Annotated in this window: 75 protein-coding genes and 1 pseudogene; 17 read left to right on the forward strand and 59 right to left on the reverse strand. The window is 59.8% G+C overall.

Going from position 1 to position 84144, the window contains the following annotated elements; genetic code table 11:
• Window positions 1-253: 253 nt before the first annotated feature.
• On the reverse strand, window positions 254-1117 hold the full coding sequence (locus H7C18_RS26865; RefSeq protein WP_185132218.1) for a hypothetical protein: 864 nt from the start codon (window positions 1115-1117) through the stop codon (window positions 254-256).
• 244 nt (window positions 1118-1361) lie between these two features.
• On the opposite strand from H7C18_RS26865, the gene H7C18_RS26870 reads away from it, so the two are divergent.
• Entirely contained in the window at window positions 1362-2438 is a 1077-nt protein-coding gene (locus H7C18_RS26870) for an LLM class flavin-dependent oxidoreductase (protein ID WP_238357980.1), read from the forward strand.
• Between the two features lie 60 nt (window positions 2439-2498).
• On the opposite strand, the gene H7C18_RS26875 is transcribed toward H7C18_RS26870, so the two are convergent.
• From H7C18_RS26875 to H7C18_RS26885, 3 genes are all read right to left on the reverse strand, one after another.
• Window positions 2499-3635 (reverse strand): hypothetical protein, encoded by a 1137-nt coding sequence (locus tag H7C18_RS26875; RefSeq protein WP_185132219.1) that lies wholly within the window; start codon window positions 3633-3635, stop codon window positions 2499-2501.
• A gap of 2 nt (window positions 3636-3637) precedes the next feature.
• Entirely contained in the window at window positions 3638-4216 is a 579-nt protein-coding gene (locus H7C18_RS26880; RefSeq protein WP_238357981.1) for a hypothetical protein, read from the reverse strand.
• 458 nt (window positions 4217-4674) lie between these two features.
• The gene (locus H7C18_RS26885) at window positions 4675-5907 is read right to left on the reverse strand and encodes an MFS transporter (RefSeq protein WP_185132220.1); all 1233 of its coding nucleotides are present in this window, start codon (window positions 5905-5907) and stop codon (window positions 4675-4677) included.
• Window positions 5908-6045: 138 nt separating this feature from the next.
• On the opposite strand from H7C18_RS26885, the gene H7C18_RS26890 reads away from it, so the two are divergent.
• A complete protein-coding gene (locus H7C18_RS26890) occupies window positions 6046-6927 on the forward strand; it encodes a LysR substrate-binding domain-containing protein (protein ID WP_185132221.1) in 882 nt (293 codons plus the stop codon).
• Between the two features lie 39 nt (window positions 6928-6966).
• Here the strand turns inward: H7C18_RS26890 and H7C18_RS26895 are convergent, their stop codons facing one another.
• Complete coding sequence (locus H7C18_RS26895; RefSeq protein WP_185132222.1) at window positions 6967-7884, reverse strand: ArsR/SmtB family transcription factor; 918 nt, start codon at window positions 7882-7884, stop codon at window positions 6967-6969.
• Window positions 7885-8043: 159 nt separating this feature from the next.
• Between H7C18_RS26895 and H7C18_RS26900 the strand changes: the two genes are divergently transcribed.
• Window positions 8044-9792 (forward strand): glycoside hydrolase family 2 protein, encoded by a 1749-nt coding sequence (locus H7C18_RS26900; RefSeq protein ID WP_185132223.1) that lies wholly within the window; start codon window positions 8044-8046, stop codon window positions 9790-9792.
• Here the strand turns inward: H7C18_RS26900 and H7C18_RS26905 are convergent.
• A complete protein-coding gene (locus H7C18_RS26905) occupies window positions 9789-10895 on the reverse strand; it encodes a sensor histidine kinase (RefSeq protein WP_185132224.1) in 1107 nt (368 codons plus the stop codon). The two genes, H7C18_RS26900 and H7C18_RS26905, sit on opposite strands and share 4 nt — an antisense overlap.
• Entirely contained in the window at window positions 10892-11581 is a 690-nt protein-coding gene (locus tag H7C18_RS26910; protein ID WP_185132285.1) for a response regulator, read from the reverse strand. The genes H7C18_RS26905 and H7C18_RS26910 overlap by 4 nt, the downstream gene beginning before the upstream one ends.
• A gap of 210 nt (window positions 11582-11791) precedes the next feature.
• On the opposite strand from H7C18_RS26910, the gene H7C18_RS26915 reads away from it, so the two are divergent.
• Window positions 11792-12004 (forward strand): SHOCT domain-containing protein, encoded by a 213-nt coding sequence (locus H7C18_RS26915; protein ID WP_185132225.1) that lies wholly within the window; start codon window positions 11792-11794, stop codon window positions 12002-12004.
• A gap of 36 nt (window positions 12005-12040) precedes the next feature.
• Entirely contained in the window at window positions 12041-12694 is a 654-nt protein-coding gene (locus H7C18_RS26920) for a DUF2306 domain-containing protein (protein WP_185132226.1), read from the forward strand.
• Between the two features lie 266 nt (window positions 12695-12960).
• Here the strand turns inward: H7C18_RS26920 and H7C18_RS26925 are convergent, their stop codons facing one another.
• Window positions 12961-14427 (reverse strand): glycoside hydrolase family 32 protein, encoded by a 1467-nt coding sequence (locus tag H7C18_RS26925; RefSeq protein WP_185132227.1) that lies wholly within the window; start codon window positions 14425-14427, stop codon window positions 12961-12963.
• Window positions 14428-14698: 271 nt separating this feature from the next.
• Here H7C18_RS26925 and H7C18_RS26930 point away from each other — a divergent pair, with 271 nt between their 5' ends.
• The 3 genes from H7C18_RS26930 (at window position 14699) to H7C18_RS26940 (ending at window position 17369) form a co-directional block, all read left to right on the forward strand.
• Window positions 14699-15616, forward strand: coding sequence for an aldo/keto reductase (locus H7C18_RS26930; protein ID WP_185132228.1), 918 nt, complete (start codon window positions 14699-14701; stop codon window positions 15614-15616).
• A gap of 139 nt (window positions 15617-15755) precedes the next feature.
• Window positions 15756-16340, forward strand: a complete 585-nt coding sequence (locus tag H7C18_RS26935; RefSeq protein ID WP_185132229.1) for a Uma2 family endonuclease — start codon at window positions 15756-15758, stop codon at window positions 16338-16340.
• A 30-nt stretch (window positions 16341-16370) separates the two neighbouring features.
• A complete protein-coding gene (locus H7C18_RS26940) occupies window positions 16371-17369 on the forward strand; it encodes an aldo/keto reductase (RefSeq protein ID WP_185132230.1) in 999 nt (332 codons plus the stop codon).
• Window positions 17370-17387: 18 nt separating this feature from the next.
• On the opposite strand, the gene H7C18_RS26945 is transcribed toward H7C18_RS26940, so the two are convergent.
• The 7 genes and pseudogenes from H7C18_RS26945 to H7C18_RS26970 form a co-directional block, all read right to left on the reverse strand.
• Window positions 17388-17729: a uracil-DNA glycosylase family protein gene (locus H7C18_RS26945; RefSeq protein WP_337913911.1), complete on the reverse strand. Its 342-nt coding sequence runs from the start codon at window positions 17727-17729 to the stop codon at window positions 17388-17390.
• A 43-nt stretch (window positions 17730-17772) separates the two neighbouring features.
• A pseudogene (locus H7C18_RS35855) lies at window positions 17773-17886 on the reverse strand (uracil-DNA glycosylase); the annotation flags it as partial.
• A 217-nt stretch (window positions 17887-18103) separates the two neighbouring features.
• Window positions 18104-20005 carry a cache domain-containing sensor histidine kinase gene (locus H7C18_RS26950; RefSeq protein WP_238357982.1) on the reverse strand — a complete coding sequence of 634 codons (1902 nt, stop codon included), beginning with the start codon at window positions 20003-20005 and terminating at the stop codon, window positions 18104-18106.
• A gap of 13 nt (window positions 20006-20018) precedes the next feature.
• Window positions 20019-21653: a response regulator gene (locus H7C18_RS26955; protein WP_185132232.1), complete on the reverse strand. Its 1635-nt coding sequence runs from the start codon at window positions 21651-21653 to the stop codon at window positions 20019-20021.
• Between the two features lie 176 nt (window positions 21654-21829).
• Window positions 21830-23392 carry an extracellular solute-binding protein gene (locus H7C18_RS26960; protein ID WP_185132233.1) on the reverse strand — a complete coding sequence of 521 codons (1563 nt, stop codon included), beginning with the start codon at window positions 23390-23392 and terminating at the stop codon, window positions 21830-21832.
• Between the two features lie 76 nt (window positions 23393-23468).
• Window positions 23469-24341: a carbohydrate ABC transporter permease gene (locus H7C18_RS26965; RefSeq protein ID WP_185132234.1), complete on the reverse strand. Its 873-nt coding sequence runs from the start codon at window positions 24339-24341 to the stop codon at window positions 23469-23471.
• Between the two features lie 15 nt (window positions 24342-24356).
• On the reverse strand, window positions 24357-25322 hold the full coding sequence (locus tag H7C18_RS26970) for an ABC transporter permease (RefSeq protein WP_185132235.1): 966 nt from the start codon (window positions 25320-25322) through the stop codon (window positions 24357-24359).
• 411 nt (window positions 25323-25733) lie between these two features.
• On the opposite strand from H7C18_RS26970, the gene H7C18_RS26975 reads away from it, so the two are divergent.
• Window positions 25734-26771 (forward strand): hypothetical protein, encoded by a 1038-nt coding sequence (locus H7C18_RS26975; RefSeq protein ID WP_185132286.1) that lies wholly within the window; start codon window positions 25734-25736, stop codon window positions 26769-26771.
• Here the strand turns inward: H7C18_RS26975 and H7C18_RS26980 are convergent.
• The 15 genes from H7C18_RS26980 to H7C18_RS27050 form a co-directional block, all read right to left on the reverse strand.
• Window positions 26761-27840, reverse strand: coding sequence for a VanZ family protein (locus H7C18_RS26980; RefSeq protein ID WP_238357983.1), 1080 nt, complete (start codon window positions 27838-27840; stop codon window positions 26761-26763). The genes H7C18_RS26975 and H7C18_RS26980 overlap by 11 nt on opposite strands.
• A gap of 182 nt (window positions 27841-28022) precedes the next feature.
• Window positions 28023-29021 (reverse strand): ROK family protein, encoded by a 999-nt coding sequence (locus H7C18_RS26985; protein WP_185132236.1) that lies wholly within the window; start codon window positions 29019-29021, stop codon window positions 28023-28025.
• Between the two features lie 14 nt (window positions 29022-29035).
• Window positions 29036-29749, reverse strand: coding sequence for a copper homeostasis protein CutC (locus H7C18_RS26990; protein ID WP_185132237.1), 714 nt, complete (start codon window positions 29747-29749; stop codon window positions 29036-29038).
• 3 nt (window positions 29750-29752) lie between these two features.
• The gene (locus H7C18_RS26995; RefSeq protein WP_238357984.1) at window positions 29753-31393 is read right to left on the reverse strand and encodes a leucyl aminopeptidase family protein; all 1641 of its coding nucleotides are present in this window, start codon (window positions 31391-31393) and stop codon (window positions 29753-29755) included.
• A gap of 2 nt (window positions 31394-31395) precedes the next feature.
• Window positions 31396-32397, reverse strand: a complete 1002-nt coding sequence (locus H7C18_RS27000; protein ID WP_185132238.1) for a dipeptide ABC transporter ATP-binding protein — start codon at window positions 32395-32397, stop codon at window positions 31396-31398.
• Window positions 32394-33398 carry an oligopeptide/dipeptide ABC transporter ATP-binding protein gene (locus H7C18_RS27005; protein WP_185132239.1) on the reverse strand — a complete coding sequence of 335 codons (1005 nt, stop codon included), beginning with the start codon at window positions 33396-33398 and terminating at the stop codon, window positions 32394-32396. Before H7C18_RS27005 ends, H7C18_RS27000 begins: the two co-directional genes overlap by 4 nt.
• 13 nt (window positions 33399-33411) lie before the next feature.
• Complete coding sequence (locus H7C18_RS27010; RefSeq protein WP_185132240.1) at window positions 33412-34323, reverse strand: ABC transporter permease subunit; 912 nt, start codon at window positions 34321-34323, stop codon at window positions 33412-33414.
• A gap of 33 nt (window positions 34324-34356) precedes the next feature.
• Window positions 34357-35277, reverse strand: coding sequence for an ABC transporter permease subunit (locus H7C18_RS27015; RefSeq protein ID WP_185132241.1), 921 nt, complete (start codon window positions 35275-35277; stop codon window positions 34357-34359).
• Window positions 35278-35376: 99 nt separating this feature from the next.
• Window positions 35377-36960 carry a glutathione ABC transporter substrate-binding protein gene (locus H7C18_RS27020; protein ID WP_185132289.1) on the reverse strand — a complete coding sequence of 528 codons (1584 nt, stop codon included), beginning with the start codon at window positions 36958-36960 and terminating at the stop codon, window positions 35377-35379.
• A gap of 125 nt (window positions 36961-37085) precedes the next feature.
• Window positions 37086-38090: an asparaginase gene (locus H7C18_RS27025; protein ID WP_185132242.1), complete on the reverse strand. Its 1005-nt coding sequence runs from the start codon at window positions 38088-38090 to the stop codon at window positions 37086-37088.
• Window positions 38091-38117: 27 nt separating this feature from the next.
• Complete coding sequence (locus H7C18_RS27030) at window positions 38118-39275, reverse strand: ROK family transcriptional regulator (RefSeq protein ID WP_185132243.1); 1158 nt, start codon at window positions 39273-39275, stop codon at window positions 38118-38120.
• A gap of 353 nt (window positions 39276-39628) precedes the next feature.
• Complete coding sequence (locus H7C18_RS27035; RefSeq protein ID WP_185132244.1) at window positions 39629-40222, reverse strand: AAA family ATPase; 594 nt, start codon at window positions 40220-40222, stop codon at window positions 39629-39631.
• A gap of 133 nt (window positions 40223-40355) precedes the next feature.
• Window positions 40356-40757 carry an ester cyclase gene (locus H7C18_RS27040; protein WP_185132245.1) on the reverse strand — a complete coding sequence of 134 codons (402 nt, stop codon included), beginning with the start codon at window positions 40755-40757 and terminating at the stop codon, window positions 40356-40358.
• Between the two features lie 38 nt (window positions 40758-40795).
• Window positions 40796-41140: an ester cyclase gene (locus tag H7C18_RS27045; protein WP_185132246.1), complete on the reverse strand. Its 345-nt coding sequence runs from the start codon at window positions 41138-41140 to the stop codon at window positions 40796-40798.
• A gap of 74 nt (window positions 41141-41214) precedes the next feature.
• Window positions 41215-41763 (reverse strand): NADPH-dependent FMN reductase, encoded by a 549-nt coding sequence (locus H7C18_RS27050; protein WP_185132247.1) that lies wholly within the window; start codon window positions 41761-41763, stop codon window positions 41215-41217.
• Window positions 41764-41973: 210 nt separating this feature from the next.
• Between H7C18_RS27050 and H7C18_RS27055 the strand changes: the two genes are divergently transcribed.
• A complete protein-coding gene (locus H7C18_RS27055) occupies window positions 41974-42741 on the forward strand; it encodes an ArsR/SmtB family transcription factor (RefSeq protein WP_185132248.1) in 768 nt (255 codons plus the stop codon).
• 47 nt (window positions 42742-42788) lie between these two features.
• On the opposite strand, the gene H7C18_RS27060 is transcribed toward H7C18_RS27055, so the two are convergent.
• From H7C18_RS27060 to H7C18_RS27090, 7 genes are all read right to left on the reverse strand, one after another.
• Complete coding sequence (locus H7C18_RS27060) at window positions 42789-43319, reverse strand: GNAT family N-acetyltransferase (RefSeq protein WP_185132249.1); 531 nt, start codon at window positions 43317-43319, stop codon at window positions 42789-42791.
• A gap of 68 nt (window positions 43320-43387) precedes the next feature.
• On the reverse strand, window positions 43388-44362 hold the full coding sequence (locus tag H7C18_RS27065) for an aldo/keto reductase (protein ID WP_185132250.1): 975 nt from the start codon (window positions 44360-44362) through the stop codon (window positions 43388-43390).
• Between the two features lie 57 nt (window positions 44363-44419).
• Entirely contained in the window at window positions 44420-44866 is a 447-nt protein-coding gene (locus H7C18_RS27070; RefSeq protein WP_185132251.1) for a DUF2269 family protein, read from the reverse strand.
• Between the two features lie 85 nt (window positions 44867-44951).
• On the reverse strand, window positions 44952-45539 hold the full coding sequence (locus tag H7C18_RS27075; RefSeq protein WP_185132252.1) for a TetR/AcrR family transcriptional regulator: 588 nt from the start codon (window positions 45537-45539) through the stop codon (window positions 44952-44954).
• A 138-nt stretch (window positions 45540-45677) separates the two neighbouring features.
• Window positions 45678-46118: an SRPBCC family protein gene (locus H7C18_RS27080; protein WP_185132253.1), complete on the reverse strand. Its 441-nt coding sequence runs from the start codon at window positions 46116-46118 to the stop codon at window positions 45678-45680.
• Window positions 46115-46564, reverse strand: a complete 450-nt coding sequence (locus H7C18_RS27085) for an SRPBCC family protein (protein WP_185132254.1) — start codon at window positions 46562-46564, stop codon at window positions 46115-46117. Before H7C18_RS27085 ends, H7C18_RS27080 begins: the two co-directional genes overlap by 4 nt.
• Window positions 46561-47067, reverse strand: coding sequence for a MerR family transcriptional regulator (locus tag H7C18_RS27090; RefSeq protein WP_202887523.1), 507 nt, complete (start codon window positions 47065-47067; stop codon window positions 46561-46563). The genes H7C18_RS27085 and H7C18_RS27090 overlap by 4 nt, the downstream gene beginning before the upstream one ends.
• Window positions 47068-47229: 162 nt before the next feature.
• Here H7C18_RS27090 and H7C18_RS27095 point away from each other — a divergent pair, with 162 nt between their 5' ends.
• From H7C18_RS27095 to H7C18_RS27105, 3 genes are all read left to right on the forward strand, one after another.
• Window positions 47230-47601, forward strand: coding sequence for a DUF6069 family protein (locus tag H7C18_RS27095; protein WP_185132255.1), 372 nt, complete (start codon window positions 47230-47232; stop codon window positions 47599-47601).
• Window positions 47602-47730: 129 nt separating this feature from the next.
• Complete coding sequence (locus H7C18_RS27100) at window positions 47731-48828, forward strand: sensor histidine kinase (protein WP_185132256.1); 1098 nt, start codon at window positions 47731-47733, stop codon at window positions 48826-48828.
• Window positions 48825-49424 (forward strand): response regulator transcription factor, encoded by a 600-nt coding sequence (locus H7C18_RS27105; protein ID WP_185132257.1) that lies wholly within the window; start codon window positions 48825-48827, stop codon window positions 49422-49424. The genes H7C18_RS27100 and H7C18_RS27105 overlap by 4 nt, the downstream gene beginning before the upstream one ends.
• Before the next feature lie 16 nt (window positions 49425-49440).
• Here H7C18_RS27105 and H7C18_RS27110 read toward each other — a convergent pair whose 3' ends face one another.
• The 12 genes from H7C18_RS27110 to H7C18_RS27165 form a co-directional block, all read right to left on the reverse strand.
• The gene (locus tag H7C18_RS27110) at window positions 49441-50019 is read right to left on the reverse strand and encodes a TMEM175 family protein (protein WP_185132258.1); all 579 of its coding nucleotides are present in this window, start codon (window positions 50017-50019) and stop codon (window positions 49441-49443) included.
• The gene (locus tag H7C18_RS27115; protein ID WP_185132259.1) at window positions 50020-50316 is read right to left on the reverse strand and encodes an antibiotic biosynthesis monooxygenase family protein; all 297 of its coding nucleotides are present in this window, start codon (window positions 50314-50316) and stop codon (window positions 50020-50022) included.
• A gap of 85 nt (window positions 50317-50401) precedes the next feature.
• Complete coding sequence (locus H7C18_RS27120; RefSeq protein WP_185132260.1) at window positions 50402-50788, reverse strand: winged helix-turn-helix transcriptional regulator; 387 nt, start codon at window positions 50786-50788, stop codon at window positions 50402-50404.
• Window positions 50789-50813: 25 nt separating this feature from the next.
• The gene (locus H7C18_RS27125) at window positions 50814-54635 is read right to left on the reverse strand and encodes a glycosyltransferase family 39 protein (RefSeq protein ID WP_185132261.1); all 3822 of its coding nucleotides are present in this window, start codon (window positions 54633-54635) and stop codon (window positions 50814-50816) included.
• Window positions 54636-54802: 167 nt separating this feature from the next.
• The gene (locus H7C18_RS27130) at window positions 54803-57595 is read right to left on the reverse strand and encodes a right-handed parallel beta-helix repeat-containing protein (protein WP_185132262.1); all 2793 of its coding nucleotides are present in this window, start codon (window positions 57593-57595) and stop codon (window positions 54803-54805) included.
• A 219-nt stretch (window positions 57596-57814) separates the two neighbouring features.
• Window positions 57815-59569: an alpha-L-fucosidase gene (locus H7C18_RS27135; protein ID WP_238357987.1), complete on the reverse strand. Its 1755-nt coding sequence runs from the start codon at window positions 59567-59569 to the stop codon at window positions 57815-57817.
• A 39-nt stretch (window positions 59570-59608) separates the two neighbouring features.
• The gene (locus H7C18_RS27140; protein WP_185132264.1) at window positions 59609-61189 is read right to left on the reverse strand and encodes an ABC transporter substrate-binding protein; all 1581 of its coding nucleotides are present in this window, start codon (window positions 61187-61189) and stop codon (window positions 59609-59611) included.
• 32 nt (window positions 61190-61221) lie between these two features.
• Window positions 61222-62103, reverse strand: a complete 882-nt coding sequence (locus H7C18_RS27145; protein WP_185132265.1) for a carbohydrate ABC transporter permease — start codon at window positions 62101-62103, stop codon at window positions 61222-61224.
• Window positions 62104-62124: 21 nt separating this feature from the next.
• Window positions 62125-63045 carry an ABC transporter permease gene (locus tag H7C18_RS27150; RefSeq protein ID WP_185132266.1) on the reverse strand — a complete coding sequence of 307 codons (921 nt, stop codon included), beginning with the start codon at window positions 63043-63045 and terminating at the stop codon, window positions 62125-62127.
• Between the two features lie 186 nt (window positions 63046-63231).
• Window positions 63232-63648, reverse strand: coding sequence for a YhfM domain-containing protein (locus H7C18_RS27155; protein ID WP_185132267.1), 417 nt, complete (start codon window positions 63646-63648; stop codon window positions 63232-63234).
• Complete coding sequence (locus tag H7C18_RS27160; RefSeq protein ID WP_185132268.1) at window positions 63641-65968, reverse strand: helix-turn-helix domain-containing protein; 2328 nt, start codon at window positions 65966-65968, stop codon at window positions 63641-63643. The genes H7C18_RS27155 and H7C18_RS27160 overlap by 8 nt, the downstream gene beginning before the upstream one ends.
• 129 nt (window positions 65969-66097) lie before the next feature.
• Window positions 66098-66694 carry a TetR/AcrR family transcriptional regulator gene (locus tag H7C18_RS27165; RefSeq protein ID WP_185132269.1) on the reverse strand — a complete coding sequence of 199 codons (597 nt, stop codon included), beginning with the start codon at window positions 66692-66694 and terminating at the stop codon, window positions 66098-66100.
• A gap of 153 nt (window positions 66695-66847) precedes the next feature.
• Here H7C18_RS27165 and H7C18_RS27170 point away from each other — a divergent pair, with 153 nt between their 5' ends.
• Window positions 66848-68080 carry an MFS transporter gene (locus H7C18_RS27170; RefSeq protein ID WP_185132270.1) on the forward strand — a complete coding sequence of 411 codons (1233 nt, stop codon included), beginning with the start codon at window positions 66848-66850 and terminating at the stop codon, window positions 68078-68080.
• 376 nt (window positions 68081-68456) lie between these two features.
• A complete protein-coding gene (locus tag H7C18_RS27175) occupies window positions 68457-69104 on the forward strand; it encodes a nitroreductase family protein (protein ID WP_185132271.1) in 648 nt (215 codons plus the stop codon).
• 508 nt (window positions 69105-69612) lie between these two features.
• Here the strand turns inward: H7C18_RS27175 and H7C18_RS27180 are convergent.
• Window positions 69613-70626, reverse strand: coding sequence for a DJ-1/PfpI family protein (locus tag H7C18_RS27180; protein ID WP_185132272.1), 1014 nt, complete (start codon window positions 70624-70626; stop codon window positions 69613-69615).
• Between the two features lie 177 nt (window positions 70627-70803).
• On the opposite strand from H7C18_RS27180, the gene H7C18_RS27185 reads away from it, so the two are divergent.
• Window positions 70804-71751 (forward strand): phosphodiester glycosidase family protein, encoded by a 948-nt coding sequence (locus H7C18_RS27185; RefSeq protein ID WP_337913910.1) that lies wholly within the window; start codon window positions 70804-70806, stop codon window positions 71749-71751.
• Between the two features lie 16 nt (window positions 71752-71767).
• Window positions 71768-72778: a bifunctional glycosyltransferase family 2/GtrA family protein gene (locus H7C18_RS27190; RefSeq protein ID WP_185132273.1), complete on the forward strand. Its 1011-nt coding sequence runs from the start codon at window positions 71768-71770 to the stop codon at window positions 72776-72778.
• A 49-nt stretch (window positions 72779-72827) separates the two neighbouring features.
• Here the strand turns inward: H7C18_RS27190 and H7C18_RS27195 are convergent, their stop codons facing one another.
• From H7C18_RS27195 to H7C18_RS27235, 9 genes are all read right to left on the reverse strand, one after another.
• Entirely contained in the window at window positions 72828-74951 is a 2124-nt protein-coding gene (locus tag H7C18_RS27195; RefSeq protein WP_185132274.1) for a glycoside hydrolase family 3 N-terminal domain-containing protein, read from the reverse strand.
• Window positions 74952-74985: 34 nt separating this feature from the next.
• A complete protein-coding gene (locus H7C18_RS27200; protein ID WP_185132275.1) occupies window positions 74986-76371 on the reverse strand; it encodes a family 4 glycosyl hydrolase in 1386 nt (461 codons plus the stop codon).
• A gap of 28 nt (window positions 76372-76399) precedes the next feature.
• Window positions 76400-77239: a carbohydrate ABC transporter permease gene (locus tag H7C18_RS27205; protein WP_185132276.1), complete on the reverse strand. Its 840-nt coding sequence runs from the start codon at window positions 77237-77239 to the stop codon at window positions 76400-76402.
• A 4-nt stretch (window positions 77240-77243) separates the two neighbouring features.
• Window positions 77244-78164, reverse strand: coding sequence for an ABC transporter permease subunit (locus H7C18_RS27210; protein WP_185132277.1), 921 nt, complete (start codon window positions 78162-78164; stop codon window positions 77244-77246).
• An 87-nt stretch (window positions 78165-78251) separates the two neighbouring features.
• The gene (locus H7C18_RS27215) at window positions 78252-79589 is read right to left on the reverse strand and encodes an ABC transporter substrate-binding protein (protein ID WP_185132278.1); all 1338 of its coding nucleotides are present in this window, start codon (window positions 79587-79589) and stop codon (window positions 78252-78254) included.
• A gap of 42 nt (window positions 79590-79631) precedes the next feature.
• Window positions 79632-80357: a 6-phosphogluconolactonase gene (locus H7C18_RS27220; protein WP_185132279.1), complete on the reverse strand. Its 726-nt coding sequence runs from the start codon at window positions 80355-80357 to the stop codon at window positions 79632-79634.
• Between the two features lie 16 nt (window positions 80358-80373).
• Window positions 80374-81288 carry an ROK family protein gene (locus H7C18_RS27225; RefSeq protein WP_185132280.1) on the reverse strand — a complete coding sequence of 305 codons (915 nt, stop codon included), beginning with the start codon at window positions 81286-81288 and terminating at the stop codon, window positions 80374-80376.
• Window positions 81289-81459: 171 nt separating this feature from the next.
• Window positions 81460-82587, reverse strand: a complete 1128-nt coding sequence (locus H7C18_RS27230; RefSeq protein WP_185132281.1) for an ROK family protein — start codon at window positions 82585-82587, stop codon at window positions 81460-81462.
• A 298-nt stretch (window positions 82588-82885) separates the two neighbouring features.
• A partial coding sequence (locus tag H7C18_RS27235) for a carbohydrate-binding domain-containing protein (RefSeq protein WP_185132282.1) occupies window positions 82886-84144 on the reverse strand: 1259 nt, incomplete at its 5' end.

Here is an 84144-nt window from a genome sequence, read left to right on the forward strand (position 1 = left end):
CGCGGCAGGATTCACTTCATGTTGCGGCCTGGTCTGTTGCTCGCCCTGTCTCTGACAGGTACTTCCGTCGATGCGCTTCTACGCACAGATTTCGCCATACGCAGGCATCCTAGCTACACGGGGACTTGGCCCCTCCCGTGACCGGACTTTCACCGGCTAGAGAATGCGTGCTTCGCTGGGCACGCGGGACAAAAAAATCCGCAGCCCTTGAACGGGCTGCGGATTCGGACGGGGCTTGTCCGCCCCGCTTCCTTTAATAGCGTTCCAGGATCAGCGAAGTCTTGAGACCGTCTTGGGGCAGGAACCAGCCCTTGGAGATCAGCTCGTTCTTCAGCGCGTCCCGCTTCGTCGAAGCGACGGCGGCGTCATCCTCCTTGAAGGAAGCTTCGACGATGTAGTCGTAGCCGCTTCCCGACGCCTTCTTGATCTCCCAGACTTCGATATACAGCTTCTCGCCGTTCCACTGGCCGATCGACCGCTTGGCGCTTACCGGTCCGTAAATATGCGCATCCTTGAGAATGTCCTTGGCCCAGTCGTCGGAGTTCAAGTCCTCCATCTTGCCCGGCAGACGGTCAACCGCCATGTCGCGGGAATCGTCCGCATCGGGCAGCTCCATGCCGTCATAGCCGGACTTCTCTTCGTCCTTGTCGTTGCTGAAGCTGAGCGTCTGGGTGGAGTAGCCCCAATCGACCTGGGCCTCGTAATCCTCCTCGTCCGCGTCGAACCCGTCCGCCGCCGCTTCGTCCAGCGCGGCTTGCAGATTGCCGTTTACGATCGGATAACGCTTCTTGTACGTCAGCTCGAAGTCCTCGTCGCCGTCCGATTCCATCTTGCGGATGCGGACCTCCCAGCCTTCATTGTTCAAGTCCAGGTCGTTGCTGTCCAGGTATTCCACGTTCATTTTCTCGACCGTGGACGGCATGCCGAACTCGCTGAGCACATCGCTCTTCAGCTTGTGATCCGAGTTCAGGACGATCGCCGGATCCAGATACCACTTCACTTCGTAGTTCGGGGTCGCTACACCCGATGCATGAGCCGTTCCCGTGTTCGACATGCCGGACAGCAGAACTCCGGTTCCCAGAACGGCGGCGGCGAACATCATGACTTTGCGTTTCATCAACAAATCCCTCCCTCGATTCTTGCCGGATACCGAATGCGGCGCGGCAAGTTGTTTCCACTGTATCAAGGAAATGTTTGGGAGGAATGATAGCCGCGTCAACGGAAAATGAAGCAAAACGCTTCTTTTTCTTGTTCCCCATCGATATCGTCTATACTCGGAAGCCAAGTTTATTTGCTAACTATATTTGAGAAACATTAATTTTTATAGTATAGTAATCGTAAAAAAGAGGAGGCGGCTCAACATGGAACCGCAACAAAAGCCGTTCATGGAGATCGGAATCAGCACGTTCCTGGAGACGGCGGTCCATCCCGCCACCGGAGAACGGGTCAGTCAGACGCAGCGGCTGCGCGACGCCGTCGAAGAGATCGTACTGGCCGACCAGGTCGGGCTGGACGTTTACGGAATCGGGGAACATCACCGGCCCGACTACGCGAGCAGCGCCCCGGCCGTCGTGCTGGCGGCGGCCGCGACCCGCACGAAGCACATTCGCCTGACAAGCGCCGTCACCGTCCTGTCCTCGGACGACCCGGTACGCGTATACCAAAGCTTCTCGACGCTGGACGCCCTCTCGAACGGCCGCGCCGAGATTATGGCGGGTCGGGGATCGTTTATCGAATCTTTTCCGCTGTTCGGTTACAGCCTGAACGATTATGACGAGCTTTACGAGGAGAAGCTGGAGCTGCTGCTGGCCATCCGCGAGTCGGAGAAAGTAAGCTGGCGCGGCAGCCGCCACCGCGCCGCTATCGACAACCTGGGCGTTTACCCGCGCTCGGTGCAGGAGCCGCTGCCCGTCTGGATCGCCAGCGGCGGCAATCCGGAGTCCGCCGTGCGGGCGGGCTCGCTCGGCCTGCCGATCGTGTTCGCCATCATCGGCGGCATGCCGGAGCGATTTGCTCCGCTCGTCGCTCTCTATAAGAAGGCCGCCGAGCAGGCCGGACACAATCCCGCCAAGCTGCAGATCGCGACGCACTCGCACGGCCTGGTCGGCGACAGCCGCGAGCAGGCGGGCGATCTCATTTTCCCGTCCGTGCAGGCCCAGATGAACGCCATCGGCCGGGAACGCGGCTGGCCGCCGTACTCCCGCGATACGTTCGATTCGGCATGCAGCCTGCGGGGCGTCCTCTATGTGGGCGATCCCGAATACGTCGCCGAGAAGATCGTGCTGCTGCGCAAGAATCTGGGCGTCACCCGCTTCTTCCTGCATGCCGACATCAGCACGATCCCGCACCGCGACATCATGCATTCCATCGAACTGCTCGGAACCCGCGTCGTTCCGATCGTGCGCAAGGAACTGGCTCGCATCGAGGGCGGCGGCTGAGAGAGAAGAGCGGCAAGAGGGCAGAGCCGAATCGGCTCTGCCCTTCGCGCGTCTCGCCCGTCAGCCCCCAAGAAAAAAGCCTCCGGCGGCGGCCCTCACTCTCGCTTTTCTCCTGAACGCCAACCAGGCATGAATCAAGATCAAGCCCATCTCCAGCACCCAGATCACGGCGACCGCCCATCCGCTCGGGTCGATCTGCAGGTAGTTGAAGTCCGCGAATTGCTTGCGTACGAACAGATCCGCCACTTTGCCCGCAACGGGATAGATCACGTCGTTGAAGTCGGTCACCGGACCCATTCCCATCATCAGGTCCTGAACTTCCAGCTTCAGAATATCCGTCTCGCTCCACGAGAAAGCGTACACCCATTGAAACCGGCCGCCGGAATCCATGCTGAAGCTGACGATAAAATCGTTCTTGTTCCCGTTCTCCCACTTGTCCTGCAGCGCCAGCCCGTACTCCCGGGGCTTGTCCGCCCCCAGGTTGACGAAGATCAGGTTCACTTCTTTCCATGATCTCGTTTTGCCGGGATTGTCGGGATCGTCCACCTGCTTGTTCAAAAGCGAATTCGCCTGATTTAAGTAAGCCTCGGCCGCCTGCTTGTTCGGAACGTCTCCGACGATCCGCGGGATATCCGTATATCCATAGACCACGTCCGGGTAGGCAGGCAGATCGGGGTACAAGTCGAGATCGATATCCTTGTTCTTGAAAATACTGTAGGAAGCTTTGACCCGATTCACGTAATGATGCACGGAAGCGGAAGGGGAGCCGATCGGAAAAAATTGCGCCAGCTCCGCGTCGGAATTCGGATAGTCATCGTCGAAGGAACGGCCGTTCTCGTACGGATTGTCCACCTTGATCTCTCCGCCGTCCGTCGTATAGATATAGTTTTTGGCATCATGATGCTCCCAGTACGCCTCGTGCGTCGTGCAGCTTTCCTCGCCCGAAGAATCCTTCGTGCACGTAGTGGTCTCGGGATGGTATTCGTCCCATTCTTCCTTATGATCGACAGAGCTGACGGTTCCCGACCAGACCTCGGTATCGTACGTCTGCCAATAATAATCTGCGAGAACGGTCCCGGCCAGGAATACCGCCGCGACGAAGCTGACGAACAGCCAACGGCGAAATCGCCGGCCGCGAAGGATCTCGATAAAGAAACCGGCCAGCAGCACGGCAAAAAACGCGATCCAGTGGGCCATGTCTACTCCCTAAGCTTGATTTCGTCGTCTTTGCCGGTTTCAAACGCGTTGCTCGTGCGGTCCGAAGTAATCATGTATTTGGATCCGTCCAGTTCCTTGAAACGGAAAATCGCATTCATGATCACGTGCTTGCGGATAAAGGTGTTGTATTCCCGAATCTGGTCGAGAACCTCCTTCTGGTTGCGGTCAAACTCCGTTCTTCCCGCCGACACCTCGTTCTGAAGCTTCGTGTAAAGCGAGCTGTCCATTCGAGGATTCTGTTCCTGTACCATCTGGAACAACAGCGAAGAGTCCTGATATCGGCCGGAGATAATATCGCCGTATACCTTCTTCATGTCGTCCGCCTGCATGTCGGTGACCTGCGCCATCTCCTTGAACCGTTTCCACATGTTGTCGTAATTCGATTGGTTGGACAGGTACTGGGCTTTGATCTGTTCGTCAAGCGCGACCGCGGTATTGCGGTGGCCCCATATGACGGCGGCGCCGATCAACACGATAATCAGCACGACCCCGATAAAACCCAAACAACCCAATGCCAATAATTTGGTGCTTCCCCTGTTGGAGCCTTCTGCTTGAGCCAAAAAAAACGACACATCCTCTGTATATGATATGACCAACAGAAGTGAATTCCATAAATATCCTGAAAATCCTGCCAATTGTTCGAGCTATTTCTACATTTTTTGCAAGGAGCAGGGCGTCAGTCGGACGGCCGCCGGGGAGCGCGAACGGCTAACGAATCTCAGCGGCGCTATCCCGGGAAAATTAAGGATGGGACGAACGTAACGAAACGGACAGACCTTATGAGAGCAGATGCTGGACGTCTGCCGAGTCAAACGGGCCCATAAGCCTCCTACGATTCGTTACAACGCAAACCGCTCTATTTTTCGCCAAATAAGATCGTTTGGTTTCGTTGGGAGCGAGACAGCCCCGCGTGCTTGGACGCGGGCGCGACACGCCGTGCCGTTAGCGCGCGGCAACAAAAAAAGGGACCTTCGACATTTCCGAAAGTCCCTTCCCTTATAAAGACGCCTCAGCCCGCTCAGCCGCGTTCCGCCGCCCGAGACAATGCCCGTTTGCCCGAAGATACGGGCTTCCGGTGGAGGAAAACCGCCGCCAGCCCGGCGACCGCCACGAGAAGGCCGCAGATGAGGCCGATGACGCCGGGCCACCGGTAAGCCGTCAAAAACACGCCGCCGGAAGCGCCGATCAGACTGGAGCCGAAGTAATAGAACAGCAGGTACAGCGATGACGCGTACACTTTGTGCGCCGGAGGCGCGATTTTCCCCACCCATCCGCTCGCAATCGTATGCCCGCCGAAAAATCCGAAGGCAAACAAAACGATGCCCGCGATCATCGGGATCAAGTGGCCGAACAGCGTCAGGGCCGCCCCGAGCAGCGATAGCGCCACGCCGACGCCGATCAGTCCGGCGCGGGAATGGCGGTCGGCCAGCCTGCCGAACACGACGGAGCTCCAAGACCCGACCAACTGGAAGACGAAGAGCGAACCGATCACGGTCTGGCTCAGGTTCAAGGGGGGCCGGGACAGCGGATAGCCGATATAGTTGAACAGAGTCACGTAGCTTCCGAGCAGAAGAAATCCGACGAGGTACAGAACCGGCAGCCTCCGGTCGGAGAAGCCGCTCTTGAACCCGCCGATCCAATGCCGGAACGAGACACTTTCCGGCTTGAAATTCCGCGAATCCGGCAGGCGGAGCAGGAACAGCACGCTGCACGCCATGCTGACGACCCCCACCGCGAGCATGCCGACGTGCCAATCGAACAGGTCCGTCAGCAGACTGACGACGATCCGGCCCGCGAATCCGCCGACGGCGTTGCCCGCCACGTAGACGCCCATCACTTTGCCGAGGCTGCCGGGGGAGATTTCTTCGTTCAAGTAGGTCATGGCAATCGCCGGAAAACCGGAAAGACTGATGCCTTCGAGCAGGCGAAGGACGAGAAGCGCATGAAAATCGTGGCAAAAGGCGGAGGCGATCGCCAGCGCCGAGGTGATGAGAAGCGAGGCGCTCATCAAGTTTTTTCTGCCCCAGGCGTTCGAGAAGACGGAGACGAGCAGCATGCTGACCGCCAGCGTCAAGGTTGAGCAGGAGATGACCAGGCTGGCCGCGGAAGGCGCGATCCCGAATTGCTCGGCGAATGGCCCGATCAGCGTCTGCGGACTATACAGAATGGCGAACGTCACCAGGCTCCCGAGCAGCATGCCCAGCATCGCCCTCCGATATTCCCCGCTGCCGTCCGCGATATGCGTTTGCATCTTATTCCTAACCCCCAACGAGTATCTTCTAAGCTGTCTTTTCGTTCGCCTCTTAGTTTACCTTTGACAAGTCATAACGTCTAATTTATTATTGTTATCCAAATCATGCAATTTCGTTATCAATACAAGAGAGCGGGGATGGCGATGGAGTGGCAGCAGTTGGAGTATTTTCGGGCGGTGGCCAAGACGGAGCACTTCACGAAAGCGGCGGAGCGGCTGGCGATCTCGCAGCCGGCGCTCAGCCGCTCCATCACGCTTCTGGAAGATACGCTCGGGGTCTCCCTGTTCGATCGCGTCGGCCGCTCCGTGCGGCTCAACGATTTCGGCAAGCTGTTCCTCCGGAGAGTGGACACGGCGCTGCAGGAGATTCAGGAAGGCGTGCGGGAGCTTCAGCAGTTGAAGGATCCGTCTACGGGAACGGTGTCGCTCGCCTTCGTCATGACGGTCGGCCTGAGCCTGCTGCCCGACTTTATCGGCAAGTTCAACCAGAGCTATCCCCGCGTGGAGCTGCTGCTTCATCAGAATACGACAACCGCGATCGTGCAGAAGCTCCTGGACCGCGAAGTCGACCTGAGCATCGTCGGCCAGCTGGAGCCGCCGCATTCGCTCGTCTGGCACAAGCTGGTCGAAGAAGAGCTGTTCGCGTACGTTCCGGCCGGTCACCGGCTGGCGGGGCGGGATTCCATCAAGCTGGAGGAGCTCGGACAGGACCCGTTCATCAGCTTCAAAAAAGGCTACGGCATGCGCACGTTGACGGAACGGTTCTGCAAGCAGGCGGGTTTCGTTCCGAACGTCGTGTTCGAGGGAGAAGACGTCGCCACCGTGACCGTGCTCGTCTCTTCCGGCATCGGCGTCACGCTCATCCCCTCCTTCTCGGGCATCGCCTCCGGCCGGATCAAGCGGCTTCGCGTCACGGAACCGGCCTGCCGCAGGGAGATCGGCCTCGCCTGGCTGAAGGACCGGACGATCTCCCCGTCGGCCGAGCTGTTCCGTTCCTTTCTGATCCGTCAATTCGCTTAAATCAAAACCCGCCGGAAGACCGGCGGGTTTTGATTTGCTTTAGTCCGCTCTAGCGGACTCGTATCGCATGGCCACTTCGATATCCTGCCGGTAGTTCCCGAACGACCGGCCGAGCAGCGTCACGCCGCCGCAGTGCTCCGACGTCTCGTCGCACCGGATGCGCAGCGAAATGTCCTTGCCGTAGCCGATGGCCAGATCGCCCACGGTGACGCTCGACAGCCGCGTGCCGTCGATATGCGAGCCGCCGTCTCCGACGGTCAGCCGTTTCAGGAGGCCGTAATTGGTGCCCAAGTTCCACCATGACGGCGTATAAGCGCCGCGCTGCGCTCCGAAGTCCCCGGGGCAGGTCCACGTCCCGATCCGCGCGCCGTTGATCTCGAACGTAATGTCGGAAGGCCATTGCTCGTTATAGCCGGGCGCTTCGGAGCAAATCTCAAGCGAAATCTCCAGCGCCTTCAGCCGCTGGCCGGCAAGCAGGAAATTCGGGATGCGATACTCCACCCAACCGCTGCCGAACCAGACGATGCTTGCTTTCACATGCTCCGGATCCGCAAAATAGCGCGGATCGTCAATCATGCCGATCACGCTCGAATCCGAGGCCAGCCCGCATGTAGGCTTGACCTCGAACGACGAATATTGGCCGACCGGAATCGAGCTGAAGTAGACGTTCGGCTCCTTTTTCGACGAGCGGAACTGCAGCAGTACCTGGTCCAGCGCAAGCGAGCATACTTTCTGGGTGCCGCGTTTACCCGGGACGCTCTCCGACTTCACGATGCCGGCTTCCTCCAGCTTCTGAACGTGCTTGGTCGTGATGGCCGAAGATACGCCCAGCGTCAACGCCAGATCGCGAATGTTCATCGGATTCTCGCTCAGCAGCTCCAGAATCCGGATCCGCGTCTCCGAAGCGAGACATTCGAGAAAACGGAAATGGTCGCGTCCGACCTCCAAAATGAGCATGGGATCCTCCTTATCGGTGCTTGAACGGATTCATTATATAACCTGTAGGTTAATCGATCAACTTCTATTGACATCAAAAGAACAAAGAAAGTAAGATGGCTTTGGAATCGTATTCGGTTAATTAATTAACTCAAAAGTTATCCAAAAGGAGTGACGGCAATGTCGGCGAATGGAACGATCCCCCGTCCGGAGCATCCGCGTCCCCAAATGGTGCGCGACTCCTGGCTGAATCTGAACGGGGAGTGGCAGTTCGAGATCGATACCGGACGCAGCGGCAAGCAGCGGGAGTGGTTCGCGTCGGACAAGGAGTTCTCCCGCAGCATTCGGGTTCCTTTCTGCCCGGAGAGCAAGCTGTCCGGCGTCGAGTACAAAGATTTCATGTCCGCCGTGTGGTACAAGCGCACGTTCGACCTGCCCGCGGAATGGACCGGCGGCCGGGTGCTGCTTCATTTCGGAGCCGTCGATTACGACGCCGAGGTGTGGATCAACGGCCAATCCGTCGGCACGCACCGGGGCGGATACAGCTCCTTCCGATTCGATATTACCGATCGGCTGGAAGCCGGCGCGAATACGATCACCGTGTACGCGGAAGACGACAATCGCACGGGGCTGCAGCCGCGCGGCAAGCAGAGCGCGCTGTTCCATTCGCACGGATGCGACTATACGCGCACGACGGGAATCTGGCAGACGGTGTGGCTCGAGCATGTGCCGGAAGCCTCGATCGCTTCCTTCAAGCTCTACCCGGATCCGGACAACGCCTGCGTCCAGATCGAAGCGAAGCTTCGCGGACCTGCGGCCGGCTGCGCGCTGGAAGCGATGGCGTCCTATGGAGGAAAAGAGGTCGGCCGCGCAACCGCCCGGATCGCCGGAGCGTCCGTCCGGTTCACGCTGCCGGTGTCGGAAGTTCATCTGTGGCAGCCGGGGGATCCGAAGCTGTACGACCTGAAGCTGAAGGTGAGCGGCGGCACGGCGGCGCCCGACGAAGTCGGCTCCTACTTCGGCCTGCGTTCGATCCGCCTGGACGGCATGGCGTTCCGGATCAACGACAAGTCGGTGTTCCAGCGGCTCGTGCTCGACCAAGGATTTTACCCGGACGGCGTGTACACGGCGCCGACGGACGAAGACCTGCGCAAGGACATTGAAATTTCGATGGGTCTGGGCTTCAACGGGGCTCGGCTGCATGAAAAGGTATTCGAGGAGCGCTTCTTGTATTGGGCGGACCGCCTCGGCTATCTGGTCTGGGGAGAACAGGGCAACTGGGGGCTGGACATTACGACGCCCCACGGCCTGGAGCGTTTCCTGCCGGAGTGGATTGAAGCCGTAGAACGGGATTTCAACCATCCTGCCCTGATCGGCTGGTGCCCGTTCAACGAAACGTGGGACCGGGACGGCACGAAACAGGATAACGAGGTGTTGCGGATCGTCTACGAGACGACGAAGGCGATCGATTCGACCCGGCCGGTCATCGACACGAGCGGCAACTTCCATGTGGTCACCGACATTTTCGACGTGCACGATTACGACCAGAACCCGGAGACGTTCCGGGCGCGCTACGAGCCGATGAAGACGGGCGGCGAGGTGTACGTCACGTTCCCCAAACGGCAGACGTACCGCGGCGAGCCGTACTTCGTCAGCGAATACGGCGGCATCTGGTGGAACCCGGGCCAGCAGGACGCCAAGTCGTGGGGCTACGGCAATCGGCCGACCACCGAGGAGGAGTTCCTCTCCCGTTATGCCGGCCTGACCGACGCGCTGCTCGACCATCCGATGATGTTCGGCTTCTGCTATACGCAGCTTTACGACGTCGAGCAGGAAGTGAACGGGCTGTACACGTACGACCGCAAGCCGAAGTTCGACCCTGAGGCGATTCGGCGCATCAACAGCCGCCGGGCCGCGATCGAGGATTAATCGGCGCCGAGGGCGCTCTCTCGGGAAGCCGGGGCTTGGCGATCCGAGTTGACCGGTATCCGCCCCGTCAGCTCGGCGCCTCCCTCCGGAGCGTTCGCCGCCGACAGGTCGCCGCCGTGGGCCTTGAAGATGCGCCGGGCGATGGTGAGGCCCAATCCGGCGCCCCCGGTCGTCCGGTTCCGCGACGCTTCGCCGCGATACAGCGGGTCGAAGATGCGCGGCAGCTCCGACGGGGCGAACCCCGTGCCCGTATCGCGCACCGAGAGCAGCGCGCTCCCGTTCTCCTCGCGGCATCGCACGTACACGCTGCCGTTCGCGGGCGTATGCCGCACCGCGTTGTCGAGCAGGTTGTTGACGGCCCGCTCCAGCAGATGGGCGTCCCCCTTGATCAGGAGCGGCGAGCCGGCGGGCTCCGTCCGAATGGAGACCCCTTTGGCCTCCGCCAGCGGCCGCATGCCGTCCGCCGACTTGCTCAGCACCGCGCGAAAATCCACGGTATCGTTATAATGACTCTGCTCCAAATACTCCGTCTTGGCGAACGCGAACAGGTCCGACACGAGCCGGTCCAAGTCGTTCGCCTTTTCTTTGCATACCGCCACGTATCTCTTCATCTGCTCCGGCGTCGATGCGATCCCCTGCTCCAGCCCGTCCAGGTATCCTTTCATGGCGAACAGGGGCGTCCGCAAATCATGGGCCATCGCGCCGATCCAGAATCGCCGTTCTTCCTCCCACTCGGCCTGCTCGGCGAACGAACGCCGGAGGCTGCCGATCATGACCTCGAAGCCGCTGCGCACCTGCGCAATCTCCGCGATGCCCGAAGACGGCAGCTCGATGTCCCAATCCCCGTCAGCCACCTGCCGGGCCGCCCGGCCCAGCGATTCGAGCGGCCGGATGATGGACCGGCGAAGTCCGTATCCGATGGCCAGAACGACCAGCAGCAAACCGGCCGGCGCGGCGACCCACAGACCCGCCGGTCCTCCCGATTCCAGATCCCAAGTGCCGGTCAGCGCGTAATGCGCCGCGACATAAATCATCCAGACCAGATTGAGGAACGCCAGCATGGCCGCCGCCGCCAGCACCCGAACGCGCAGGGTCCTTCTCATAGCTCCGCCTCCAGCCGGTAACCGACTCCCCATACGTTCGTCAAGATTTGCGGGCTGTCGGGATCGGCCTCGATTTTCTCGCGCAGGCGGGCGATATGGACGCGAACGGTATGCTTGTCTCCTACCCCTTCCCAGAACCGGTCCAGCAGCTGCTCATAGGTGAACACCTGCCGGGGGTGCTCGCACAGGAGGCGCAGCAGCTCGTATTCCTTGGGCGTAAGCGAGACCGGGCGATCGCCGACGAACACGTCCCGCGAGGCGAGGTCCAGTCGGAGCCGCCCGTAGTTCAGCATGGGCGGAGCCGGAGAACGGGAAGGCTGATACCGTCGCAGGACGGCCTTCACCCGGGCGACGATCTCGCCGGGGGAAGCGGTCTTGACGATGTAGTCGTCGCCTCCGAGCCCCAGCCCCCGGATCTTGTCCACGTCGTCGCCGCGCGCGCTGAGGAATAGAACGGGCACGTCGCTCTCCGCGCGGATCTTCCGGCAGACGTCGAAGCCGTTCTGCCCGGGCATCATGATGTCGAGCAGGACGCATTGCGGCCTCAGCTGCCGGAACCGAGCCAGCGCCTCCTCCGCTTCGCCCGCGGTCGCGACCTCGAACCCGTCGTTCTCCAGGAAATCTCTCATCAACTCGACGATGCTCGGATCGTCGTCGACGACCAGTACCGTCTGCCGTTCGCTCACGCGCATGCACCGCCTTCTTTGCTTCTGCGGCGGCCTTCTCCCGGGCCGCCGGATCATGGTAAGTATAGCATCCCTCCCGGCCACGTGCTGCCGCCTTGCGTTTTGGGACGGTATGTTGATGGTTTCGTGACGATTGGTTCGCTCGTTCCGATACAGCTGGCGGCTATATTGGGGAGCATGGGCTGCAGACTTGAGGAAAGGAGGGTTCTTATGGAATCCGGAACGAACGGATTGAACTGGGCGTCGGTCGAATGGCTGATCGCGTTCGCCTTGGTCCTTTTCGCCGCTTTCCGCTTCATTCGCCTGCAGGAAGGCCGCGGTTTCGGCCGGCGGCCGCTGGACGAGCTGATGCGCCGCTACGCCAAGGGGGAGATCGACGAAGCGGAATATCGGAGAACCAAGCAAGTGTTGTCGGAAAAGTAAAGGGCGGCGCCCTGCCGCTGCCCGGAGAGGGGTCCTATGAACGGCAAAATTTTTTATCCCGTCCTCGTCGTCTTCGCGGCGGGGTACGTGCTCTGGACGCTGGCCGCCCACTTCGCGGTCGACCCGCAGACGTCCGATTTTCTCAGCCATAAGACGAATCTTCTGCATCCGATCCGCCTCCCGGCCTGGCTCCGCGTGCTGGACTTCCACGTGGCCTCCGCCTGTCTCGCGATGGCCGCGGGCGCCTTGAACTTCTCCGAGCGGCTGCGGCGGCGCAACCGCCAGCTTCACCGGGGAACCGGCTACGTCTATATCGCGGCCGTACTGGCGGTGTGCGCGACATCCGGGTACATGGCCCCCCATGCGACCGGCGGAAGAGCGGTCAGCTCCGCGTTCAACCTGCTCAATCTGGTCTGGATGGCGTTCACGGTCATCGCGCTGGTCCAGATCAAGCGCAAGCGGATCGCCAAGCATCGCGAATGGATGATTCGAAGCTACCTGTTCTGCTTCACGAACCTGTCCATTCACGCTCTCTTGTCCGTCTTCCACGGCATGATCGGCATGACGTACGAGACCGGCTACGCCATCAGCGTGTTCGGATCGATCGCGCTGCTTCCGCTGCTGGCCGAAGCCGTCATCCGCCTGCGCCCCGCGCTGCCGCCGAGCGTCTCGGACCGAAGCCTGTCGTGACGACAAGCAAAACCGACTGAGCCGTCCTCGGATCTTCCGCTCCAGACTTCCGTTTTGAACGGTGCGGCCCGGTTCCGGCTTAACGAACTGGAAAATCTCCCTTCCTTGACGCAAAATACGCTTGCCGGCAGGAACGAACGGGAAGTGCTCCTCTTATTCGGGCCATGGACCGCGATTTTGGGATTCTGGGGCCGATTAAACGGAGCTTTTCCCGTTCAGGCCGTGAAGGGACGCCATCGTGGGCCAATAAAGGGAGAAAATCCTGTTTAAGCGAGACGATACAGCGTCAAGGAACTCAGTTTGGCGTCTCCACCGAGGGAATATAACGCTACGCTCCGGTTCGGGCCCGACGGGAAAATCAGATCCGTCATAACGAGCCTCCCGTCGCCGGCGAACACTTCGACCGAGGAGCGGTCGACGAAGATCCACAGCCGGAGCCGCCGTTCGGCCGGGTCGAGCGGCGCGGCGTGCCTGCAGGGGAACAGCTCGTGAAAATCGGTCCGGCCGGAGCAGGTTCGGTCGATAAACAGCTCGCCCCGCCGCGCGTCATAGCCGACGATCGTCTCTTCCCCCGGCGCCGTCCCGAACCGGATGCCGACTTCCGCGGCGGTATCCGGCTCGAATTCGGCAACCGCTTCCAAAGCGTTGCCGGAGGCGTCGCCGGTCCATTCGGCGCCCGAACGAAGCACGGTATCGCTCCACCGGCCGATCTCTTCCCGAAGCCGCTCGACTTCGGCGACAGGCTGCTGGACGATGCGCGGGCCCTCCGCCGTATCCGCCAGAGTCAACTCCCGAGGAAGCGTCATCGCGCCTCTCCAGACCGTCGCCGGCGTAACGCCAGCATATTTCAAGTTGACCATCCATCCGATGAAAAGACGGCGGCCGTCTTCGCGGGGAATATTCGACCAGGTCGCGCCTGCGTAATTGTCCCGTCCGCGATCCATCCACAGCACCGTATCGGACGGATGGTCGTTCACGAAGGCCGTGCCGTCGAAGCTTCCGACGAAATACTGCGTGCCCGAGCCCGCCGGGTCGTCCGGATCGCCCCCGACGCTGACCATCAGCACCCACTTGCGGCCCGCGGCCCCGCCGTCTACGGGGAGCTCGAACAGGTCCGGGCACTCCCAGACGCCGGCATGGCTTCCTTCCCCCGCTCCGAAGTCACTCGCAAACGTCCATTCCTTCAAATCCGGGGACGTATAAAACCGGACGCGATCTCCTGCGGATACCACCATGACCCACTTTGCCGCCGCTTCATGCCAGATCGCCTTCGGGTCGCGAAAGTCGAGAACGGACTCGTCGCCCAGGACCGGATTGCCGGCGTATTTCGTCCAGGTTCGGCCGTTGTCCTTGCTGTACGCAATGCTCTGCCGCTGCAGCGGCTCGCGGGTTTGCGGACGCTCGGCATGCTGGGTGAAGACGGCGACCAGTCCTTTTCCGCCGCCGAAGAACCCCGACGTATCGTTCTCGTCGACCACCGCGCAGCCCGAGAAGATCGTTCCGTGCTCGTCGGGAGCGAGCGCGATCGGAAGATGCTCCCAATGGATCAGATCGCGGCTGACGGCATGCCCCCAGTGCATCGGCCCCCATTGCAAGTCGAACGGATGGTGCTGGTAGAACAGATGATACTCTCCCTCGCAAAATACGAGCCCGTTCGGGTCGTTCATCCAGTTGCCGGGAGGCGTGAAATGAAGCCGAGGACGCTGATCGTCTTGCCCGCTGCTAGGATTCATAGGGCTGCCACCGCCTTTATTGTCCGGAGTCACCGCTATCGTAGCCCTTCTTTTTTTCCAATGCAAGATCTTTCGGCGCAAGCCTTAGTAACCTTCAGTATAGGTAGTGACGCGCGGTTTACCTAGGGAAAAGCATTTCACGTCTTACAATCGGCTCCGACCTTACCTATAATGGGGAGCGAAGTTGTAACCTTCCGGCCGTTGTGCCACAATCAATAAAGGTAAAGGGACGAGCCAGTTGGAGCCCTATCTCTAAGGAGGAAATCCATTCATGAAAACGATGAAGCTGGGAACCAGCTCGCTGGAAGTGCCTGTCGTCGCCGTCGGCTGCATGCGCATCAACTCGCTCGGCAAAGCCGAGGCGGAGCGGTTCGTGCAAGCGTCGCTGGAAGCGGGCGCGAATTTCTTCGATCATGCGGATATATACGGCGGCGGGACGTGCGAGGAGATCTTCGCGGAAGCGATTCATATGAACGACGACGTTCGCGAGAAGATCATTCTGCAATCCAAGTGCGGCATCCGCAAAGGAATGTTCGACTTCTCCAAGGAGCACATCCTGTCGTCCGTGGACGGCATTCTGAAGCGGCTGAAAACCGACTATCTGGACGTGCTGCTCCTGCACCGCCCGGATACGCTCGTCGAGCCGGAGGAAGTGGCGGAAGCGTTCGATCAGCTCGCGACCTCGGGGAAAGTCCGGCACTTCGGCGTCTCCAACCAGCATCCGCGGCAGATCGACCTGCTGAAGAAGTACGTGAAGCAGCCGATCGTCGCCAACCAGCTTCAGCTGAGCATCACCAACACGACGATGATCGCCAGCGGCTTCAACGTCAACATGGAGAACGACGCCGCGGTGAACCGCGACGGAGGCGTGCTCGACTACTGCCGCCTGAACGACATCACGATTCAGCCTTGGTCTCCGTTCCAATACGGATTTTTTGAAGGGGTGTTCCTCGGCAACGAGAAATTCCCGGAGCTCAACAAGAAGATCGACGAAGTGGCGGCGAAGTACGACGTCAGCAACACGACGATCGCCATCGCCTGGCTGCTGCGCCACCCGGCGAAGATGCAGCCGGTCACCGGCACGATGAACATCGGCCGCCTGCAGGATTGCATCAAGGCCAGCGACATCTACCTGACCCGCGAGGAATGGTACGAGATCTTCCGCGCGGCAGGCAATATTCTGCCTTAAGGAACGCAAGCAGGCTTCAAGTGGAAGGGACTTTCCATTTGAAGCCTGTTTTTTCGTTGTCGAAACCCGAGGCGTTTGATACAATGAAAATGCGAACAGACATTCCGTTATGATTCCGTTCGCGGATCGGAGAGTCCTTATGAAATACGAGAAATCCTCCGGCGTACCCGAACATCTTATCCGCGAAGAACCTTACAGCTACGAAGACTATGCCAACTTGCCCGATGACGGCAACCGCTACGAAGTCGCCGACGGCGTCCTTCAAGCGATGTCGCCTTCTCCGGGGACAAAGCATCAGAAAATATTGAGGAATCTGACAGCCTCCTTTCAATCGCATTGCAAACCGTCCGGCCAATTTTTCTTCGCGCCGCTTGACGTCATTTTGTCGCGTTACCATGTTCGCCAACCCGACTTTATATTTGTCTCCAACGAACGCCTTACCATTGTTACGGAACGTGGAATTGAAGGCGCTCCCGATCTGGCGGCGGAGATCCTCTCTCCTTCCACGGCGCAGAAGGACAAGACTGAGAAGAGACTGGAGTATGCCCGATTCGGTGTCAAGGAGTACTGGATAATCGATCCGGTTTATGAATTGCTGGAGCAGCACGTTCTTGATGTCGAAGAGCGGCGATTCTCCTTGCGGCATATTTACAAACGCGGCGATGTCGTTGAATCCGGGATCGTTCCTTGCGTTCAATTGTCTCTTCAAGATTTGTTCGATTAGATCTGAATCGATTAGGGGAGGGAACTCGCCATGGAATATACCTATCTGGGCAGAACGGGTTTGCAGGTTTCTCGTTTCTGCCTCGGAACGATGACGTACGGGGACTGGGACTTGGACGAGCGTACCTCGTTGTCGATCATTCATCGGGTGCTGGACGCCGGCATCAACTTTCTCGACACGGCGGATACGTACGGCAAGGGGACGAGCGAGGAAATCATCGGCAAAGCGATCAGGGACCGCCGGGATCGCGTCATCGTCGCTACCAAGTTCAAGGTCCGCACCCAGGAGGGGCCGAACGGGGAAGGAGCCAGCCGCTACCGCATCATGCGGCAGGTCGAAGCCAGCCTGAAACGGCTGAACACCGATTATATCGACCTCTACCAGGTGCACCGCCCGGACCCGCATACCCCGCTGGACGAGACACTGCGGGCGCTGGACGATCTGGTGAAGCAGGGCAAGGTCCGCTATATCGGCTGCTCCAACTTCGAAGCCTGGCGAATCGTCGAGTCGCTCTGGACGAGCGATCGCATGAACCTGGAGCGCTTCGTCACGAACCAGCCCTCGTACAATCTGTTCAATCGTACGATCGAACAAGAGATTCTGCCGGCTTCCGAGCGCCACGGACTGGCGACGCTGGCCTACTCGCCGCTGGACGGCGGCTGGCTGTCGGGCAAGTACCGCGCGGGACGCCCGCTGCCGGACAACTCCCGCGGCGAGCGGATGGATGTAGCTTCCGAAGCGAACCGGGCGAAGCTGGAGAAGGTCGAGCGGTTGGCTCAATGGGCCGAGTCGCGCGGAATAAGCCTCGGCCAGTTCGCCTTGGCCTGGCTGCTGGACCGGAAGAGCGTCATTCCGGTCGTCGGCATCCGCAGCGAGAAGCAGCTCGAATCCAACCTTCAAGCGCTTCAGGTTCAGCTGACCGACGATGACCGGAAGCAGGTCGATCTCTTGTCCCCGAGCCCGTATCGGGACTACTCGCAGGATGGCAGCTTCTGGTTTAACGAGCCGCGGGCTTACCGGTTCAAGTAGCATGGAGAAGAGGCTTGCTTAGAGGGATTCCTCTTGGCAAGCCTCTTCCCGCCAGCGGGCCGCGAACGCGCGGAGATCTTCCGTAAAATTTGGCGTTAAATTGGGACGCCTGCGAACGGCCAGCGGGTGGTACGTGAAGCGAATCGGAATTCCTTCGAATTCTTGCCAGGCTCCCCGCAGCTCCTTCACGCCGGCCTCCGCTTCGGGAAGCAGCGCCTCCGCCACGACGTTTCCGAAGCCCATGAGCAACATTGGCTTTTTTTGCCGCAGCTGATCTTGCAGGTGCGTCAGGCAGGCCGCTCTCGCCGCAGGCTTGTCGTAAGCGCGGACCGGTCTTCTTTTCAGCAAAATAGGTGACATAGACGGAATCCGCCGGCAACCCCGCTTCCCGCATGCCCCGTTGAAGCGTCTCGCGCGTTCCGCATACGTACTCGCGTCCTTCCCGATCCTCCCGGGCGCCGGGATTGTCCAGAATCATCATGATCCGCGCACGCGGATTGCCTTCTCCCCAGACCATCCGCGTTCCTTGCCCGCATAGTCCGCAGCGGTCGCACGGCCGCGCGCTCGGCGGCGGCGCTTCTTCCGGCAAGACGATCGATTGCCCATTCGCCGACTGCTCCAAGCGACGCACCTCCTGTCCCCAGTATTCCCGAATAGGGAACGCCGTTTCCCTCTCGTGCAGAGGGATGATCCGGTGCGAAAACCGATCGCGGCCCGACCCGCCTTCCGTTACGTTAAGTTCCGCCCCCGCCGCGCTCCGGCTCCTCCGTCTCCTCCGGCGTCTCCTGACGTTCGGCACGCAGCCTCACCGTTACCGTCGTTCCGGCGCCGGGTTCGGAGTCGATGGAGATCCCGTAATCGTCGCCGGCGTACAGCTTGATCCGCTCGTTGACGTTGAACAATCCATAGGAGCTTCCGCCCGACGAGCCGCCCGTCCGGTCTTCGGCCGGCGCTTCCGTCAGCAGCCGGCGCGCCAGCCGTTCTTCCATGCCGATTCCGTTGTCGGACACGGACAGGAGAAGATCGCCGCGGTCCTCCCGAACGGAGATGAGGATGGCGCCTTTCTTGTCCTTCTTCTTGCGGATCCCGTGCAGAAGCGCATTCTCGACGATGGGCTGCAGGATCAGCTTCGGCATGCGGCAGGCTTCGAGTCCGCGTTGAACGTCCAGCTTGAATTCGAACGTATTCGGGAACCGGCTCTGCTGGATTTCCAGGTACACTTCGGCGAGCTGCAGCTCGTCCTCCACGCTGACGATGTTCTTGCCTTTGTTCAGGCTGAGGCGGAAGTACTTCGCCAGGCTGTCGATCATCTGGCTGATATCCGACGCGCCCCGGCCGATCGCGATCCAATTGATCGTATCTAGCGTGTTGTAGAGAAAATGCGGGTTGATCTGCGCCTGCAGCGCCTGAAGCTGCGCTTCGCGTTCGTGAATCTGGGCGCTGTACTTCTCTTCCACCAGCGTGCGGACCCGCAGGATCAAATTGTCGACGCTCCGTTCGAGCATATGAAAATCTCCGTTGACGGGCGGGAGATCGTTCAAGCCTTCCGTCCCTTCCTTGCGGATAACCGTGATGACCTGATTCACCCGTCGGTTCATTCCCCGAACGATAATGGCCAGCAGCACGAAAGGCAGCACGAGGAACAAAGCGACGTATTCAAGAAGCGAGGTCCATTCCGAGCGCTGCGTCTGCTTGACCGCCCGGTGCGAGAGCTGGGATTCGGTTCCTTGCGCCACCAGCTTCCAGCCGTTGGCCGGCAGCGTCGTGAACATCACGTCGTGAACTTCTCCTCCGAGCTTGATCGCTCGGCTTCCCTCGCTTCCCAGCCGAAGCATATCAAGGATGGCCGAATCGGCCTCCGTGCCGATCTTCGTCCGGTCGGGATGGTATACGATCTTTCCTTCGGAATCCACGAGATAGACCTGCGTTCCCGGCGCGAACTGCAGCGTCGAGAAAATGTCCGACAGGAGCTTCTCCTGCACGTCGATCATCAGCACGCCGGACACCTTCTCGTAGTCGTCCGGGTCCCGGAGCATTCGGGCGGCGGAGAAGATGTTCATGTCCCCCGCGTCCAGATACGTCTCCCGATAATCGCCGGTCCACACGATGCCGCCGCCCGCATCGATGATCGCGTTGTACCAGGGCCTGCTTTTGAGGCTGTCCAGCGAGAAAAAGTTGATCTTCTCCTCCGCGTAAATCTTCGAGCGGTCGACGAACAGCCGCACGCGGAACACATCGGAGTTGGTCTGTACGGTCGTGACGAGATAGCGCAAGTCCTTAATGACCTGCAGTTGAACGGCGATCGACTTGTCATCGGCCCCGACGGAAAGATAATCGTGCAGATTCGCGTTCATGAAAGCGGCGTCGCTGATGTCCTCGATGTGCTCCAGCCGGTAAGAGAGGTTGCTGCCCGCCTGCTTCAGCGCCTGCTGCATCGTCCGGATCACTTCGCTCTTCAGAATCGAAGCGGAACGCTCGTAGTAACCGTATAGGAACAGCGCGGCCGGAACGACGATCAGCAGCAGGTACGCGAGCAGCCATTGCCTCGGAATCGAGAAGCGCCGGACGATGCGGAGAACGGCACCAAGGCCGCCCCCTGCGCTTCCGCCCGATGCGGCCGCCGGCGAACGGTTCAAGGATGCGGCTGCCTTACGCATGGTCCTGCCGATAGGCGCTCGGCGTCACTCCCGTCGCCTTCTTGAACAGCTTGGTGAAGTAGCTCGGGTCCGTGTATCCGATTGCGTAGCAGATATCGTAAAATTTGTACTTCGGATCGCGCAGCAGCTCCTTCGCTTTCTCCACTCGGACTTGCGTCAAGTATTCGCCTACGGTCTGCCCGGTCTCCTGCTTGAAAAGCAAGCTGACGTAGGTGGGCGTCAGGTAAACCTCCTTCGCGATCTCGGCCACGGTCAGCCCTCCGTCCGCGTACTTCGCCTCAATGACGGCGCGCACCCGCTCGACCAGATTGGCCACCTTGCCCGTCCGCTTGTCGCGAATCCGCTCGCACACCTCCGTCAGGTGCGCCTCGATCAAGAATCTCATCTCGCCCAGCGTCTCCTGCTCGAACAGCTTCTCCCACAGCCGGGACTCCGCCGCCTCCAGCTCCGGAGACTGCGCGTTCAATTCCAGCAGGAGCTGACCGACCGCCAGAACGATCTGCAAGATGACGTTCCGTCCGTACTTCAAGCCGTCCCGCCGGTTGCGGGCCAGATCCGCGAAGATCGCGTCCAGAACTTCGCGAAGCCGGAATTCGTCGGCGGCCTTCAGGGCAGCGATCAGCTGCTCGTTCTGCGAGAGATCGTACTTGCTCCATCCCCCGTCCTCCGCTGCGGATGTCTCCAGGCTGTCCATCGTGATGATGCGGTTTTTGCCCAAGTACCACTTGTGGTCGGCCGCTTCGCCGGCCTGCTTGTAAGAGCGGGGCAGCTCGGACAGAGAGGAACGGTCGCCGATCCCGATGGTGACGCCGATCTTCAGCCAGCGTTCCAGATTGTCGCGGATGTCGCCGGCAAGCGCGATCAGCGCCTCGGAAGCTTCCGGCACGCTTCCCCCCGACGGACTTATCCGCAATAGACCGACGAATTCGCCGGTGCGGCGCTCGAAGACATAACCGCCCAGATGACGGTCGATCAGCTCCTGGCAGACGTTGAGTACCGAATACCAGAGCAGCTGGCGGTCTCCCTCCGAGCGGCTGCCCGTCACTTCCGCCAGATCGTCAACCGCGATGACGATCGCCCAATAAGCGGCATCTTCCGGCAGATCCAGCCCGAGAAATTCGATCCGCTCGCGCAAATCCGCCTTCGGGACGCCGCTGTCGACCAGCGACAGCAGGAACTTCTCCCGGAGCAGCGGCATGCCTTCCTTCAGCTTCACCTGCATCTCCTGCCGAAGCCGGCGTTCCGCCCGCTCCGCGTCCAGATCCGCCACGACGCGCTTGATGACCGCGCCGAGCTCCTGCAGGTTGACCGGCTTGAAGATGTAGTCGACGGCGCTTACCTTCAAGGCGGACTTCAAATAATCGGCATCGTCGTGACCGCTTACGAAAATGATTTTGGCTCCCGGATATCGGGCGGATACCCGGCGCGACAGCTCGATTCCGTCCAGGTTCGGCATGCGCACGTCGGTCAGGATCAGGTCGGGCGGCTGCTTCTCGATCATCTCGAGCGCCACGTCTCCGTCGTCCGCCTCCCCCATCACTTCGATGTCGAAGGAAGCCCAGTCGAAATAAGACTGCAGCCCGAATCTTACTGTCGGCTCATCGTCCACGATCATCAGTTTGTACATCGTCCGATCCTCCCTCCTCGTCCCGTGCGGCATGTTCCTCCCGCTTCAAAGCCCGTTCGCCGGCCCTTCGACCACCTTGATATTCCGATATTTTTCGCCCTTTGTCCATTGGAATGTTCTGCGTCGAATGCAAGGAAGCGGCAGGCCCGTAAAACGGGCCGCCGCCGCTTTCTTCATTATTTTTTCGTCGTAGCGTACCAATCGTTGATTTCCTTCGCGCTTGCTTCTTCTCCGGCCGCTTTGTACTTGGCTTGGAAAGCTTCCAGGCCGGACATCTGCTCGGCTCCCGCGATAAGCTTCACGGTATAATCGCCTACCATCGTCTCCAGCTGTTGATTGTACTTGGAGTAATTCGGCATGTACGGCGCCAGACCCAACGGATTCGAGATCTTCACGTCGTCCGGCTGCTTGTTGTTCAGGATGTCGAACTGCTCGAACATGACCGGGTCCTTATGAACGCGCGCTTGCCAGTACTGCGGGTAGTTCGCTTCGTCCGTTCCCGACATGTAGTTGTTCGCCAGGTTGCGCTCGTCGTTGAAGATCGGCAGGATCGGCAGATAGGCCCCGTTCTCGACCGTATAATGCTTGCCTTCTTCCCCGATGGCCAGCTCCTTGAACGTCTCCGGTTCCAGGGTGGCGTTGATCCACTTGATCGCGTCCTCCGGATGCTTGGAGGCCTTCGGGATGAAGGTCAGCCGGTCGAAGCCGGCGTTCCCCGAGAAGCCCGCCTCGCCGTTCGGCCCCTTCAGCGCGCCGATATATTCGAACTTGGCGTTCGGATCGGTTTTCTTCAATGCGTCGTTGACGGACGGAATATCGGCCCAGTGGATAATCATCGCGCCGGCTTTCCCGCTCGTGAACTTCTCCTTGGTCGTGGCGCCCTTGTTGACGACGAATTGATTGTCCAGCAGGCCTTCCTTGTACAGGTCGGACATATAGGCGACATAGTCCTTATAGGACGGGTCAAGCACCCGAGGAACCAGTTGTCCGTCCACGTCGTTCCAAGCGTTCGGCATTCCGAACGCGCCTACGATGTCGTCGAGGAAAGCCGTGTCTCCGTTCACCGTCAGCGGAACGTCCTGGTCCCCGTGGCCGCCCGGATCCTTGTCCTTGAACGCCTTCAGCACGGCTTTCAACTCATCCGTCGTCGTCGGCATCTGCATGCCGACCTTCTCCAGCCAGTCCGTGCGGATCAGAATGCTGGTGCCGACCTTGTACGTCAGCGTAGACGGAAGCGCATACAGTTTGCCGCCGATCTTCAGCGCGTCCAGCGATTGCTGCGAGATCGCCTGCTTGATATTCGGTCCGTACTGGTCGATCAGCGGGGTCAGATCCGTCAGCGCGCCTTTTTGCGCATAGTCCGAGTACAGCGCCATGTCGGCACCGTATTGAACGGTGTCGTACGCTTCCCCCGAAGCCATCAGAAGATTGAGCTTATCGGCCGCCTTGTCCTGCGGAAGCATGTCGTACTGCACTTTGTAACCCGTCTTGTCCTCCAGAAATTTCGCCACCGGATACGTATTCGGATCCTGATCCTGCCAAAGCTGGAGTCGCTTCAAGGTCGGCTTGTTCGCGTCGGAAGACGCCGGGGCGGACGCCGATGCCGAACCCGAAGCTCCGGCGGAGGCGCTGCCGGAAGCGTTCCCGTTATCGTTGCCGTTCGAGCCGCAGGCCGCCAGAGCGATGGCGAACAGCGAGGCGGCCGCCGTCACCTGGAGCGCTTTCACACTTTTTCTCATTGCTTGACCCTCCTAAGAAGTATTATATATCATTAACCTCCCGGGCTAACCCGGAAGAATTAATGCTGCGCCGGGCTTACCCTTTGACCGAGCCGATGAGCACGCCTTTGATAAAGTACTTTTGCAGAAAAGGGTAGACGAGCAGGATCGGAATGGTGGACGCGATCACCGTCGCCGCCCGGACGCCTTCCGCCGGAACGTTCATCAGGTCGTCGGCGCTTTGGTTCAGCGAGGACGTGTCGGCGTTCATGACGATGTCCTGCAGGTACAATTGCAGCGGCTTGAGCGAGGTGCTGTTGATGTAGATCATCGGGTTGAAGTAGTCGTTCCAGTAATAAACCGCATAGAACAGTCCGATCGTCGCCAGCACCGGTCCGCTGAGCGGCAGAACGATGCGGAACAGGATCGTGTAATTCCGCGCGCCTTCCAGCTTCGCGGATTCCTCCAGGCTGACCGGAAGAGATTCAAAGTAGCTTTTGATGACCAACATGTTGAAGACGCTGACCAGCACCGGAAGGATGAGCGCTCCGAGGTTGTCGATCAGGTGGAGCTGCCGGATGAGCAGGTAGTTCGGAATGATGCCTCCGTTGAACATCATCGTGAAAATAAACAGCACGATCAGAACGCCCATGCCGGGAAGCTCCCGCTTCGACAGGGGGTAAGCCGTCATGGCCGTCACGAGCAAAGACCCCAGCGTACCGATAACGGTGACGAGCCCCGAAATATACAACGAGTGCAGGAATTGATGATTGGTCACGACGTAGCGCATCGTATCGAGCTGGAAGCCGATCGGGTAGATCCCGACCTTCCCGGATACGATCGCCCATTCCTGGCTGACCGACTTGGACAGCACGTTGGCGAAAGGAAGCAGCGTCATAAGCCCCATGCATACCAGAACGACGTAGATGAACGTATCGAGCGCGCGGTCTCCGATTGTTTTACTGCGCATCGCTTTTTCAGCCCCTTACCAAATGCTGCGTTGAAGGAATTTGCGGCTCAGCATGTTGCCCATGACGATCAGCAGGAAGCCGACCGCGGAATTGAACAGCCCGACCGCCGTGCTGAAGCTGTAGTCCTGCTGGCCCAGCCCCATACGGTAAACGTACGTTCCGATGACGTCGCCGCTTTTGTAGACGAGCGGGTTGTACATCGTCAGGATTTGCTCCGTCCCGGCCTCCAGCAGGCTGCCGATCCGCAGGATGAACATAAGCACGATCGTGGCCATGATGCCGGGAAGCGTAATCGAGATCATCTGCCGGATGCGGCCCGCGCCGTCAATGGCCGCCGCCTCGTACTGCTCCTGGTCGATGCCCGCCACGGCAGCGATGAAGACGATGGCGTTCCAGCCGATCTCCTTCCAGCCGGCCGTGAAGACAACCACGCTGCGGAAAAAGTGATTGTCGGTCAGGAACGAAACCGGATGCCCGCCGAACGCCTGGATCATTTCGTTGACCAAGCCGCCCGTCGGCGAGAGGATGGTTACGAACAGGCCCGAGATAATGACCCACGACAGAAAGTGCGGCAAGTAAATGATCGTCTGGATCGTTCGCTTGAAGAACATTTTGCGGACTTCGTTCAGCAGCAGAGCGATCACGATCGGAATCGGGAACAGAAGGACGATCTTGTACAGACTGATCAGCAGGGTGTTGACCAGCACCTGGATGAAGTCGCCCGAGTGGATCAGCTTCTGGAACTGGTCCATGCCGACCCATTCGCTGCCCGAGATGCCGGAGAAAATATTGAAGTCCTGGAAAGCGATCACAACGCCGTACATCGGCGTGTATTTAAACAGCAGCAGGAAGACGATCCCCGGAAGCAGTAGCAAATACATATCGAGATTGCCGCGGAATAGCCGCCATCGGCGCCCTCCGCGCTTCGTCAAAGCTGCCGGTCCCCTGGCGATCGCGGTGCCGGTCTTGCTCAACTTCATCACCTTCTTCGCTTCGTCGTGATCTTATTGTAAAGAACCGTTCGAAGCCTCAGTAGAAGGCAATTCCTTAATTTCTGGTTCAATCCTATAGAAATGGCGCAGTCAAAACGGTAAAAATACAGTTTTTAAAGTCTTCACGGAAAACCATCCCTTTCAAAACTGCAAAAATGCAGGTTTTTTCCGAGAAATGCGTTGTTTTGGCTGTTGCGGGGCACAAAGCCTGCACTTTTGCAGGAAAAGGGGCAATCAGCGGCTATTCCCTCTTAAAAGCCTGCGCTTTTTCAGTTTTGGCGCATGAAGGCTCCCCGTTCGCGGTACAAGGCCAAACGAAAAAGGCCCTTCTAAGGACCTCGACAAGTCGTGGTATAATGGGCAGACCTTCAGTCGATGTGAAAGGAGACGGTGCGGATGATCCGTGTCGGGGATGCGAGAAAAGCGGCGGCCGCGTGGGTGGCGGAGCATGAAGGCAGGGTGGAAGGATTCGAGGGGGCCTATATCAGCGGATCGACGGTCGGGATGCCGGACGACGCGATGCTTGCGCCCGCGTCCGATGTCGACATCGTCGTCGTTCTCTCAGGGCCCGAACCTCCGGTCAGGCTTGGGAAATTCCGCTATCGCGACGCGCTGCTTGAAGTGACGTATCTCTCCTGGAGCCAACTTTCCTCGCCCGAGAAGGTTCTGTCCTCTTATTATCTGGCGGGCGGCTTCCGAACGGATACGATCCTCGCGGATCCTTCCGGCCGGCTCCGGGAGCTTCAAGCCGAGGTGTCTCCGCACTTCGCGGAGCCTGCTTGGGTGCGCCGCCGCCTGGAGAACGTCCGGCAGCGAATCGAAGACGGCCTGCGTTCTCTCGATCCGTCCGCCCCTTGGCACGGTCAGGTCATGGGTTGGCTGTTCCCGACCGGAGTCACCGCTCATCTTCCGCTCGTCGCCGCGCTGCGCAACCCGACCGTTCGGCTGCGCTACGTCGCCGCGAAGGACGTTCTCCGCGAGTATGGCCGCGAGGACTTGTACCCGGAGCTGCTCGGCCGGCTCGGCTGCGCCGATCTGTCCCCGCAGCGCGTCGAGGCCCATGTCGACGGGCTCGCCCGAACGTTCGACGCCGCGGCGGCCGCCGCCAAGACGCCGTTCTTCTTCAGCAGCGACATTACGGCGGCAGCGCGTCCGATCGCCATTGACGGAAGCCGAGAGCTGATCCGGGCCGGCCTCCATCGCGAGGCGATGTTCTGGATCGTCGCCACCTTCGCCCGCTGCCATTACCTTCTCGCGGCAGACGCTCCCGAGCTTGAAGCGTCATTGGCCCCGGCTTTTCGCGCGGCGGTCGCCGATCTCGGCATCGCTTCCTCCGGCGACATGGCCCGGCGAGCTCAGGATACGCTGAGCTTTCTGCCCAAGCTATGGTCCGCCGCGGAAGAGATCGCCGCCGCCAATCCGTTCCCTACGCAATAACGTGCCCGGTTCCGCTTCGCTCCTCGTAAAAAAGCTGGCGCTTCCTGGTGATCATGCGACTGATCAGATGCAGCCCGAACGCCGCGTCCATGACGAGCAGGGCCAGGGCGCCAAGCGCCGCAACGATTTTCGACCCGTGGTTGGCCAGGTAGGCGGCATCCAGCAGATTCAATCCGAAGACGACCAGGTAGAGCAGTCCGTACCGGATCAACAGCTCGTCGAGCCGAATGCGCTCTCCCCGTCCTTTCAAGCGAATCCGCACCGCCCACTTGCCGATCGTCCGGCCGTTCGTAAAAAACGGCAAGCCGACAAAATAAATCAGCACCGCCGCGACGTACGGATACGGGACGTCGAACACCCGCAGAATTCCCATCGCCGGCGCCATTACGATCCAATCGATAAGAAAGGCCAGCCCTCTGCGGGTGTAAGAGACCCGTTGCTGGGTCAGGTCTACGTTCTCGTCCAGCTTGTCGATCCGAGGCAGATGAGAGGCGACCCATTCGGCGACCAGAAATCCGACCATTCCTCCCGCCGTGTTCGTCAAAAGATCGTCCACGTCGAACAGCCGGTACGGATAATCGTAAATGCCGAAGATTCCCGTCACCTGCGTCGTCTCGAACAGGAGCGACAGTCCGAGGGACAAGAGCAGGCACCGAAGCCAATTCGCCCGGAAGTAATACCGCAAAAACATGCCGAAGGGCACGGTCAACACGACGTTGAACGCCACCTGCCAGACGGCCCGTTCCTTCAGGAGATGCCAGTAGGTCGAAGGGGCGTCGGCCTTCACGGCCGTCTCTCTCAGGATGTCCGACACGAAGCGGAACGGCACCAGTTGAAAATAAGAACCCGCTTGAGGAGGCTCGTTGTGGATGGACTTGGGCAGCGGAAGAAGAATCAGGAAGAAGGCGTTCATCAAATATAGCAGCAGCAAATAAAGCACGATGGCCCGGACTTTATGGATATATCCGTGCCGGCGGTATTGAACGATCATGAACGGCACTGCAAAAAGCGCCGCGGTGACCGGAAACAGCATAAATGCGTGAGCGATCGAAAACCAGTAGAACGACAACGGTTCGCACCTTCTCCTTTCCCCAAGCCGGACTCGCGTCCGGTTCGTTATTTTACCCCGTTCCCTCGCTCCATCATAGGAGTTTCGCTTTCTTTTTTTCAAGTTAAATCGAGGTTAAAAAGCCGCGGACAACAGAAAAAGCGCGCCCCGTCAAACGGAAAGCGCGCTTTCTGATATCCGATTCAGCGGGCGTACGATCGGCTCTTCGCTTGCTCCGTGCCCTTATCGAATAAGGCCGCCGCGCCGATCAGGCCGACATCGTCCCGGAGCACCGCGGGAGCGACCGTATACTTGCCGAGATACGGCTTCATGACCAGCCGGGCCGTTTTCTCCCGCAGCGAAGGGAACAACAGCTCGCCCGCCTTGCTCACGCCTCCGCCGATGACGATGCGCTCGGGATCGAAGATGTGGACCACGTTGGCCAGACCGAGCGCCATATGGTCGATCGTCCGGCCGATGACCTCGTTCGCGACCGGATCGCCCGCTTCCATTGCCTCGAAGACGTGCCGGGCGGAGACGTCCTCGCCGCTCGCCGCGGCCAGCTCCGCGATCGCCGACCGGCGGTCCCGCATGGCCCGCAAGGCCGCATCCTTGATGGCCGTGCCCGATGCGAACACCTCCCAGCAGCCGCGCCGGCCGCAGCTGCATACCGGTCCGTCCGGGTCGATAATGACGTGGCCGAGCTCGCCCGCGAAGGAGTGAGGCCCCAGCAGCAGCTTGCCGTCCATGACGATACCCGCGCCGATACCGGTGCTGAACGTGACGTACACCATGCTGTTCGTCCCGCGGCCGGCACCTCTGACATATTCGCCCCAGGCAGCGGCGTTCGCGTCGTTCACGACTTGAACTTCGACGCCGAGCGCCCCTTCCATCCACTTCTTCAGCGGCACGTTGTCCCATTCCGGCAGGTTGGTTCCGCCCATGACGATGCCGTCGCGGCTGTTTACCGCGCCGGGCGAAGCCAAGCCAATGCCGGCCAGCCGCCGCCCCCCGGAGACGGAACGGACCATCGCGATCATCCGGCCGACCACCTCTTCGGCCGTTCGGGCGCCCGCGGTCTCCATCCGTTCCCGCCGGAGCAGCTTGCCATCCGGATCGAAGAGCGCCGCCGCGATCTTCGTCCCGCCCAGATCGATCCCGACGACGTATTGATCTACCTCTAGCCTATCTTCCTCATGCATGACAATCCCTTCTTTCACTGCCCTTGCTCGTTTGCTCCTATGCGATGAAGCCGGTCGGAGAGCGCCCGCAGCGCGGACGGATCGATCGGCGCCAGCGCTTCGCCGCCGAATCGGATATCCGTTCCGAAATGCACTTCTTTCACGCCGGCTCCCGCAATAAACCGTTCAATGCCTTCCGCCTTCATCCCCCCGCCGGCCAGAATGCGCGGCCTTCCCAGCCGGGAAGACTCTTCGGCCAGCTCCCGCATACCTTCGACGTGTTCCATAACCGCCCCCGGCCCGGCGGACGTCAGCACCCGCGTAATCTGCGGATACCGGCTCAACGTGCGCAGGCCGGCAAGCTGGTCGCTCAGCTCGTCGAATGCCCGGTGGAACGTGACTTGCAGCCCTTCCGTCAGCGGAAGCAGCGTGTCGAGCGCCCGCTCGTCGATGGCGCCCTCCGGCGTCAACGCGCCGAGCACGACGCCCGCGGCGCCGCTTGCCGCGATGGCCCGAATTTCCGACGCCATCGTCAGAAGGTCGTGCCGCGAATAGACGAAGGAGCGGCTGTGCGGCCGAACCATCGCGAAGACGGGGATGTTGACCGTCTTCGCGGCCTGCTCGACCAGCCCGATGCCCGGCGTCAGACCGCCTTCGGTAAAGGCGGTGATCAGCTCGAGCCGATCGGCGCCGGAAGCCTCCGCGACGATCGCGTCCTCCATGCAGGTGGTGATCACTTCCAGAATCATCTCTTAAACTCCCCGCCCTTCCGAATGAGCGCGCTCGGCCATCCGCACCGCGTAATCCGCGAGAAGCCTGGCCCCGTAGCCGGTCGCTCCCGCTTCCGAATAGCTCTCGTCCTGCTTGTACTGAACTGTTCCGGCCATGTCGATATGAACCCAGCGCATCGGCTCGGCGACGAAGCGGCGGATGAAGAGCGCCGCCTTGATCGCGCCTCCGTACGGCGACCGGCCAACGTTGCGCAAATCGGCATAGGCGCTGCGCAGATCGGCCTCATATTCGTCCATGAGCGGCATCGGCCACAGCCGCTCCCCGTTGCGCTCGCCGATCTCGACAAGGCTCTGCCGCATGCCTTCGTCGCCCCAGATGCCGGCGATGCCCAGCCCGAGCGCCGCGCCGACGTTGCCCGTCAGCGTGGCGATATCGACCGCCTCGGCGGCGCCGAGCTTCGCGGCGTGCAGCAGCGCGTCCGCCAGAATCAACCGGCCTTCGCCATCGGTATTGGCCACCTCCACGGTAATTCCGTTCGGATAGCGAATGATCGTGGACGGCAGAATCGCGTTCGCGTCCGGCACGTTGTCGACGACCGGCAAGAGCGCCGTCACATTGACTTTGGCCCCGCCGCGAATCAAGATGTCCATCGCGCCGACGACGGCAGCCGCCCCGCCCATATCCATGCGGGCGTCGGTAATATCCGCGGCCGTCTTCGCGTTCATGCCGCCCATATCGAACGTCACGCCTTTGCCGATCAGGGCGAGCATCGGCAGCGAGGGATCGCCTTCGTAGCGGATCTCGACGAGCGCCGGCTCGTGACGGCTGCCCGCGCCGACGGCGATAAGCCCGTTCATCTCGCGGTCCGCCAACTCCCGCCCCCGGTACGCATGCACCTTCACGGGCGCTCCGCCGCGGCGGAAGTAAGCTTCCAGCCACTCCGTGAACCGGCCCGGATTCAGATCGTCGGGCGACTCGTTCACCAAGTCGCGCGCCAGCATGGCGCCATCGGCGCGCAGCCGTCCGGTCCCGATCGCGGCTTCCAGCTCGCTTGCCTTCAGCTCGGGCCAATCCGCCGAGCGCACCGTCAGCTCGACGGTCCGTTCATCCTTCGTCGATTCCCGGTATTTCTGGAACCGGTACAGCCCGAGCAGCCAGCCTTCCGTCCACGCCTGCAGCCATTCGGCTGCAGCAGGATGAGAAGCGCCGGAGCCCGAAGCCGAAGCGGGCTGCTCACGTCTCGCAACCGTAACGTCCGGCTTGCGGCCCGCTTCGACAGCGTCCTGCTCGCGGCCCGCAACGGAGGCGGAGGCGAAGCTTCCGGATGTGCCGCCGCTCCGCATCAGCACCGCGCAGCTTTTCCCCTCGCGAAGCAGCGAGCGGGCGGCCGATCCGGCCGCCCGGCGAATGCGCTCCAGCGTCGACTCCTCCCGCTTGCCCATGCCGACCGCCAGCACGTCCGGCTCCTCTTCCGCACGGCCATAGAGCCACGTAACGCCGCCGGGCGACCGGCGCGCTTCCCCGAGCCTGTACGGGAACGACTCCCTGAAATAAGCCGGATAGACAAGACAATCCGCCGGTTCGGCGGAATCGATGACGATCTTCATCGCGGTCCCTTCTTTCCCTTGAACGTGATCGTTCGTCTGATCGTTCGTCCCCATCCTCACTTGCGCTCCAGCTTCATCATTTCCTCGTCATACAGATGGCAGGCGACTTCGCGGCCCGGCTCTACTTCGCGGAAAATCGGCGCGCGCCGCTTGCAAATCTCCATGCACGACGGACACCTCGTATGGAACCGGCAGCCGGTCGGCGGATTGACGGGGCTCGGAAGATCGCCCTTCAGAATGATGCGCTCCCTCTTGACGGTCGGATCCGGAACGGGAACCGACGACAGCAGCGCTTGCGTATACGGATGCAGCGGACGCTCGTACAGCGTCTCCTTGCCGGCCGTCTCCACGAGCGTTCCCAAGTACATGACGCCGATCCGGTCGCTGATATGCTCGACCACACTCAAGTCATGGGAGATGAACAGGTAGGTGAGGCCGTAATTTTCCTGCAGGTCCTGCAGCAGGTTCAGCACCTGGGACTGGATCGACACGTCGAGCGCGGATACCGGCTCGTCCGCCACGATCAGGCTCGGCCGAACGGACAGCGCCCGCGCGATCCCGATCCGCTGGCGTTGCCCGCCGCTGAACTCATGGGGAAAGCGCTCGGCGTGGCGGCTGTTCAAGCCGACGGTCTCCAGCAGCTCGCAAGCCAGCTTGTCCCGTTCCTTCGCGGACAGCCTCGTATGAATAAGCACGGGCTCGGCGACGAGATCCTTCACCTTCATACGCGGGTTCAGGGAAGCGTACGGATCCTGGAACACCATCTGCATGTTTTTGCGGACCGGCCGCATCTGGTTGTCGGACAGACGGCTGATGTTCCGGCCGTCGAACCACACTTCGCCTTCGTTCGGCGCCAGCAGGCGCGTCACCAGCCGGCCGGTCGTCGACTTGCCGCAGCCGCTCTCGCCGACGAGACTGAACGTCTCCCCTTTGCGAATCGCGAACGAGATGCCGTCTACCGCGTTGAGCGGCTGGCTTCGGCCCAGAAAGCCTTTCTTTACCTCGAACGACTTCTTCAGGTTTTTCACTTCGACCAGCGGAGTCTCCTTCTCCTTCACGCCCGATCCCCTCCTTCCACGGCTTCGTCCTGCGTCAACCAGCAGCGGCTCTTGCGCTCGCTCGCCCCCGCAAGCGGAATCAGCTCCGGCTCCGACGCCACGCACTTCTCCATGGCGAACGGACACCGCGCCGCGAACTTGCAGCCGGGCGGCATCTGGGACAAGTCGGGAACGTTCCCTTTGATCGACTCCAGGCGCCGAACCTTCTGCCGCAGCTTGGGAACGGATTGGATCAGCCCCTTCGTATACGGGTGCTTCGGATTCGAGAACAGTTCTTGCACGGGAGCTTCTTCCACGACCCGGCCGGCATACATGACGACGACCCGGTCGCACATCTCGGCGACGACGCCAAGGTCGTGCGTGATGAGCAGCATGCCCATCTCCTGCTCTTCTTTGAGCCGCTTCATCAGGTCGAGAATTTGCGCCTGGATGGTCACGTCCAGCGCCGTCGTCGGCTCGTCGGCGATCAGCAGCTTCGGGTTGCACGACATCGCCATCGCGATCATGACCCGCTGCCTCATGCCGCCCGACAGCTGGTGCGGATATTCGTCGATCACCTCTTCGGCGCGCGGAATGCCGACCAGCTTCAGCATGTGGATCGCGTGCTCGCGCGCTTTCTTGCGTCCGTAGCCCAAATGCAGCATGATCGGTTCCGTCAGTTGAAGGCCGATCCGCAGCACCGGGTTGAGCGAAGTCATCGGCTCCTGAAAAATCATCGCCAGGTCGTTGCCGCGCGCACGTCGCATGTCCTTCTCCGACAGCTTCGTCAGATCGGTTCCTTCGAAGCGGACCGAGCCGCCGGTAATTTTCCCGGGGGTATCCTTCAGCAGCCTCATGATGGACAGCGACGTTACGCTTTTGCCGCAACCGGATTCGCCGACCAGCCCCAGCACTTCGCCTTTGCGGATATGGAAATCCACGCCCGCCACCGCCGTCACGCTGCCGCCGCCGCGCTTGAACTCCGTCTTCAAGCCCTCCACTTCCAGCAGATGTTGAGTCACGTCCCGTCCCTCCTTAGTTTTTGGTCTTCGGATCCAGGGCGTCGCGCAGGCCGTCTCCGACCAGGTTGAACGCGAGCACGGCCAGGAAGATGGTCAAGCCCGGGAAGTAGACGATGTGCGGAGCGATGCTCAAATAGTCGCGCCCCATGCTCAGCATGGCTCCCCAGTCGGGTTCCGTCGTCTTCGCGCCCATGCCGAGAAAGCTGAGCGAGGCGGCCGCCAGAATGGCTCCGCCGATCCGCATCGATACGTTCACGATGATGCTGGACAGCGTCTCGGGGAAAATGTGGCGCCAGATAATCCGGCTGTTCTTGGCGCCCATGGACCGCGTCGCCTCGACGAACAGCGTCTGCTTGGCCGACAGCGTGACGCTTCGGATAATACGGGCGAACGAGGGGATTCCGAATACGGCGACCGCGATCACGACGTTGGACAAGCCCGGGCCGAGTATGGCCACGATGCCGATCGCCAGCAGCAGGTCGGGGAACGAGAACAGCACGTCGCTGCCCCGCATGATCAGCCGATCCCACCACCCGCCGTAAAAACCGCTGAGCAAGCCGAGAATCGTGCCGAATACCGCCGCGATGAGCACGGAGCTGAGGCTGACGGCCATCGTCAGCCGGGTGCCGTCGATCAGGCGGCTCAGGATGTCGCGGCCGTATTCGTCGGTTCCCGCCCAGTGCGCGGCCGACGGTCCTTTCATCAACGCATCGTAATCGGGCGTATCGGGATTATAAGGCGTCAAGAACGGACCGAATGCCGCGACGATAAACAGCAATATAATGAAGCAGGCCGCAATCAAGGCCAAACGTTGTTTGCAAAACTTGCGGAAAAACGCACGGGCTCGGCCCTTGGACTTCTCCGGGGCCAGAGCCTCGGCGGGCAACGGAGCGCCGGCTCCCATTCCGATGGAATTGCCACTCATACTGTCCCTCCTCTACAAAGCTTGCCGGCCGGTTCAGGAATACCTGATCTTCGGATTAAGCACGCCATACAGCAAATCCACGAGCAGATTGATCAGAATGAACTGCGCGGCGAATATCAACAGCAAAGCTTGAATGACGGTGTAGTCCCGGTACAGAATCGAATCGACGAGCAGCCGGCCGATGCCGGGGATGCTGAATACGGTCTCCACCATGACGGAGCCGCCGAGCAGAAAGCCGAACTGCAAGCCGGCCACGGTCACGACCTGAATAAGAGAATTGCGCAGCGCGTGCCGTCCGACGACCAGGTATTCCCGCAAGCCCTTGGCGCGGGCGGTTCGGACGTAATCCTCCCGCATCGTCTCCAGCATGGACGATCGCGAGTAGCGCGCGATCATCGACATGATGCCCGCTCCCAGCGTCAGCGACGGCATGATATAGGACCTCCACGTATCGACGCCGCCGGTCGGCACCCAGCCGAGCTCCACCGAGAACACTTGAATCAGCACGAGCCCGAGCCAGAAGCCGGGGATGGACATGCCCGAGATGGACACCAGCGTGCCGACGTAATCCGGCCACCGATTGTGATAGACTGCGGAGACCATGCCGATCAGGAGTCCGATGATCAGCGCCCACGCCATGCTCAGGAGCGTCAGCCAGACGGTCGGCATGATGCTGCTGCCCAGCAGATCGGTCACCGGGAGACCCGATCGGATCGAGTTGCCGAGATCGCCTCTGAGGGTGTTGCCCATGTAGTCGATGTACTGCCGCCACAGCGGCTGGTCGAGTCCGAGCTGTCTCTGGATGCCCTGGATTTCATCCAGCGTCGCGTCTTTCCCGGCAATCAGGCGGGCCGGATCGCCCGGGATCAGATGAATGAACAGGAAGACGAGCACGGAGACGACGAACAGCAGCGGAATGACTCCGAGAAGCCTTTGCAAAGCGTATCTTCCCAATTCATAAGCCTCCTTCCGTTTCGCCAACAAGAAGGAAGCCGCTTCTCGGCGAATTATAGAAGCGGCCCCTTTGCTTTGAGACTTAGCCTTGACGATCGATTATTTGACTTCGGCGTTCAGAACGTTGATGGAGCCGTCCGGGAATACCTTGACGCCGCTCAGGTTCGATCGGCTGCCCGAGATGATTTGGTCCACGCCCATGAACATCCACGGAGCGTCCTGCCAGATCGTCTTCTGAATGTCGGCGTAGATCGACTTCGCTTTCTCCGGATCGGTCGCCTTGTTCGCGTCTTCGATCCACTTGTCGACATTGTCGTTCTTGTAATACGCCGTGTTGGAGCCGGCCGGCGGGAACATCGAGCTGCTGAACAGCCCTCTCGTCGCGCCGTCCGCGTCGCCGGAAGAAGGCGACCAGCTGACATACCACATTTGGATCTTCGATTCTTCGGGCGTCTTCGCCGAGTTGATCATGTCGGACAGCGTGCCGCCTTCCATCGACTTCACGTCCAGCTTGACGCCGATCTGCGCCAGCTGCTGTTGAATGAACTGCATGCCCTTGATCGTCTCGGAGTCGTTCTCGCCCCAGATCTCGGCATTGAAGCCGTTCGGATAGCCGGCATCGGCCAGCAATTGCTTCGCTTTCTCCGGATCGTAATCGTAACCCGGCTGTTCGGAATAGTACTGCGTTTTCGAAGACATCGTGGAATTCAGCTTGACGCCCAGTCCCGACTTGACGACCTTGATATAGGCATCCTTGTCGATGGCGTAGTTGAGCGCTTGGCGCACCTTGACGTCGTCAAACGGCTTTTTGGTCGTGTTCAGCGTCACGTAGCGAACGATCGTCGATTCGGTCTTGTCGATCGTGATGTTCTTGTCCCCTTCGACCTGGGACACTTGTTCGGTCGGCATCGGATAGATGAAGTCCGCTTCGCCGGTCTTCAGCATCGCGATCCGGGAGCCGTTCTCCGGCACCGAACGGAACGTGACGCTCGCTACCTTCGGCAGGCCTTGCTGCCAGTAGTTCGGGTTCTTCTCCACCACGAGACGGTCGCCCTGCGTCCAATCCTTGAACACGAACGGGCCCGTGCCGACCGGCTTCTTCGCGATGTCGGCTCCCTCTTCCTGGATCGCCTTCGGGCTGATCATGCCGGCCATCGCGACCTTGTTCAGGAACGCGTTATACGGCTCGCTGAGCGTGAAGACGACGGTCTTGTCGTCGGGAGTCTCGACCTTGGCCACTTTCAGGAAGCTCTTGCGCAATCTCAGGTTGTTCTTCTCGTCGAGGATGCGGTCGATGTTCGCCTTGACCGCCGCCGAATTGAAGTCGGTGCCGTCATGGAACTTGACGTTGTCGCGCAGCGTGAACGTATAGGTCAGGCCGTCGTCGCTGATCTTATAGTCCGAGGCGAGTACGGGAATCAGGTTCATGTTCTCGTCGAAGCCCAGCAGCCCTTCGTACATCGTGCGGGCCGCGCTGATCGAATGCGTGTCGCTGGCGTTATGCGGGTCCAGCGTGATGATGTTCGTGTTGATCGCGATCGTGATTCCTTTGCCGCTTGCGCCCGAGCTTGTCTCTGTCGTCTGGCTCGGGGATGCGGACGAGCTTCCGCCGCTTGCCGCGCCGTTGTTGTTCGAATTGCTTCCGCAGCCCGCGGCGATGACCGCCACGATGACCAGCAGCATAAACGACAGCCAGAACTTCCTCTTCGTCTTCAAACCCAACACTCCTCTTCATGATGATTATTAGAATAGCTCCTCGTCTGCCTTCCCTGGGACGATTAGGAGGTTACTCCCGCAGTTTGCCTTCTTCAGCCTTCCCACTGGAAAACGGCTCTTCGTTCGCCTACCGGCGTGCCGCCGTCATTGCGAATCTCGTTCGGAACAAGCGCGTACAGCCGGTCGATCGTCTCCCGATTGCCGTAGCCGAGCAGCTCCAGAATCGAAGCGATGATGCAGGGCCAGACCAGCTCGGAGCCGTCGGACACCTTGAGCGCGATTCCGATTCGCTCCTTGCGAAGCCCGATGCCGTAAACGCCTTTGGCTCCGCCCTTGGCCGCCAGATTGTCGTCCTTCAGCAGCGCCGAGCAGACGAATTGCCGATCCGCGATCATGTCCGGATGATCGTTCATTCGCTTCGCGATCTCGGCGGCCGCTTCCCTCGTATCGGCGTCTTCGATCCGATCGGGACAAGCCAGCTTCAGGTAAGAGAGCGCGATGTTGCGCAGGGGAAGCGCGAAGATCGGCAGCCCGCAGCCGTCGATGCCGGACGCGATCGATTCCTTCGGAACTTCCGAGAGGCGAGCCAGCGCTTCTACGATCTCTTGCTGAACCGGGTGTTCGGGCTCGTAATAGGTCTTGACGTCCCAGCCCATGTGCTTGCTAAGGCCCATCAGCCCGGCGTGCTTGCCGGAGCAGTTATGGAACAGTCTGCGCTTCGGCTCGCGGTTGCGAATCCGCTCGGCCTTGGCGTCCTCGTTCAGAGGGTAGCTCGCGCAGCAGTGGAGATCGTCCTCGCTCAGCCCCATTTTCCGAAACATCGATTCCAGCGCTTCGATATGATAAGCTTCGCCCCGGTGCGAAGCGGCGAACATCGCGGTCTCCGGTCCCGTCAGCCCGTATACTTGGTCGATGCGCCGCTTCATCGCGGGAATCGCCTGAAACGGCTTGGCGGCGGAACGCAGGAACGTCAGATGCTCCGGGTCGCCCGCCCGGTACAGGACGCGGCCCTGCTCGTCCACGACGCAGACCGCGCCGTAATGCACGTTCTCCAGCACGCCGCCCCGGAATTCTTCCACCAGCTTCGTAAATCCCATGGCCTTGCCTCCCCCGTGATAAGCTCTCTATTCCAAGGCGAAAAAACGATTTTGCGACAGCAGTCCCGATCCGATCATGACGCCTCTCTCGTCCAACTGGGAACGAAGGAAGGAGAACGAGCCGCGAAGCGGCATCCAGACATAGCGCGACAAGTACAGCTGCTGAACTTCGTCGTAAATCTCTGGGAATTTGTCTACCAGCTCGCCGCTCAGAATGACGCTGTCGGGGTTGTACATGCAGACGACGTTGTTGATCGTGATGGCCATGTACATGAACGCCCGCTCGATCAGGTGAACCGCCCAATGCTCTCCCGCCCGCCTCGCTTCGAACAGCTCTTCGATGGTGCCGACCGGGCGGATGCGATTGGCTTCCGCGAGCAAAGAGTTGATGTTGATATACGTCTGCAGGCAGCCGGCCTTGCCGCATTCGCACATCATGCCGCTCGGATCGACCGTCGTATGCCCGATCTCCCCGGCGCTGTTCATGACGCCGCGATAAATCTCTCCTTCGAGAATAATCGCGGAGCCGACGCCGTGGCCGAAGCCCAGCAGCGCGGTACGGGTCGATCCGGCCGCCGCCCCTTTCAGATGCTCGGCGAGCGCCCTTACCTTCAGCTCATTGTCGACCGCGATCTCGTAGCCGGTCACTTCCTTCAGCTTCTCGGCCAGCGGAACGTCCTTCCAGCCGAGCTGAACGGAGAAGACGACGACGCCTTCGTCATTGTTCACGATGCCCGGAAGGCCGACGCCGATGCCGACGATGCGAGTCATGTCGATCGATTCCCGCTTAGCCAGCCCATCGATCGCTTCGCCGATCCGGACGATCGTCCGGTCCGGGCTCTCGTCGGGCGTCCGATCGAATTTGCCGCTGGCGACCAGCTTGCCTTGGAGATCGACGATCCCGACGCTCATCACGCTGCGGTCCAGCTCGACGCCGACGGAGAGAACCGAGGCATTCGCCATGCCCAGCAGCGTCGACTTCCGGCCCAGCCCTCCCGAGATCTGGTCCGAGTTCCGCAAGTAGCCCTGCTCCGTGAGCTCCCCGACGATCCGGCTTATCGTCGTCGGACTCATGCCGGTCATCTTGGCGATCGTAGCGCGCGAGATCGGCTGATGGTTTTTGATAATTTCGAACACCGTAAGCTTGTTCTGCTTCCGCATAAACCCTTGATCGTGCTTCTCCATAGGCATCTCCCAATTAATTTCACCAGTGTAGAAATTAATTCCTTAAACAACACTAATACCAGAAATAACCCGCAATTATCGACAAGTTCGGTGCGAAAAACCTCTTATTTTCTCCATTGATGATATTATATTAAAGACAAATTACAGTAGTGTCAATATAGGTGACACAGTTTTCGACAAAAAAAGTTGGGCCGACTTAGGAATGCGTTTCCATTTGGGTGTTCGAGGAATGGATTTACCGAGGATTTATATTAATTGACGTAAACCTAACACGAAAGTGCAAAGAGCTTGAAGGGGACACGACGGCGGAGCCGCAGACAGGGGCGGCAGGCGCTGCCGTGTCAGCTTTGATGCTATGGGAAAAAGCGAATATGCCGGATCTGGGTCAGGATCCGGTCTTTGAATCGGGCCAGTCCGCTCCGGCGGTCCGGCTGCAGATCCAGCCCGAGACGCGCCGCGATCGTCTCCGCCACGGCGGGAATCGTCAGGTCGTCCGTCTGCAGATGATCGCGGAACGCTTCGTCGGCAAGCCCCTCGATGCAGCGGTCGATCTGCCGAACCGCCCAGCTGTTCCGCTCTCCCCGCGAACGCAGCCGCCGCAGCAGCGTCTCCTTCGTCACGCACAGCGCGAAGTGTTGAACGACGACGCCATCCGCCCGGAGGCGGCCGACAATCTCAGCGAAGTACGCGGGGCTGACGACCGTCATCGGAACGATCAGCGTGCCCCCGTACTCTTGGTCGAGATATTTCAGGAACGCGTAATTGATCTCGCGCCACATCCGGTAGTCCTGGAAGTCCGGCCGCGCCGCTTCCTTCGGCACGTTCTTGCGAATGTAATAGCCGGCGTTCTCCGGATCGAACACATGTGAATTCGGCAATCTGCGATGCAGCTCGTACGCCGTCTGCGTCTTGCCCGCTCCGAAAGCTCCGTTCAGCCAAATGATCAAGCCGCTTCCCCTCCGCAGCCGGCCGCTCAAGCGGCCGTCCTGATCTAAACAAAAACCCCGAACGCGAGGTTCGGGGCGATTCGCTTAAACGATTAGACGTTCGAAAACGGGGCCGGTTGCGTGCCGGGTTCTCTTATCGTCCCTTGATCTGGCTCCACATCGTCACCATGTCGATCCAGCCGCGGTGCTCGGCGATCTTGCCGTCCACGAGCTGATACTGGCGGTACAAAGTGACGTCGATCGTGTTGCCCGTCGGCTCGGTCCCGAAGAATATTCCTCGATGCGTCCCCTTTACCGTCATCCGAACCAGCACTTTGTCGTCCTTGGCGATCACATCCTCCACCGCATATTGCTTATCGGGGAACGCCTCCAGGATTTTGGCGGCAAACTGCTTGAGCCCGTCGCGGGACTGGTACGAAAGCTCCCGGTAATCGTCCGTCAAATAAGCGTCGAGGCAGTCCAAGTCGTTGCGGTTCCAGAAATCTTTCACAAACGCGAGCACCGTATCCTTGTTTTGCCGTTCCGTCGCATTCATGCGCTAGCATCTCCTTTTCAAATAAGAATCGAATGGGATCAAGCCTGAAGCTGGGGCAGAAGCGTTCCGGTATCGAACCAGCCGCGCTGGCTGACCGTCTGGCCGTCCAAGAAGCGAAATTCCCGGAATTGCGTAATACGGACGGTCTTGCCGGTGGGCGGATGGCCCGCGAACGTTCCCGTGTGCGTGCCCGTGATGATGATCCGTGCCGTCGCTTTGTCCTCTTCCGCAAACACGTCCTCCAGCTCATAGCTGCGGTCCGAGAAAGCCTCCCCGATCTGGCCGGAGAAAAATTGATCCGTGGACTCCAGCTTCCCGTCGTTCCATAAAGCTTCGATAAAAGCGCCGACCGTTTCCGCGTTTTGCCGTTCTTTGGTTTTCATCGCGATTCATCTCCTCTTTATTAATGTTACCATTAGGTAACCTATTAGTTAAAAAAATAAGACATTTCTCGCCGTCAGATCGCTTCCGCGGCCAGAGGAGCGAGCGCCCGAGCCATATCCGTCAATTCCTTGACCGCTCCCTCGATCCTGATGCTCACTCCTTCGTCGGCCGGAGCGCCGTCCGGCCCGAACGCGTTGGAACCGTAGCCGATGGAGATCCATTCCGGGCAATTGACGCCGTGAAGTCCGCGAACGATCCCTTGCAGATGCTGCAGCGAGCCGAATCCGATCGGGCCTCCGGCGGAGCTGACGGAGAGTACCGGCTTTCCTTTGACCAGGCCGATGTCCAGATAATCCAAGGCGTTCTTGAGCGTTCCCGACACGGAGTTGTGGTACTCGGGAGTCGCAAGAATCAGGCCGTCCGCATCCTCTACGGCTTGACGCAGGGTCAGAGCGTTCGGGTGGATGGCGTCATCGGGCGAGTACAACGGGAGCGGCAGTTCAGCCAATTCTACGAAAGCGACTTCAATGTTCCGGGAGGCGAGCACGCGTTCGACGTACCGGAGCAGAATCGTGCTCGAAGCGTTTTTGCGATTGCTGCCTGCGATCAATGCCAATTTCATTCGGGTCATCACCTTTCGTTTTTTTTGCGCCGTTTCGGCGTCCTTGCCGTATAGACAGATGTGCGGCCCGGCTGCCTCCGGCTGACAAGCCGGAAGTTTTGTGGTAACATGTGTCTATATGGTCACCTTTCATACCCTCATAATACGTTACCATTAAGTCACGTGTCAAGAGACTTTATTGCGATCCTGGAGAGGGGAGATGAGACCGGGATGGACAACGATATTTTCAAGGCGCTCGCCGACCCCAGCCGACGCACGCTGCTGGACCTGCTCCATGCGTCGGACGGCCGCTCGTTGAATGAATTATGCGCGCCGCTCGAGATGTCGAGGTTCGGCGTCATGAAGCATCTGAACATTCTGGAGGAAGCCGGCCTCATCACCACCCGCAAGGTAGGCCGGGAGAAGCTGCATTATCTCAACACGGTCCCCATTCGCCAGATTTACGAACGGTGGGTGAGCAAATTTTCCGAGCATTGGGCGATGGCCCTAACATCCCTTCAGGACGAATTGGAGAGTGAGACAAACGTGGCAAACCATACCCGGCACGTCAATCGCATCGCGATTAAGGCGACACCCGAGCAAGTATGGCAGGCGCTCACGGATCCGGACAAAACTTCGAAGTTCTGGTTCCATTGTTCCGTCCGGTCGACCTGGGAAGTCGGCGCCCCGTTCGAGCTTTGGTGCGTGGACGGCGAGAAGAAGGCGGAAGGCAAGATTCTCGCCTTGACCGCCCCGAACCGGCTGGCGATGAGCTGGCGGTTTCTGGTCATCCCGGATGCCGCCGGCGACGCCCCGTCGCGCATAACCTGGGAGATCGATCCCCATGCCGAGCTCCCGGGCGTCACGCTCGTCACCGTCGTGCACGACGAATTCGAGAACGCCGCCCGCACGGCCGGCATTCTCGAGAACGGCTTGCCGATCGTCCTTTCCGGCATGAAAACCTTTCTGGAGACAGGCTCCACGCTGACCGGCGAGTAACGTAAGAAAGCCCCTTCCGGCCGGAAGGGGCTTTCGTTCGAAGGCGGCTATTGCGCGCCGATATGATACAGCACATGCCGGCGCAGCGGGCTGTCCGCCTCTACCCTCGGATGCTCGAAAAACCGCAGGAACCGCATCCCGACCTTGTTCATCACGTTCCAGGACGGACGGTTCAGCTCGGCCGTAAAGCTGTAGACGTCGCGAAATCCCAGCAATCCAAAGCCGTGTCGCAGACAAGCCTGCGCCCCTTCCGTCGCATACCCTTTGCCCCAGGCTTCCTTCTTCAATCGCCAACCGATCTCGGTGCACGGCGTGAAGTCCGCCTCGAACGCGGCCCGGTGAAAGCCGATGAACCCGATAAACTCCCCGCTCTCCTTCGCTTCCGCGGCATACAGCCCGTATCCGCATTCCCGGAACTCGGAGAGAATCGAACGAAGGAAAGCTTCGGTCTCATCGCCGGTTAATCGTTTGGGAAAATACTTCATGACCTCTTCGTCGGCGTTCATCCGGCGGAATGGCTCCGCATCCGCCTCTTCCCAGTCGCGCAGCCGCAATCTCGGCGTCTCCAGATGGATCATGCCCGCACCTCCGAAAGAGTTCTCAGGGAAAAAGAGCCCGTGTCATGCCGCGGTCATACCGGGCAGGATCAGGTCAGCCGATAGGTCGCGAACGGCTCGCCCAGCCGGAACGAGTCGCTGATCTCCTCCAGCTTGCCGGCGAGATCCGCGTCGAGACGCACCTGGAGGCTGCGCAGATTTTCCTCCAGCTGCCCGGTTCCGGTCGCGCCGACGATGACGGTCGAAACGGCCGGCCTGGACAGGAGCCAAGCGAGCGACAGGACGCTCGGGGTTAGCCCGCGTTCCGCCGCCAGCCGGCCGACCTCCTGCCCGAGCGAGACCGTGCGGTCGTTCAGGAAGCGGCCGAAGCCGGGATCCTTGTCCGCCCGCGATCCGGGCGGCGCGGCGTCCTTCGCCGCGTACTTGCCGCTCAGAATGCCTCCGGCCAGCGGGAAATACGGGATGATGCCGACCCCCTGGTCCAGGCACATCGGAACAAGCTCCCGCTCCGGCGTGCGGTCCGCGAGCGAATAGCTGGTCTGCGTGGAGACATAGCGGACCTGCCCGGCCCGGTCGCTGATGCCGAGCGCCTTCATGAGCTCCCATGCCGCGTAGTTCGAGGCGCCGACGTAGCGCACCTTCCCCGCGCGGACCATGTCGTCGAGCGTCCGCAGCGTCTCCTCCAGCGGCGTAAGCGGATCGAACGTATGAATCTGGTACAGGTCGACGTAATCCGTGTTCAGCCGACGAAGGCTCTCTTCCAGCTCACGCTGCAGATGATACCGCGACGAGCCCCGGCCGTTCGGCCCCGGCTCTTTGACCAGCCCGGCCTTGGTCGCCAGCACGGCGAGGCGGCGCTTCCCTTCGAGCGCCCGCCCGATGATCCGCTCCGACTCGGTGCCCGCATAGATGTTGGCCGTATCGATAAAGTTAATTCCGCTGTCCAGCGCCTGATGAACAATCCGGATGGACGTGCTTTCGTCCGCGCGCTTGCCGAACGAATTCGTGCCCAACCCGAGCGCCGACACTTCCAGACCGCTTCTGCCGAGACGACGGTATTCCATGTGCGTGAATCGCTCCTAACCTGGGGACTATGGAACCCTTATTTTAGCATAACCGGGTCAAGGCTTGAACACCATCAGCAGCAGGGAGATCGCCACGAACAGCAGGGCGATGCCTTCCAGTCGGAACGATTGCCTGCGGCTTCGCCGATAGGCGTCCGGCAGCGTATCGTCTTGCGTCTGCTGCAACAATGCCTGCTGCTGCCGCTTCAGCCCGATCGGAAGCAGGACGGCCATGATGGCGAGAATGACGAGGAAGCAGGCGATGGAGAGCCAGTACCACGTTTCCCGGAACAGATACGTCTGCTGCACGCCGAACGCCAGACCGGAGAGGAGCAGCAGCGTGCCGCCGATTTTCGGCAGAACGGCCAGCTTCTCCTGCAGACCGAGCCCGAATCTTGCCTGCCCTACCGTGCGGGCGCCGCTCATGACGAGCGGATACCCGATGGCGGCGGCGATCGCGACCATGGCGGAAAGAATGTGAATGAACAAAAGATAAAGATACATAATGAACATCCTCCTTCAAATTTGAATTTATCGCAGTTCAATTTTCTAACAACGTTATATTTTGCTGAAAAAAAAAGAGGAGACGCTATCCCCAAGCCTTCACATACCGCTCGACGATTTTCTCGACCAGCGCCTCCGCGCGTTCCTGTCCGCCCTTCATCCGCCCTTGAATCGTGAGCGAGATCATTCCGTGCAGATTGCTCCAGAATAGATCGACTTCTCCGTCCGGATCGTCCGTCTCGATGCGCAGGCAAGCCGACACGAGATCGAGCAGCAGGTAAAACACCCGTACCGGCTCCTCGGGAGTTTCCGGCGTGCCGAACGACACTCCTCCCAGACCGAGCATAATGGCGTACAGTTCCGGCTCCCGGAAGGCAAACGCCCAGTAGGCCCGGGCGACCGCATGCAGCGCTTGCTGCGGCGTTCCGCCGCTCGTTTGCTCTTTCGCCTTGGCCAGATCGAGGTAAAGCTCCTGAAAGCCGTCCTTCAGCAATTCGAAAAGCAGTGCCTCTTTGTTCTCGAAGTGCTCATAGATCGTCGGCGGGCTGTATTCGATCCTTTCGGCCACTTTCCGGATCGTGATGCCCTGCCAGCCTTCCTCGGACGCGATGTCCTTCGTCGCGGAGACGATTCGCTGCCGAAGCTCCTGCTTATGCCGCTCGCGTCGATTCATGGATAAACCTCCCTCGTTCAGTAATCTAACCTTATTCAGAAATATAACATTGATAGGAAATCGAAGTCAAGCCAAAAAAATCGCCGCCCCGCTCTCCTCGGAGAGAGTCGGGGGCGGCGACTTCCGACCGCGGAGGCTTCAGGCGGACAGCTCCGCAAGCACCGCGCCGAGACGGTCGAAGTTCTGCTCGTTGCCGTCGTTGCAGATCTCCTTGATAGGCTCGAATTGCTCCGCATGCTTGAATTGTTGACGGAAAGAGAGCTTGGTTCCACCCTCCGCGTTCTCGAACGTGGCCGTCACCCGGAACTCGGGGCTGACCACATGATCCAGCACGATCCGCTCGAACGGCACCATCTCCACGAACACGTTATGGTTCGGGTAATCGACGCCGTCCGGTCCGTGCATCGTGAATTTCCAGTCGCCGCCCGGTCTCCAATCGAACGCGTCGAACGTATTCGTGAAGCCGTTCGGCCCCCACCAACGGGCGAGCCGTTCGGGGTTGGACCACGCCTCGTATACCTGCTCCCTCGGGGCGTCGAACACGCGCACAGATAAGATTTCCTTTTCTCCGACGATCATGCTTGTCCCTCTTGTTCCAGCAGCTTGCCCAGTGCGTCCATCATCTCTTTGGTTCCGTGCTCCCGCATTTCCGGCGTGTCGTGCCCGTCGAAGAACGAGCCTTGCTCGGTGAAGATCAGCTTCGTTCCGCCATCCAGCTTGACCAGCTCGACCGTCGTAACGGAGACGGAAATGCGCGTATCGTCCATATCCAGGGTGTACGTGTAGACGATGCGCTCTTCCGGAACGATCTCCTGGTAGATTGCGTCGAAGGTGAAGACCGGTCCTCCCGGAGGCCCTCCCTTGCTGCCCTCGCGTCCGCCGACGCGAAAATCGAAGACGTCCGCTTTCGAAAACCATCGGGCTTTGACTACCGGATCGGACCATGCCTCAAATACCTTTTCAGGGGATGCGGAATACGTCCGCTCGACGACGAAAGTAGCGTGTTTGACGAATCGTTCTTTCAAGATGATTCCTCCTCTGGTTTGGGCGCATCGCCTTTATCGATCAGAAAATTCCCGAGCCGGTTCAAATTCTGTTCCCAACTTTTCTGCCGTTCGAGAACCGGCTTCTTAAACTCCATCTTCATGGCCTGCAGAAGACTTGCGAACTGCTCGGCCGTCACTTCCTCCTTGCCCTGCATCCGCCTGGACACGTGCCGAAGCTGGTCCAGCAGCGACTGCTGCATCCGGATCTGCTCCTGAATCCGTCCGATCTGCAGGCCCACGATCTCGAGCGGGCTGACCTGCCCGCCGGCCAGAACCGAACGGATCTCCTCGAGCGACAAGCCCAGCTCCTTCAGCGACAGAATCTGGTGCAAGCGCGCCAAGTCCGATTCATCGTACAGCCGATGGCCGGACTCCGTCTGGCCGGACGGAGAGAACAGCCCGATCTGATCGTAAAATCGCAAGGTTCGCACCGTGAGTCCCGTCATTTTGGCGAGATCCCCGACCTTCCATAAGCTTTTCATAATCATCTCCGTTCTGGTTCGCCAGCTGTTTACCGGTAGCCTTATTATAAAACCTTACGTCACGTAAGGTTCAAGCATCTTTTTGCAAAAAAATGATATTCGTCACTTCAACCCGCCTCCTCCTTCCCTTATGCTGGACGAAAACGAAGGTAGGTGCCGGACATGAAAAAAATCTGGCTGACCGGCTTGTACGTCGGCGTCCTCTCGGGCGTTGCCGGAATCGCCATGTTTTACTTGATGATCGCGATAACGGGATTCCGCTTCGAGCAATTGAACCCTGTCTCCATCCTGGCCGTATCCGTTCTGGTCAATCTGGCCGGCGCGTGGCTATATGCTTTGCTTCGCCGCAAGACATCCCGTCCCGGCTTGATTTACGCCGCGATCGCGATCGCCATTGCCACGCTGCTGTCGCTGATGGACTGGGCTTACCCGCAAGAGCCGCAGATCGGGGACGTCGCCGGACCGGTTCACTCGGTCGTGGTGACGGTGTCCATCGTTCTCATCCCCCTTCGGCTGCGGCGGATGCGGAGATAAAAAACTCGCGCTCCATTTCGCCCCCGCGTTAAGTTACAATATCCCCAAGCGGGCTCCCTTCGAGTTCGACGCTTGCAGGTTGATCCGTCCGGCCCGCCGCGAGGCCCATTAAAGTGTAGGAGCGATAGGATGAGAAAATGGTTGATGCTCGCGCCATTGGTTGTCCCGTTCGTCTACGTGTTCCTGATCCCGTTGCGTCCGGCATGGCCGGAGCTGGCGCTTTTCGCCGCGTTCGTGGCCGCCTACCGGCAAAGCCATATAGCGGCGAAAGGGCGAGAATGGTCTATCGCGGCTCAGATCGCCGCCCTCTTCTTCATGGGGGTCCTCGAGTCCCCATGGCTGTTAAGCCTCGGCTTGTATCCCGCCATCTGCATGAGTCTCTTGCCCTCCTACCGCCGGATCGCCGGCATGGCCGGGACGATGGCGGCTTGCTTCTGCGGCTCGATTCTCTGGTTCGGCGAACGGGCCTCCGTGCCTTGGAGCTATGCTTGGCTTCCCCTGATCGCGGCTGTGGCGATCCTACCGTTCTATCTTCGCATGTACCGTCGGTCCTGCGAGCTGAAGGGGGAGCTCCGGGACGCCAACGCCGAGATCGCCCGTATGGTCAAGAACGAGGAACGCCGGCGGATCGCCCGGGATCTGCACGACACGCTCGGCCATCAGCTGTCGCTCATCGCCCTGAAGAGCGAGCTCGCCGAGAAGCTCGCCGCCCGGGAGCCGGATCAAGCGGCCGAAGAAGCGCGCGATGTCCAGCGGATCACGCGGGCGACGCTGCTTCAGGTGCGGGAGCTCGTCAGCGACATGCAGGCGATCGACATCGAAGAAGAGTTCCGGCAGGCGGAAGGAATTCTGCGTTCCGCGGGCATCTCCTTCGAAGGTGCCTTGGGCAGTCCCTTGAAGACCGTACCGGTCGTCCGGAATATCCTGGGCATGTGCTTGCGGGAGTGCGTGACCAACGTGGTCCGGCATAGCGGAGCGGACCGATGCGAGGTCTTCCTTCGCGAGGAACCCGGCAGCTATGTTCTGAGCGTGCAGGACAACGGCGGCGGAATGGCCTCGGACCGCGGCAGGCTCGAACGGTTCGGGAACGGGCTGCTCGGGATGAAGGAGCGGCTACTGTTAATCGAAGGCAAGCTGGATTGGAATTCCGATCGCGCACGGGGAACAAACGTGACGATTACGGTGCCGAGGATCGGGAAGCCGAACGCGATGGAGGGTGCGGGATGAGAATCGTGATCGCGGAAGATCAGGGAATGCTTCGCGGAGCCGTCAGCCGGCTCCTGTCGCTCGAAGGCGACATCGAGATCGTCGGCGAAGCGGAGAACGGCGAGGAGGCGCTGAGGCTCGTTCGCGCGCAGGAGCCTGACGCGGTCGTTCTCGATATCGAGATGCCGCTGCTCAGCGGGCTGGACGTGGCGGAGATCTTGAAGAAGGAAGGACACGCCTGCAGCGTCGTCATCGTCACGACGTTCGCCCGGAGCGGATATTACCAGCGGGCGGTGAACGCAGGCGTGCGGGGATATCTGTTAAAAGACGCCCCCGTCTCGGAGCTGGCCGAAGCGCTGCGGCAAATCCGCGCGGGTCGCCGGATGTTCAGCCCGCATCTGACGTTCTCGATGATGGACGAGGCGAACCCGCTCACGGAGCGCGAATCCGACGTGCTGCGCCTGCTGCAGCATGGGCATACCGTCGCCGAGATCGGCAAGCTGCTTTTCTTGTCCCCGGCCACGATCCGCAACTACATCTCCGAAATCCTTCAGAAGCTGGAAGCCCGCAACCGCATCGACGCCGTCGCCATCGCCCAAGGCAAAGGATGGCTGTAGCTGCCTAAAAGCCGTCCTATCCGTTTTTCTTCAGGAAAAAATAGATCGGAATGGCCGCATAAACGGCTATCGAGCCATAAGGGGAGACGAAGGCGGCGCCGATGGCGACCGCGTATACGGTCAAATGCAGCCACGTATTCCGGAACGCCAGCGCGTTCCGGTTCGCAGAGAAGGGATGTCCCTCGTTGTTCCTCAGAACGTGATGATACAGACCATAATAGCTCAGCCCGCAGAACAGGCCGACAATTCCGTACAAGACGGAGGGAAAGACCAGGCCCGGATATCTTCCGATGAGCGCCGTCGGGTAAGGAACGAAGGCGATGCACATCAGAAAGGCCCCGTTCAGCAGAATCGTTCTGCGATCGACGGATCGAACGCCGTGAAGCAGCTGATGATGCGACATCCACCAGACGATCAACACCAGAAAACTGATGATATAGCTGAGAACCAACGGCAAGCTCCGGACGAAATCATGTACGAGCGCCATGTCCCCCCCGGAAGCGTCGATCTCCGGCACTTTGAATTCCAGAATCAGAATCGTCATGACGATCGCGATCACGCCGTCGCTCAGCGCTTCCATTCGGGCTTTGCTCATTCAGGACCGGCTCATGACGCTGTAATGCTTCATTTCCAGGATCGAGGAATAGAACGGTCTGACTCTGGCAAAAAAAGGCTGAAAGTCCGGCCCGGCACGAAACCCTTGCAGGTGACCCTCCAGGGAATCCCATTCGATTCGGACGATAAAATGGTTCGGTTCTTCAACGCCGCCCAGCACCTCGTAAGACAAGCAGTGCGCGGAACGGGTCAGGTACTCCCCCGCTTCCCGATAAGCCTGCAGGAACGAATCCGCCGCTTCGGGCGCAATGTCGTACCGAATGATCTCCACTACCATAGGTATCCCGCCTCCATAGGAACGAGTAGATCGGCCGATCCCCCCTCATTATACGGAAGACAGGCTCAGAACAACATACGGCACATTATTGTTCGCAGGCCCGTTCCGGATCGCGAGGGACTCCGCCGCTCCACGATTCGCCCGAAGCGACCTTCAATGCGAATTCGCGCGCCCGCCGTTTTCCCCACTCGCACATGAGCTCCAGAATCGGCTCGACGGTTTTGCCGGAATCGGTGAGAGAGTATTCGACCCTTTTGACCGCCTCGTCGTAAACGGTCCTTCGAATCAATCCGTCCGCTTCCAGCTCCTTCAGCTGCAAGGTCAGCATTCTTTGGGTAATGTTCGGCATCCGGCGCTGCAGCTGGCTGTAGCGCAGCGTTTGCTTGGACAAGTACCGGAGAATGACGGTCTTCCACTTCCCGCCGATCGCATCCAACGTCACTTCTACCGGGCAGTTATACAACTTGCTCATGGCGACTCATCGACTCCTTTCGGGCTCAAGAATAAAAGTACCAGCCTTTGGACCAGCGCAGCAAGTCGGCCGCATACGAGCGGTCGATGACCATGCCCGACAAAACCGGATAGAAGAGGATGAACAGCGCTCCCGCAATGCCGAGATAGAGATAGATCCAGCCGCGGCCCGCCGCGCCTCTTTTTTCGAACCAGACTCTCAAGACGTAGACGATGCACAGGATCATAAAAGGCACCGTGGCGAAAAAGTGGTAAATGAACGTCAACCGGCTCACGCCGATCCAGGGTACGTACTCGGCGGCCAAGGCGATCAGCACGAATCCCATCGCCTTGTCCCTGCGCTTCCAGGCATAGTAGCAGGTCAGCGGAACGGCGGCGATTCCCGCCCACCAGACCGCGGGATTGCCCATGGCGACGATGCTTGAGATTTTGCCCGCGGGCAGCGATTGCCCCGCATAGTACCAGTAAGGCTTATGTAGAAGCGGCCATTCCCACCAGCTGGAGGAGAACGGATTCGTGGCGACGAGCCCGCTATGGTACTCGTACATGAACTTCTGGTAGTTCAGGACGCCGGCGAGATCGTGCCCCGGTCCGGGCAGGTTCAGGAACGGAATATACGCCGCCAGGTAGATTCCCGCCGGAACGAGCAGGAAGAACGCGCCGCACCACAGCAGCGTCCATCCCGTCTTGCTTGCGAACGGAAGCTTCGTCTTGCCCGCCGCCTTGAACTCCTTGTATCTCTCCCAGAGGGTCAGCGCCAGGATCAAGGCCAGCCCGGCCCCCGCATAGAACCCGATCCACTTGCACGCGGCGCCGATGCCGAAGAAGAGGCCCGACAGCCCCAATGGAACCAGCGTTCGGGAGAGCGGCACCCGGTAGAAGTTCATCTCGGTATAACGATACATGAAGAGGTACATCAGCAGGATGAAAAACACGCCGTACACGTCGACGGTCGCGACCCGGGTTTGCGTGAAATGCAGGAAGTCGGCGGCGAACAGGAAAGCGGCGGAGAAAGCGAACAGACGCCGGCGGAAAATCCGCAGGCCCAGGGCGTACAGGAGCGGAATCATGCCGATGCCGAGCAAGGTGCCGACGATTCGCCAGCCGAACGGGTTCATGCCGAACACGGCGACTCCGGCCGCCATGAACAGCTTGCCGAGCGGGGGGTGCGTCGTCTCGTATGCTTCGATTCCATGCAGATTCTCGTAAGCCGTTCGCGCGTGGTAAATCTCGTCGAAGTAGGCGCTGTTGAGATAGGAGGGCTTATGCGGAACGGTTCCCTGTTCGTCGAAGGCGGGGGCCTCCCCTTGCGGTTGAACGGGCAGGCGCGCCCCGCTCCCCGCCTCCTCGAAGCCGATCTCGCCGAGCGCCGCGGCCGGCTGCTCCGCCGTGACCCGGACGTATCGGGCCTCGAAGGACGCTAGCGTCTTCTGCCACTGGAACACGGTCCCGTCGCTGATCGCAAGCGTCGCGACCGGAGTCCAGGCGACGCCGTCGTCCGACTTGTCGAGCGCGAAGCTGCCGTTTCCCAGTCCTCCGTACCAGAGAATACTGCCGACCGATCGGGCCTCGCCGAATGAGGCAACGGCGCTGTCCCCTGCCGCAGCCGCCTTCCAGAACGTTTGGGGCGCGCTGAACGAGCCGAGGTGGATCAGGCTGACGACGGCGTAAACAAGGGTAAGCCCTCCCGCGAGCAGCCAGTCCAGGCGTTTCATCTTCACGGGAGGAACGGAGTCCGCCGGCGGCGGTGCCGCCTGCGCCTTCCCGGACGCCTCGGCTCCCGCTCCCGCTTCGGCCCTCGCGCGCTTCAAGGACAAGGCGCCGGAAGCGTCCATTTTCTTCGGACGAACCAGCAGCTCGATTCCGAGCTTGACGGCGTAGGCAGTCAAGATTAGGTTGGCCAGCGAGACCAGCACCATGAAGCCGTCGCCGTTCGAGATGTAATAGGCATGGCCGAGGCTGCTTCTCAGCACGTAAGCGGCATTCGCGAATTGGGTCAGACTGAGGCCCGCGAACAAATAAAGGATTCTGCGATCCTTCAACTGCGCGTAGCTCAAGAGCGCCAGCGCCATGGCGGGGTAAGCGTATCGTTCGTGCATGCCCGTCTTCAGCATAAAGACAAGCAGAGAGGTCAGCATTCCGATATAGATCAGCTTGTTTGACGTTTTGCTCTTGAAATAAAGATAAGCCGAGAAAGCGGCAATGGCGAGGACGACGGGTATGTCCCAAGCCTTGTACGCCAAGCCCAGGAAGGTGCCGGTATCGGGCTTCCCGTTCAAGCCGAACAGCGCATATAGATTGAACGCATTGAGAGACGTATACGGATATTGCGCGAACATCGCCTTGTAATGGCCGACGATCCACAGCGGATTGAAGCGCTCGGAGAACGGAAGCAGCAGCAGAACGAACGTCGCCAGGCCGGACAGAACGAATCTCGCCGCGAGCTTCCAGCTCCTTCGGTCGATCAGCGCGAACAAGGCAAGCGGCGCGAACACGATCGTCTGCGGCTTGATCAATAGCGCCACGGCAAGCCAGACGGCGGCGCTCGAGGTTCGGTTCCGGGCGAGCGCGGACACGGCGAGGACGACGAACAGCGTGAACACCGCGTCCATCTGCCCCCATATCGCCGAGTTGATCAGCACGGCGGGGCTGGCCGCATACAGCGCGGAGAGGACGAGCGCCGCGCGCGGATTGGTTCGCGGGCCGGCCGCGCGGTACAGCAGGCAGCCGACGGCGAGATCGGCTAGCATGGCGGGCAGCTTGATCAGGTGGACGAGCGCCGCGGAGTTCGGTTCGAGCCCGGCCGCGTGCTGGATCCAGCCGACGACATACAGGACGTAAATATAGCCAGGGGGGTAATCCGCGAAAACGCCGCCTTCGTAAAAATGGGCCAATCCCCCGGCATAAGCGCGATTCGCCCAACCGGCGAAGTCCATGAAGTCGATCGGATGGCCTTCAACGAGCGGAGCCAGGAACCAGCGGAGAAGAAAGGCCGCTCCGAGTACCAGGATCGGCAGCGCGATTGGGGCGGCCGGGTTCGACGGTTGCGCTTGCGCCAGTACCGGCAGCTTCGTTCGGGCAGCCGGGTTCGGCCGTTCCGCTCGCGGCTCGGCAGCTCCTCCGCTGCCGCGAAGCCAGCGAAGCAGAGCCGCGAACAAGCCGGCGAACAGCAGCGCGCCGACCCACATCCAGCCGGTATACCCGGCGGGGGCGGCGGGCGATGGCGGAGCCGCGGAGGCGCCCGGCGCCGTGCCGAGAGGAACGCCGGCGATACCGCCGTCCGCCGGCTGAATCTTCTCGACGGCCACATCGTCGAAGTCGGCGATGCCGGTATTCAGGCGGCCATAGCCGCCCAGCCGGACGGCGACGGTCAGCTCCTGCTGGCCGCTCGCGGTCGTCCCGATCAGCTCGAGCCGCTGCCATTGTCCCGCGGTATCGCGGAGATCCGCGGAGACCGCGATCAGGCCGAGGACGGACACGTTCGCGCCGATTCCGTCCGCGCCGGCTCCCTGCACTCTCGTCCAGGCGGAGATGCGGTACGTCGCGTTCGGCTCGACCGCGACGGTCTGGGTCCATCTGGCATCGTTCGGCTGAAGGTTCCGAATGCGGACGAAGGCGCTGCCCGAGTGGGCATCCCCATGCTCCAGCGTAAGCTTGCTCGCGTCTGGGTCCGATTGATAGACATCCGGAAGCCAGCCGGAAGGGACGCCGGAATCCGCAGAGGCGGCGTCTTCAAAGCCTCCGTTGCGGATCAGCGGATCGGAACCGTCCGCATGGGCAGCCAGCGGCGACATTATGAGGATGGCGCAAATAAGCAAGATGGCGGATGCGACTTTTTTCCAGTTCATGTCGTCTGTCCTCCTGACAGGCGGCCTTATCGTCCGTTGCCGTCCCGCGAACGAAAGAAAGTTCCGCTGCAGCTCTTGTGGCCTGAGCCTCGGCTGCAACGGAACTCGCATTTTATTCCTGCATTATCCAATTTTACTCTACTTGGCCGCGGCGGCTCAATGCTTTTTTAGGAAAACTCGATCTTATCGAAGTCCGGAGCCCAGACCCCCGCAGCGTCGGTGTAGAACTTGATCGTATTGCTGCCGGCATTCAGCGCGACGTTGACGGTGATCGCGCCTACCGTATCGAAGCTACCGGTTGGAGGAAAGCTCACCGAGGTTGCCGTTCCTCCGTTCACGCTCATCAGGCCGACTCTGTCGGTCGTATCGCCGTTCGAGTAAAAGACGGCCATGCTCTTCGTTCCGGCGCTGGCCGCGTTGACGTTGTTGAATTGCAGCGAGCCGGAATTGTTGCCCACGTTCTTCACGTCGTACCCGCCCGAGCAATCGTCGCACGCCGAGGAAGCCGCTCCGCCCGCGAGCGTGTTGCCCGACGCCTCCGCTTCATACAATGTCGACGACGAGGAATCTTGCGTGTAACAAGCCTTATCCGCTCCGACTGCCGGATCGTCCCCGAATACTCCGTTGTCGCAGGTGAAGCTGGTATACATGGTTTGATACAGGAACGAACCGTTGGCGCCATAAGCTACGTTCTTTGTTCCGGTAATGGTGCAGGTATCGTTCTCATTCGCGCAGAACGTATAGCCCTCAGGTCCTCCCGGCGACGGCGTTGGCGTTGGGGTCGGGGTCGGCGTCGGTGTTGGTGTTGGTGTTGGGGTCGGCGTAGGCGTCGGCGTAGGCGTCGGCGTAGGCGTCGTGGTGTCTTGAACGTAGCAAGCTTTATCCGCTCCGACCGCCGGGTCGTCGCCGAACACTCCATTGTCGCAGGTAAAGCTGGCAGACAGCGTCTTGTAAATGAAGGAGCCGTCGGCGCCATAGGCTACGCTTTTCGTTCCGGTAATGGCGCACGTATCGTGCTCATTCGCGCAGAACGTGTATCCCTCCGGTCCTCCCGGCGACGGCGTCGGGGTAGGCGTTGGCGTTGGTGTGGGCGTCGGAGTCGGCGTTGGCGTTGGAGTAGGCGTCGGCCCCGTGCCGGACGTGACGCCCGCGGTCCAGTCGGTGCCGCCGTACTCGTAAGCGCCTTTGTCCGGCGCGCTCCCCGCATACCCGTCCGTCCAGGGCGAATGCACGCTGCCCGCGTCGATCGCGCCGGAGCCGGCTGCAAGGTGGAAGTCGTGGCCCGCCGCGTTGACGAAATTGGAGGCCGCCTGATCGTGGAAGTTGTTGTCCTCGGTGAAAGACGCGGAACAGCAGCCGGCGACCATGGTGGACGGCGTATTGTAGGTCGTGTTGTTATACAGGTAGTCTCCGCTGTCCGGCCCGTTCACCCGGAACGGCGCGTCCTGCCCGATGTTGTAGACGACGTTGTGATGTGCCGTAGCGTTGTAGGTGCCGCCGTCCATGTAGATGCCCGGCACTACTCCGGCGCGGGACCCGCTCTGCCAGTAGATGTCGTGGACGATGTTGTAGGCCGTGACGGATCCGTTCAGATCGCCGCCCATGTAGATGGCCGCTCCGTCGTCGGCAACGATATTCGTATGAGAAACGTCGTTGTACTCGAAGTAGCCGGGCCTCGTGAAGTGGATGGCCGATCGGCCGGTATTGTAGATCGTGTTGTGGGTCATCGTCGTGAAGCTCGCGTCGTTGTAGTTGTTCTCCAGCCGGAACGGAGCGTCGTAGCTGCCGTTCCGGTCGACGTCGTGAATGACGTTGTTCGTGATGAGGTTGTTCGCTCCCTTGTCGACCAGGAACATGTTCCCGTCGCTATAGGCGAACGTGCCGTTCTGGATCGTGTTGTTGCTGCCCATGATGTGAATGCCGTCGTCCTCGACGGGATGCGTGTGGGTCAAGCCTCTGGCGTTGTGGGAGAACACGTAGGTCGCGTTCATTCCGTCCACGAGGTTGTAGTCCCCGGTAATCTTCATCTCCGCGCCTGTAATGTTGATTCCTTTAATGTGAATATACGACTTGCTCGTCAGATCGATCGCCTGGATGCGGGCTTTGGCTTCCACCGTCTGGGTGCCTGGATTGCCTCCGCCCGGAGCGTACAGGTACAATCGGCCGGCCGTCGAATCGTAGAACCATTCGTTGGCGGCGTCCAGAAGCTCCAGCTTGCCGGCCAGATAATAGTAGTTCGGATCTCCTCTCGTCGTATCCCCCGGATTCAGATAGTCTGCCATGTCTCCCGGGATCGTGAAGTTGACCGTGCCGCTGCCGCTGCTTGTAACGGTCGCTCCCCACGCCGTCCATTTGGCGGCCGAGATGCTCCAGACGATTGCCCCATTATAGAAACCGGACGCCTGATTGGGCATGTCGGCATCGGTAATGCTGGTCAGGCTTCCGCTGTCCATGGCGGCCCCGTCGTTCGTCATCGGGCTGGCTCCGGTTTTGTTGGGCCACCTGGCATACGTCATGCTGCTGCCGTTCACGAACACCGCGTTCTGGTCTCCCAGATTCATGGCGTAGTTCGTATAGTAGATATTCCCCGAGTACTGCGTCCAGGCGGTATTGACCGCATCCAGGCCGGAGATGACCACGTTCTCTCCCTGATAGGCTTGGAAGGTGATCGGACTGCTTGCCGTGCCGCTGTTCGCAGGGGTTACCGTCTCGCGGTACGTTCCCCCGCGAATGTATACCGTATCGCCCGCTTGCGCCACGCTCGCCGCTTTCTGAATCGTCTTGAACGGCGTGCTGAGAGAGGTGCCGTTATTGCTGTCGCTTCCGTTCGTCGCCACGTAATAGCTTGAAGCGGCGCGAGCGGCTTCCGGACGGAACAGAACGACTGAAGCGACGACGAGAAGCAGCGCCATGGCCAAGGCCAGGCTTGGGGTCACGCGAATGGTTTTGCCAGCCAACATCATGAATCCTCCCTCTCTTCGGATTGGTAGCCGGTGTGCAGGTTACAGCCGTTACAGACTCACCCTTTCCGCATCATGCAAGCATAGGCACCACCTCCCACCCAGGACAGGATGACGGTTTGTCCCACTCCGGCCCGCGGAGCGGGATGCCGTGTCCGAGGGAGCTTGCCGGCGTCCGCTTCTCCCCAGTTACGGGAGAATGCAACGCCGGCGCGCTCGTTATTCCGGAACGATCAGTTCGACCAGGGAGATCTGGAAGGTTCCCGTATCGGCATAGTTGCCGTGCGCCGTCAGCCGCACGTAAGACGCCACGACCGGTTCGAACGAAATGACCTGCATGCCGCGCTGGTTGCGCAGCTCGCCGGACGCGACCGGTTCGCTCCAGTTCGCGCCGTCGTCGCTCACCCGAACGTCATACGCCTTGATGCGTTCGCCCGCCGGCGCGGCATACCCGCCCTTCGTGACGGCGCCCGTCTCCGGCTGCGTCAAGCACAGACCCGCGACCTCGCAAGACCGGTCCAGCTCCAGCGTCAGATGCTGCGGCCAGTTCCCGACAGCCGAGCGAAAAAAAGTGCGGCGCTCGCCGTCCAGCACCTTCGCCGCGATGCGATAAGGCAGCTCCGAGCTTGCGCTTGCGGTCAGCAGGTCGGACGGAACGACTCTGCGGGACGGAGCCGCCGTCAGCTTGATCGCCAGATCGCCGTCCAGCGTCACGGCGTCCCAAGACGGCACTTCGATCGTGAGCCGTCCGCCGGCCTGCCCGAAGATGAGCTCCCGCCCCGTCTTCAAGTCCGCCGCGCGCACCACGTCATAGCCGGCGTCCGCAAGCTCAAGCCGGCTGCCGTCCGGGGGAATCAAAACGTGCACGTAGTGCGTCTCTCCCCCCGGAATCAACGTCGTCACGCCGTAGGCGCCGTCGTTCCAATAGCCCGGCGGCAGCCCTCCTTGGCCGTGTCCGCCGCCGACCGTGCCGTGAACGGACTCTTCGGCCCAGGCCATAAACCGGTCGAAATGGGCGGTGAAGTCTTCGAGCAGCTCCGGAAAATCCCCGCCGATTCTCGGGCCGAACCCAAGCTGGGCGTTCCAGGAGTTGCCCGCCACGGTCACGATCCGGCGGACGATCGCCGCGTTGCTCGGCACCCGGGCGTAATTGAGGTCATAATACTTCCAGTGCGGCCTGCCTTCTCCCAGGTAGATCCAGTCCCATTTCGTCTTGAACGCGAATTCCTTGTCTCCCGGGCCGACCCAGGTGCCGCTGGCGAGATCGAACTCCGGCTCCAACACTTTCCCGAAGTCTTCGAGCGCCATTGCGTCCTCGTCCTCCACGGGACCCTCGCTGAAATCGTTATTGATCAGAACCAGGTCCTCGCGGATCCGATGGAGCCGGGCGAACACCTCCTGCGACTCGTCCTTGTCATGGTATCCGTCGAACCAGAAGCCGGCGATGCCCGGGTAATTCCGGAGCAATTCCTCCATCACGTCGAGACTGTAAGCCAGGTAGCCTTCCCGGGACGTAATGTCGACGGCTTCATCGTTCTTGTACGCGCGGTAAGCTTCCCGGTCCAGCCATTGCACGCCGGCGTGAAAGGCGTTCTTCGCGTCGCGGTTGATGTAGACGACGATCTTGATGCCTTCCGCGTCCGCCGCGTCGATCAATTCCCGCAAGTAATCGCGCTTCGTGCACGGGCTGCCCGGCACGCGGGACGGCCAGATCTTCAGATAGCCGAGCTCGCAATGGAAGCTGGCGATCGTGAGGTACTTCGCCCTCAGGCGCTTGGCTGTCCCGATCCACCTGCCGGCATGCCAGCCCGCCTGCTCGGCCGCGCGTTCGAACGACACAGTGTCCTCGTACTTGTACCGGAAGTCCGGTCCGGACGGGTCCGCCTCATATTCGCCCGTCTGCATTCCCCAATGCACGAACAGTCCGATCCGCGCATCCCGGTACCAGGAAGCCAGCCGCCGCTCTCTTATCATTGCATCCAATCGATTCCCGCTCCTTGTTCGCTGCCGAATTTACCGGGTCGCCTTCCAGGCGTCCAGCTGCTTCTGGGCTTCCTGCATCAGCTTGTCGATCCCCGCCTTCTGCAGACGGTCCAGGAAGTCGGGAAGTTTCTTATCCGGATCGACCGCTCCGGTGGAGAGGCCCGGCAAGTATTCGTCCAGCACGGACTGCACGTTGGCGATCTCGGTCTGCACCGGGCTGACGTCGAACTTGAAGCCGACGCTTTGCGTAGGCGTCGCTTCTTCGTTCGTTTTCTTCTGAACGTCGAACGTGTCCGGCGCCTGCCCTTCCTGAAGATAGCCGTTGAACGTATTGCCCATGACCCATGCGTTGTTCGTAAAACCGCTATCCTGCTTCACTTTGACCGTTTTGTCGTCGATCTTGTCGTAGTTGGTGCCTTCGACTCCATAGACGAGCGTGTTGTACAAATCTTTGTCGGTGTTGACGAGATTGAGGAACATCATCGCCCGATCGGGGTTTTTGGAGTTTTTGCCGATGGCGTTGACCGTGGCGATGCCGGGGTTGCCGTCGACGACGAAGCCGGTCGTCGGGACGTACTCGATCGGTTTGCCGCCGTACCGGTTGTTGCTGACCAGCGTTTCCGTTCCCGGGTTCAAGCTCAAGGAGTACGAGACGGCGGCTTTGCCTGCCTTGGCCAAGTCGTCCACCGTTTTGATCGTCGGGGCATCCTTGTTGATATAGCCTTTCTGGTACCAGCCGTGAACGACTTCCAGATAGTGCTTATACTCCGGAGAGGCGTATACGTTAAACAGCTTCATCGACGTATCCGAGTCGTAAAATCCGATCGGCGGATTGCTCGTGATCGGCAGCGTGCTGATTCCCTGGGTGTGGATGAAATAGCCGAACATGCCGTTATAGTCCATGACCAGCGGGGCGACGCCGGACTCTCCCTGTTTGATCTTCTCGAGGAACGGCTCGATGTCTTCGAATTTCTTGATCGCCGAGACGTCCAGACCGTACTTGTCGGCGTAATCCTTCGGAACGATGTAGCCTTCCCGCCCGGTTACGCTCTGATAGTTCGGCACCCCGTAGATTTTCCCGCCCACCTTGACCTGGTCCCACATGAAATCAGGCAGGGAAGCTTTCAGATCGGCTGCGTCCTGGTTCAATAAATCGTCGAGCGGAACGAACAGGCCTTTGGTTACGTTGCCGACGTAGTCGAACAGCCAGTTCGACGTCCAGGCGATGTCGAAGGCTTCGCCGGAAGCGGCGATCGTGTTCATTCTTTGGTTGTACTCGCCGAACGCGATCGGCTTCAGCGTGACCGTCGCATTGATTTTCTCTTTGGTAATCTTGTTCACCGCGTCTTGCACCGGACCGAGCGCCGTCTGCGAGTCCGCCGGGTAATACCAGGTCAGATCGACCGGCGGCAGAGACGAATCGGCCGACGGACTCGCGCTGGCACTGGCGCCGGCATCGGAGCCGGCGGACGGACTCGCGCTTTTCGATGCGGACGAAGATGCGGACGAGTTGGAAGAAGATTCGTTGTTTTTCGAACAGGCGCTCAAGACGAGCAGCAGGGCGACGAGCGCGGCAAGCCCCATTTTGCCGAAACGGACAGAACGCATCATATTTCCGATATCCCCCTCTTAATAAACGGTCGTTATTCTTTAAGCGCTCCCACGGTCAGACCGGAAACGAAGTACTTCTGAAAAAACGGAAACACGATCATCATCGGGCCGGCGGCCAGGATGGTCATCGCCATCCGGGCGGACAGCGTCGGAAGATGCGAGTAATCCACGCCGAGCCGCTGGACGGCCGGGTTCCCCTTCAGGAACTCGATCGCGTTGATGTTCCGGTAGAGCAGCAGTTGGAGCGGCACGAGCTTCTGCTCGTCGATCAGGAGCAGCCCGTAGAACCAATCGTTCCAGTAGCCGAACGCCAGCATCAGGCCGATCGTCACAAGCGCCGGCTTCGACAAGGGCAGCACGATCTGCGCGAAGATGCGCCATTCGCTCGCCCCGTCCATCTTGACCGATTCGATGATTTCCCCCGGAATCTTGGCCAGGAAGCCCCTCATGATCATGACGTAAAACGGATTGATAAGCAGCGGCAGGATAAGCGCCCAGATCGTATTCCGAAGATGAAGATATTGGGTCATCAGAATGTACAACGGAACGATTCCCGCCTGGAACAGCATCGAGAAGAAGATGTAGAACGTAACCGGACCGCGATACCGGAAATCCCGGCGGGAGATGGTGTACGCCAGCATCGTGGTCAGCAGCAGGCCGAGCAAAGTGCCGATCACCGTCACGACGATCGTTACGCCGTAAGCGCGGACGAGCGCGCTCGAAGCCTTCAGCATCACTTGATAGCCGAGCAGGTTGATCTTCTCGGGAATCCACTTATAGCCGTCCTTGTTCAGCAGGTCGTCGTCGGAGATCGAGATCGAAACGACGAGCAGGAACGGAATCAGCATCGCTGCCGAAATGATCGCGTAGACGAAGTGTACGATCACTCTTCCTTTGGATAGGGTCAGTTTCATTGCGCTTAAGTCCTTTCGGGGTTACCAGAGTGCGTTTTCGTCGTTGATCTTGCGAACGATGAAATTGGCCGCGACCACGCAGACCAACCCGACGACCGACTGGTACAGCCCGATGGCCGTGGACATGCCCACGTCGCCGATCGATCGGAGCGTTCGGATGATATACGTATCCACGACGTCGCTCACCGGGTACAAAAAGCTCGAATCGTTCGGAACGTAGTAGAACAGTCCGAAGTCCGCCCGGAAAATGCCCCCCACGCCCAGAATGAACAAGATAACGATCAGCGGGGTCAGCATCGGAATCGTGATGCCGCGGATCATTTGCCACTTGGTCGCGCCGTCGATTCGCGCCGCTTCATAGTAGCTCGGATCGATGGCCACGATGCCCGCGTAGTAGACGAGCGTCTGGAATCCGACCGCCTTCCACAGCTCCACGAGAATCAGGATGAACGGCCAGTAGCTCGCTTCCTGATACCAATTCACCGGGTTCCAGCCGAACTTGGCGATCAGCGTGTTCACGGCGCCGTGTTCGTAGTCGAGAAACCCCGACGTGATGTAGCCCACCACCACCCATGACAGAAAATAAGGCAGAAACAGGATCGTCTGGTGAACTTTGAACCATCGTTTGGTCAGCTCGTTCATGAGCACCGCCAGGGCCAACGCAATCACCGTATTTAGCACGATAAACGAAAGGTTGTACAAGACGGTGTTGCGCGTAACCCTCCACGACACGTCGGACGTGAAGAAAAACTTGAAATGCTCGAATCCGACCCATGCGCTTCCAAACAGCCCTTTGTCGTAGCGGTAGTTTTTGAACGCGATCAGGAGGCCGACCAACGGCAAATAGTAAAAGATGAACTTATACGCGAGGCCGGGCAAGCTGAGCAGGATCAATTCCTTGTTTTTGCGAAGATGCTTAAGCTCCCGCGTCATCCAATTCATATCTGTCACACCTCCCTTCGGGTCGATTGGGCTCGCGGCCTCTTGCGTCCAGTATGCCACCCTGCCCGGGGGCGTCCTACTGCTCAAATCGCAAAAGGCTCCACAAATCAACTGCTCATTCCCCGTTTTCCTGCTCCATAAAAAGTCGCCGCCCGTCTTCCGGCTGAGGAAGCAAGCGACGACCGTTCATTCGCTATAAATAATGGGTCTTAACGGATCCGCTTCATCCTTGGGGATCGAGAAGACTTTTCCGGACTTCACGTTTGCGAGCAAGGCATCGCCCTCATTCTCTTCATTTATGTTGAGGACATATTTCTTCTGAGTGCCGTCGCGCAAGGTGACGTACATCCAGAACAACACGGCGTAATCCAGATCGCCCGACAGTTTGCGCGCTTTGCTCATGGCATGCTTGAACGTATCCAAATCATGCGTGTCCGTAAAGGTCTTTTCTTTGAATGGAACCCTCCCGTTCTCACCGGATAAAGCCGCATCCGCATATTCGAGCCGAATGGAGACGATTTGTTTTTCATACGTGTACCAGACCGTTCCGATTACGAGAACGGCAATCGCTAGGAAGAGAAACCATTTCTCTCGCTTATTCATGATTCAATACCTGCTTGGTCCTAAATTCCCGCGGCGTGATCCCGAGCGTGCTCTTGAACACTTTGTAGAAGTAGCTCTCGCTGACGAAGCCGACGTCGCCCATGATCTGCGAGACGGTCCGGTCCGTGTTCTGCAGCTCTTCGATGGCGCGCGTAATGCGAACCTTGTTGATGTAATCGTTCAGGGAGACGGACTCGCATTGCTTGAACACCTTGCTGATGTGGGCGCTGCTCATCTTCAGCTTGGACGCCAGAAACTGCAGGCTGAGGTTCGGGTCGGCGTAATGCTTCTCGATCGCTTCCTTGAGCGCCTCGGCCAGGATCTGATTCTTGTCCTCGACGCTCGTCTGGCGCGACTCGGCGATCTCCCGGAACAACTCCGTGTAGACGACCCAGACGTCGTCCAGCGTCTCCTGCTCCATCACCCGCCGGTTGAACGACAGCAGCGAAGCTTTGACGGCGTGGGCTTTGTCCACGTTCATCTCCCGGAGCGCGTTGACCGTAATCGCCGTCACGTACTGCAGCGACTGCAGCAGATGATCGTGGCGGTACGAGGACAGTTCCTTGAAAATGCCGATCAGCTGGGCCTCGATCCGGCTCCGGTTGCCGGACCGGACGCATTCGAGCCACCTTTTCTCCGTCTGGTAATCGATTTGGGTCCGCGCGTTGCGCTCGTTCGCTTCGACCTTGCCGGGCGTCAGCAGCGCCGTCTTGCCGTAGGTCATCCGGTACTCGAACTGCAGAAGAGCTTGCTCGTAGGCGTCGGCGATCCGCTCGTGCCGGCGGACGGCGGAGCTGACGGAGACGCAAAGCTCGAGGCCGTAATAGCTTCGCACGATGTCCCGGAGCTTCCCGACCCATTCCGGCAGCTCCTCTTCCGCGGCTCTCGCCCGACCGGACGGCGTCGACAGAAGCAGCGCGACCGTGTCGTCGCCGAGCGAAGCGCTCTCGATGGACAAGTCGCGGCCCATGATCTCTTCGGCAATGTTCCGGGCGGCGAACTTGAGCAGGCTCTGCTCCGCCGGCTGCCGGTTCCGCTCGAGATCGCAAATTTTGATCAGACAGACGATGTACGCGCCATCCGACGCGACCACCTTCAAACCGTGAAGGCGGACCTGCTCCAGGAATTCGTCCCGGCTCATCTGATTCCTCTCGAGCAGCAGCCGGCGGAGCAAGTAGTCCTTCGCGATCGTATCCGCCGCCTTTTTCCCGGTCTCCAGCAGGGTCAGCTTCTCCAAGATCCCTTGGTTGAACGAGGAGATGAAGGACAGTTCGTCCCGGCCTCTTCCGCTTCCGATGCCGTCCTGGCTTCCCGATGCGCCGCGGATGGACTGGATCATGCTGCCGATCGGCTTGTAAAGCCGCATCGAGATCACGATCGAAGCGAGGACGGACAGCAGGATAAAGCCGCTCAGCAATAGGAACGAGTACGTCCCGATCCGGCTCAGGCTGCCAAAGATGACCTGATACGATTGGACGCCCACCAGCTTCCACCCGGTCCCGTTGGACGTCACGTACATGACCATCTTCTTGTCCTTGCCGCTGCCGATGACGAAGTGGCCTTCCGAGCCTCCCCGGGATTCGATGCCGCTCAGGATGCTCTGCGTATCGTCCCCCGCCGGATCGCCTTGCTGCGCCGATAAGACCGTGCCCGCCGCATCGACGATCATGACCTCGCCCAGCATCCGGTCCGCCAGCTCGTTGATCGTCTGAACGTTGTCGAAGATCCATTGCGTCTTGACGTTGACCATCAGGACGCTTCCCTGCACCTGGTTGAACATGGAGAGCAGCTGCCGCTGCCGGTCGTCTTCCGTCGCCTGAACCGGGATCAGCTTCATGTTCTCGACGTTCGGGTGATCCTTCATATACGTCTGCAGAATGTTCGTATCCCCGCTGTCGGCATCGGCTTCGCACTGCACCGGGACGGAGCGCGGCGAGATGTAATAGCAGCCGTTGTGCGAGTTGTAAAGGATCATGGAATCGATGAACAGATTGGTGTTCGTGATGTAATCGAACTTATGAAGGCGGTTGTACAGGTCGAAAATATCGATGTCGCTGGACTGCATCAACGCGGCGATATCCCGGTCGGAAAAAGTGGAGACCGCCAAATTGGCGACGGTCGCGTACAGATTGTCGATATTGTAATTGACTTGCCGCAGCACTTTGCTGGTGGATTCCTGCTGGAGATGCATCGCCGTGTTCTTCGCGTAGGTGTACAGCAGCGAGCAGAAAATGATCAGAAACACCGAAACCAATAAAGTAAACGAGAAGAGCATTCGCATAAAATATTTACGCGAGCGATAGTATCCCAGGATCCTCATTGGCCCGTCTCCATTCTTGCAACCGTTTTCTCGCCTTATTTTAACGCGATAGGGCTTGCGAATGGAAGTAAAAAAATACGGCGGATAAGGAGAAAGCCCCTTTCGCAAGGGGCGGTATTTCCGGGATTTTCAGGATGCGGCCGCAACGGTTTTCAAATACGCCGTCAAGCTGTCGATATTCGACCGGACGTGCCGATTGTCGCCATCCAGCTTGCTGAGCATGATGCCGCCTTCCATGATCGAAAGCGCGAACGTCGCGAGCGCGTCGACATCCAGGTCCGCCTTGAATTCCCCCGATCGAACGCCTTCCGTGATAATCCGTTTCATCAATTCGAGCGTATTGTCCAATCCCCGCCGGGCGTTCTCGCGCAAGACGGGATCGCCGTCATCGCTTTCGGTCGCCAGGTTCAGCAGCGGACAGCCGCCGATGAAAGGAGGGGCTTCGACGACGTTCTCGTATACCTTCAGGAAAACGAGCAGCTTGCCCGTCGCGGTCGTCTCGCGATCGAGCGCTTCATGGATCTTGCCGCTCACGATGCTGCCCGCATACTTGTAAGCCTCGACGGCAATCTCGTCCTTGCTGGCGAAGTGGCGGTAGATGCCGCCTTTCTTAATCCCGGTCAGCTCCGTAATGTCCGACAAGGAAGAGCTGGCGTATCCCTTCTGATTAAAAAGTTCGGCGGACTTCGCAATAATGCGCTTGCGGGTATTCTCCCCTTTGGACATCGTCCCCGTTCCCCCTTCCGTGCGCCTTTCCTGATCTCTTTTATTATAACAGCGAAAAAAGGCTTTCGATAAGGGCGGAGCGTGTGATATCCTAAAAGAGACCGATCGGTATCTTTTGGAATTCATTTGGCCATCATACGGGAGGAACGGGGAATGGAGAAGACCTGGTTCAAGGAATCGAAGCGCGCGTGGATCGGACTCGGCTCTCTTTGGATCGTCGGGTTTATCGGCGCGCTGATGCGGTTCATCATGGCCTTTTTTCAGGTTCAGATCTCGGAGGATTTGGGAATCAGCAGAGGGTTTATCTCGATGGCCTGGTCCACGAACCTGCTGATCGCCGCCTTGTGCGCGCCGCTGGGAGGATGGCTCGCGGATCGGTACGGGGCGAAGAACGTGCTGCTGTTCAGCGCGGCGATGGGGACGATCGGAACGGGAATCGTCGCGTTCGGGCACCACGATCTGCTCTTCTTTATCGGGTACGGAGTCATCTGCGGCATCGCCGGCATCGGAACGACGGCAAACTACCTGCTCATCCTCGGCTGGTTCCGCCACCATCGGGCCAAAGCGACCGGACTGCTCGCGAGCGCGTCCTCGCTGGGGCTGGCGATCAGCACGCCGGTCTTCGTCTCCGCGAGCTGGCTGACCTGGAAGGACGCGTTCCTCGCTTCCTTCGCGCTAAGCCTAATCGTGACCCTTCCCGCGATCGGGTTCGGGATCAAGGGGACGAAGCCGCCACGCCAAGCAGCGGCACCGGCTTCTGAAAGGCCCGCCGCGCATGCGGCACCGCGCGGAATCGCCTTGCAACTGCCCGTTCTGATCGTCATTGCGGGCGCTTTGTTCACCTGCGGCTTCAACATGGGAACCGTGGAGATGAACCTGGTCGCGATTCATCAGCTGGCGAACGTTCCGCCGCGCATCATCGCGCTGTCGATGAGCGTGCTCGGCATCATGGAGATCACGGGCTCCCTCGTTGTCGGGTATCTCATGGACAAAATCGACAAGCGGATCATTCTGACCGCGCTGTACGGCATTCGGATCGCCGGATTCAGTCTTCTGTACGGGCATTTGGGGTGGTCTCCGGAATTATTCGCCTTCGCGTTCGGAATCACTTACTTAAGCGCGGTTCCGGGAGGAGTGCTGCTCGCAAGCGAATATTCGCAGGGCAAAGGCAAGCAGACCGGCTGGCTGCTGCTCTTCCATCAGGGAGGGGGAATTCTCGGTTCCTTGGCGGGCGGCTTGTCCTTCGACTACTTCCGCGACTATCAAGTCTTGATCGGCGCCGACGTTCTCTTATGCGTGCTGGCGGCGATCGGCTACCTCCTCTTATACACGACCCGCAATCAAAAGAGGAAAGCGTCTTATACGTTTGAATCGAATGCCGGATGAACCGAACGGCGGTTCTAAGATTCGTCGCCGGACCGAACCGGAAGGCTCCCCTTCCGCTGGGCCAGAATCTCGGGAATGTGCAGCTCGCGCAGAACGGAGATGACTTAAGCGGCCTTGGACATATAGGTAATGATGCCGCTTACGACAAGCAGGAACGACAGCCCCATGCCCAGCAGGCGGAAGGCCGCAGCACGATGGGCTGCGGCCTCCTGCATTGCCGATACTCGCTGCTCCGACGGTTGACAGCGGGCCTTCTCCGTTTTATACTGTGATTGTTCTTATCACAGTTGTTAATCGCGGTTGTTACTGTGCTATTTTACAACATAGTTTATGCTGCCAAATCATACAAAGACATTAAGTTGAGGAGAGTGTCCCCATGTCCACCAAGCTTGAAATGAAAGATTACGCTACCGTCGTCAGAGAACGGCATTCCGTCCGCCATTATGATGCTGCCGCAACCATCTCGCGGGAAGAACTGAAGGAGATGCTGGCGGAAGCGTCGCTGGCTCCTTCGAGCAGCAACACGCAGATGTGGCGGTTCCTCGTCATCGACGATCCCGAGGCCAAGCAGACGCTGCTTCCCATCGCCAACAACCAGAAGCAAGTCGTCGAAGCCGCCGCGACCATCGCCGTGCTCGGGGACTTGAATGGCTATCGGGAACTCGGCCGCATTAACGACATGGCCGTCAAGGCCGGCTATATGCCGGAGGACTTCGCCAAGCAATTCACCGAGAACGCCGTCAAGCTGTACGCCGCCTTGCCCCCCGAGCGGCTGAGGAACATCGTGCAGACGGATGGCGGCCTGGTCAGCATGCAACTGATGTTAAGCGCCAAGGCGAGAGGCTACGACACCGTTCCGATGGGCGGGTTCAACCCGGAGAAGCTGATCGAGGCTTTCTCGATTCCGGATCATCTGGTGCCGATCATGCTGATCGCCGTCGGCAAGGCCGCGACACCCGGGCGCCTTACGGTTCGCCTGCCGATTGACGACATTACGTCCTGGAACGATATGAAAAAAGGCTGATAGGCAAGCTAAACAAAGCCGGATCGCCCATGGAAACGGACCATAAACGCCGCTTCCGTGGAGACGAACGGCTTTTTTTGTTCGTTTCCCGGAATGCGGCGGTCGCCGAGGAACAAGCCTAAACGCTAACGAACCTCAGCGGCGCTATTCCGGCAAAATCAAGGGTATGCCAAACGTAACGAAACAGGGAGGCCTTATGCAGGCAGAAGCTGGCCGTTTGCCGGATGAAACGGACAAATAAGCCTCCTTCGATTCGTTAAAACGCGAACCTCCCTCTATTTCGCCAAATAAGAGCTTACGGATTCGTTAGCGGGTGAGACCGGTGCAGGCTCGGGTATGTGTGCGGCTCGCCATGCCGCAAAGGCCGACCGGACGGCCATCCGCATGTCCTTTGCCGACGCCTATCCGACGCTCAACCGCGCATCGGGCGATTCCCGATGGGGGGTCCGCCCCGCCCGAAATCGCTCAGCGGACCCCAACGCCCGTTTCCTTCGACGCCCGGGATGGCTCAGCGAACCCGAGCGCCCGTTACTTTCGACGCCGGCAATACCCCGGCTTTGGCGATGCCCGTCATGCGGTCGCCGTCGATGGCCGCTTCGAATTTCAAATTCAGGCGCATCGGCTTCGTGACTCGCTGCGACCATGTCAGCACGTGGTCCCGAATCTCCAGATCTGCCAGCGGGACCTCTTCCTCCCCGTTCGATGCCCAGCCTCGAAGCTTCCCCTCCTCCGTATAGAACCGGAATTGGACCGGCAGTTTGCCGATGGGCGTGGCGATCGTCGTCTCCCAAATTCCATCGAACGCAGAGGACGGCGCCTTGCCGCCGCCAAGCCGCGCGGCATCCCGCTCCGCGCCGTCGGCGCCCGGAACCTCCCGGGCGGTTGGAGCCGCCCCGCTCTCCCGCCAGACCGTGCCCCTCCGCTCGTACTCGAACAACTGCTCGACGGCATGGGCGATCCGCGGTCCCAGCTCGCGCTCCACGAGATACAGCGCGACATCGAGCCCCGAAGTGACGCCTCCCCCGGTCACGAGGCTGCCGTCATCGACGACCCGGGCCGGAACGGGAACGGCGCCGGTCGCCCCGAGCACCTTCATGCCCAGATGATGCGTCACCGCCCTCCTTCCTTCCAGCAGCCCGCCCATGGCCAACAGCAGCGACCCGCCGCATACCGTGGCGACGACGGTGTCTTTTTGCCCGATCGCCCGGCTCATCAAGCCGGTCAGTTCCGTATTCATGGCGCGGCCCAGAATGGCCGGAACCGAGTCCGGTCCGTCCCCCTCGACGTCGCCCGACGCGCCGGGAACGAGAATGATTCCCCCGCGTTCCGGATCCAGCCTGCCGCCTGCTTCGATCTTCAATCCGTTGGTGCCGCTGGCCACCGCCCTTGCCCCTTCCGCCGTGACGAATTCCACGTTCAGCGTTCCTCCCGCCGACGCGCCGGCAGCGCAAAACACTTCATAAGGCGCAATGGCATCCAACAAATCAAACCCGTCGAACAACACGATCTGCACGTTTCTCATCCCAAATCCCCCTCCCTGCCAGAAGGATAACCGAGGAATCTCTCGAATGACGCGGCCCAAAGGTCACGAAATCATCACCCGTTCCTCACAAAAAAGGACCAGGCCGGCCCCGGCGGACATTTAAGATTCATTAAAGGCTTCCGCTCTAACATCAAGGTTGCAGAAACGAGCGAAGGAGTGATCACTATATTCCGCCGAAGAAAGAAAACCAAAATCGCCGTCATCGCCGCCGTGTTCCTGCTGGCCATCGGCGCGATCGTGTATAAGCTCGCCGACCGCTACCTGATCGAGCACGTCGAAGCCGTCGTCGAGCCGAACCGGGCGACCGCGCAGCTGACGTCCGCGAATTCGTCCGCCGCCCCGGCCCAGTCCGACGACTGGAATTACGAGGATGCCAACGAATCCGTCCATATCCAAAAGGTGCAGACCGGTTCGGGTTCCGATACGATCACCTACTACGTCGCCGATGTGACCTTAAGCGGCTCCGCGAATCTGCTGACCGCCTTTGCCAAGAACGAATTCGGAACGAACATCGTCCAGAACACCTCGACGATCGCGGCCGACAACGATGCCGTGTTCGCGATCAACGGCGATTATTACGGCTTCCGCAACGACGGCGTCGTCATTCGGGGCGGCAAAGTGTACCGCGACGAACCGGCGCGCGACGGGCTGGCTTTGCTGAGCGACGGCACCTTGCAAACCTACGACGAGGAGGAGACCTCCTCCGACGAACTGCTCGCCGAGGGAGTCACGGACACCTGGTCCTTCGGACCGATTCTGCTGCAGAACGGCGAAGCGGCCGGCGACTTCGGCAGCGTGAAGATCGACCAGAACTTCGGCAACCGCTCGATTCAAGACGCCAATCCGCGGACCGGCATCGGCATGATCTCGCCGAACCACTTCCTGTTCATCGTCGTCGACGGACGCAGCTCCGGCTACAGCCGAGGCATGACGCTGGCCGAGTTCGCGAATCTGTTCAAGGACCTCGGCGCCACCGAAGCCTACAATCTCGACGGCGGCGGTTCGTCCACGATGTACTTCATGGGCCGGGTGGTGAACGATCCGCTCGGCAAAGGAAACGAGCGCAGCGTCAGCGACATCCTTTACATTCCCAAATCTGCATGACGGGGGTTTTGCAGCCATGACCATTCTCATTCCCTCTTACGAGCCGGATCAACGGTTGCTCGCGCTTATTCGCAATCTCAAGGAAGTAAGCGACGCTTCCATCCTCGTCGTGGACGACGGCAGCGGCGAGAACTATCGCGACATCTTCGAGTCCGCCCGGCAGGAAGGCTGTACCGTCCTGTCGCACCGGGTCAACCAAGGCAAAGGGAGCGCGCTTAAAACGGGGTTCGATTACGTAAGGAGAAAAGGCGAAAAGGACGGCGTCGTATGCGCCGACAGCGACGGGCAGCATCTGCCGGGCGATATTCTGAGAATCGCCGAGGCCGTTCGCGAGCATCGAAGCCATATCGTGCTGGGCAGCCGGCAATTCACAGGCAAGGTCCCCCTGCGCAGCCGCTTCGGCAATTCGGTGACGCGGATGGTGTACGCCACCGCGACGGGCAGACCGATCCAGGATACGCAGACCGGCCTTCGGGGTTACTCCTCCGACATGCTGGAATGGCTGTGCGAAGTTCCGGGGGAACGCTTCGAATACGAGATGAACATGCTTCTCGAAGCGCCGGAGGCCGGCTATGAGCTGGTCGAGGTCCCGATCGAAACCGTGTATCTGGAAGAAAACAAATCCTCGCACTTCCGTCCGCTCGCCGATTCCGCCCGCATTTATTTTCCGTTCCTCAAGTTCTGCACGTCCTCCGGATTCGCGGCGCTGCTCGATTTCTCGCTGCTTATCGCGCTCCAGTGGCTGACCTCGAACTTGCTCGTATCGGTCATCGCGGCCCGGTTATTCAGCTCGGTCTTCAATTTTACCGTCAATCGCCGGTTCGTCTTCTCCGCAGGCGAAGGCAGCGCGATCCGCAAATCGCTGCCCCGCTACTTCTCCCTCGTGGTCGTCATCCTGCTGCTCAATTACGCGATCCTGCACGTTCTGTACGAGAGCATCGGCATTCCGCTCGTTCCGGCCAAGCTGGCGACGGAGGCGTTCCTGTTCCTGTTCAGCTATGGGATGCAGCGCAAATTCGTCTATTGAAAAAACCGTCAGGGCCATGGCCCTGACGGTTTCGCTGCTTGGTTCAGCCCTAGTACTCGATCGTAAACGCCGGCCGGTCGAGATCATTGACGTAAATCCGAAACGCCCCCGGCTCGACCGTTCGCCGCAAATCGGCGTCCAAATATTTCAGATCCTCCAAGGAGACGGACATCTCGACGTCGACGGCAGCGTAAGCCGGAACTTCAACGACCCGATATGCTTTCATCTCCCGCACCGGACGCACCGTCTTGGATACTAGATCCTCGATATACAGGATGACGATCTCGGAATAATCGTAACGGCTCGGGTTACGGATCTTGAACGTCACCTTCAAATCCTCGGTATCCGTGATCCGGCTGCCCGAGATCCCGAAGTCCGAGTACGTCGCTCCGGCGTAAGTCAGCCCGTGGCCGAACGGGAACAGCGGGCCGATCCCGCAATCCTGGTATCGGCTGCTGTAGCTGGACGCGTTGGCCGGCCGTCCCGAGCTGTACTCGTTATAATAGATCGGCGTCTGCGCCGAGTAGCGCGGGAACGACATCGTCAGCTTCCCGGACGGGGTCGCTTGTCCGGTGAGAAGCGATGCGACGGCCGCTCCGGCTCTCGTTCCCGGATACCAGCACCAGAGCAGGGCCGGCATGTCATCCACGATATCCTGCAATGCCAGCGGCCGGCCGGAGAAGCAGACGCATGCATAGGGGCGGCCGGTTGCCTTCACCGCCCGAATCAACCGCTGCTGCTCGTCTTCCGGCTCGAGCTTGACGCTGCTGTGACCCTCTCCGCTCTTCTCCCAATGCTCTCCTATCGCAACGACGATGTAATCGCACCGTTCCAGCACGTCCCTCGGGCAATCCTCCAGCGTGTCGAAGGCGGCGACCGAACGCGAACCGTCCGCTTGCTTTAAGCCCTCTTTCAGCGATACGACATCGCGGAAGCGCCCTTTGCACGCCCAGTTGCCGAGCAGCTCCCGCGTGCGGGCGAACGGCCCGACAAGGACGACATTCCGATGCTCCGGGCGCATCGGCAGCGTCTCGTTCTCGTTCTTCAGCAGGACGCAGCTTCTGCGGCCCGCCTCTTCGGCGAACGCCAAGGCGTCGGGATTCAGGAGAATCGTATCCTCCGCGGCTTCGTCCGCGTACGGATGTTCGAACAAACCCAATTCGTTTTTGAGCCGGAGCACTTTCCGAACGGCCGCGTCCACATCTCGCAGCAAGTCCGGCCGCTTCTCGACGATCTCCTCGAAATGCGCCAGATAATGGGTCGAGACCATCTCGATATCGACGCCCGCGTTCAGCGCCAGTTCGGCCGCTTCCCTGCCGTCCCCGGCCACGCGGTGCTTCATCAGCTCCGCCACCGCGCCCCAATCGGAGATGAGCAGATCCTCGAATCCGTATTGGCCTCTCAGGATCTCCTTGAGCATCGCCGGGCTGGCCGTTACCGGAACCCCGTTGAACGTATTGAACGAGCTCATGACGAATCTCGGCTTTTCTTGAAGCGCGATCTCGTAAGGTTTGCCGTAGTATTCGTAAAATTCCCGGAGGGACATATCGACGGTGTTGTAATCCTTCCCGGCGATTCCCGCTCCGTACGCCGCGAAGTGCTTCAGGCAGGCTGCGACGCCGGCCGGGGAGATCCGCCCGTCGCTAACTTTCTGATAGCCCTCGATCATCGCTTTTCCCAGGTTGCCCGACAACAGATGGTCCTCTCCGAACGATTCCATCACCCGGCCCCATCGGGCGTCGCGCACCAGATCCACCATCGGCGAGAAATTGACGTGAATGCCGGCCGCCCGCAGCTCGGACGCGGTCTCCTCCGCCACCCGACGCAAGATCCGTTCGTCCCAGCTGCAGGACAGCCCGAGCGGGATCGGGAAGATCGTCCGGTAGCCGTGAATGGCGTCGTGCATAAAAAGAAGCGGAATCTTCAAGCGGGACTTCTTCAAGTACTCCGCTTGAATCCGGTTGGTCATCTTGGCGCTGGACGCGCCGATGACGCTGCCGATCGCATAGAGCGTCTCCTCTTCCAGCACATGCCCCGGATACGAGGGACCGGTCTCGACCATTTCGTCGTCGACCTTGCCGACGTAGAGCTCGCCCGTAATTTGCGTGAGCTGTCCGAACTTCTCCTTCAGCGTCATCGACGCCAGCAAATCCTCCAATTGACGGTTATCCATTCTCAAGCCTCGCAATCCGCGCGCCGCAGTTGAATCATACCCACTCGAGGGCAGGCAGAATGTCCTTCTGAAGCTCGCACATCTCGTCGATCATCGCGCAAGCCTGGTAATAAGTCGGCGCCTGAGGATCGAGCAGGATCGCTTGCAGCAGCTTCGTCTTCGACTTCTCCGCGAAGGCCTCGATCAGCAGCTTGTGAATCGTTCCCTGAATGTGAATCGTTCCGATCACCGCGGTCGGCAGATCGACGGTCATCGGCTTCAGGGCAATGCCGCGACCGTTCACGATCGCCTGCGTCTCCACCACCATGTCGTCGGGAAGCCCGCGGATGGCGCCCTTATTCGGCAGGTTGACGGCGTTGATCTGAACCTCGTCGTCGAAGAAGATCGCTTCGATGATCGGAATGGCGTACTCCTGGCTTTTGCAAACCTTGGCTTTATCGAAGGTATACGCCTGCTCCGCCCAGCTCTCCTGCGTCTGCACGCTGTCGAACAGGCCCTTGTCCAGACTGTTGCCGTTCGCGCAGTAGACGAAATCCGGCGTTCTCGAGCCCGGCTTCCACAGCTGCTCCCGGATCGGGTCATACCGGTATTGCAGCGAGAGGCCCGCGTAGAAATCGTCCGCGTACGAGACGTATTCGCCGCAGTGGTTCGTTCCCGGATACGGATAATAGCCGTAAATCTGATACATCGCGCGGGACAGCCCGATATGGTCGAACTGCGCCAGCCGGTTGGCCTTCCGCTCCTTCTCGCGGAACAGCGGGTACAAGTCCTCGCCCGTCTCCTTGTCCCAAACCTTGGTGAAGAAGCCGAAGTGGTTCAAGCCGCCGCCTTCGATGCCGAGCTCTTCCGGCTTCTTCTCCAGAAACTCGCTCAGCTGATGAATGCCCATATCCAGGCCGTGGCAGAGGCCCACGATCTTGATCGAGGTCAGCTTGGATACGGCCTCGACCAGCTTCGCTTCGGGGTTCGTGTAGTTGATGAACCAAGCGTTCGGGCACACCTTCTCCATCGTGCGGGCGATCTCGAGCATCGGTCCCAGATTGCGGAGCGTATGGAACATCGAACCCGGCCCGCCGTTCTCTCCGTAGATTTGCTTGCTTCCGTAGCGGCGCGGGATGTGGAAGTCCTGGGACCAGTAGAAATACCGGTCGACCTCGATCGCGACGATGGCGAAGTCGGCGCCTTGCAGCGATTGCTCCAGATTCGTCGTCTGCCAGATGGCGGCCGGATGGGAGAAGGAATCGAACATCTCCTTCGCGTACCGGTATGTCCGCTCTACGTTATCCGCGCTGATGTCCATCAGAGCGATCTCGAGTTCGACTTCGCTGCGGAGACGCGGAGACAGTACGATATCCTGCAGGGCTCCCAGCGCGAACGAGACGCTTCCCGCTCCGATTAAGGCAATCTTCATTTTTTTCATCGTGAACGAACTCCTTTGCGGTAATCTGCTATTCCTTCAAGGCCCCTACCATGACGCCGGACAGAATATTCCGTTGAAAAACGATATACGCGAGCGCGGTCGGCAGCGCCGAGACGACGGCCGCCGTGGCGATCATGGGGTAATCCATCGTGAACTTCGTCTGGAAGTAATTCAGCCCGACCGGCAGCGTCCGCAGCTGGTCGTTCTGAATCAGAATCGTCGGAAGCATGAAATTGTTCCAGGTGCCGATCGCCGTGAACACGATCAGAGACACCAAAGGCGGATACAGCATCGGCATAATAATATAGTAGAGATTTTTCACTTCGGTCGAGCCGTCGATCCGCGCCGATTCCAGCAGGGCGTAAGGAATGTCCCTCATGAACCCTCGGAGCAGGAAGATGGAGAACGGGATGTTCATCGCGATCTGAGGCAGGATTAGCGCCCAGATCGTATTGAGCAGGCCCATCGACTTCAAGTTGTTGAACAGCGGAATGATGATCAGATCCATGGGAACCGTCAGGCCCCAGAGCACGATCAGAAAGAAGATCCCCTTGCCCTTGAACTTCATATACGCGAGCGGATAAGCGCCGAGCAAGGCCAGCAGGATGACGAAGGCGACGACGACGACGGCCACGATCACGCTGTTCTTATAATAGGTCACGAAATTTCCGACGTCCCAGATGCGCGAATAATTGTCCCAGTGGAAAATATGCGGCAAAGCGAGCGGTCCGTCGATGTTGATTTCGTTCGTCGTTTTCAGGGACGTGCTGATGACGAGCAGGAACGGCGAGATCGTCAGCAAGGCCGTGCAGATCATGATGACGTAGACGAGCGTGCGCCGAATGAGCAAAGATCGGGTCATGGTCATAAGCTTATTGATCCCTTTCCCTGATCAGGATGATGGTTCTGGAGACGATGAGCACGAACAGCGTCAGCACGATGGACGCCGCCGCGGCGAATCCGAGCCGATTGTTGATAAAGCCTTGCGTGTAAACGTAATACGAGATGACGTACGAGCTGTAACCCGGTCCGCCCTTGGTCGTGGCCATGACGATGTCGAACACGCTGAAGGAACCGATCGTCATCAGGATGACGACCGTCGTGATCGTCTGCTTGAGGCCGGGGATCGAGACATGGCGGAATTGCCCCCACGCTCCGCACCCGTCGATGTTGGCGGCGTCGTACAGCTGCGAATCCACGCCCTGCAGCGCCGCGGTGAAGATCATCGTCGTGTAGCCGAAGCTGCCCCAGACGAAGATCACGAACAATGCGTACATGACCAGATCGGGATTCCCGAGCCAGCCTGCGGCCGGCCGGCTGATTCCCAGCTGATCCAGAATGGCGGACAACGGCCCGAAGCTCGGGTCGTAAATCCACTTCCAGATGACGGCGGCGATGACGGATGAGATGATCTGGGGGAAGAAGAAGCCCATCTGGAACCACTTGGTGAACTTGATCTTGCCCCGGACCAGCAAATTCGCAAAAAACAGGCCCAGCCACACGGGGATCGTCGCTCCGCCGACCACCCACAGCAGCGTGTGCTTGATCGCCTGCAAGAACATCGGCTCGTCGGTAAACAGATGAATATAGTTCTGCACTCCGATAAATTTCTTCGGACTGATCCCGTCCCAGTTCGTCATGCTGATATAGAACGTTTGCAGGGCCGGCCAGATCATAAAGAAGGCCACCATCGCAAACGCCGGGAGAAGGAACAAGTACGCCAGCGGGTTGGTCTTCTCGGCGGCCCTTCGCTTGAAGGCGCGTCTCTGATGGGGTATGGCTTCTTGTTTCACAAGGTATCGCCTCATCATACAGGATGGATGTCCTTCAGCCCTTGAAGGGCTGAAGGACATCTGCTTGACATGTTCGTATTCGCTTTCTTACTGGCCTTGGGCCGCAGCGGACAGCTTGTTGTATTCCTGTTTGATCTCGTCCCAAGCCTGCTCGGGCGTGTTCTTCTTGAAGGACATCATCTGCAGCTGCTTGTTCAGGATATCCCCAAGTCCCGGTACGGCGTTGTCGAGGAAGAAGCCCATTTGCGTCCCTTGGATAGCTTGATCCACTTCCTTCTTCAGATCGGAAGCTTGCGCGCCCGACATATCCGCCTTGATCGTCGGCGTTGAACCGCCTTCATACCAGAGCTTGACGACGTCCGGATTCATGAACGTATCGATAAAGTCCAGAGCAGCCTGCTTCTTCTCGTCGCTCAGCTTGGCATTGATCGCCCAACCGCCGTCGGTCGCGTTGACGATCGCGTGCGTCGTGCTGCCGGCATCCTGCTGCGGGAACGCGAAGGCGCCGGTCGGCACGTTCGTGCCCTCGTAAGCCGGGATATCCCAGTTGCCGCCTAGCACCATCGCGGACTCGCCTTTCGCGTAATACGTCGGCACCGCGCTGCCGTCGATCGAAGCGTCTTCCTTCCGGTAGTAGCCGCTCTTTTCCCATTCGTTGACTTGGTTCAGGGACGCAACGAACGCTTTCTCGAACTCAGGCGTAATTCCCTGCTGGAAGTAGAATTTCTTGACGTCGTCCATCGATACTTGATTGTACAGCATGTGGAACACCGACCACATCTTCGGCGAGTTGGACATGCCGCCGTTCTCCATCGGAACGTAGCCGGCCTCCTTGACTTTGGCCAGAATGGCATTGAATTCGTCCATCGTCTTCGGCGGCGTCAGATTCAGCTTGGAGAAGATGTCCTTGTTATAGTAGACGACGACGGGCGCCGTCATAAAGGGAACGCTGTAGTACTTGCCCGGCGTTCTGGCGTTCTGGAAGTCGATGGCGCCGTCCACTTCCTTGTCGATCCAGCCCCGGCTTTTCACGTCGTCGGTAATGTCCATCAGGTAGTTGTTCTTCTGCAGCATCTGCTGCATCGTGTCGTCCACGTAGACGATGTCTTGTCCTGCGCCGGAGTTGAACTGAAGCTTCAGGTTTTGGGCATATTCGGACCACGGGCTCGGGCTGTAATTAATCGTGACGTTAGGATGCGTCTGATTGAAGATCTTGATCGTCTCGTTCATGATGTTGACGCGGGCTTCGTCGGTCATGGACGAAGAGACGGTCAACGTAATCTTGTCGGAACCGGAGCCGGACCCGGCAGAAGCTCCGGCGGAAGCCCCGGACGAGTCTGCGGCATTATTGGAACCGCAGCCAACAAGGCTGACGAGCATGACGGATAGGCTGCCGAGCAGCAGACCGGCTTTGGCTTTGGACATTGGAGTAACCCCTTCTCATCTCGGATTTGATTTGATCTTTTGTCAGCGAATGAACTTCGCGGCCGCTTCATCCATGCAGACGTGCACGTCCGGATGCCGCTGCAGCACCGTGACCGGTACCTCGTTCGTGACTTCTCGCTGCAGTGCTTGTCTCATTACGTCCGCTTTCTTGTCCCCGTCCGCTACCAGGATGACCGTACGCGCCTGCAGCAGATGCTTGATCCCGAGCGTGATCCCCTTCTGAACATCTTTCTGTTCCGGAAAATATTTGACGGAAACTTGCTTCGTCACGGGGTCGAGATCCGTCACGTACGAGCCGCGTTCGAAATCCGCGCCGGGTTCGTTAAAACCCAAGTGGCCGTTCATGCCGACCCCGAGCAGCAATAAATCGATCGCCCCGTGGGCCTCGATCAGATCGTCCATCGCCCGGCATTCGGCTTCCAGATCGCCGCTGATCGCGTTGAAGAAATGAATGTTCTTCTCCGGGATGCCGCACGGTTCGAAAAAGTGCCGATTCAAGGTTTGCCTGCAGCTGCCTTCGTCGGCGCCGCTCAGGCCGACCCACTCGTCAAGACTGATGAAGCGGCACCGATCGAAGCTCGCCCGGCCTCCGTGTACCGCTTCCACCAGACAAGAGAATGTCCCGAGCGGCGTGTTTCCGGCAGCGAAACATATCAGGGAGTCCGGTTTGCGCTTTACATTATGAAGGATCAATTCGGCGGCTTGCAAAGACATTTCCTGGTAATCGTGCGAGATGTGCGTTTTCACGTGAACCCCCCTTTTTTTATAAAATGCCTACCTTCTCGAACGCGAGAGCGACCGCTCCGATCGCCCCCGCCTCCTCCCCGATGGAAGTCAGCTCGATCGTCGTGGGAATCGGCGTCAAGCTGGCGACCGTCGAGCGGATGAGCTCGATTACCGCCGACAACGATTGGGCGACGCCGCCGCAGAGGATCACTTTCTGGGGATTCAGCAGACTTACCATATTGGCGATGCCGATCGACAAATCCGTCACGAATCGATGAATGACCGCGACGGACTTCTCCTCCCCGCGAGCGTACTGTTCAAACAGCTCATGGGGCAGCGCGCCATGCTGCGACAAGGCCAATCCCGAGATCTTCCTCTCGAACAGCCCGAATTCGCCGAAGGCATTGGCCCCGTTGCCGAGAACGTCCTGCTCCATGACCAGATAAGCGACTTCCCCCGCCATATGGCTGCTGCCCTTTACCAGCGAACCGTTCGCGATGATTGCGCTTCCAACGCCGGTCCCGATCGCCACCACCACGAAGTCGTTCGCGTTCCGCGCGGATCCGACCCAACGCTCGCCCAGAGCCGTGCAATTGACGTCGTTATCCACGAAGACCGGCTTATCGAAGTAGATCTGCATCCGCTCCCGGAACGGAAAGTGATTCCAATGCAAGGCGGGCGCTTCGATGACCGTTCCGGCTTCGCTGTCGGCGATGCCCGGAACGCCGAAGCCGATGGCGGCGACTTGCTCCAGAGAGATGGAGGCGGCGTGCAAGCTTTCCGTAATGTGCTCGGAGATAACGGCAAGATCCCCGGAGGTGCTCACTTTTTTGCGGTGAACGATCTCTCCGGCTTGATTCGTGATCAAAATCATGATCTTCGTTCCGCCGATATCGACTCCGACACCATACAACTGTTCAGCATGAGATTGCTGTGCATCGATTATTTTCACTGTGTAATCACTCTGTCGGCACCCCAACTTCCGCTGATTGCAGTTAGTTTGTTCTCTGTACGTACTAACTAAAATGAATATAAACCGATTTCACGGTTATGTCAATGACAAAACAAACTAAAAAACGGCCGGTTCGCATGACGCTACGAACCAACCGCTTTTTCCAAACTTTTAAATGACGTTCTGTTCCTGATCGAAGGCGTAGGCAATGACTCCGAGAACTCCCGCTTCCGGTCCCATGGCCGTAATCTCGACCGTCGTTTGGATCGGGGTCATCCGGCTGACGTTGGATCGCACCTCGTTCAGGACGGGCTTCAGATAACCGGCCACTTCGCCGCCGAGAATGACCATCTCGGGATTGAGCAGGCTGACCATATTGGCGATCCCGATGGACAGATGCGTGACGAAGCGATTCACCGTTTGGACGGACCGCGGATCTCCTTGCTCGTACCCTTGGAACAGCGCTTGCACCGAGCTCTCGTTCTCGGCGAGCGACTTGCCCGACACTTTCTTCTCGAACACTCCGAATTCGCCGGCCGCGTTCACCCGGTTGCGGCTCACGTCCTCTTCCTGGATGAGGTACGCGATCTCCCCGGCCATGAAATCTTTGCCGTGCACCAAATTCCCGTTCGCGACGATCGCGCTTCCGACGCCGGAGCCCAGTCCGATGTAAATATAGATAAAGTCGTCCAAGTCTTTGGCCCCGCCGACCCATCGTTCGCCGAGAGCCGCGCAGTTCACGTCGTTGTTCACATAAATGGGCTTGTCCAAAAATTTTTTCATCTCCTCGACGAAAGGAACGTCCTTCCAGCCGAGTTCGGGAGCATCCACGATAATTCCCTTCTTGCTGTTCGTCAGCCCGGGAATGCAGAAGCCGACCGCGATCACCGTATCCATCTGCACCGAAGCTCTCTCCAGGCTCGCCAGGATGCAATCGTAAATCGTCTTGAAGTCGCTGCCGGCGTCCCACCGTTCCTTCCGCATGACGTTCCCGTCCAGGTCGGTGATGCAAACAAGCAGCCCCGCAGCCGTCAGCTCGACGCCGACGCCGAAGCCGGATTTCGGATTGAACCCGAGCTCGATCGCCCTCCTCCCGCCTTCCTTGGTCGAAGACCCGAGCCCGGTCTCGACGACGAACTTCTTGGCGATCAGTTCGTCGACGATGGACGAGACGGTGGAACGGCTGAAATTGAGTCTCTGCGCCACTTTCGCGCGGCTGATCGGCTGGTGGGAGCGTATCGTTTCCAGTACGAGATCGCGGTTGATTTTCTTGAAAAGCTCTAAGTTTCCTTTTCTCACCATCCATTACTCCCTGCACCTTGTATAACCTAAATTTAATCCATGAGCGGGGGCTCGTCAATTTCGCATAGCGCCGCGCTTGCGGCTCCGAGAGGTCCGTAACCTCCGAATTCCGCGGAAAAAAAGGCCGTTCCCGGCCTGCCGGCAGGCGGGAAACGGCCTCTCTCGTTCATGCTTGTTGCAGGCGGAATTCACATCGCTGCGTTGTCTTCCCGCTCGCGGTCGAAGCTTGCCGGTCTAGCTTTGGCTGTTTGGGCCCGCGTTTTGAGTGCTGCCCGAAGTGCCGTTCGGGGTGCGCTTAGGTAGCGTTCGAGGTATCGCTTGAAGCACTGTTCGAAGCGCCGCTCTGGGCACCGCTTGAAGGGCTAGCTTGGGTGCCCTGCCCATTCGTGCTTGTGCCTCGTCCCGGGCGGCCTTGGCCGCCGCCCATGCCGCGGCCTCCTCCGCCGAAGCCGCCGCCGGCGTTCGCGGCGGTGACGCCGGACTCGTTGACGTAAGTCACGGTATCGCCGAGCGCGAACGTGACGACCTTGGTGCTGCCGCTGACGGTGCCTCCGTCGTACAGGCCGTCCTTCTCGGTGCCGGAGGACTTCCCGCCGGTGGAAAACGTATACGATTCGCCGGCCTTCAGGTCCGGCGAAGAGATGACGACGCTCCGGAACGTCTTCGCCGGCGCGAACGCCGCGATCGCCTTGCCCGAGCTGTCCGTCAGCGTGACCAGGGTGCCCGCTTCCAGCGTGCTCGGGAACGTCATCAGAACGGCCCGCTGGGACGAATCGTCGGACGGCGCCTGGGCCATGCCCGCGCTGCCGGCCGCGATCAGGAAGCCGCCGGACTGCTCGAAGGTGCCGTTGAAGTCAAGCGGAGCGTTGCCGTCGTCGGTCGGACCGTTCACGACAGCCGTGCCGCCCGACATGACCATCGAGCCGTTGGAATCGAGACCGTCTCCCCCGGCGTCCACATACAGATAGCCGCCGCTGATCGCGAGCGCGCCGTCCGTGGCGCTGAACATATCCCCGCCGCCGGGACCGCCTCCGCCGCCCGAGCCGTCGTTGCCCCCGCTGACGTTCACGCCGTCATCGTCCGCGGCGAGATGAATCTCGCCTCCGGAGATCGCAATATCCGAGCCTTCGATACCCTCATAGCTCTTGGCGATGTCGATCGTGCCGCCCGCGATGGAGAGCCCGGTGTCCGCATGTATCCCGTCGTCTCCGGAGGACAGGCTGTATTGTCCGCCCATGATGCCGACATTGGCGTTGCTGTGGATCGCGTCATCCGCCGCGTCGATGGTGAACTTGCCGTCCGCGATCGCGATGTCGGCCGCCGCCTTCAGCCCTTTGGCGCTGGAAGACTCGGTCTCTTCCGACTGCGTCTGATCCTGAGGCTGCGAGGAAGCTTGAGCTTGATCTTGCGTTTGGTCGGGCTCCTGCGACGAGTCCGGCGCCTGGCCTTGCGGCTGTGCCGGCGGCTGCACTTGCGAAGGATCCTGCGCTTGTGCTTGATCCTGGCTTTGGCCCTGATCCGCTGCCTGGCCCGGTCCCTCCCCGCGCCCCCAAC

It is taken from the genome of Cohnella zeiphila (genome assembly GCF_014212055.1).
Classification (GTDB): Bacteria; Bacillota; Bacilli; order Paenibacillales; family Paenibacillaceae; genus Cohnella; species Cohnella zeiphila.

What these genes read in the sequence shown, in the direction of transcription:
- H7C18_RS27165 (WP_185132269.1), bottom strand. Translation starts at nt 66,694, where the DNA reads ATGTCCAAAGGGGAGAATACCCGCAAGCGCATTATTGCGAAGTCCGCC.
- H7C18_RS27110 (WP_185132258.1), bottom strand. Translation starts at nt 50,019, where the DNA reads ATGAGCAAAGCCCGAATGGAAGCGCTGAGCGACGGCGTGATCGCGATC.
- H7C18_RS26915 (WP_185132225.1), top strand. Translation starts at nt 11,792, where the DNA reads ATGGAATCCGGAACGAACGGATTGAACTGGGCGTCGGTCGAATGGCTG.
- H7C18_RS26965 (WP_185132234.1), bottom strand. Translation starts at nt 24,341, where the DNA reads ATGCGCAGTAAAACAATCGGAGACCGCGCGCTCGATACGTTCATCTAC.
- H7C18_RS26990 (WP_185132237.1), bottom strand. Translation starts at nt 29,749, where the DNA reads ATGATTCTGGAAGTGATCACCACCTGCATGGAGGACGCGATCGTCGCG.
- H7C18_RS27200 (WP_185132275.1), bottom strand. Translation starts at nt 76,371, where the DNA reads ATGAAAAAAATGAAGATTGCCTTAATCGGAGCGGGAAGCGTCTCGTTC.
- H7C18_RS27105 (WP_185132257.1), top strand. Translation starts at nt 48,825, where the DNA reads ATGAGAATCGTGATCGCGGAAGATCAGGGAATGCTTCGCGGAGCCGTC.
- H7C18_RS26895 (WP_185132222.1), bottom strand. Translation starts at nt 7,884, where the DNA reads ATGCTCATTTTGGAGGTCGGACGCGACCATTTCCGTTTTCTCGAATGT.
- H7C18_RS27025 (WP_185132242.1), bottom strand. Translation starts at nt 38,090, where the DNA reads ATGGGATTTACGAAGCTGGTGGAAGAATTCCGGGGCGGCGTGCTGGAG.
- H7C18_RS26900 (WP_185132223.1), top strand. Translation starts at nt 8,044, where the DNA reads ATGTCGGCGAATGGAACGATCCCCCGTCCGGAGCATCCGCGTCCCCAA.
- H7C18_RS27065 (WP_185132250.1), bottom strand. Translation starts at nt 44,362, where the DNA reads ATGGAATACCGTCGTCTCGGCAGAAGCGGTCTGGAAGTGTCGGCGCTC.
- H7C18_RS27125 (WP_185132261.1), bottom strand. Translation starts at nt 54,635, where the DNA reads ATGAACTGGAAAAAAGTCGCATCCGCCATCTTGCTTATTTGCGCCATC.
- H7C18_RS27030 (WP_185132243.1), bottom strand. Translation starts at nt 39,275, where the DNA reads ATGGAGAAGCACGATCAAGGGTTTATGCGGAAGCAGAACAAGCTTACG.
- H7C18_RS26885 (WP_185132220.1), bottom strand. Translation starts at nt 5,907, where the DNA reads ATGCAAACGCATATCGCGGACGGCAGCGGGGAATATCGGAGGGCGATG.
- H7C18_RS27205 (WP_185132276.1), bottom strand. Translation starts at nt 77,239, where the DNA reads ATGACCATGACCCGATCTTTGCTCATTCGGCGCACGCTCGTCTACGTC.
- H7C18_RS27175 (WP_185132271.1), top strand. Translation starts at nt 68,457, where the DNA reads ATGTCCACCAAGCTTGAAATGAAAGATTACGCTACCGTCGTCAGAGAA.
- H7C18_RS26865 (WP_185132218.1), bottom strand. Translation starts at nt 1,117, where the DNA reads ATGAAACGCAAAGTCATGATGTTCGCCGCCGCCGTTCTGGGAACCGGA.
- H7C18_RS26970 (WP_185132235.1), bottom strand. Translation starts at nt 25,322, where the DNA reads ATGAAGTTGAGCAAGACCGGCACCGCGATCGCCAGGGGACCGGCAGCT.
- H7C18_RS27160 (WP_185132268.1), bottom strand. Translation starts at nt 65,968, where the DNA reads ATGAGGATCCTGGGATACTATCGCTCGCGTAAATATTTTATGCGAATG.
- H7C18_RS26905 (WP_185132224.1), bottom strand. Translation starts at nt 10,895, where the DNA reads ATGAGAAGGACCCTGCGCGTTCGGGTGCTGGCGGCGGCGGCCATGCTG.
- H7C18_RS27070 (WP_185132251.1), bottom strand. Translation starts at nt 44,866, where the DNA reads ATGTATCTTTATCTTTTGTTCATTCACATTCTTTCCGCCATGGTCGCG.
- H7C18_RS26875 (WP_185132219.1), bottom strand. Translation starts at nt 3,635, where the DNA reads ATGGCCCACTGGATCGCGTTTTTTGCCGTGCTGCTGGCCGGTTTCTTT.
- H7C18_RS27190 (WP_185132273.1), top strand. Translation starts at nt 71,768, where the DNA reads ATGACCATTCTCATTCCCTCTTACGAGCCGGATCAACGGTTGCTCGCG.
- H7C18_RS27100 (WP_185132256.1), top strand. Translation starts at nt 47,731, where the DNA reads ATGAGAAAATGGTTGATGCTCGCGCCATTGGTTGTCCCGTTCGTCTAC.
- H7C18_RS27150 (WP_185132266.1), bottom strand. Translation starts at nt 63,045, where the DNA reads ATGAATTGGATGACGCGGGAGCTTAAGCATCTTCGCAAAAACAAGGAA.
- H7C18_RS27050 (WP_185132247.1), bottom strand. Translation starts at nt 41,763, where the DNA reads ATGAAATTGGCATTGATCGCAGGCAGCAATCGCAAAAACGCTTCGAGC.
- H7C18_RS27115 (WP_185132259.1), bottom strand. Translation starts at nt 50,316, where the DNA reads ATGGTAGTGGAGATCATTCGGTACGACATTGCGCCCGAAGCGGCGGAT.
- H7C18_RS27195 (WP_185132274.1), bottom strand. Translation starts at nt 74,951, where the DNA reads ATGGATAACCGTCAATTGGAGGATTTGCTGGCGTCGATGACGCTGAAG.
- H7C18_RS26935 (WP_185132229.1), top strand. Translation starts at nt 15,756, where the DNA reads ATGAAATACGAGAAATCCTCCGGCGTACCCGAACATCTTATCCGCGAA.
- H7C18_RS26960 (WP_185132233.1), bottom strand. Translation starts at nt 23,392, where the DNA reads ATGAGAAAAAGTGTGAAAGCGCTCCAGGTGACGGCGGCCGCCTCGCTG.
- H7C18_RS27135 (WP_238357987.1), bottom strand. Translation starts at nt 59,569, where the DNA reads ATGATAAGAGAGCGGCGGCTGGCTTCCTGGTACCGGGATGCGCGGATC.
- H7C18_RS27090 (WP_202887523.1), bottom strand. Translation starts at nt 47,067, where the DNA reads ATGAAAAGCTTATGGAAGGTCGGGGATCTCGCCAAAATGACGGGACTC.
- H7C18_RS27180 (WP_185132272.1), bottom strand. Translation starts at nt 70,626, where the DNA reads ATGAGAAACGTGCAGATCGTGTTGTTCGACGGGTTTGATTTGTTGGAT.
- H7C18_RS27170 (WP_185132270.1), top strand. Translation starts at nt 66,848, where the DNA reads ATGGAGAAGACCTGGTTCAAGGAATCGAAGCGCGCGTGGATCGGACTC.
- H7C18_RS26945 (WP_337913911.1), bottom strand. Translation starts at nt 17,729, where the DNA reads ATGTCACCTATTTTGCTGAAAAGAAGACCGGTCCGCGCTTACGACAAG.
- H7C18_RS27140 (WP_185132264.1), bottom strand. Translation starts at nt 61,189, where the DNA reads ATGATGCGTTCTGTCCGTTTCGGCAAAATGGGGCTTGCCGCGCTCGTC.
- H7C18_RS26995 (WP_238357984.1), bottom strand. Translation starts at nt 31,393, where the DNA reads ATGGGGACGAACGATCAGACGAACGATCACGTTCAAGGGAAAGAAGGG.
- H7C18_RS27215 (WP_185132278.1), bottom strand. Translation starts at nt 79,589, where the DNA reads ATGTCCAAAGCCAAAGCCGGTCTGCTGCTCGGCAGCCTATCCGTCATG.
- H7C18_RS26940 (WP_185132230.1), top strand. Translation starts at nt 16,371, where the DNA reads ATGGAATATACCTATCTGGGCAGAACGGGTTTGCAGGTTTCTCGTTTC.
- H7C18_RS26890 (WP_185132221.1), top strand. Translation starts at nt 6,046, where the DNA reads ATGGCGATGGAGTGGCAGCAGTTGGAGTATTTTCGGGCGGTGGCCAAG.
- H7C18_RS27045 (WP_185132246.1), bottom strand. Translation starts at nt 41,140, where the DNA reads ATGAAAACCAAAGAACGGCAAAACGCGGAAACGGTCGGCGCTTTTATC.
- H7C18_RS26870 (WP_238357980.1), top strand. Translation starts at nt 1,362, where the DNA reads ATGGAACCGCAACAAAAGCCGTTCATGGAGATCGGAATCAGCACGTTC.
- H7C18_RS27040 (WP_185132245.1), bottom strand. Translation starts at nt 40,757, where the DNA reads ATGAATGCGACGGAACGGCAAAACAAGGATACGGTGCTCGCGTTTGTG.
- H7C18_RS26925 (WP_185132227.1), bottom strand. Translation starts at nt 14,427, where the DNA reads ATGAATCCTAGCAGCGGGCAAGACGATCAGCGTCCTCGGCTTCATTTC.
- H7C18_RS27055 (WP_185132248.1), top strand. Translation starts at nt 41,974, where the DNA reads ATGGACAACGATATTTTCAAGGCGCTCGCCGACCCCAGCCGACGCACG.
- H7C18_RS27145 (WP_185132265.1), bottom strand. Translation starts at nt 62,103, where the DNA reads ATGAAACTGACCCTATCCAAAGGAAGAGTGATCGTACACTTCGTCTAC.
- H7C18_RS27155 (WP_185132267.1), bottom strand. Translation starts at nt 63,648, where the DNA reads ATGAATAAGCGAGAGAAATGGTTTCTCTTCCTAGCGATTGCCGTTCTC.
- H7C18_RS27130 (WP_185132262.1), bottom strand. Translation starts at nt 57,595, where the DNA reads ATGTTGGCTGGCAAAACCATTCGCGTGACCCCAAGCCTGGCCTTGGCC.
- H7C18_RS26920 (WP_185132226.1), top strand. Translation starts at nt 12,041, where the DNA reads ATGAACGGCAAAATTTTTTATCCCGTCCTCGTCGTCTTCGCGGCGGGG.
- H7C18_RS26955 (WP_185132232.1), bottom strand. Translation starts at nt 21,653, where the DNA reads ATGTACAAACTGATGATCGTGGACGATGAGCCGACAGTAAGATTCGGG.
- H7C18_RS27095 (WP_185132255.1), top strand. Translation starts at nt 47,230, where the DNA reads ATGAAAAAAATCTGGCTGACCGGCTTGTACGTCGGCGTCCTCTCGGGC.
- H7C18_RS27080 (WP_185132253.1), bottom strand. Translation starts at nt 46,118, where the DNA reads ATGATCGTCGGAGAAAAGGAAATCTTATCTGTGCGCGTGTTCGACGCC.
- H7C18_RS27010 (WP_185132240.1), bottom strand. Translation starts at nt 34,323, where the DNA reads ATGAGTGGCAATTCCATCGGAATGGGAGCCGGCGCTCCGTTGCCCGCC.
- H7C18_RS27075 (WP_185132252.1), bottom strand. Translation starts at nt 45,539, where the DNA reads ATGAATCGACGCGAGCGGCATAAGCAGGAGCTTCGGCAGCGAATCGTC.
- H7C18_RS26930 (WP_185132228.1), top strand. Translation starts at nt 14,699, where the DNA reads ATGAAAACGATGAAGCTGGGAACCAGCTCGCTGGAAGTGCCTGTCGTC.
- H7C18_RS26985 (WP_185132236.1), bottom strand. Translation starts at nt 29,021, where the DNA reads ATGCATGAGGAAGATAGGCTAGAGGTAGATCAATACGTCGTCGGGATC.
- H7C18_RS27020 (WP_185132289.1), bottom strand. Translation starts at nt 36,960, where the DNA reads ATGCTGCTGGTCATCGTGGCGGTCATCGCCGCGGGCTGCGGAAGCAAT.
- H7C18_RS27060 (WP_185132249.1), bottom strand. Translation starts at nt 43,319, where the DNA reads ATGATCCATCTGGAGACGCCGAGATTGCGGCTGCGCGACTGGGAAGAG.
- H7C18_RS27120 (WP_185132260.1), bottom strand. Translation starts at nt 50,788, where the DNA reads ATGAGCAAGTTGTATAACTGCCCGGTAGAAGTGACGTTGGATGCGATC.